Origin of the sequence: Thiohalocapsa halophila, assembly GCF_016583825.1 — a bacterium.
GTDB lineage: Bacteria > Pseudomonadota > Gammaproteobacteria > Chromatiales > Chromatiaceae > Thiohalocapsa > Thiohalocapsa halophila.
The window spans coordinates 1-89,300 of record NZ_NRRV01000017.1 but is presented as its reverse complement, the minus strand read 5'-3'; the positions used below and the strand labels follow the sequence as shown (position 1 = coordinate 89,300).

The following is an 89,300-nucleotide window of genomic DNA, read 5'->3' as shown; positions in this document are numbered from 1 at the left end:
CGCCGGTGCGCGAGACGCTGTCGATCAGATACGCCCGCAGCTCCGCGGCCAGCTGCTTGAGCTGGTCCGCCTCCAGCCGGCGCAGGTCCGCTGGCGTGTCGATGGTGGCGAGGAGGGGGTAGGCGTCCGCATCGGCCTGCGGTCCGGGCATCGAGGCAGAGTCGAGCATCGTTGTTCCGGCGGCTTGGGGCTAAACGCCGGGATTCTAGCGGAAGCGGCGGTGCCCGCGTCAGGGATTCGCCCAAGCCCGCACGGGTCAGCACCGGCGACACACTCGCACCGGAGCCACAAGCCGCGGCCCGGGCGCCGACGGATCGTCAGTCGACGCTGCCCTCCGGTACCGGCAACAGGCCGGGGACGGCGATCCAGTACAGGCGCGGCCAGTGCTTGCCGGTGACCAGCAGCCGCCGACGCTCGGCGTCGAACGCGATACCGTTTAGCACCGCCTCAGCGTGCGGGCGCTCTCGCTGCGGCCAGAGCCCGGTCAAATCCACATAGCCCAGCACCCGACCGTCCGCCGGGTCGATGCGGACCAGTCGGTCCTGGTGCCAGATGTTCGCCCAGATCTCATGATGGACGGGCGCCGCCTGCTGCCCGGCCTCGGCCCGGCGCACCGGCACCAGCTCCAGCTCGTTCAAGCGGCGCACCGGCCGAGCATTGGCACGCACCCGCACACGGCGGACTTCGGCACCCGTTTCCGGGTCCAGGAAGCGCAGCGAGGCGCTGCCGTCGCTGACGATCCAGTGCTCGCCGTCGTGGGTCAGCCCCCAGCCCTCGCCGGGCAGGGTCAGCTCGTCCAGCGGCGCGAAGGTGGCGCGGTCGTAGCGCAGCACGCGCCCGGCGCGCCAGGTCAGCTGCACGAGGGTATCGCCCCAAGCCGTGAGTCCTTCACCGAAGAGCGCGTCGTCCAGCTGGCGCTGCTGGACCACCCGGCCGGTTTCGAGCTCCACCCGGCGCAGGCTGGAGCGCCCATAGCCGCCGGTAGACTCATACAGCGCGCCGTCCGTCCAGATCAGACCCTGCGTGAACGCGTACGGATCATGCGGCCAGCTGGCGACGATGCGGAACCCGTGAACGGGGAGGCGCTCTTCCGCGGCGGCCGTGCCCGCCACGCCGATCGTCAAGACCAGCAGCAGCCAACCGCCAAGTCCAAGCGGAAAAGTGCCGCCCAGGCGCATCAAGACCGCAGGACGTGACGGATGGGCCATGTTGCAGGTCCGCAGCCGCTGTCGCACAGGCCGGAGCATCGGGACAGCCGCGCAGCGAAAAACCAATCTTCGCTCTCCCCGACCGGACTCGCGGCAGTCAGGCCAGGCAACGGAGAGTTTTGTTCCATAGCGCTCAGTGTTCTGCCGCAAAGTCGTCCAGAAACTCGGACGGCACATCGCCACTGGTCACCAGCAGGTGGTCCCGTGCACGGGTACAGGCGACGTAGAGCAGGTGCCGCTCGGTGGCGTAGGCTTCGTCGAGATCGGCCTCATCGGCGATTGCCTCGATGCGCGACTGGAGTGGGATAATCTCGTCGTCGCAAGCCATCACCGCCACGGCCCGGAACTCCAGGCCCTTGGCCAGGTGCATCGTCGCCACGGCGATTTGGCCGGGCGGTAGATGCAGCCGCTCATCGAGCAGGGCGGCATCCAGTCCCGCTGTTGCCACCGCCGCCACCGCCCGCTCAAGCGCGTCGGCGGAGCGGACGAATACAGCCACTTCGTTGGGGTTGAGCCCATCCGCTGTACGCAGGCGCAGCCATTCAGCCACCGCCGTTTCCTCAGCGGCGTGGTCGTCAAAGCTTCCTACCTGGGGCGCTGGGCCATTGAACACCGAGACGGTACCGCCGCGGTCCTCGACGTTGCCGTCCACGTCTGCAACCCGCGCGCCCAGCAGCCGGTCGGCATGCGCTCGGATCTGGTGCGAGGTCCGGTAGTTGACCTTCAACGTCCGCGACCGCCCGCGCACATCCACGCCCAGTGCCTTCCACGAGAACGGCTGCCGGAAGATCCGCTGGCCCAGGTCGCCCGCGAAGAAGAGCCCGTTCCGCCGGCTGCCGGCCAGCGCCGCCAGCAGCCGCAGCTGCGACACGTCCACGTCCTGCGCCTCGTCGACGATGACATGATCGTAGACCGGTTGCGCGTCGTCGGCGAGCCGCTCGGCGACGCGCGTGAACAGCGCCGCCCGCGTGCTCACGCCGCGGTCGGTGAGCGCCGTCCTGACCTGCTCGAAGATGCGCCACAGCACTTCCCGGCGACGCTCCGGCAGCCGCGTCTTGCGCCCGAGTCGGCGCACGTCCCGGTACGCGGGCCAGTCGGGGAGCTGCCAGGCGTCCACCACATCCGCCCATTCCCCGATCAGGAAGCGCAGGTCCTCGCTGGTGCTCGCCGCTTCTGCGGCGTCCATCAGCAATGCGGCAAGCACGTCGTCGCTGACCAGCTTGGGCTCGCCGATGCGGGCGCGGTACAGGCGCTCGCCCACGGCATCCAGCGCCGCCACGTCGATGCGCTCGGCCAGCCGCGGGGCGTTGTGTACCAGGCGGCCGAGCTTGATGCGCAGCGCCGCGGCCAGCGGCTCCGAGAAGGTGGTGAGGAGCACCCGCGCGTTGGGATTCGACCGCGCCAGGTGCACGGCGCGGTGCAGCGCGACGATGGTCTTGCCAGTGCCGGCGGAGCCGGCGACGCGCGCGGCGCCGTTGAAGTCCTGCTCCACGATCCGCCGCTGGCCGGGGTGCAGAAACACCGACCACTTCTCCCAGGGGAACTCCAGCGCCCGCGCCAGGGCCTCCACGTCCTCCATGACCCGGAAACGGCGCTGGGCGTCCGGGTGCGCAAAGGCGTCGGCGGTCCCGCCCACATGCGCCGGCTGCGGCTGCCCGCCGGTGGCGAGCTCCAGCAGCGCCTCCGCGGCCTCCTGCGGCAGGTGGTCGGCGAGTGCCAGCAGCCCGTCCTCGTCCGCGGCGCGCACGTCAGCGAGCCATTCCGGCGGCACGCCGTAGCCGAGCAGCGCGTCGTCGTCGAGCCCGGCGAACAGCCGTTGACCGCCAGCTGGTGTCGCCGGCCGTGGCTCGGGCGCTTCGACGTAGACGGGAACACGGATCTCCTCCACCGTCTCACGGATCTCCACCAACTGCGCGGCGCCGGTGTTGGGATGCGTTGCAAGCCGGCGGCGCTCCGCCCAGGCGTAGGCGGCGTCGTGGTGGTCCACGTAGCACAGCAGCAGGCTGTCGTCCGTGCGGTGGACGATGAGCCGAATGTCCCGGCTGACACGCACCGACCAAAAGCGCTTGTCCTTGGCGCGGTCCAGCTTGTGGAAGCTGAAGGACGGATTGGCCGGGTTCAGGTGCAGGTCGAAGGCGGTGGTCTTGACCGCCTTCTGTTCCTCGCCGGTGAGTTTCGCGAGGCTGTCGGTGAAGGTGTCGGCGATGCGGAAGTGCATTGGCTTGAGCAGATGATCACCACGAAGGCACGAAGGCGAGCAGATCGACGGCGCCGCGGCCCGAGGCGCTCTTGTCCGATACCCTAGCCGTTTAGAATCCGACGGATACCATGTTTCAGCACAGGTACGTTGAAATTCAGCAACAAGCCGTAGCGGAGACCAGCCAACTTCAGGTAGGTCAGCAGTTCCGCATCGTGAATTGGCTCCAGGCGTGCAACCGCCTTCAGCTCGACGACAACGCTTTGCTCGACCAGCAAATCGATCCGGTACCCAGCATCTAACCTGCGACCCTTATAGCAAACCGGCAAGGCCAGCTGTCGCTGAACCGCGACTCCGCGGCTTTCCAGTTCAGCCGCCAAGCAGATCTCATACGCGGACTCCAATAAGCCAGGCCCGAGATGACGATGGACATCGATCGCCGCACCAATGATCTCGCCCGTCCAATCGTCTGGGATAAGCGCCATTCCTGTTCCAGTCACCGCGGACCGTCGCGAAGAAGGTGGCTTCTACGCGACCTTACCTGACTTCGTGTGCTTCGTGTCTTCGTGGTGAAACTACACTGACCCCTTAGGCCGCGTCATCGGACACCAAGGCAGAGGCCGACTCGATCCGCATCCCGCTCCCCGCCGCAAACCCCGAGTAGTACGTCAGCACCCCGACCAGGTGCGCGTTGAGGCTCACGCCCTCGTCGTCTGCCGCGACCGCAAGCGCCCGATGCAGGCTCCGCGGAATGCGCAGCGTCACGCGGCCGCTGAACTCGTCCGCAGGCACCTGTGCCGGCGGAAGGGGGCGCCCCTGCTCGGCAAAGGCCGCCGCCGCCGTCTCGATGGTATCCACTGCCAGCTCGTAAGCCTCCTGGTAGGTCTCGGCGTACTCGGCGACGTCCGGCAGCTCCTTGACGCGCGCCTCGAACAGCGCTTCACCGTCGAACACGCCGCGGCGGACACTGATGTTGTAGGCGTGCGGATCGATCTTCATTGCAGTGCTCTCAAATACTCGGCCAACTCCGGCTCGTACCGCCGAAGTGTTGCCGCAACCTTGCGGACGTAGACAGGCTTAATCTCTGGATTCTTGCCATGCCCGCAGGTAAATGCCTGTGACGTAAAGCTTGGGACGCCCGGGTGGGTCATGACCTTGTGGCCGGGCTTCGATCCAGCGCGAACGTCGAAACCCAGGCTTTTCAGGATGCGCACCAGAGTGCTGCATCGCAGGCTCGTCACAGCCTGTTCCAGCTCTTCCCGTGCGGCGCGGACGGCCTCAGCAGACATCGGCCTGTGACACCACAGGTGGTGTCGTGAAAGTATAGTGCAAGAAAGCCAGCGGCATTGTCACGTACTTTTCTTCTCCTCATGATCACATGCTCCGGGCTGCGCGCTGTCCACGGCAGGCCGCCGGATCGCCCTTCAGATTCCGCCGGCGCCCCGGGCCAGAGGTGCTTGGGGCGCCGGCGCTCAGACCCGAAACACCTTCATCACCTCGTCGCCAAGGTGGTTGATGACCTTGACGGCAATGCGCCCGGAGGCGGGCTTGGGGAAGGGGCGGGAGGTGTCGCTGTGGAGGCTGGCCCAGGCGTCCTCGTCGATCTCGGCGCGCAGCGTGGTCTTGAGCGCCTTGTAGGGGTCGTTGGCGCCGAGGAAGTAGGCGTGGCGGACGAAGAAGCTCTCCTCGTTGTAGTCCGTGTCGATGAACCAGCAGGCGATGCCGTCGGGGCCGTCGGAGCGGACCTCGCCGCTCTGCGGGTGGAACACATCCACGCCGTTGATCTTGACCTGCACCTGACCATCGTCCAGAGGCCAGATGTCGATGTCCGGCTCGCCGAAGATCACGAACAGGTTGCCCTTGCCGGTGTCCGCCAGCTCCGTGGCCATATGCAGGTCCGCGTTCATGCGCGCCTTCAGGATCGGCACGCGACCGAGCTTGGTCAGGTCGGCGCTGTGGGCGTCGAAGCTGAAGGCGCAGGCGATGAGCACATCGAAACCGGCGTCCGCCGCCTCGCGGGCCGCCTGCACCAGGTCCGGCCGGGAGACGGTGCCGAACTCCGGGCCGACAAAGATCGCCGCCCTTCGTTCCCCTTTTTCACCACGAAGACACGAAGGACACGAAGACATGTCAACCGCGTCTTCTTCGTGCTCTTCGTGCCTTCGTGGTGAGTCTTCTGCTGCGGCGTCGGAGAAGCGCCCCTCGGCGCAGATCAGGTCGCCGGGCCAGGGCGTCAGCGACGTAAAGCTGATGCGGTCCTCCTTGTGCGCCTGCTGCACGCCGGCGGCGCGCAGGCTCTCCAGGATCATGCCGACGAAGTCGCGCTCCTCGTAGTCGGCCTTGTCGTCCTCGACGCCGATCAGCTCGTCGTCCTCGTCCACGCCCAGCACCCGGTGCGGCGACAGGCTCTCCACCGTGAAGGGGCCGGCGACGCGGACGGTCTTTTTGTCCTCAAAGGGCTTGTCGTAGAGGTACTCGAAGTCCGCCTTGGCCGCGATGCTGGCGTCGATCTCGCGCTGGCGGGCGATGCGGGCCTGCCAGAAGTCCTTGAGCGCCTCGGTCACTGTTTCACCACGAAGGCACGAAGAACACGAAGTGCCTTTCGCTGCTTCTGCTTCGTGCTCGTCGTGTCTTCGTGGTGCATCCTCTTCCGCCGCGACCGACTCACTCAGCCAGTCTGCGGGGGCCTCCCGCGGCACCTCCCAGTCCATCAGCGCGTAGGCAGGCACGACCTCGCCGCTCGGCATGGTGAAGGTCGCATCATCCGCCGCGTCGAACACCACCGGCTTGCCGGCGCGCCCGCCGGTGGCGGGCTCGAACGGCGTCTTGTGGCCCCGCAGCGCGGCGTTGAGCCGGTCCAGCGTCCCCTGCACCCGCGGCTGCCACTGCTCCCAGATCACATCGATCTCGGCGTTGTTGGCGATGGCCTTGAGCGTGATGTGCGGCACCCGCTGGTAGACGAAGCCCTGGCGGATGTCGCCATGGGTGGGCGCCGTCGAGGGCTCGGTGCGGGTCACTTCCGCCTCCTTGCGCTGACCGGCCTTGGAGTCCGCCAGCAGATAGTAGGGATAGCGCGCCCCCATGATCCGCGCCCGCGCTAACGCCAGCGCCACCCGGCTGGTGTCGATGGTGATCCAGCGCCGGCCCCATTGCTCGGCGACATAGGCGGTAGTGCCGGAGCCGCAGGTGGGGTCGAGGACCAGGTCGCCGGGGTCGGTGGTCATCACGATGCACCGTTCAATTAATCTTGGATTCGTCTGGACAACGAAGACGGGGAATTTTTCGCCATGAAACTCTGTCCAGATATTCGAGATCGTGGCGTGCGCCCAGTCTCGAAAGAACACTACGCCCCCAAGAGACTTTCCGCCACCATCGAAGATCCGTTCCGCTTTTTCGAGACGCTTCATATCCGCCTCCGGATCGTAGGTCCAATGTCTATTGGCCCCGCATTCGAAGAACTTGCCGCGGAATGGGAAAGCCGAACTTCTATCGGAGCGGTCCTGACTTACCAGCGGATAGTTCACCCTAGCCCACTGCTCGCCCTGCAGAAGGCGATCCCCGATTTCTTCTGCACTGAGCCCGCGAATCCTCGTATGCTTTCCGGACATCGAAACAAGCGTATTAAACTTGGAGTCATCTTCTGGATCGCGCCTTTCCTTGTAGAGTTGCCGTACTTTCAGTTCATCACGATTCTTGGCATACCAGAGAAGATAATCGTTGACTGGATCCGTTGCCGTGGTCGCACTCTTTTTTTTGACAACCAGCGTGACTACGGCGTTATGCTCCCCAAAAATCTCATCTATAACCGCCTTAACCCGATACAGATTCTCATCCCCAATCTGCACAAACACCGACCCGGACTCGGTCAGCAGGTCCCGCGCGACGGTCAGCCGGTCGCGCAGATAGGTAAGGTAGGAATGGATGCCGTCGCGCCAGGTGTCGCGAAACGCCTTCACCTGCTCCGGCTCGCGGGTGATGTGCTCCGTCTTGCCGTCCTTCACATCGCGGCTGGTGGTGGACCACTGGAAGTTGGAGTTGAATTTGATGCCGTAGGGCGGGTCGATGTAGATGCACTGCACCTTGCCCCGCAGCCCCTCGCGCTCGGCCAATGACGCCATCACCTGGAGGCTGTCGCCGAGGATCATGCGGTTGGTCCAGTTGGCGTCGTGCCGGTAGAACTCGGTCTTGTCCGCGCCCTCCGGGATGCCGTTGAAGTCCGCAAACAGGTCCAACTGCTCCGGAGATGCATTCTCACCACGAAGGCACGAAGGCCACGAAGTCCCTTCGTTTTCCTCCTGCTTCGTGCCCTTCGTGCCTTCGTGGTGAATCCTCTTCTCGCGCTCACGGAGCAGATCGTCGATCAGCACCTTGGGGTGGATCTTCTCCTGGATGAACAGCGGCGGCGCCTGCACCACCAGGTCGGACCAGTCCTGCCGGTCCTTGCCGCGCCAGACCAGCTGCGGGTCCAGGTCCGCATCCCGCGCGGCCTTCTCGTCCTCCAGCCCGGCGCCGCCACGGGCATAGCGCACCTCCTTCGGCGCGCGGTCCTCCTCCGCCATCACCGGCTGGTACTCGGCGGTGGGGATGTTGCGCCGCCTGGCTTCGTTGTGGGTCAGCGCCTCGATCTGCTTCTTGTCGGTGCTCTTCGCCATGGTGGTCCTTGGGATTCGGCAGCGGCGGCCGCGGGCCTCAATGGGCGCCGGCCGGAAGGAAGGGGTTGATGATGGTGAGGCCGTCGATGACGTGGCCGTGCTGGAGGTCTTCGCTGAACAGGGTGGCGCAGCCCATGGCCTGCGCGGCCGCGATGATCAGGCTGTCGTAGAAGCCGTAGCCATAGCGCGCCTGGAGCTCAATGCCGCGGTGATAGAGCCGCTCGCTCGGCATGACGCGCCAGAGCGGCATCAGAACGGTGTCGAGATAGCGCCGGGTGGTGTCGGCGTCGAGCGGGACCCTGGCCTTGCGCAGGCCGACGTTCAAGCATTCCTGCACCACCTGGAAGCTGATGCAGGCGTTGCCGGTCTCGAGGGCGGAGCGGACGAGGCGCTCGGCGACCCGGTGCTTGGCCGGGTCGGCGTCGTCCAAGTGGTAGACGAGGATGTTGGTGTCCAGGAAGGCCTCAACGCTCATTCATCTCGTCTCGGCTGAGCTTGCGCCCGACACGCACCTTGCCGCGAAGGTCCTGCATGAGCCGGTCGTAGTCTGCCAGGCGCTCATGCTTGCGCGCGTACTCGCTGAGCCAGATGCGGAACTGGTCGTTGAGGGTGGTGTGCTCGGCCTTGGCCCGTGCACGGGCCGCCTCGATGCACTGCTCGTCGGCGCTGAAGGTGATGTTCTTCATGGTCGGGCCTGGGATTTCGGCGAAAGCGACACGAGTATAGTGCACACGATTCTCGTGTGGCCTATTGCTCAGCCGCGATCACGCCCGCGAGCGCCGCGTCGAAGTGCTCGCGCACCTTCTCTTCCAGCCCCTCCTCCATCTCCCAGACATCCGTCATCTCGGCGAAGGCCCAGCGGCCGAAGCCGCCGTGGTTGTTGACGCCCGGAATCCAGTAGGTCTCCAGGGTGTCCTTCTTGGCCTTGGCATCCTCGCCGCGGTAGCCCTTGACCTCGATGACGAGGTGCAGCAGGTCGTCTTCCTCCTTGGGTGCGCCATCCGGGCCGTCGTCGATGAGCACGATGAAGTCCGGCAGGTAGCGGCGGGTATCGCTGCCCATACGGTACGGCACCTCAAAGCCGAGGTTGTGGTTCTTGACGTAGGCACGGACCTTAGGGTGGCTCTCCAGCACCCGACACAGCTCGCCCTCCCAGCCGCTGTCGAGCATGGCCCAGTTGATGTGGCAGCGCGCGGGGTCGGTCTCCCAGCGGTCTTCCTTGGAGGTAGCAAAGTTGACGTGGATGGTGGAGCCCTCGGGGTTGTAGGGGTCCAGCACGGGCTTGACCGGGCGGCGGTCAATCTCCGCGCGGGTAATCGCGGCCGTGATGCGCTGGCAGGCCATGTCGGCCAGCTCCTGATACATCAGCAGCGCCGGGAAGGTACCGCCCTTGCAGTCCAGGTAGCCATCCAGCCACTGGCGGGTAATGCGCTTGAGCTGGCCGAAGAGCTGGAGCTGCGGCGGCTCGCCGGGGTCGCGCCACTTGGTCAGGATCAGGTGCTTGGTCAAGTGCATCAGCAGCGTGGAGCGTCGCACCTGATCCAGATGGTCGAGGTCGAGGTCCACTACCTCACCGATGATGCCGGACATCCGCGTCTTGGACGGCCCGACCAATGCCGGGGTCAGTTCCAGACGCGAGTCGTCGGTGAAGTTGGCCTCCAGGCGTTGGCTGGGCAGCTCGACCCGGTAGCCGGCGACGCGCGGGAAGCAGATCTCCAGATGGTCGCGCTCCGGGCGCATGGCCTTGACCTGGATGGTCTTGCGCGGCGGCTGGGGCGGTGCGACTGTGGGTTTGGCCGTGAAGTCGAACGGGATGCCGAGCACGTCTGCGTACTCGACATTGAACAGCCCTTGCTCGTTCAGCTCGTAGGACTGGCGCCGCAACGCCCTGCCTACCACCTGCTCGCACAGCAGCTGGGTGCCGAAGGCCCGCACGCCGAGCACGTGGGTCACGGTGTTGGCATCCCAGCCCTCGGTGAGCATGGACACGGACACCACGCAGCGGATGGAGCCGCCGAGCCGACCGGGCTTGCCGACGGTGTTCATGACCTCCCTAAGCAGATCCTGGTCGGTGAGCTTGTCGGCCTCGGCGCGGTTGCCGGTGCGCTCGATGATCTCGCGGCGGAAGCGCTCGACTTCGTCCGTGGCGGCGTCGTGGAAGGTCTTGTCTAGACCCTCGCCGGACTCGAGCTGCTCGCTGTCGATCAACAGCGTACGCGGGCGCGCGAGGGCATTGCCGTGCTCGTCGAAGTTGCGGAACAGCGGCAGGCGGCCATGCTCGAAGCTGACGGCTCCGTCTTCCTGCCGGCGCTCGAAGCCGGCGATGTAGTCATAGACCAGCTTGGACGTGGAGGTGTTGTTGCAGACGACGATGAAGCAGGGCGGCACGTCTACGCTTGCCTGCTGCCAGAGGTCGAAGGTCTGCTCGTAATGACCATAGAGCGCCTCGAGCGCCGTCTGCAGCTCGACGGGGAGGCTCAGCGGGTCCAGCTGTTTCGCCTTGCCGCGGCCCTTCTTCGGCATCCGGGAGCGGATGTGCTCCCAGAGGTTGCGAAATTTGGGCATCTCGCCTTCGGGCAGGTTGTCCGTCACCGGTACCCGCGGCAGTTTGACGATGCCGCACTCGATGGCGTCCATTAGCGAGAAGTCGCTCATGGTCCAGGGGAAGAGCGTGCCCTCGGCGTAGCCGGACCCGCGGAGGAAGAAGGGCGTGGCAGAAAGGTCGATGACCCGCGCCAGGCCGAGCTTGCGCTGCACCGCTTCCAGGCCGCTGATCCACAACCGCGCGGCCTCGATGTTCTTCTGGGCCTCCTTCTTGTCATCGCCCTTGAGCGTTTGCTCGTCGCTATCCTCCGGTGGCTTCTCCCGGTAGCAGTGGTGGGCTTCGTCGTTCAAGACCAGCACACCCTTCAGGCCCATCAGCTCAGGGCAAACCCGCTGGAGCATCTGGCCTTCGGTCTCCAGGGTCTCCAGCGACGGGCCGCGACCTTGCAGCAGCGCACGGTTACCCTTGGCGATCTCCAGACGCTCGCGGCGCTTGAAGGCGTGGTAGTTGGTGATGACGATCTTGGCGCGCGCAAGCTCCGGCATCAGGTCCGTCGGCACCAGCTCGCGGCTGGCGTAGTAGCTGTCCAAGTCGTTCGGCAGCAGGACGCGAAGCCGGTCCTTGATGGTCAGTCCAGGCGCGACAATCAGAAATCCGCGGCTGAAGCGCTTGCTCTGCGGCCGACGCACGGCGTTGATGGTCTGCCAGGCGATGATCATCGCCATGACCGTGGTCTTGCCGGCACCGGTGGCGAGCTTTAGCGCGAGTCGCGCGAGGCCGGGATTGGCCTCCGTGTTGGCATTGTCGAGGTGGTCCAGGTAGCGCTGACCGACCTTGCCGATCTGCGGGGCGACCTCGGTGAGCCAGATAGCCGTCTCAACGGCCTCCACCTGACAGAAGAAGGGGCGGATGCCGCTGAATGGATAGTGCCGCCAGTGCCTAAGCAGCTGGGCGGTCTCCGGCGTGACCCGCCACTGATGTTCAGGCAGCAGGCGCCAGCGGTCCACATGCTCACGCACGCCGTTGATGATGGCGGTGTGGGCGTAGCGCTGATCCTCATCCGACAGGCCCACCCCCTCGTCCAAGCCCAGGTCTTGTTGCTGCGGCTGGCCCTTGCGCTTCTTCGGCTTGGGGATCGGCGTGATGAACTCCGCCGGCCGCCTTGCCTCCATGATCTTCTGGGTCGGCTGGCCCTGCTTGTCCAGCTCCCAGTGGCGGCTCGGATACTCGTAGGGCGAGTTGAGTACCGGCTGCTCGAAGAACGGGTTGTCCAAGCTCCCTCCCGTGCGTCGCGCCTAGGCTGGCCATAGCCGCGCGAACCGTGCGCCGCCAGCCACCAATGTCAGGTGGCCGAGTTGTGCACGAAAGCGGGACTAGGTGCAACCCTTAGTGACTGATGGATGTCGCGGCGGCGCTCGCGCGCAGGGCCTTCAAAGCGCTCCGCAGCGAGCAAGAGCCGGATACGGACACACTAAAGGAAGCCTGCGAGGGGGGAGAAGGGTGACACGCTGGGTGGACGGAGGCGAGACGGGGGGATAGAGCGACGTAGGGCGCGAGCGTCAGGCTCTGAAAAATGGTGCCCAGGGACAGAATCGAACTGCCGACACGGGGATTTTCAATCCCCTGCTCTACCAACTGAGCTACCTGGGCAGGTGGGGTTGCGGGGGTGTGGGCCCCGCGAAGCCCGGCATTAAAGCGCAGCAGGCGCTTGCGGTCAAGGAGCGGCGGCGACTTGTCCGCGCGATGGGAAGCAGCAAGAGGCACGGCGAAAAGCAGCGACAGACACCCAGCCGCTGGGACTCGGCCCTGCCGCTTGCTCGCGCGGCGTGCGCCGCGCGCGACGCTACTGAATGTTTTCCGGCAGCCAGGCGGCGATGCGGGTGCGCTCGCGTGCGACGTCGATGTCGCAGTAGCGGTTGAGGACGCCCAGTGCTTCGTCGAGGTCATGGCAGCCGTAGTCGTCGACGACGACGTGATTGCTCCAATCCTCGACGAAGTAGTGGTGCTCCCCGCCGCCGATGGCGCAACGGATGCGGTAACCGGACCCCGTCCAGGCGTCCCATTTGTAGCGGATGACGTTTTCTTGCTCGTCGAACATCGTTCTTGTACTCGTGCTGGCTCAGTCGGTGCGGGGCTAGCCCTTGATCTGCGGGTGGATTTCGGGTTTTCCCGGAGGTCCAAACGGCGCATGTGGCTCACACACCACATACCGTCTGTTGTCTGAAGTGTAGGCGCGGACCGTCACAATGACAAGTTGAAGAGCAATATCAGTCTTCGCTTCTGTGATGACGGTTTCGTAAGGACTTTATTAGATACCGAACTAGCCCCGCCCACAACAGCGTCCAATACAACAGGTGTTTCCTATAAGGCACACATTGGTAGAAAACGAACATGCCGATTGCAGCTAGCGACCTAAACAGGAGCGTTTTGGGGCCTCAGCGCCGGAGCCCCAGCGGGTCGTCCGGGTCCACGCCGGGCATGAAGGGGATGCGGCGGTCGTTGTTGGTGACGCGGTAGATCAGGCCCATCCAGTTACCGATCACGCCTTCCGCCGTGTCCCGCCAGGTGTTGTCCAGGGTTGCCGCGATGCGGTCCTCGGGCAGCTCCGGTGGCCGGCGGCCCCGATCGAGCTCATGCTCCAGCATATGGCGGTACTCCTCCAGCACCGCCGCGCTCTTGCGGCTGAAGATGTTCTCCGGGAAGGGCGGATAGTCCGGGCGCGCGCCGGCGGCGAAGCGGTTGACTTCGCGCTTGTACTCCTTGAGCAGCGAGACGGTGTCGTACTCGGGGTGCCCCTGGAACATCACCAGTCGGAGCCCGTCACCGCTGACGGCCAGATGCACGCCGGCGGTCTCGCTCTCCGCCAGGACGCGGGCGCCGGCGGCATCGAATTGCTCGCGGCTGACCTCGTTGAACCGGGAATGCGGCACATCGAACAGGGTGTTGACGCTGGTCACCAGCGGGTGGGTGCGATCCACCACCCGGTGCGCATAGACGCCCCAGCGCTTGAAGCCGAGGGGCCCCCGTGGCTGGCCATAGCGGAACTGCATCACCGCATGGGTGGCGAGGCAGGAGCAGAGCGTCGAGGTGACGGACTCACAGGCCCAGTCCACCACCTCCATCAGCGGCCGCCAAAAGGGCTCCTGGGCGATATCCGACCCGGCGACATTGGCCCCGGTGATGATCAGCGCGTCCAGACCCTGCTCGCGCACCTGGCCAAAGGGCTCGTACCAGCGCTCGATGTGCGCCTGCGCCTGCGGCGAGCGCGGCAGCTCGTCCAGCGTGAAGGGGTGTACGTAGAACTGTGCGATCTGGTTGCTCTGGCCCACCAGCCGGAAGAACTGACGCTCAGTGGCGGCCAGGGCCGCATCCGGCATCATGTTGAGCAGGCCGATGTGCAGCTCGCGGATGTCCTGCGCGATGGCGCGATCCGACGGCAGGATGTTCTGGCCTTCGCCGCGCAGGCGCTCGAAGGCCGGCAGGTCGTTGTGGGCGACGATGGGCAAGGGCTTGGCTCAGTCGGTGTCTTCTGGCTCGGGTGCCGGCGGCGTTGCGCCGGTGGATGCCGGATAACCGGTGACCTCCCCCGCCGCCGCCTTGCGGGCGATGGCCGTCTCGATCAGGGCGAGGAAGTCCTGTTCGTCGCGGACGGCGGCCACCTCCGTGGATTCCACGACATAGCCATGCGGGCGCGCGATGGACTCGTAGCGCGGCACTCGAGAGTGGAATAGCCGGGGGAAGACCCAGCGCGTGAAATCGTCCGGATCGATGTCGGCGACATAGGTCAGCTCGCGCTCGGCGAGATAGTCCTTCACCGCAGACTTGAGGAATGCCGGGCGGAAATACAGCGGCTTAGGGTCGGCCTGGGCCCGGCGGATCAGCTTGATCTCGTCCTGCTGCGGCACGCGGATGTAGAGGATCAGCGTGTGGCGGGCCAGCAGGTCGATAACCGACGGCTCCTCCAGCTCGCAGAGGCTGCCGCCGACATCGTTGACGAAGTGGCGGTAGCCGTAAATCCGCCGCGCCTTGTCGATGAAGGCGGGCACGTCCCGCATGGCCTGGATCTCGGCCTCGCGATACATGGCCTGGCGGCGGCTGAACTCCTGCAGCGACAGGCCGTTCTTGTCCGGGTCCCCAAGCTGGCCGACGAAGCTCAGCACCGGGCCCAGGTCATCCACCTGGATCTTGTTCTGGATGGCGATCCAGTCGCGGCGCAGCAGGTCGCGCAGGAAGGGCACCTCCATGGCCTTGGACTTGATCAGGTCCAGGATGGGCTCGTCAAGATACCGGGTACCGATCCGGTAGTCCCCGGAGTAGTGGAACCAATCACTGCGGCGCAGCAGCGCGGACAAGTAGGTCTTGCCGACCCCTGACATGCCGAGCAGCGTGACGCTGCGGTTCTGCCAGTTGCGAAATCCGTCGATATCGAAGTGCACGGCTTGGGCGATCGTTTACAGCCGGAGAGAATTGGTGGGCCGTGTAGGATTCGAACCTACGACCAAGGGATTATGAGTCCCCTGCTCTAACCGCTGAGCTAACGGCCCCGACGCGGGGAAGATCGAATAAACGGCCGGCGCGACGGCGGCAGCGGCCGGCGGCATGCGCTGAAGCAACCCTCATCCACACTAGGCACCCACAAATGGCCGCCCACGCTGGGGGGCGTGCGCCAGCCCGCCACGCATCTGACGCGGCACGAGCCGCGTCAGTCGCTGTCGAGGAAGCCCCGCAGCTTCTCGGAGCGGGTGGGGTGGCGGAGCTTGCGCAGGGCCTTGGCCTCGATCTGGCGGATGCGCTCGCGGGTGACGTCGAACTGCTTGCCGACCTCTTCCAGGGTGTGGTCGGTGTTCATGTCGATGCCGAAACGCATGCGCAGCACCTTGGCCTCGCGGCTGGTGAGGCTCGCCAGCATGTTCTGCGTCGCTTCGCGAAGACCCGCGGCGGTGGCGGAGTCCAGCGGGGAGATGACGCCCGCGTCCTCGATGAAGTCGCCCAGGTGGCTGTCCTCGTCGTCGCCGATGGGCGTCTCCATGGAGATGGGCTCCTTGGCGATCTTGAGCACCTTGCGAACCTTCTCTTCCGGCATCTCCATGCGCTCGGCAAGCTCTTCCGGCGTGGCCTCCCGGCCCATCTCCTGGATCATCTGCCGCGAGATGCGGTTCAGCTTGTTGATGGTCTCGATCATGTGCACCGGGATGCGGATGGTGCGCGCCTGGTCCGCGATGGAGCGGGTGATGGCTTGGCGAATCCACCAAGTGGCATAAGTGGAGAACTTGTAGCCGCGGCGGTATTCGAACTTGTCCACCGCCTTCATCAGGCCGATGTTGCCTTCTTGGATCAGGTCCAGGAACTGCAGTCCGCGGTTTGTGTACTTCTTGGCAATGGAGATCACCAGGCGCAGGTTGGCCTCGACCATCTCCTTCTTGGCGCGGCGGGCCTTGGCCTCGCCGATGGACATCTTGCGGTTGATCTCCTTGATCTCGCCGATGGTAAGGACGTTCTCGCGCTCCAGGTCCTGAAGACGGCGCTGGGCGCGGCGTACGTCGCTCTCCACCTCGGCGAGGCGCTGCGACCACGCATGACCGGCGTCGATCTGCTCGCGGATCCAGTCCGGGTTGGTTTCGTTGTCCGGGAAGGTGTCGATGAAGGCCTTGCGCGGCATCTGGGCGTGGTCCACGCACAGGCCCATGATGCTGCGCTCCTGGCTGCGCACGCGCTCGATGCTCTCGCGCAGCACTTCGACCAGCTCGTTGAACACATTGGCCACGAGCTTGAACTGCATGAAGTCCTCTGACACCTTCGCCATGGCCGCGCGGGAGGCGTCGTGGTCGCGGCCGTGCTCGCGCAGCAGGCCCACGAACTCATCGAAGTGGGCGCGCAGCGATGCGACGCGGCGGGAGACTTCCTCCGGATCCGGACCCGTGTCGACGGCCTCCGCGGAGTCGTCGTCATCGTCGGCCTCGTCCTCGGCGTTGTCCGCCTGGGCCTCGGCTGCCGCACCCTTTTGCACCGGCTCGGCGGTCTCGTCGTCGATGAAGCCCGAGATGACGTCGGAGAGCCGGCGCTCCTCGCGCTCCACTTGGTCGAACATGCTGAGCAGCAGCTCGACGGCGCGCGGATAGGTGGACAGGGCCGCCAGCACCTGATTCAGGCCGTCCTCGATGCGCTTGGCGATGCGCAGCTCCCCTTCACGGGTCAGCAGCTCCACGGTGCCCATCTCGCGCATGTACATGCGCACCGGATCCGTGGTGCGGCCGAACTCGCTGTCCACGGACGCCAGCGCCGCAGCAGCAGCCTCCGCGGCCTCGTCGTCGGCGACGGCCGAATCGTTACTGAGCGCATCGATCTCCGCGGGCGCGCTTTCGTGCACCATGATCCCCATATCGTTGATCATGCGCACGATGTCTTCGATCTGCTCGGGCTCGATGATGCCGTCCGGCAGGTGGTCGTTGACCTCGGTATAGGTCAGGAACCCCTGCTCTTTGCCCTTGGCGATCAACTGCTTGAGTTGCGAGGCCTGCTGCTGCTCTTGGTCCATACGGATACCTGTTAGACGGTTGAACCGGGCGGGCGCCGTCGGCGCGCGAGCCGACGACGCGCTCAGCGCTGACCCTGACACGCCAGCGTCGCCACGGGCGAAGGACGCAATGCCCGTGCGGCCATGGCCCTTTCGTTGGCGGACTGTATGCGCCGGCTACCCATGAAGTGTAGATGCCGGAGATAAACTCTCCAACATAGCAGATTTGCGCTTTTTTCGGTATCCCAAGGCCCCAGGGGTCACGGCCCTAAGCCCCCCTAGACGCGCCGCGGAGCGCGCGAGCATCGGAGCGCTAGCACCAGAGCTGCCAGCACCAGGGACGCTTTCGGTGCGCCGGGCCAGCGCGCGGGCCCCGAGACCCTGCCCGGCGCTGCATCTCATTCGGCGGCACCGCCGTCATCAGCATCCGCGTTGCGGGCCCGCCAGCGGCGCTCGATCTCGGCGGCCCGGCGTTGCGCAGCGACCTCCTGGTTCAGCCGGCCGATGATGCCGATCAGCTCCGCCCCGCGGCCGTCCTCCGGGATCAACGCGATGAGGCCCGCATCCGAGAGCTTGCGGACCGCGTGCTCGTCTTCGGTGCCGCGCCAACGCTCAGCGAGGCCGGCGGTGGTGATGCTCGGGTAGGCACTAGCGATGTCCACCATCTCCGCCAGCAGCCGGATGCCGGGGCGGCTCAGCTCGCGCCAATCGGCCGGCTGCTCCGCCACCAGCGCGGCGCGCTCCGGCGCGTCCAGCAGCAGCGCGATGGCCCGCCGCAGCGGCGTCATTGCCGCCGTGCGCGGCTGCGCCCGGGCTGGCGTCCGCGGTCGCGGCGCGGCCCTGCGGGGGCCTGCGGGCCGACCCGTGCGCCGGGCGAGCTCCGCTGCCAGCTGCTCGCGGTAGCTGCCGGCCGGCATGGTGCCGAGCAGACCCTGCACCTCGTCGGTGAGGCCCGCACGCCCCTCGGGCGTGGCGCTGCTGTGACGGCCCGCGGCGTGCTCGAACAGAAACACCGACAGCAGCTTAGCCTCGGCGAGCCGCGCCTCGAAGGCGTCCTTGCCCTCCTTGCGCACCAGGGTGTCCGGGTCCTCGCCCTCGGGCAGGAACAAAAAGCGCATGGGCTGCTGACCTGTGGCCAGCGGCAGCGCCGTCTTGAGCGCCTTCCAGGCCGCTGCGCGCCCGGCGTTGTCGCCGTCGAAGCAGAACACCAGCTCCGGGGCCCCGCGCAGCAAGCGCTTGATGTGCTCCGGCGTGGCGGCGGTGCCGAGCGCCGCCACGGCGTAATCGATCCCGAACTGGGCCAGGGCGATGACGTCCATGTAGCCCTCCACCAGCAGTAGCCGCGGCGGGCGGCGCAGCGCCTGCTGGCTCTCGTAGAGTCCGTAGAGCTCGCGCCCCTTAACGAAGACCGGCGTCTCCGGGGAGTTGAGGTACTTCGGCTCGCCGTCGTCGAGCACCCGGCCGCCGAAGCCGACCACGCGCCCGCGCCGGTCGCGAATCGGGAACATGACCCGGCCGCGGAAGCGGTCATAGCGCCGGCCGTCGCGCTCCGACAGTAGGCCGGTCGTGAGCAGGCGCTCGCGCTGCTCGGCGGTCTTGCCGAGGCCCTCAAGCAGGAAGCCCCAGCCGGATGGCGCCAGTCCCAGCCCGTAGCGCGTCACGACCTCGCCGCTCAAGCCCCGGCGCTTCAGGTAAGCGACGGCGGCCTCGCGCTCGGGGTGCTCGCGCAGGGCGCGCTGGTAGTGCTCGGCGGCCCGGGCGAGGAGCTCGTACAGCGGCTTGGGGTCCGGCCCCTGCGGTGCGCCATCGGCCTCCGGCAGGGGCATGCCGGCGCGCTGGGCCAGCTCTTCGACAGCCTCCGGGAAGCTCAGCCGATCAAATTCGACCAAAAAATCGATAGCGTTACCGTGCGCCCCGCAGCCAAAACAGTGATAGAACTGCTTGCCTGGGCTCACCGTGAAAGACGGTGTTTTTTCGTTATGGAAGGGACAACAGGCCGCGAATTCAGCGCCGGTCTTTTTCAACGGCACACGCAGACCGACCACCTCGACAATATCGGTACGATCGAGCAGCTGGGCTTTGAATTCGGGCGTGATGCGGCCGACCATCCAACACCTCGGGCGCTCGCCCGGTGCAGCACGGACTGGATCGCCGGCAGCCGTCGCCTGAAGGCCGCGTCACGGCGACGAAGCAGCGGTAACGGGCAGTCCGGCAGAGGGATTCCGGCCGCGAGGTACCGCCGGCGGGCCAGCGGCCGCGTCAGCCGGCGAGCCGGGCCTTCACGCGACTGCTCACCTCGGCCATGTCGGCACGGCCCTGGAGCTTCGGCTTCAGCACGCCCATGACCTTGCCCATGTCGCGCATGGAGCCGGCGCCGGTGGCGGCCATGGCCTCGTCGATGAGGGCATCCACCTCGGCATCCGACAGGGCTGCCGGCAAGTAACCCTGGATGATCTCGAGCTCGAAGCGCTCCCCGGCCGCGAGATCCTCACGTCCGGCGGCTTCGTATTGGGTGATGGAGTCGCGGCGCTGCTTGACCATCTTCTCCAACACCGCCAGCACTTGGGTGTCGTCCAGCTCGGCGCGCTCGTCCACCTCGCGCTGCTTGATGGCGGCATTGATGAGCCGAATGACGCCGAGGCGCGACTTGTCGCCGCCTTTCATGGCGGCCTTCATATCATCGGTGAGACGCTGCTTAAGCATGGTGGACACGCGACGCTGCCGCTACGGCCGGCCCCGGAGTTTAGAGGGGGCTAGTAGGGCCGCTCCCAACGCCGAGCCTCGCGGGAGAGCTTCTTGTGGTGGCGCTTCACAGCGGCGGCTTTTTTGCGCTTGCGCTCGGCCGTCGGCTTCTCGTAGAACTCGCGGCGACGGACCTCGGCGAGGACGCCGGCCTTTTCGCAGGAGCGCTTGAAGCGACGCAAAGCGACCTCGAAGGGCTCGTTCTCTTTGATACGAACGCTGGGCATAAACAATCCTTAGGGTTTACGCGGTTTGAAAGAGGATAGCGGCGCCTCGGCGCTCGGGCCTGGCCAACGCATGCGTAATCGCGCATTATGCAGTGCGGCCGGCGGCACTGGCAACCCCATCGACCGCGGCCGGCAGTAACCGCGACGCAGCGACAGCCTGCGCTCCCGCGGCGATCTCGGATGAATGCCAACCCTGCTTCAGTCGTTATGCGCGTCCTCGGCATCGAAACCTCCTGCGACGAAACCGGCGTCGCCGTCTTCGACGGCGCCGCCGGCCTGCTGGCGCACACCGTGCACAGCCAAGTGGACCTGCACGCAGCCTACGGGGGCGTTGTCCCCGAGCTCGCGTCCCGCGATCACATCCGCCGCCTGACGCCGTTGATCCGGCTGGTGATGGCGGAGGCGGGCACAACGGCGGCGGACATCGACGGCGTCGCCTACACCGCAGGCCCCGGACTCGTGGGCGCCCTGCTGGTGGGCGCTGGACTCGGGCGCAGCCTGGCCTGGGGCTGGGGCGTGCCGGCCATCGGCGTGCACCACATGGAAGGCCACTTGCTCGCGCCCCTGCTGGAAGAGCCGGCGCCCGCCTTTCCCTTTGTGGCGCTCTTGGTCTCCGGCGGCCACACCCAGCTGGTGGAGGTGGCCGCGGCGGGCCGCTACCGCCTGCTCGGGGAGTCCGTGGACGACGCCGCGGGCGAAGCCTTCGACAAGACCGCAAAGATCCTGGATCTCCCCTACCCCGGCGGGCCGGCGCTGGCGAAGCTCGCCGAGCAGGGGGAGCCTGGGCGCTATGTCTTTCCGCGGCCCATGACCGACCGCCCGGGGCTCGATTTCAGCTTCAGCGGGCTCAAGACCTTCGCGCTCAACACCGTGCGCGAGGAGCTCGCCCACCGCAGCGATACCGAGCAGGCGAGGGCCGACATCGCCCGCGCCTTCGAGGACGCGGTGGTGGAGACGCTGGTCATCAAATGCCGCCGCGCCGTCGAGGCCGCGGGCGTGGACCGCCTGGTGCTCGCCGGCGGCGTCAGTGCCAACCGCCGGCTGCGGGAGCGGGTGGACGCGATGATGGCGCAGCGCAGCGGCCGCGCCTTCTACCCGAGGCTCGCCCTGTGCACGGACAATGGCGCGATGATCGCGTTCGCCGGCCACCAGCGCCTGGCCGCCGGGCAGAGCGAAGCGCTGGCGTTCACGGCCATGCCCAGATGGCCGCTGGACGCCCTGCCGGAGCTATGGGACGAGTGACGAGTGACGAGTTTCGAGTGACGAGGGGCGAGGCCCTCGATACTCGAAACTCGCTCCTCGAAACTCGCTCCTCGATACTCCCTCCTCGATACTCGACCCCGTCACCCCTCCGCCCGCGGACCATCTTCGGCCGTCGCGCCGATCTGCCCCTCTTCGCCGCGCAGCAGCTTGCGGATGTTGCTGCGGTGGCGCAGGAACAAGAGCCCCGTGACCACCAGCTGCATGCCAACGAGCGCTGGCTCGGGCCAGAAGAGCCAGACCACCACCGGCGCCAGGGCCATGGAGACCAGCGCCGACAGCGACGAGATCCGCAGCACCTTGGCGACGAACAGCCACACCGCCGCCGTCACCGCGCCAATGGGCCAGTAGAGCCCGATCTGCACGCCGAGCGCGGTGGCGACCCCCTTGCCCCCGCGAAAGCCGAAGAACACCGGGAACAGGTGCCCAACGAAGGCCGCAAGGCCCACCAGCCCCAGCGTCAGCGGGGCGGCCCCGACGGCATGGGCCGCCAGCATTGGCAGCACGCCCTTGAGGGTGTCGCCCCCCAGTGTGACGGCCGCCGCCGGCTTTGCCTTGGCGCCGCCAATGCGCAGCACATTGGTGGCGCCAGGGTTGTTGGAGCCTTGCGTGCGCGGGTCCGGCAGTCCCATCAGCCGGCAGACGACGATGGCGCTGGAGACAGAGCCCAGCAGGTAGGCACCGACGGCCAGGGCCAAGGAGATAAAAAAGGTCGCGTCCATGGCGCGGCATTGGACCGGCTGCAGCCCCCGCGGTCAAGCCTCTGGCGAGTCAGAACGCTTGCAATGACCGAGCGCGCCGCCACCCTAGCGGGCCGAACGCTCGTGAAAGTCCAGCTGCCCGCGCCGGCGGCTGTTGTCCCTCAGCCCTCAGCCCTCAGCCCCTCCCCATGGACATCGTCTTCCTACGCCAACTGCGCATCGAAACCGTCATCGGCATCTACGACTGGGAGAAGGCCATCAAGCAGCCGGTGATGCTCGACGTTGAAATGGCGAGCGACAACGCCAAGGCCGCCGCGTCGGACCGTATCGAGGACGCTTTGGACTACAAAGCCATTTCCAAGCGCCTGAAGCAGTTCGTCGGCGACGCCCAGTTCGAGCTGGTGGAAACCCTGGCCGAGCGCTGCGCCGCCATCATCCGGGACGAGTTCGGCGTGCCCTGGGTGCGTATCACCTTGGACAAGATCGGCGCGGTCACCGATGCCGCCGGCGTCGGCGTCGTCATCGAGCGCGGCGAGCGCCCGGCGTGAGCGCCGACCCGGCCCGCGGCAGCGCCCCGGCGCGGACGCAGACCGGGGCCGGCAGCCGCCGCTGCTGGATCAGCGTCGGCAGCAATGTCCAGCGCGAGGCCTCCATCCGCGGCGCCATCGCCGACCTGCGACGGTACTTCGGGCCACTGTCGATCTCACCGGTGTATGAGACCGAGGCCATCGGCTTCGAGGGCGAGCCCTTCTACAACCTGGTGGTCGGCATCGACACCCGCCTCGGCGTCGCGGAGATCAATCGGCTCCTGCGCGACATCGAGGACGCCCATGGTCGCGTGCGCGGGCCGAACAAGTTCGCGCCGCGCACGCTGGATCTGGACCTTCTCACCTGGGGCGAGGCCGCCGGCACCATCGACGGCTCCGAGCTGCCGCGGGACGAGATCCTGAAATACGGCTTCGTGCTGGCGCCGCTGGCGCAGGCTGCGCCCGCGGACCGCCATCCGGTAGACGGGCGCACCTATGCCGAGCTCTGGGCACAGATGGCCCCGCACGCGCAGCCGCTCACCCCCGTCTCCCTCGACCTGCGCGCGTCACCTTAGAGCGCGGCAGGGTCTTCGCGGTTGCTTTGTCCAGCCCAAGAGGGCCTACTCGGCGCCGGACTGGATCGGGTGCTGATAGCGCTCTCGCGCCCGACAGGCTCGCGCAACGGCGCTGAGCCGGGGCCCGCGAGTCGCCGGGTGCATCGTGGCCTCGTTGGGCGGGCGCCGGTCTGCGGCTGGCGGGGCCTGCGGGACCGCAGTTGAGTAAACTCCACGATTTGCCCTCACCGCCTGCACCCATCCTGCCCATGGCCTATGCCGAGCCGCTTAGAAGGCGTCACCAGTCAGCCCCTGCGCGCAGGGCCCTCCGCGCGCTGCTGTGCGCTCTGGCTCTGGCGTTCACCGCGGCTGCCGTCGCCGATCTGCCGATCCCGGATCTGCGCGAGATCGAGCGCGAGAACGACCAGCTCGCGAGTCTGATCGAGGAGATCGACGCCACCCGCGCGCGCCGCGCGGCCGACCGGGCGGCATTCGCCGAGCGCTTGGCCCGAGACGAGCTCCGCCTCTACAGCGACGACATCTCCGCCGAGGCCCTGCGCCAAGCCCGGCTGCGCCTGGACTCCGTGCAATCGCGCACTGCCGTTCTACAGGGGCGCATCGAGCAACGGACCCTGGCACTGGAGCGGCTCCGCAGGCAGATCGCGCAGCTGGAGCGGGCCATCGCCGGCGCTGCGGACGACGAGCGCGAGGCCAGCGTGCGCGATCTGCGCAACGAGGTCGCCCGCGATCTGCTCGCCGGACAGGCGCAGCTCACCGAGCAGATCATCGCCAGCTACGGCGAGGCGCTGCACGTGAACCGCCGCTATGTAACGCTGCTCGAGGACCATCTGCGCCTGCTTCAGAGTCGGCTGCGCCTGAGCGAGCTTGAGAGCGCGGGCTTGTTCGCACAGGACCCCCGGGTGCCGCTGCTGGAGTCGGTCATCGCCGATCATCTGCGCCGCGCCGCGCGCTTGGTCAGCGCCGCCTCTGGGATGAAGGATTCCGACCCGGCGCAGGCAGAAGAGCCGGCGCAACAAGCCCGCCTGCGCGCGCTCGAGATGCGCATCGACGACGCCGTCACCCGCAGCTTCCTGCGCCAGAACGACCTGGAGCTGATCCTCGCCGGCAATGCCCTGGACGATCTGCGCGCCCTGCGGCGCGACGAGCTGATGCCCCTGCACGTGCTGCGCGGCGCCGAGCGCCGGCTGGCGGGGGTCGCCGACGACTTGGCACAAATCGCCGAGGCGCTGACCGGCCAACGCGATGTGCTCCGCTCCAAGCGCGCGGCGCTGACCCGCCACAGCAGCGACGAGGCGCCGGACCTGGTGCTGTTGGAAGACCTGGACAAGGCCATCGACCTGCAGCAGGCGGATATCGAGCAGCTGCGCGAGGCAGCGCAAGCCGAGCAGGCGACATTCGACCGGGTCATCGCCGAGCGCTACGCCGGCGCGCTCGCCGAGCGCCGCCACCTGCCGGACAGCGCCGACGATTGGCGGCGTCTCGCCGACAATGCCCTGCATTTGCCGCAGCTCCTCAGCAATGCGCTGGGGGGCATCTGGGAGGCCCTGCGCACGGGCACCGCGAGCGCTGGGCCCGCGCGCAATGCCCTCGCCCTCGCCGCCGGACTCGGGCTGTTGCTGCTGGTGCTCGCGGGCCGGCGGCTGCTGCGGCGATGGTGCGCTGCTCAGGACCCCGACAGCCGACTCGCCGAGCTCGTCAGGCCCTTGGCCCGCGTGCTGCCGGCGCTGCTGCCGGCGCTGCTCTGGCTATTGGTGGTGATCGCCTATGATCTCACGGGCGATTTGATACGGCCGATCCTGCTGATCCTGCTGCTGCCGGCATTGCTGGGCTTCGTGCTGGCGCTGACGCGGGAGCTGCTCTACGCGCAGCCGCAGGACGCGCAGGCCCACCCCGGCGCCGACACAACGCCCGGGCGAGCTGAGACGGATGCCGCCGGCACCGTAACCGATGACCCGCAGACGCCGGCGATGGCCGCCGCCGAGCCCGTCGCCGGCGCAGGCGGGGCCGAGCAAACCGAACCGGCGACGACGCGAGCGCTCCAGGCCCCGTCTGCGCCACCGGCCGCCGTGGACACGACCGAGCCCACCGAGCAGAGGACCGATGCCGAGGCGCCCGCCGATGCGCAACCTGTTACAGCGGCAGCGAGCACGGCCCTGCGCTCGCGCAAGGCGTTCTATCGCAAGCTGCGCCTCGGGCTGCTGCTCGCCGCCGCCGTTGCGGCGGCCTACATCCTGACCAGCGCACTCCCGCTGGCGCCCATCCTGGCGGATCTGCTGGACCGGCTCGCGATGCTCGGCGTGCTGGCGTTGGCCCTGCCGGCGTTCGCCCTCTACGGCCTCTTCCGCGGGCTCGCGGCGCAGTCGGGACGCCGGCGGCTGGTGGCGGCCACGGTCGCCTCGCTCTCGCGCCTGCTGCCCCTGTTTCTACTGGCGGTGGGGCTCACCGGCCTCATCGGCTACATCAATCTCGCCTGGGCCTTGCTGACTTACCTGGCCTGGGCCGTGGTGGTGGGGCTGTTGCTCGCCTTCGTCATCGGGGTGCTGGCGGACCTGCGCGACCGGACCGTGGAGCACCTGCTGCCGGCTTCCGCACCGGCCGCCCAACCGGCGGCGGACGCTGCCGAGCCCTGGGATGAGCTGCACCCCGCCACCCCGGAGGGCAGCCTGGAGGATACGGCGGAGCAAGCACCCGCCGACGGCGACGACGGCGTCACGCCAACACCAGCGCCGGCGGCCGTCACCGACGAGCTCGCCGAGTTCTGGCGCACCCACTTCGTCGAGCCAGGCTATCGGCTCGGCGTCCTGTTGGCGGTGCTCGGCGCCGGCTGGCTGCTATTCGCGCTCTGGGACTGGCATGCCGACACACCCGTGGTGCGCTGGCTCCTCGCCCTCATCGATACGCCCTTGCTCAAGCTCGGCGAGTCCGCCTTCACCATCGCCGACATCCTGCTCGCGGTGGTGCTGGTGGCGAGCGTCTTCTACATCGCCGGCTGGAGCCAGCAGGTCAGCTACAACCTGGCCTATCGCCGGGTGCGGGACGCAGGTCTGCGCCAGGCGCTGGCGACCTTCACCCAGTACGTGATCATCGTCGCCGGCGTGCTGCTGGCCCTGCGGATCATCGGCTTCGATATCACGACGCTGACCGTGTTTGCGGCGAGCCTCGGCGTGGGCATCGGCTTCGGGCTGCAGAACATCATCAACAACTTCGTCTCCGGGGTGCTGCTGCTGGCGGAGCGCCCGCTCAAGGTGGGCGACTTCGTCAGCATCGGCAGCAACCTCGGCAGCGTCACGCGCATCGGCATCCGCTCGCTCACCATGCGCACGCTGGACAAGCAGGAAGTGATCATCCCCAACGGCTCGGTGATCAGCGGCGAGTTCACCAACTGGACCCGCAGCGACGACCTGCTGCGCAGCGTGCACTACATCCGCATCCGCTACGAAGACGACGCGGAGCTTGCCATCCGTCTCATCGAGCGCATCCTGCGCCGCCACCCCTATGTGCTGTCCGACCCGGAGCCCGGCGTCTTCCTGTGGGAGTACTCGGAGTCATCCGTGGACATCCGGGTGCAGTACTGTTTCAGCATGAACGACGGGCCGGGCACGCTCGGCATCCGCTCCCAAGTGCTGCTTGCCATTGGTCGCAGCTTCCGCGAGCACGGCATCAAGATGCCCCATGCCAAGCGCGACGTGACCATGCACCTGGACGAGGACAGCCGCGGTCTGCTCGCGGGCTTGGGGGCGCCCAAGCCCGAGCTGTGAGGCGAGATCGGAGCCGGTTATAGGGGCTTGATCGTTAGCGCGGCCAGTAGTGGACGAGCGACAGCGAAGTCCACCCCGGGGCCACCCGTAAGCTGGTGGACGGCGCTTCGCTTGTCCACCCTACGCCCTGCGCCTGCTTGCGCGGCCTCAGGGCGCCGGGGCTGTGCCGAAGGGGGCACATGACGTGAGAGCGCCGTCCTCGGCGCGATCAGAGCCAGTCGCGGCGAGGACGCCGCTCCCACGGCGGGCATCTGCCCGCTGACGTTTTGATCAAGGGCCTGCGGGGACAGGGGCGGCGCTGGCCTCGTCATCGTCATCGAGCCAGCGCCGTTTGATGCGCTCGAAGACGCCGTTGACGTGGATGTTGGCGATGGCGCGGTCGAACAGCTCGCGCAGGCCCTGGTTGTGGCGTGCGACGGCGATGCCGTTGCCGTGCCCAAAGGCTGCGGGGTCGTCGATGGGGGCGCCGACGAGCTCGAAGTCCGCCCCGTGCTCGGCGCTCAGAAAGTTCCGCTCCAGCGACAGCGCTTCGCCGAGCACCGCGTCCAAGCGCCCCAGCACCAGATCCACCAGGGCACCGGGCTGGGTACTGTAGCGGATGATCTCCGCATGCCCGGCGTAGTGCGTGCTGAGATAGTCATCCATCGTTGTGCCCCGCCACACACCGATGTGCTTGCCCATCAAGGCCGCCGGCGTGACCGCATCCAGCTCGCCGGCGCGCGCTACGAAACGGACTGGGCTGCGATAATAAGGACGCGTGAAGAGCACGCGCTCGCGGCGCTCATCGGTGATAGCCACCGATGCCACCACCACGTCCAGCTCGCGCGCCTCCAGCGCCGGCAGCAGCGCCGCCCAGTCCTTGGGCACCAGCCGGCATTGAAAGCGCGCCTCGGCACACAGGGCTTGGGCGATGTCGATGTCGAACCCGACGAGCTCGCCGTTCTCGTCGATGAAGCTGAACGGCGGGTCCTGACCGAAGACACCGACGCGCAGATCGGCCCAGACCGCTGTCGGCGACAGCAACAGCGCCAGCAGCAGCACGCAGCACCGGCGTCGCATCACCATGCCGTCCCTTCCTCGCTCAGCTGCTCAAGATCCGCCGCCAGCGCCGGCAGCGCCGCCTCCACGGCCGCTTGGTCGTCGAGCATCCGGACCACCGCACGCTGGACCCGCTTGCTGACGGCCGCGTAATTGGCACCCGTCACGGTGGAGGGGCGCGCCACCAGGGCCAGATCCGGTCGCGTTAACAGTTCCAGGAAGGGCTCGGCCGCGAGCAGCGCCGGCTCCTCGAGCAGGACCCGGCGGGTCGGAATATAGCCGCCGGCGAGCGCTCGCTCACGCTGTACTTCAGGGCTGGTGAGATAGCGCACCAAGTCCGCCGCCAGCTCCGGGTGCTCGGAATAGCGTGACACCGCGAGCTGCCAGCCGCCGAGGGTCGCCGGATGCGGGTCGTCCGGGCGGCCGCGGGGCAGCAGCGCGACGCCGACCTTGCCGCGCATCGGCGATTGCGGCGCGTTCAGCTCGGTCCAGGCATAGGGCCAGTTGCGCATGAAGGCGGCTTGGCCGTTCATGAACTGATCGAGGGATTCACGCTCGGTCTGCATCAGCACCGATGGCGGCGAGATGATGCCGAGCCAGTCGCCGGCGCGCTTCAGCGCATACTCGGCCCGCAGGTTGTCGACGGTGACCTTGCCCCCCGCATTCACGATGCGCCCGCCACCCCAGCTCCCGAGCCATTCCATGACGTTGCAGGTGAGCCCCTCGTAGGACCACCCCTGCCAGATAAACCCCCAGAAGCGGCGATCGCCCGTGGCGCGATGCGTGTCTTGCAGAATCACCGCGGCGTCCTCTAGCTGCCGCCAGGTGTCCGGCACGGTCAGCCCCGCCGCTTCCAGCAGATCACGCCGGTAAAATAGCAGGCCCAGATCCAGAAACCAGGGCAAGGCCACCAGCCGCCCGTCGACGGTGTTATTGGCGATCAGCGACGGGAAGAAGCGATCGGACTCCTCCCCCAGCGCCGGCCCCAGGTCCAGCAGATGCTCGGCCAGCAGCCCGGGCCAGACGACGTCGATCTCCAGCACATCCAGCTGCCGAGCCCCCACGCCGAGCAGCTCTTCATAGAGCGCTAGACGATCATCCGACACCGCCGGCGGCGCCACCATGCGCACCTCATGCCCATTGGACTCGGCCCATTGCTGGGCGGCCGCGCGGCACAGCGTCTGCTCCACGGGGAACCGCCCGCAGGAGATGGTGAGCCGCTCCGCCGCCGCAGGCAGTGGACTCAGGCCCGCTGCGAGGCCGAGCACCAGCACGGCCAGCGCACCTGCGAATACGCCCCCTCGACTGCGCACGGCCACTCAGGTGTCGCGGTCGTCGTCGGCGGCCAGGCCGCCGATATGCAGCAGCTGCTGCACCACCTGGCCGGTGTCGTCGGTGGCGTCGAGGCGCTCCGCCGGCGTCCAGGAGTAGTCGGTCTCCAGCCGGTAGGAGCCGGCGAAGACGTCCGGCGGCGAGTCGTTCCAGTCCGCCGGCGAGAGCATGGAGAAATAGGTCCGGCCGTCGGCCCGGCGGTAGAGGTGGTAGACCTTGCCGGGGATGCGCTTGAAGGCGCACTCGGCGTGGGTCAGGGCCTGCTCGTCGCGGGCCTCGTCCAGCACTTTGTGCGCCTCGGCCTGGAGCGCCTTGATCTGATCGGCGATGACACGGAGCTTGGCGCTGGTGCGCGCGCTCAGCATGGATTCGGCGCGGGCGACCTCGTCGGCCAGCTCCGGTGCCTGAAAGGCCGGCGCCAGCCGGCTCATAGGATAGGGCGAGCTGCGCGCGTCGCCGCGATGCAGCAGGGCCTTGTCGTCGTCGCTCATGGGTCTGTCCCGGGTCTGTGGTCTTTGGCTGCGGCGAAAGCGGGGCGCGCGGCCCCGCTGGGGCTCAGCCGGATCGCGTCCGGTGCCGGTGCGGTCATAGCCGCAACGCGGAGGCTGCGCGCCGGCGCACCGGGCTATTGCTGGATGCTGCGACCGCCGTCGACGGCGATCACCTGGCCCGTGATGTAGTGCGCATCACGCACCAGGAAGCGCACGGTGCGGGCGATGTCCTCCGGCGCACCGGCCCGCGCCAGCGCAGTGCGCGCCAGAATGGTGTCCTTGGCGGCCTGCGAAAGCCCCTGGTCCGGCCACAGGATGGCGCCTGGGGCGACACCGTTCACCCGCACGCGCGGCCCGAGCTCCCGCGCCAGTGAGCGAACCATCATCGCATTACCGGCCTTGGCGATGGAATAGATGGGGTGGTCGGCGTGCGGTCGCTCGGCATGGATATCCACCAGGTTGACAACGCAGCCCTCGGCGGCATCCAACAATGGGGCCATGGCTTGGGCAAGAAAGAACGGCGCCTTGAGGTTGGTACCCATGAGCTCGATCCATTGTGCCTCGGTGGCCTCGGCCAGTGGCGTCGGGTAGAAGCTGGAGGCGTTATTGATCAGTGCATCCAGGCGGTTGTGGAAGTCGCGCACGGCGTCCAACAACGTCGCCGGGGCCTGGGGGTCCAGCAGGTTGGCGCGGGCGAGGCGAACGGAGCCCGGCCGCGCCGTCTCCAGCTCCGCCTTCAGCGCCGCCGCCGCATCGCCGGAATGGCGGTAATGCAGCACCAGATCGAAGCCGGCGGCATGCAACATCTGTGCAATCACGGCCCCGATGCGCTGCGCCGCACCGGTGATGAGCGCCACCGGCGGCGCCAGTGGCTGGTCGGGGTTGGGATGGGGCTCGGACTGATGCAAGGTATCGATCCTCGTCGGTTGCGGGGCGGCGCTGACAGACAGCAGGGCTTGCGGGCACCCGTGCGGGCTGCGCATGCTGGGGGCATGCGGGGGCGCTCCGGCGCAGGCGGCCCGGGTTGGATGCTCGGGCCCACGCTTGCCGACAATCCCCACAATGCGGCGCCCATGCCGTGACCCAGCCCGACAATGCCATGACCGCACCGCCAGACCCAACAGACCCCACCGCCCCCGATGTCGACGCCCCGGATGTCGACGCCGCAGCCCACAGCGAGCGTCTGTGCGCGCTGATCCGCCAAGAGATCGCGGCGGCCGGCGGCGCCCTGCCCTTCGACCGCTTCATGGAGCTGGCGCTGTACGCGCCGGGCCTCGGCTACTACGCCGCCGGCAGCGCAAAGTTGGGGCCGGCCGGAGACTTTGCCACGGCCCCGGAGCTGTCACCCCTGTTCGGGCGCTGCCTCGCCACCCAGGCCGGCGAGGTGCTGGCGGCCCTCGGCGGCGGCGACATCCTGGAGCTCGGCGCCGGCAGCGGCGCGCTGGCCGCCGAGGTGCTGTCGGCGCTCGCCGCCGCCGGCCAGCCGCCACAGCGCTACTGGATACTGGAGCCGAGCCCCGACTTCGCCGAGCGCCAACGGCAGCAATTGGCCGAGCGCGTGCCGGACCTGCTCGATCGCGTTGCCTGGGTGCATCAGCCGCCGGCGGCGCTGCGCGGGCTCGTGCTCGCCAACGAGGTGGTGGACGCCCTGCCGGTGCAGCGCTTCTGCGTGCCGCCGGGCGCGGCGCCGGCGGCGGTGCGCGACGCCGTGCGCGAGATCCTGGTGGGCTGCGACGGCGACGGCTTCGCAGAGATCCAAGCGGCACCGGCGACGCCAGGCCTCGCCGACGCCATCGACGACCTGGGGCTGCCGGCGGCGACCCTCGCCGGCGGGCTCTGCGGCGAGATCAACCTGCGCCTGCCGCCCTGGCTGGCGCTGCTCGCGGAGCGGCTCGACGCCGGCATGGTGCTCATCATCGACTATGGCTATCCGCGCGGCGAGCTCTACCTGCCGCAGCGCCGCGACGGCACCCTGCTCTGCCACCACCGCCACCGCGCCCATGCCGACCCCTACGTGCACATTGGCCTTCAGGACATCACCGCGCACGTGGACTTCACCGCCGTCGCCGCCGCCGGCAGCGCCGCTGGGCTTGCGCTCGCCGGCTACACCACTCAGGCCAACTTCCTCATCGGCTGTGGTCTAGACCGCCACCTGCACGCCGCCGCCGGCGACCCCGAGGCCCTACTGGATCTCGCCGCCGGCGCCAAGCAGCTGGTGCTGCCGGCGGCCATGGGGGAGCGCTTCCAGGCACTCGCGCTGACCCGCGCGCTAGCGTCGCCGGCCGGCGGCTGGTGCGGCTTCGCGCAGCGAGATCTGGGCGCGCGGTTGTGAGGGGCAGTTGGGGCTCGACCCGCCGTGGCTGGCTGCATGCCGTGCTCGGCGTCAACGCTCGTGGCAGGAGCCCGGAGACCGCCCCGGCGGCAACAAGCCCGGTCCCGTGCCGATTTTGACCAAGGACGGTCAATAATCGGTGTCTCCTTAGGTGCCGAGGTAGGTGGGCACGATGGTGTCGATGTCGGTGGGGTGGATGCCGAGCTGTAGCAGACCGTTATGCTCTTCACACACGCTCGGCGTCTGCATCGAGCGATAATTGTCCAGGGTCATGGGCGCGCCCGGCAGCTTGTCGAAGAGCCGGGCCATGAGGTGCGAGCGCTTGTCGTCGAGGTCGATGATCCAGACCCGCTTGCCGAGATGGCGGGCGGTCTCGACCATGAGCTCCTTCAGCGTGAACACCCGCGGCCCGCAGAGATCATAGCGCTGTCCGACGGTGCGCTCGTCGTCGATGCTGCGCACCATGGCCTGGACGACGTCTTCCACCCACACCGGCGCGAACTGCGCCTGTGGACAGGCCAAGGGCACCATCCCCGGCGCTATGTCCAACAGGCTGCGGAAGCGGTTGAAGAAGCTGTCGCCGCGGCCGAAGATCACCGACGGGCGGAAGCTGGTGACCCGGAGATCCGCGCCGTGGGCGATGTCCTCTGCGGCCCCCTTGGAGCGCAGGTAGGCACTGCTGCCCTGCTCGGCGTCCGCCCGCAGGGCGCTCATGTGCAGCAGCCGCGGCACGCCCGCCGCCTGCGCCGCCGCGACGAGGCGGCGCACCAGGTCCACATGCACCGCTTGGAAGCTCGCACCGTCGGACTCGTTCAGGATGCCGGCCAGGTTCACCACCAGCGAGCAGTCCGCGAAGAGCGCCTCGTAAGCCGTCGTCTCTTCCACCTCGTGTAGCTCCACCTTGGGGTAGAGCTTGAGGTCGCGGTGGCGGAACGCGCGCCGTGTCGGCACGACGCAGTGATAGCCGGCGTTGCCGAGACGCGTGAGCAGGTGGCGGCCGACGAAGCCGGTGCCGCCGATGATGCAGGCTCGCTGTCGCTTCATGGATTGCAGATCCGCTGCTTTTGTGTTGTATCAGGCGCCGGCCATTGCACTGCTGCGTCGGATGCCGCGGCGCGCGGCAGGCGTGCGCCGGCGAGCGAGAGCACGGCAGAGCCGCCCGCCCGGGCTGCACTGCCCGCGCAGGCGTGGGGCGCGCGGCGCGCTATTATGCCGCAACGCGCCGGCGGCGGGCGCCGGATCGGCAATCGACCGCCGGCATACCGGGCTGGCGGGTGATCCCTTTGCTGCGGCGATCCAGCGCCGCGGGCCACCGACAGCGCCCCATCCACAGGCCCCACCCACAGCGCCCCAAAGGGAGCAAACCGCATGGAGCCCTTGGCCGCTCTGGCCTTTCTCGCCACAGGCGCGCTCGCCGGACTCGCAGCCGGTCTGCTGGGCATCGGCGGTGGTGCCGTCATCGTGCCCGCACTGCTGGTGCTGCTGCCGGCGTTCGGCGCCGGCGGACCCTGGACACCGCATCAAGCCGTGGCCACCTCCTTGGCGACGGTGGTGGCGGCGGGCTCGGCATCGGCGCTGTCGCACCATCGCCGCGGGGCCGTGCGCTGGGGACTGGTGTGGCGCCTGGCGCCAGGGATCGTCATGGGCGCGGGGTGCGGCGCGTTGGTCGCGGGCTGGCTGCCCGCGCTATGGCTGCAGCGGCTGTTCGCGGTTTTCCTGCTGCTGAGCGGTATGCGCATGCTGCTCGCCGCGGGGAAGCCCGCGCCCACGCGGGCGCTGCCGACGGGCCGAGTGCTCACCGCCGCAGGTGGCGGCATCGGCGCGCTCTCGGCGGTGCTCGGCATCGGCGGCGGCACCATGCTGGTGCCCTACCTGGCCCGCCACGGCGTGGTGCTGCGTCAGGCTGTCGCCACCTCCAGTGCCTGCGGCGTGCCGCTGGCACTGGTGGGCAGCCTGGGCTTCGTGCTGAGCGGTTGGGGTCGGGACGGGCTGCCGGCGGGCAGCCTGGGCTTCGTGCTCTGGCCCGCGGCCCTCGCGGTGGCGGCTGCGGCGGTGCCCCTGGCTGGCGTCGGCGCACGGCTCGCCCATCGCCTGCCGACGGCCACGCTGAAACGTGTATTCTCGGTGCTGCTGCTGATGGTCGGCCTCAGGTTGCTCGTCACCTGAGTCCGAGCCAGGGCCGGGTCCCGAGCCCGACTCAGCGCTCCGGAATGCCGGCGTCGCCGCTGACGCCGTAGTGGATATCGTCATGCCAAAGCCGCCGATACAGGTAGACTTGGCCCGCGGCATCGCGCAGCACCAGCCGGCCCTGATGCTGCGCGAGCTCGTAGGGACGGGCGATGTCATGCTCCGGGTCGTACATGGCAATGCGGTCGCCGCGTTGCTGGATCAGCCCTTCGATGTAGTCGCCATGGGGGCCGTAGAGCCGAAAGCGGTGTGCCTGCACGATGAGAAGCCCGCCGTCACGGCCCTCCCAGATACCTTCGAGACTGGTACGTCGCCAACCGGGGACATTCGGCAGCTGCACCATGCCTGGCATCTGCTGCATCCAGGCACCCATATCCGGCATGCTGCCCTCGGCCATGCCGGGCCAGGGCATCTGTCCCATGCCGAAGGGGGCGCCAACGCCGGGCATGGCACCGGCGGCGGGCGCCGACGGGCCGTCGTCGCTGAGCAGCCCCATGGCGTCCATCATGCGCGCCATGGCCTCGGCGAACACCCGGGCAGTAGCGGAGACGTCCGCCGCGGCTGCCGGCTTCGGGGCGGACAGCGCGAGCAGCAGCAAGGCGCCAACCAGAGCGCAAAGGGCCGGCAGCGACGGAGGGCGGCGCTTGGCAAGGCGACGGTGCATGAGCTGGTGCTGGTGTCTGGACTGCTGAATGACGGCGGCACCCCGACCACCGGCGACCAACCAGGATAACAGAGGCAGCGGCGCTGCCCGAGGCGCCGCCGCGGCCAAGAGACGAACGCTTCGGCCGCTCCCGAAGCACAACCATGGGCTGCGCCGGCGGAGCCAAACACCGCCGACGCCAAGGCGGAGTGATACAAGTGCCTGAGAACGGCGGCATGGAGCGCAATTGGCGACCCAGCCTATCCGCCTTCTTGGCGGCTATGCGGGAGCCGCCGAGCTGGACCTTCGATGTCGAGGGCTTCGGTGTCGGCATCGACAACGTACACGTCGACGTGCACCTGAGCCCGCGCTTTCGCGAGCTCGCCGGCATCACGGTGCGCAAGCTCTTCGCCGAAGAGATGGCCGCGACCGTCGGCCAGACCCCGGCCCAGGCGGTGGGCGCCGAAGACCTGGAGCGCTTCCGCCGTCATTACTCGCATCTCTTCGAGCAAACGCTGGAGCGGCATGCCTCGGCGCAGTCGGCAGAGCTTCTGGCACTGTTGCAGCTGGCGCTGCTGCGGTGCCTGCTGGAGCTGGTCATGCGCGAGCACCGCAGCCAGCTGGACGAGTGCCAGCGCGCCGGCCAGCAGTCTTTGGCGGCCGGCACTGGCCGCAGCCTGGCGCTGCACGAGAAGCTGGTACTGCTCAAGCGCAACGGCGCGAGCATCAACCGCCGGGTGCTGAAGCTCCTGTTCCGGCAGCTGCGCAAGCTGGAGTCGGGTCTGCTCGGCAAGCTGCGCGCTGCCGTAAGCACCGACGGCTGGCCGCTGCCCATGCCGGCCCTGTTCAACCCGGTCCTGTTGGCCACGGACCCGGGGAATGTCGACGAGCTCTCGCAGGACTACCTCATTGCGGCCCTCGGTGAGGGCGGCGACGGCAGCTGGCTGGCGCTGGCCAATCAAGCGGTGCTCTCCACGCTCGTGGACTACCTCCCGGAGTACGGCCGCCGCCAGGTGCTCGGTGACCTGGCTCCGCAGCAGCTTGCCGAGCGAGCGCACGAGCGCCACGACCAAGGCATTCTGCGGGGCTTCCTGGCCACGGAGCTGTTGCTCAGCAGCTTCATGGCCCCGGCGGAATACCAGGAGGGCCGCACCTGTTGGCTGGACGAGCCCGCCAATATGCGCCGCCTGCTGCAGCTGCCGGATACCGATGCCGGCGGCGGCGGTGACTCCTCCCTGCTGCTGGCCCCGGTGCAATGGAGCTCTCCGCGCTGGCTCGAGTTCCGGCGGGGACTGCGCGAGCGCCTGCATCGGCGCCTGCTGCACGCCGGCTTCAATGACCGCATGGTGCTCTGCTACTGGATGCCGGCGCTGCGCGCGCAGCTCGGCGCGCCGCTGCCGCTGAGCGTGGTGGCAGACTACTGCGCCGGCAGCTTGTCCCGCCGCCGGCTCGGCGAGCGTCTGGCCACGCTCGACACCCAGGTGGATCGCGCCGAGGCCCTGCGCATGCTGGAGCGCTGCCAAGTGGCGCTGCGGCGGCTCGGCGGCGAGGAGCGCGCCAGCTATCTGGACCGCTTCGTCGGCGATTTTCTGGCGCTGCGGCGCGACCTCAAGCTGGCCTACAAGACCTACCAAGCCATGGACCGCCTGCGCCTGGCGGAGAGCAGCGACGAGGTCACGCTCTCGCGCGCCAACGGCAGCCTGTGGGAGTTCGTCAGCCACGCCGAGACGCTGCCACAGGTCCGGCGCATGCGCGCCCACGCCGTGGTGAAGGCGGATATCCGTGGCTCGACCCGCATCACCGACGAGCTGGTGAGCCGCGGACTGAACCCGGCCTCGCACTTCAGCCTGAACCTGTTCGACCCGGTGAACCGGCTGCTCGCGGAGCTCGGTGCCGAGAAGCTCTTCGTCGAAGGCGATGCGGTCATCCTCGCCCTGTACGCCTACGAAGACGACTCCGGCAATGACAGCACGACGGCCATGCCGGTGGCGCGCGCCTGCGGCATGGCGCGCAGCATCCTGCGGGTGGTGGCCATGCAGAACGTGCTGAATCGCCGCCACGGGCTGCCGGAGCTGGAGCTGGGGCTGGGCGTCGCTTACTCACCGCGCGAGCCCCATTTCCTCTACGACGACGGGCGGCGGATCATGATCTCGGGCGCCATCAACACGGCCGACCGCCTCTCCGCCTGCAACGCAGCGCTGCGTTACGGCGGCGTGCACCCGCCCGGCAGCGGCCACCGCGCCATGCTCGTGAAGCCCACCGGCCCCGCGGCCACCGCCACCGGCGGCGAGGAGCTGCTCAGCTGGAATGTCAACGGGATCCTTCTTGAGCAGCAGGCCTTCTTTCAACTGCAGCGCGAAATGGCGCTGCGCCAAACCCTGCTCGCCGTGCCGGGAGATGACAACGGCCTCTATTTCGTCGGCCGCTATAAGGACCTCGCCGGGCGCAGCCGCCGGCTCGCGGTACGCTGCGCCCGAGTGCTCACCTGGGACGGCAGCCGCTTGGGCCCGCCGGATACGGAGCACCGGCACTATTTCGAGGTGATCGCCGACGAGTCGGTCATGGCTGGGCTGCGGCAGGAGTTTGCGGCGGTTGGGGGGGGATAGGGGAAGTGCGGAGTGCGGAGGGGAAAGTGCGGGGTGCGGAGTACGGAGTGCGGAGTACGCAGTGCGGGGTGCGGGCTGCGCCGTGCGGAGCAGGTGGTGCGTCGGGGGGAAGCCGCCGGTCGTCGAAGGCTGGCGCAGTGGCACGCTTTCGCCGGCCGTATGCATCGTACTGCGTACTTCGTACTCCGTACTCTCTCCACCAAAAGCCGCTGTCCACACCCATCGGCCGCACTTCAATCCGCGGCGGCCGTGGCCGGCTCCGAGAGCGGCGATATGGGCGCGAGCAGGGCGCCGAGGCGGAAGTCGTCCAGGCCGAGACGTTGCGCGTAGATGACCCGGTAGGTCAGCACGCGGCGCACATAATCGCGGGTCTCGCGGTAGGGGATGGCGAGCATCCACAGGTCCGCCGGCGTGGTGTCCTCGGGCAGCCAGCGGGTGACGGCGCCCGGGCCGGCGTTGTAGGCGGCGGTGGCGAGCACCTGGTTGCCGCCGAAGCGCTCGCGCATGGCCGCCAGATAACGGGTGCCCAGCGCGATGTTCAACGCCGGGTCGATGAGGTCGAGCCGGCCCGGCCGCGGGCGGCCCAACTCCCGGGCCATGTCGCCGGCGGTGCCGGGCATCAGCTGCATGAGCCCGACGGCGCCGGCGTGGGAGGCGATGTCCGCATCGAAGGCGCTTTCCTGGCGGATCACCGCATAGACCCACTCCGGCGGCAGCGCGTAGTCGGCGGCGCGGCCGGCGACCAGCCCCTCGTAGTGCAGCGGGAAGCGCAGACGGATGTCGTCCCAGTACTCGCTGCGCGCCAGCGTGAAAATGGACTCCGTCACCAGCTCCAGGCGCTCGGCGAGCAGGGCCGCGGTGCGCAGCGCCTCGGCGCCGGCGTTGCGGGTCAGCTCGCGCCATTCGCGGGTGACGTCGGTGCGCCGCCCGAGGGCCTTGAGCTCGCGGATGCGCTGCGCGGTGTCGGTGGCCAGCAGCCGCTCGATCTCCTCTGGGTCCGCGGGCGTCGGCCGCGACCGCAGCGCCGGCGGCCGCCCCAAGAGCTCCGCGGCACGAAAGCCCCAGAGATCCCGCTCCTCGGCGGCGACATCCAGCGCATGCGCTGCCCCCACCAAATCACCGCGCTTAGCCAAAGCCCGGGCGAGCCAGTACTGCCATTCGCCGTGGTCGCCCTCCCCCGGCGGCAGCGCACGGACCCAGTCGATGACCTCCGGCCAGGCGCGAAGCCTGAGTGCCGCACGCAGGCGCTCGCGCTGCAGCGCCAGATTCTCCGGCAGCGGCCGCAGCCGGCGCAGGTACACCAGACCGGTGCGCTCACCGGCGCGGGCGAGGCCGGCACCGATGGCCGTCACCGCCCGGTCCCGTGCCGGCAACGGGACAAACTCCCGCGCCTCGAGCACGGCCCAGTCGGCGGCGGCGCGCCGCGGGTCTGTCTGGGCCAGGCGCTCGATGCCCGCCACCAGCGCGGCGGTGCGCCGGTCGGGATCATCCGGCAGCTGCGCCTCCTTCAGCCCCTCGGGGTTGCGGTACAGGGCCAGGTGCTGATCCAGCCAGCGCCGATGGCGCTCGGGCAGATAGCGGCGCTGATAGCCGGCGACGCCGGTATTGCGCCGCGCGAGCGCGAGCCCGACCCGCTGCCACACCAGCTCGGGCTCGAGGCCGCCGGCTTCGTACCAGGCCGCGAAGACCGGGTCGCAGACCTCGGGCAGGGACGCGCCGGTGAGGTAGAGATCCGCAAGGCCAGCGAAGGCCGCCTGCGCCCGGCCCCGCGCCCGGCCCAGCGCCAGCAGCCCGCGGCGCCAGCGGCATTCGCGAGTTTCCGAGCCGTTGTCCGCATAGTTGCGCACATAGCCCGCATGATCGCCGGCCGCATGCAGCCTGTTCAGCCACAGTCGGCGCAGCGTCTCGCCGGGGGCGGTGCCGGCGTGGTCCCCGATGAAGCCCTCGATGGCCTCGCGGTGCTCGGGCGCCAAACGCCGGCGCAGCTCGGCGAGCCGCAGGTAGGGCCAGAGCGGATAGTCCCGCAGCCCGTCGGCGAGCTCGGCGAAGGCCGCATCATCGCCGGCGGCGAGGGCGCGCTCAGCGGCGAGGAAGTCCTGGCGTTGCTCGACGCGATCGGCCGACGCCGCCGGCATCGCGAGCACGGTCAAGACCAGGCCCAGCGTCAGGCCCAACGTTTGAGCCAGCGTCTGACCCAGCGCCGGACTCAACGTCAAGCCCAGCCTCAGGGCACGCGTCACACTGAGACGGAGCCGCAAGCGCAGGGCACGGAGGAACACGGGCGAAGGAATACACGAAGACATCTCGGATTATCACCGACGGATAAGCGCCGTGCCGGCGCTGGCACCGGCCGGCGGCTACCGCCATTATCGATCGACAACGGACAGGGCGCAGCGCCGACCGGCGGCCCGGTTACGCCCAGCGCCGGCCGGCGCCGGGCTCGCGACCGGCGCCGTCGGCCGCCGCAACCAAAACCATCACCGACGAGGAGCCCCCATGCACCAAGCCCCCACCACCGCCGACCTGAACAGCCTCGCGGCGCTGTTGCGTGAGGCCGCCCGAACCGAGATTCTGCCGCGGTTTCGTAACACCACCGGCAGCGCCAAGGCCGACGGCAGCCTGGTCACCGCCGCCGATCTCGGCGTGCAGCGCTGGCTGACCACCGCACTGGCCGAGCGCTGGCCCGACGTCGCCCTGCTCGGCGAGGAAATGGACGCCGCCGAGCAACAGCGCTTATTGGACGCCGGCGGCCCCCTCTGGTGCCTGGACCCCTTGGACGGTACCAGCAACTTCACCTGCGGCTTCCCGGGCTTTTGCATCTCGCTGGCACTGATTCGCGAGGGCCGCGCGGAGCTGGCGCTGATCCTCGACCCCCTGCGCGACGAATGCTTCACCGCCGCCCGCGGCCTCGGCGCCCAGCTCGACGGCACCCAGCTCGTCCCCTACGCGCCCGGACCGACGCTCGGCGACTGCGTCGCCGTCGTCGACTTCAAGCGCATCCCCCCGGCCCGGGTGCCGGCGCTGTTCCGCCAAGGCGGCTTCCGCTCCCAGCGCAACCTCGGCGCCGTGGCGCTGGAGTGGTGCTGGCTCGCCGCCGGGCGCTTCCAGCTCTATCTGCACGGCGGCCAGAAGCTCTGGGACCACGCCGCCGGCCGACTGGTGACACAGGAGGCCGGCTGCACAACGGCGCTGTTCGCCCCGCACGCGGCCACGCCCATCGACACCCTTGTGCTGGGCAAGCAGCTGGCGCTGGCCGCTGCCAATGCGAAGCTCTACGCGCAGTGGCTCGACTTCGTGGAACTGCCCATGCATGGCTGAGCCCTGGCCGCGCAGACTTCGCCGCGAGCTTGCAGGTACAGCCCGCGCATCCGGGCTGCGCCCCGCACACCCGCAGGCTGCGGCAGGGGCGCACGACCCGCCCGCGGACAGCTGCGTCCACGCCCGCCACGGTGGCAATCCCGACCGCCTGCCCGCAATTCTGCGCCCGCAGTCAACGCGCACACGACGAGGACAGACATCATGAGCGACGACATCAGCAACCAGGACATGGACCTCAGCAGCGGCATCGCCGCCTTCGAGGCCAAGCAGTTCTCCCGCGCCACCGGTTTGCTGTCGCCGCTGGCCGAGCAGGGCAACACGGACGCCATGTACCGCATGGCCATCATGGCCCAGAACGGCCTCGGCATGGTCCCGAACCCGCTCCTGGCCTACAAATACATGAAATCCGCCGCCGAGCAGGGCATGGGCCTCGCCCAGCACGGCCTCGCCTTCATGTACATGGAAGGCGAGTGCACCGACCAGAACCCCGAGAAGGCCATCGAATGGTTCAAGCGCGCCGCCGACCAGGGCTTCATCGGCTCCATGACCACGCTGGCCATGATGTACGAGCAGGGCAACGGGGTGCCCAAGGACATGGACGAGGCGCGCAAGTGGTATCACGCGGCCGGCTTTGACGATAAATAATAAATAAAGGGGTCAGAGCCGAATGGCGCTAACTTAAGCCAGTCCGCGATATGAATCAGACACTTACGTTGACTACGATACGACGATCCAAGCTCTCCTGCGGCACAAGCGGGCGGTCTTCGCATGTCGGACGGCCTGGAGCTGTTCGGGTTGCAGGCCAAGCGCTTCGCTAAGTGACTGTTTTTATGAAGACGCCGCTTAAGTTAGTGCCATTCCCCTCCGACCCCTTTTTTGGACCCGACCTACCGCAGAGGCGGAGGATGCACACGTACTTTGAGCTCTGTGGCGATGACAAAGCTGGCCCGCCAGGTGTCGACGCCACAGGTCTCAAACAGCCGGCACACACGCGCCGCGACAGCACGCCGGCCAGGCTGCTTCAGACGTACGAGCAGCACACCGTCATGGGTGCCGGGCGAAAAACGACGAATGTCCGAAAAGTCGAGATCCTGCGTAATCAAAAAACGTCCTGTCGCCTGCGCCGCCGCCCAGACCTCCGGATCCGCATGGCCGGCGAGGCCTTCCTCCGGCGCGGAATCCACGTCGTGACCCAGCCGACCAAGATCGGCGATCAGGGACGCCGGTAGATTCTCGTCGAGCTTGATCTTCAAGCGACCTTCGGCATCGGCGGCGTGGGAAAATCCTCCTCCGCCGAAGCGGCGGCGAATGCGATAACGGCCTGCACGTCTTCCGCCGACAAGGTCGGAAAATCCTCGAGGATGTCCGCCACGGTCGAGCCCTCGGCCAAGCTCGCCAGCACAGTCCGCAGCGTCACCCGCGTTCCGCGAATCACCGTCTCACCTCCGCACAGCTCTCGGCGGCGCTCGAAATGTCTCTCGTAGTCCATCCGACAGGGCCTCCCGTGCAGCGCAAATTGGTCGGGCACAATCTTACTCCAGCGGCCCTGGGCCTCGGTGTCAAGCCGAAGCGCGACACACAAGGCCGGCGCGGGAGACTGCTGTTTGATCCGCCAAACCCATGTCGTCCTGAGGGTCTCGACACGTCTGCGGCTGCGACGCAAAGGTGCTGTGGTTGCAACCCGCCGCCTCAACAAATCCGCGGCAGCTGCTCCCCGGCGAGCCAGTCGACGATGCGGTTGCCGCCGAAGGCGGTCTCCATCTGCACGAAATGGTGGGGGTCTTCGAAGACCTCGCCGATGATGGCGGCATCCATGCCCTTCGGATGCCCACGCATGGCGGCGAGCAAGGTCTCGGCCTGGTCTGCGGGGCAGATGGCGACGAGCTTGCCTTCGTTGGCGACGTTGAGCGCGTCCAGGCCCAAGAGCTCGCAGGCGGCGGCGACCTCGGGGCGCACGGGGATGGTGGGCTCGCGGATCTGCATGCCGACGCCGGACTGCTGGGCGAGCTCGTTCAGGGTGCTGGCGAGGCCGCCGCGGGTGGGGTCGCGCAGGCAGTGGATCTCCGGCACGGCGTCGATCATGGCGGCGACGAGATCATGCAGGGCTTGGCTGTCGGAGTGGATTTCGGTCTCGAAGCCTAAGTTTTCCCGCTTGGACATGATGGCCACGCCGTGGTCGCCGATATGGCCGGAGACCAGGATGGCGTCCCCGGGCCGGGCATTGGCCCCGGAGATGTCGAGGCCCTCCGGCACGACACCGACGCCGGTGGTGGTGATGAAGCAGCCGTCGCCCTTGCCGCGCTCCACCACTTTGGTGTCCCCCGTCACGACGGGCACCCCGCAGGCGTTGCAGGCGGCGGCCATGCTCTCGACGATGCGCGCGAGCTCCGCCAGCGCCAGGCCTTCCTCCAGGATGAAGCCGGCCGCCAGATAGAGCGGCCTGGCGCCGCACATGGCCACGTCGTTGACGGTACCGTGCACGGCGAGGCTGCCGATGTCCCCGCCCGGAAAGAACAGCGGCGAGATCACATGTCCGTCGGTGCTCATCGCCAGCCGACCGGCGGGGGGCGCGAGCAGCGCCTGGTCGTCGCCGCGGGCCAGCAGATCGTTGTCCAGGTGCTTGCGGAAGAGCTGGTCGATGAGCTGGGCCATGGCCCGCCCGCCGCTGCCGTGGCTCATGTCCACGGCGCCGTGCTTCAGGTCCAGCCGGCCGGCCATCACGCAGCCCCTAAAAAGGGGTCAGAGCCCTTTTGCATAATGGGCTCTGACCCCTTTTTGCGGAAGCGGCCGTAGCTCCAGTAGGCCGCGCAGGCGCCCTCGGAGGAGACCATGCAGGCGCCCATGGGGTTCTCCGGCGTGCACACCGTCCCGAAGAGCTTGCAGTCGGTGGGCTCCATGGTGCCGCGGAGCACGCTCGGGCATTCGCAGCCCTTGATCTCCTTGCCTTGACCCGGGGCGACCGAGAAGCGCTGCTCGGCGTCGAAGTCGGCATAGGCGTCTGCGAGCCTTAGGGCGCTCGAGGGCAGATAACCGAGCCCGCGCCATTCGAAGCGCTCGCGCACCGCGAAGACCTCGTCCATCAGGGCTTGCGCCTTGGCGTTGCCGTCCCGGTTGACGGCGCGGGTGTATTGGTTCTCGACGGTGCAGCGGTGCGCGTTGATCTGGCGCACCAGCATCAGGGTGCTCTGCATCACGTCCAGCGGCTCGAAGCCGGCGATGACCACGGGCTTGGCGAACGCCGCCGGCACGAATTCATAGGGCCGGCTGCCGATGATTGTGCTCACGTGCGAGGGCCCCAGGATGCCGTCCAGCTGCACGCCGTCGGGGCCGGCGGACGCCAGAATGGTCTTCAGCGCCGGCGGCGTCAGCACGTGGTTGCAGAACACCGAGAAATTGCCGAGCCCCTCCGCGCGCGCCACCTTGAGCGCCACGGCCGTCGGCGGCGTCGTGGTCTCGAAGCCGATGGCGAAGAGCACCACTTGGCGCTCGCGGTCCCGGCGGGCGATGGCCAGCGCATCCTGGGTGGAGTAGATCATGCGGATGTCCGCCCCGCCGGCCTTGGCCTTGAGCAGGCTCTGGCGCTCGCTCGCCGGCACGCGCATCAGGTCGCCGTAGGTGCAGAGCGTCACACCGTGCTCCACGGCCATGGCGATGGCCTGGTCGATGCGGGCCATGGGCAGCACGCACACCGGGCAGCCCGGCCCGTGCACGAACTTGAGATTGTCCGGCATCAGGTCCTGTACGCCGTAGCGGTAGATGGCGTGGGTGTGGCCGCCGCAGAACTCCATCAGCCGGTAGGTGCGCGCCGGGTCCGCCTCCATGGCGATGGTGCGGGCGAGCTTGCGCGCCAGGGCGCCGTCGCGGAATTCGTCGATGTACTTCATGGCGCCCTTGGTCGGGCTCGGGCTGATGCTCGGCACGTCGTTCATCGCGGCACCTCCCCGGTGGTGAAGTCACTGTCGAATTCGGCCGGGTCCAGCTCGCCGGCGGCCTGGATCAGCGCCAGGGTGCGCGCGGCCTCCTCGGGGCTCACCTTGTTCAGCGCATAGCCCACGTGCACCAGGACATAGTCGCCGACGGCGGCATCATCCACCAGCGCCAGGGAAATAGGCTTTTTGACGCCGCCCAGGGAGACGACGGCCTGATCGGTGCCCTCATCCAGCTCAAGGATCTGGGCGGGTATGGCGAGGCACATGGGCTCCTCCAGTCTCGATAGTGTTCTGTGGTCAAGCGGCGGCGCGTCGCCGTCAGGATACCGATAAGCGATAGTCGACACAGGGATCCACGGCGGTCACATGCAGCCGCGCCAAGGCCTCCAGGTGTCCCGATGCCGACGTCGCCGCCCGCTGGCCGGCGCCGGCGGCCGCGATGTCGGCGAGTCCGCGGGCGACCACGCCCTCGGGGTGAAAGTTCCATTCGGTCGGCGCCAGGATGCGGTAGTCGCGGACTTGCGCGCTGTCCGGGGTTGCGGCCGGGCTGACGACAACTCTGTGCACCAGGAGACCGCGGGCGGCAGGTGCCGCGCCCACGCCGACGCAGGGGCCAAGGTCGGTGCCGGGCTCCGCCGCGACCGCGATGGCGGCGTCCTCCGGCTCGTCGGTGGCGTCTTGCACGCGCGCCCCGAGCCGCGCCGTATCCCGCGCCAGCTCCGCCAGCAGTGCCGCGAGCCGGGGCAACAGCCCGTTGCCGTGGTCGGCGACGAGCGCCGCCACCAGCCCCCCGCGCGCGAGCTCGCGAGCTAGGGGCGTGGTCTCGCGCGCTTGGCCGTCCAGGCGCGGAGCGGCGACGAAGGCATCGGCGTCGGCATCCGCCAGGAGGGGCGCCAACTGGTGCAGCAGCCCGCTGGCCTCCGCCGCGGCGGGCAGTGGATCGACATCGCAGCGCCCGAAATCGGCGAGCCCGGCGCCGGTCACCGCCCGCACCAGCGCCGCCGCCGGGGTGGCAGTGTCCGCCGCCCAGTGGTGCAGGTCCGCGGCCGTGGGCGTGGTCGCCAGCCATTGGCCCGCATCGGCGCCGAAAACCTGCTCGGTGGCGGTAGCCGCGAGGACGGCGCGGGCGGCATCCACGCCGTCCGCTGCCGGCCGGATGCTGCCGGCGCCCGGCAGAAAGGGATCACCGCCGGTGCCGAGCACGGCGCGCAGCTGCAGGAAGGCGCGCATGGCCGCGGCCATGGCCGCCTCGCGCTCCGCGGACTGCGCGGCCAAATGCACCGCCCCCTGTGCTGCGTCCAGCCGCGCCAGCGCCTTGGGCCAGTCCAGCAGCAGCCGCCACAGGTGCTCTTTGGCGGTCTCCGCGCGCAACAGCAGGGTGCGGGCTTCGCGCGCCGAGGGCGCCGGCGCCAGCCCCAGCGCCGCCTCGCAAGCCCGCGCACAGGCCACGGCCTGGGCTGTGCCGCAGACACTGAACAGCAGCGGCAGTTGCCCGGCCACGGTCGCCACGGGCTTGCCGGCGAGCACCCGCGCGGCCGTCAGCGGCCGGCTGGAGGTGATGCGCACGGCGGGTGCGGCGTCGGTGTGCAGACGGATATGGAGCTGGCCGGCGAGGTCGGACACGGAATAAGGATTCGCTGCTTGGTGTGCGTGGGGGCATGACCCTGAGCCCCGAGTGTAGATGACGCGGCTCGGGGACATGGCCATGTAAACTGCGGGCTTTCAACCGTATCCCGCTCAAGCCGCATGCTCTCACAGACCGAGCTCGCCGCCCTACGCGCGCCCATTCGCTTCGACGCCGAGCTGGCGGGCCGGCGCCTGCGCTTCGAGTCCACCTGGGGGCTGTTCTCCCCGCGCGAGATCGACGCCGGCACGGCGCTGCTGCTGCGCCACCTGGAGGTCGCCGCCGACGCCGACTGCCTCGACCTAGGCTGCGGCTACGGCGCCATCGGCTGCACCCTGGCGGCGCTGGCCCCGCAGGGACGCACGCTGCTGGTGGACAAGGATTTCGTCGCCGTGGACTTCGCCCGCCGCAACATCGCGCTCAACGCCCTGCCCAACGCCGAGGCCGAGCTCGGCAACGGCTTCGCCGACATCGACCCGGCCCGGCGCTTCGACCTCATTGCGAGCAACATCCCGGCCCAGGTGGGCCGGGAGCTGCTGAGCATCCTGCTGCACGACGCCCACGCCAGGCTCAATCCCGGCGGGCGGCTCTATGTGGTCACGGTGAACGGGCTGCGGGAGTTCATGAAGCGGCACATGAAGGACATCTTCGGCCACTATGACAAGCTCAAGCAGGGTCCGCACCACACAGTCGCGCTGGCGCTGCGGTGACCTGCGCCGCTGCATGCCCTCACCCCCCGTCGGTGTCCGGCAGCGCGGCCAGGGCACCGAGGTCGATGACCGCGCTCACGCGCCGTCCCTGTCGGGCCAGCCCGCCGCCCGCGCCGCCGCGGCGAGCCCCTCCAGGCCCTCGCGGCCGCACTTGAGCCCGGCGAGGCGGTTGGCGCGGGCCAACAGGCTGGCCAGCGCACCATCACCGACGGCGGCAGTGAGTCCGTCGCGGCCGCCGCCGAGGGCCAGCAGGCCATCGATGACAGCGGCGTTGAACACGTCCCCGGCCGCCAGGCTGTCGTGCAGTACAGCCGGGGGATGCGCCGGTGCGAGCACCAAAGCATCAGACCCGGCGGCGAGCCCGTAGGCGCCGGCGGCACCCCAGGGCAGCAGGCAGAGCCGGGCGTCGCTGGCCGCTGCCATGCGGCGCAAAAACCCGCGCGGGTCGATGCCCGTCCCAGGGCCGCAGCCATGGTCGGTGTCGGTGTTGCCGTCAGTATCGACCACGGCATCACCGCCGCCCTCGACCCCGCCATCGGCACCGAGAAGCCCACCCTGGCGGGCTCCCGCAGCCGCGGAGACGGACTCCGCATAGGCGCGGGCGACGATCAGCACATCCACGCCGCGGAACAGCTGCTCGAGGCCGTCCCGCGGCTTCTCGATCTCTACGGAAATGGGCAGATCCGGGCGCTCACGGCGCACGCGCGCCAGCATCTGCGCGGTCTCCGCCGGGTTACGGCCCTCGAAGTGCACCCAGTCCCAGCCCGCGAGCGGCACCCGGGCGAAGTCCGCGGCGCCGAGCTCCGGTAGGTCCCGGTGGTGGACGATGGTACGGCTGCCGGTATCGCGGCTGAGGGTGATGTAGGAGGTCGGCGTCGCGCCGCCCGCGATGCGCCGGGCATGGCGGTGGTCGATGCCGCGACGGGCTAGATCCTCGGCGATGAAGGCGGCGCCCTCGTCGCCGGCCAGCACGCCCGCCCAGGCACAGCGGTGACCCAGCTGCGCGAGTACGTCCAATGTGTTGGCGCAATTGCCGCCGCGGGCGGTGCGCTGGGCGAGGGCCCGAATCTCGGCGTCCTCGCGCGGATACGCGGCGACGAGGTTGACGATGTCCCGCGTAGCGATGCCGACGCCCAGGACAGCGGCGCTGCGTGTGGGCTCAGCCGCCATGAAGCTGCCTCCCGCTGGCGGCGATGAGGCCCTGCGCGCCCGTCGGCTCGCCGCGGGCCGCAGCGGCGGGCGGCGCCGGCCAGCTGCCCGTCCACCAAAGGCCAACGGCCAGGGCACAGGTGAGCAGGGCGCCCACGAGCACGCCGATCACGAAAGTCAAGGCATCCGCGCGCTCCGCTGCCGCAGGCGGCGGCACGGGCGCCGGCGATGGCACGGGCGCCGGCTGCGCTGGCTGCCGAGACACACGCGGCGGCAGGCTCGCCGGCTTGGGGGCAGCGCGCGCTGCCTGACGACGAGCCTCGGCGAGGTCCTCGTCGCGTTGATCGAGCTGGCGGCGCAAGGCATCCATCTGGTGGTAACCGTCTTCCAACTGGTCTTCCAGGCTGCGCACCTGCCCGGTGAGCTCCTTCACCACCCGATCACGCTCGCGCAGCGCCCCGCGCAGGCCTTCGATCTCTTGGTGGGCGGCGACGTTCTGCGTGACGGTGCGCGGGTCCCGACGCTCCGGCAGTGCGCTTTGGGCGAGCTTGAGCCGCCGCTCGAAGCGCTCGCGCTCCGCGTCCGCCTCCGCCCGCACGCGCTGGAGCTCCGCCTCCAAGGCAGTGATACGCGCTTGCGGGTCTTGCGCCATGGGCTCCTCGGTCTCCGTCTGCGTCGCCATCGGCTGCCGGCAGCAAGCGGCGGCGCCGACGCCACGGCCGTTGCCGGGCGGTTAAGATCATCCTGCCGAAGCGCGCGGGTCACTCGCATCCGGCAGCCAACATCCGCCACTATAGCCACTCGCCGCCGAGCACAGCCACGCCAATCCGCGCTCCAGCCGATGTCTCGCGCCATTGTCGCCGCCGGTCATCCGGACACCGCTGCCGCCGCCGCGGCCGTGCTCGCGGCGGGCGGCAACGCCTTCGACGGCGCAGTCGCGGCGCTGGTGGCGGCCTGTGTCGCCGAGCCGGTGCTCGCCTCCCTCGGCGGCGGCGGCTTCCTGCATGCGCGACCGGCGGGCGAGGCGCCGCAGCTGTTCGACTTCTTCACCCAGACACCCGGCTGCCGGGCCACGGCGGCCGGTCTGGATTTCTACCCGGTCCATGCCGATTTTGGCGACGCCACCCAGGAGTTCCACATCGGCCGCGGCGCCATGGCAACACCGGGTGCCGTCGCCGGTCTATTCGCGATACAGCGCCACCTCTGCCGACTGCCACTCGCCGATCTGCTGGCGCCGGCGCGGGCGCTCGCCGAGCGCGGGGTAGCAGTGAATCCCGTGCAGCACGGCATCGCCCGCATCGTCGAGCCCATCCTGCGGGCCGACCCCGCCACCTTTGCTTTGCACGCCTCGCCGAGCGAACCGACCCGACTCGCCACCGTGGGCGAGCGGATCCCCTGGCCGGACTTCGCCGCAGCCCTGGACGCGCTGGCGGCGGCGGGCCCCGGGCTCCTACACGGCGGGCCCTGGTCCGAGCGACTGGCCGCGGACTGCGCGACGGGCGGCGGCCATCTGACGGTGGCGGATCTCGCCGACTACCGGGTGGCGCAGCGCGAGCCGCTGGTGCTCGACTACCGCGATGCCCGCCTGTACCTGAACCCGCCGCCGTCGGTGGGCGGCGCCCTGCTGGCGCTGACCCTGGAGCTGCTCGGCGAGACCAGCCTCGGCGGCATGGACTTCGGCAACCCCGACCATCGCCTGGCGCTGGCGGCGGCGATGGCGGCGACCGCGGAGGCACGCGCCGTGCTCGCCCCGGGCCGGCTGCCCGATGCCACAGCGCGCGCGGCGCAGCGCACCGGTTTCCCGGCCCGGCTCGCGGCACTCGGCCTGCCGCGCCATGTCTTCCGCCGCGGCACCACACAGATCAGCATCGCCGACGGCGACGGCAACCTCGCGAGCCTGACCCTCTCCAACGGCGAGGGCGCGGCCTATGTACTGCCCGGCACGGGCATCGTCATGAACAACATGCTGGGCGAGGCGGACCTCGCCGGCGGCGGCGGCTTCCACCAGTGGCCGGAGAATACCCGCGTTGGCTCCATGATGTGTCCGACGCTGGTGGCCCATGGCGACGGCGGCTGGACGGTGACGGGCTCCAGCGGCTCCAACCGCATCCGCAGCGCCATCCTGCAGGTGCTGGTGAACCGCATCGACCTGCATCTGCCGCTGGCCGAGGCCGTGGCCGCACCGCGGCTGCACCTGGAGGGCGAGGCGCTGAGCCTGGAGCCGCCGGTGGCCGAGACCACGCGCGCGGCGCTGGCCGCCCACTGGCCGCGGCTCCAGGTCTGGCGCGGCCGGAGCGTCTTCTTCGGCGGTGCGCACAGCGTCGGCATCGACGCCGGCGGCGGCCTGCATGGCGCCGGCGACGCGCGCCGCGGCGGTGTCGTGCAGATGGTCGACTGAGCGCCGGGCCGCAGCCGGATGCCAAGCCTCGCAGCGCTCAAAGCCCCGTCGGTGGGGTACCGCCGGGCGGGAGCCGAGGCCGCCCGTGCCGGCGGCCGGCGCGCCAGTCCGCGATGAAATAGGGGGCATAGAGCACCAGGAAGGAGACCATGGCCACCGCCACCAGGCCCAGCCAGTACCAGGGCCAGGGGCCGAACCAGTCCAGCAGCGACGCACCGGCCGGCTTCGCCATGAGATACAGAAAGTTCGTCCCCAGCCACAGATTGACGCCGAAGACCACCGCCGCCAAGGCAAGCGTCGTGAGCCCGACGCGCAGCATGGACATGGGGTAGGGCCGCAGCCCGAGTGCCAGGGCCCCGTAAGCGACGCCGACGATGACCAGCCCGTGGCCGGCGAAGAAGAACACAAAGGCCGGGTCCGGAAAGCCTTGCCGGAGGTCAGGCGTCGCCAGCGCCTGGGTCGTACCCGCCAGGGCCCAGAAGTAGGCCAGCTCGAACGCCCGCTGATTGCCCGTCGCCAGCATCCAGACGGTGACGAACACCGCGAGCGTGCACAGATGCAGCGGCAACAGCTGCACGGACGGGCCGGAGCGCCAGAGCTGCAAGGCGACGTCCACGGCCTCCTGCGCGAGCAGCAGGGCCGCCAGCGCCAAGGCCACCGGGCGCAGCGCCGCCGGCGCGTAGCGGCATACGGCCAGCGGCAGCACCAGCGCCGAGACGACGATCAGCGCCAGAGTAAGGAGATGGACACCGCCGAAGAGGACGAAGGCCGGGCTTGCTTGCATGACGAATTCACCTGACAGCCCGGGCGCAACGGCCAGGCCCTGGGCCGACAACGCCGCTTGGGTAAGCGCAGCGCCACCCTGGGGCCCGGGGCCCGGGGCCCGGGGCCGTGACTCAGCCGGGCGCGCGCAGCGTCAGGGTATCGTTGCGCTGGATCAGCTCGAAACGCTTCAGGTAGTTCATGCCGAGCAGCACATCGTCACCGGGCATGTTGGGCATCACCACGGCGCGCACGTCGCGGGCGGTCAGCCCGGCCACGTCGACGCTGTCGAGTCGGGTCCGCCAGGTGCGCACCACGCCGTTGGCGGTCTTGCTCATGCCGCCCGGCAGCAGTGGCAGGTCCAGCTCCCGGGCCAGGTCCAGGGGCAGAGCTACCTTGGTGGCGCCCGTGTCCAGCAGGAAGGTCACGGGCGCGCCGTTGATGCTGCCGCCGGTCACATAGTGGCCCCTGCGGTTGCGCTGGAGGACCACCGTGGGCACGCCCGCGGAGTCCACGCGCATGCTCGGGTCGGGGTTCGGGTTGTGCTGACGCTCTAGATGGTTCTGGAACAGAAGCACCAGCAGCGCCAGGCCCACGACCCAGGCGGCGATGAGCATCGCCTTGCCCAGGCGCGAGGGCATGTCGCGAGTGGATGGAAATTCATTGGCCATGGCGGAACAAATGGGGACGATGCGCGCCGGTCTTGAGTCCCCACATCCATCCCGCCACGCGCAAGTTGACGTCAATAGGTCACGATGCGCGGCAGGGCCTTGGCCTGCTCTACCCAGTCCTCGACCTGCGCGGCCGTCGGCGGGCGTTGGGTCAGCTGCGCCGCATCATTGGTTTCGATGAGCTTGGCATGCAGGTTGTCCGGGCGCCGCATGGCGAGCTCTTTCACGGTGTCCACGCCGGATTCCTCCAGTAGGTCGGAATAGACGCCGGAGACGCCGTTGATGCGCGCGAGGTCGGCACGGTTGACAAGCTCAAGCAGCTCCGAGGGCTCGCAGCCGCACTCGCCAGCGAGGGCGTTGCGTGCCGCCGGCGTGGCGGCAGCCTCCACGAGCTCGACATTGTCCTTGATGCTCTTCTCAGCGAGGGTGCCAAGCATGGCGTCGGTGACGCCCTTCAGCTGCTTCACTGGGGTGGCCATGGCGATATCTCCTGTGGTTGCTCCAGCGGCGCATCGACGTGCCGGAGTCTGCTTGAACGTTGCTTGGTCGGGGCGAGACTGGCATCAACGGGGAGCCATAGCCGCGAGCCTGCGCACAGCCTCCGCGTCGGCATTTCCGACCGCCGTCACGAGGGCGCAAACAGGCCGCTGAAGCATAAATGATTTTCGATGTTGAATCACAGCCTCGCGCCCGCCTGTGTTGCGCAGATCCTTGACACTGCCGCCGGCGGCTCCGAGCATGCCCCGGCCCAGAACGGTGCCGAGCACAGTGCCGAGCCCGGTGTCGAGACCCGCTGCAATCCGTCTGCCCCGCCGGCACGCAGCCCGCCGGCGATCCAGCCCAGCATAGGCGTACCCAAAGACCATGTTTCCAAAGCTGACATTGCTGCAATGGCTCGTCGTCCTGCTGGGTCTCTTCTTCTACGGGTTCACGGTGTTCGCCGTGACCCGCGATTACTACCTGCGCCACCCGCCGCGATCCGCCGCGGCAGAGCAGGCGGCCCAACAGACCGAGCAGCCGGACATGGCCCGCCTGGGTGAGCAGATGCGCGCGGCCCTGGCGGGCGAGGACGGGGCAAGCGCGGCAGCGGCAGCGAGCGACGACCCGGCGGTGCTGGCGCGGCAGGCCGACCGGCTGTTTCGGGCGCAGCGCTTTGCCGCAGCGGTGCCCCTGTACCGCCGACTGCTGGCGCTCACTCCCGACGACGTGGACACGCAGAACGACCTCGGCCTGGCACTGCACTACGCCGGCGATTCGGCGGCGGGACTTAAGGTGCTCGCGGCGGGCGCGGCGGCGGCGCCGCAGGCCCAGCGCATTCACCTGAGCCTCGGCTTCGTCGCCCTGCAAGCCGGCCAGACGGCGAGGGCGCGAGAGGCGCTGACGCAGGCGCGTGATCTGGCGCCGGATTCGGAGGTCGGGGCCGAAGCCGAGCGGCTGCTGGGCGTGCTCGCCGCACGCGACGGCGGTTGAGCGAAGCCGTCCCGGGGCCATGCGCATCCACATCATCAGCATTGGCCAGCGCATGCCAAGCTGGGTGGATGCCGGCTTCGAGGACTATGCCCGGCGCCTGCCGCCGGAGTGCCAGCTCCTGCTCAAAGCCTTGCCCGGCGGGCTCGGCGGCAAGGGCCGCACCCGCACCGGGAGGGTCGATGACGGCGAGCTGCCGCGCCTGCGCAGGGACGAGGGAGAGCGCCTGCTCGCCGCCGTGCCGGCGCAGGCGCGCATCGTCGCCCTGGATGTGGGCGGGCGCGGCTGGAGCAGCGAGCAGCTCGCCGAGCAACTCGGGGGCTGGCTCGCCGAGGGCCGCGACATCGCGCTGCTGGTGGGCGGAGCCAACGGGCTGTCGGATGCCTGCCTGGCGCGGGCCGAGCAGCGCTGGTCCTTGTCGCCGCTGACCCTGCCGCATCCCCTGGTGCGCGTGCTGCTGGCCGAGCAGCTCTACCGGGCCTGGAGCCAGCTCAAGGGCCACCCCTATCACCGCGGCTGAGCCCATTATGGTCCTTGACGAAACGCTACCACCCACCGGGCGCGACGACCCGCCCCGGCTCATCCTGGCCTCAAAGTCGCCGCGGCGGCGTGAGCTGCTCCGACAGATCGGCCTGACGGCCGAGGTGCGAAGCGCCGATGTGGACGAGAGCCCGGCCCGGGGGGAGGCACCGGCGGACTATGTGCTCCGCATCGCCCTGGCCAAGGCACGGGCGGTACGCGCGGCGCTCGGTAGGGGCACGGCGGCGCGGCCGGTGCTGGCAGCGGACACCGCCGTGATCTGCGATGATCGGATCCTGGGCAAGCCCGCCGATGCCGCCGAGGCGGCGCGGATGCTCGCCCTGCTGTCGGCCCGCACGCACCAGGTGCTGACGGGCGTCGCGCTGCTCGGGGCCGCCGAGCGCACCGTGGTCTCCAGCACGCGCGTGTGGCTTCGCGCGGTAAGCGCCGCGGAGGCCGCCGTGTATTGGGCCAGCGGCGAGCCACAGGATAAAGCCGGGGGCTATGGCCTGCAGGGCCTCGGCGCCGTCTTCGTCGAGCGCCTGGAGGGCAGCTGGTCCGGCGTGGTCGGGCTGCCGCTGTTCGAGACCGCACAACTACTGGCCGCAGAGGGCCTGCCATTGCTCAGCGCTGACTGAATCAGGTATACCGTCCCCGCAACCTTGTCGCTACAACCCCGGAGATCGGGAGCCCATGCACCGCAACAACGCCCGCATCGCCACCCATGAGTGAAGAGATCCTGATCAACGTCACCCCACCGGAGACCCGGGTCGCGGTGGTGGAAAACGGCGTGGTGCAGGAGATCATCATCGAGCGCGCCGAGCGCTGTGGGCTGGTGGGCAATGTCTATCGCGGGCGCATCTGCCGGGTGCTGCCGGGCATGCAGGCGGCTTTCGTGGACGTGGGGCTGGAGCGGGCGGCCTTCCTGCACGCCTCCGACATCATCGGCAAGGACGGCGAGCCGCGCAGCGAGCAGATCACGGACCTGGTGCGCGAGGGAGACCGCATCGTGGTGCAGGTGGTCAAGGACCCCATCGGCACCAAGGGCGCCCGCCTCACCACCAACATCTCCATCGCCTCGCGTTACCTGGTGTTCATGCCCAGGCTCGGCAACACCGGCGTGTCGCAGAAGATCGAGGACGACGACGAGCGCAAGCGCCTGCGCGAGATCCTGCAAAACTATGTCGACGAGCACGAGGACGCCGGCGGCTACATCGCCCGCACCGCCGCCGAGGCCGTGGACGACGACGCCCTGTGCCGGGACATGGCCTTCCTCGCCAAGCTCTGGCGCGGCATCAAGGAGCGCTGCGACACCGGCGATGCCCTCGGACTCATCCACGACGACCTGCCGCTGGCCCTGCGCGCCCTGCGGGACCTGGTGACGCCGGAGGTGGAGCGGGTGCGCATCGACTCCCGCGCCACCGTGGACAAGGCCATGCCCTTCGCGGGCAAGTACATCCCGGAGATCGTCGAGCGCATCGAGTACTACGCCGGCGAGCGCCCGCTGTTCGACCTCTACGGCGTCGAGGACGAGATCCGCAAGGCCCTGGAGCGCAAGGTGCAGCTCAAGTCCGGCGGGCACCTGATCATCGATCAGACGGAGGCCATGACCACCATCGATGTGAACACCGGCGCCTTCGTCGGCCACCGCAACCTCGAGGAGACCATCTTCAAGACGAACCTGGAGGCGGCCCAGGCCATCTGCCGCCAGCTGCGCCTGCGCAACCTCGGCGGCATCATCATCATCGACTTCATCGACATGACCGATGACGAGCACAAGCGCCAAGTGCTGCGCGCCCTGGAGAAGTGCCTCGCCAAGGACCACGCCAAGACCCACATCACCGAGGTCTCGGCGCTGGGGCTGGTGGAGATGACGCGCAAGCGCACCCGCGAGTCCCTGGAGCACGTGCTCTGCGAGCCCTGCCCCTGCTGCGGCGGGCGCGGCTCCATGAAGACCGCCGAGACCACCTGCTACGAGATCTTCCGCGAGATCCTGCGCGAGGCCCGCCAGTTCGAGGTGGAGACCCTGCTGGTGCTCGCCTCTCAAGAGGTCGTCGACCGCCTCCTGGACGAGGAGTCCGGGCACCTGGCGGAGCTGGAGGAGTTCATCGGCAAGCCTATCCGTCTGCAGGCAGAGGCTCTGTACACCCAGGACCAGTACGACGTGGTCCTCATCTGAGCCGGTACGCCGCCACCCGCCGTTTGCCATGCCCGGCAGTCTCGCTGTAGTCCGACCCCACCGCCGACACCCGCGCGTGTCGCACCCCCGCCCATGACCCGCCGGCTGCTTCGCACCCTGCTGCGGCGCCTCGCCGGGCTCGCCGCGGCGGCCATCATCGGTTTCGCGGTGCTGACCCTGGTGGTACGCCTGGCCCTGCCGCATGCCGACGGACTGCGCGGCGTCCTCGCCGAGCGCCTGGGCGACGCGCTGGGCGCCGAGCTGACGGTGGAGACCCTGGGGCTGCACCTGCGCGGTCTGCGCCCGGAGCTGAGCCTGGAGGGCGCGACCCTGCACGACCCGGCCAGCGGCGAGCGGCTGTTGGCGCTGCGGGCCCTGTACGTGGACCTGCGCCTGCGCGCGTCCCTGCTGGCGTGGGCACCGCGCATCGACGGCATCACCCTGGTGGGCGCGCATCTGGAGGTGCGCCGCGAGGGCGACGGGCGCATCGGGGTCCGCGGCCTCGACCGGCTCGGCGGCGGCGACGGCGACGCTGCCGCCTTCTTCCTGCACCAGGGACACTTCAGTCTCGTCGACAGCGATATCGCCTGGACCGACGCCGCCGCCGGCGCGCCGACGCTCGACTTCCACGTCGCCCGACTGGACCTGCGCAATCGCGGCGCCGTGCATCGGCTGCGCATGCGCGGAGCGCCGCCCGGCGATCCCGGCGGCACACTGACGCTGCTGGCAGACCTGCGCGGGCCGTCGGGACGCCCCGAGCAGTGGTCCGGGCGGCTCTACACCGACTGGCGCGGCAGCGACCTGGCGCACGTGCTGCGCGGGCGGCTGCCGGCGGGCTTGCAGCTCACCACCGACGGGCTGCATGTCAGCAGCTGGAACGACTTGCGCAACGGCCGGCTCACCCGCGCCACGGCACGCGTCTGGCTGGACGACCTCGTGCTGCAACGGCCGGCGCCGGCGCCTGCGGGCGGTGCCGACGACGGCACAGCCACGACGACGCGGCTCGCGCTGGGCGACGTGGGCGCGCTCGCACGCTGGCGGCGGCAGGGCCACGGCTGGCGCCTGGATGTGCCCAGCGTCAAGCTCTTCAGCAATCTGCGCGGCGCGGAGGAGACCGCGCTGCGCCTGGTTGGCGACCGGGCCGCGGCGGGCGAGCCCACGGCGGTGCACGGCTGGCTCGCGGGCCTGCCGCTGGAACACTTGGCGGCCATCGGGCGCTTCGCCGCTCCTGCGGCCGGCACGGAGACGCTGACGCCGCTGCTGGCGGGGCGCATCGCCGGCCGACTGCACGACCTGCGCTTTCGCTTGGGGCAGTCCCCGTCGGGTGCCCCGAGCGGCAGCGACTGGCTGGTGAACGGGCGCATCAGCGACTTCGGCCTGGGGCCGGCACCAAGCGCCGGCGATGCCGACACGCCGCCCCCGGCGCCCGCGGGGCCCATCCCGGCGGTGGACGGCCTGGAGCTGCGCTTCTCCGCGGCACAGGACCGAGGCGCCGTGGATCTGAGTGCCCGCGACGGCTATCTGGACCTGCGCCCGCACCTCATCGCCCCGCTGACGCTGAGCCGGCTCGCGGGACGCATCGCGTGGCACCGCACGGCCGACGGCGTGCGGATCGGAACCAACGCCCTCGCCGCCGACACGCCGGACGTGGCGACCCTGAGCCGACTCGACCTGCTCATGCCGCCGGATACCGCGCCGCGCATCGATCTGCACACCCACGTCCGCGGCGGCGACGCAGACGCCGTTTCCCGCTACCTGCCGGCGTCGAAGATGGACGATCGCCTGGAGGCGTGGCTGGACCGGGCCATCGTCGCGGGCGAGCTCGTCTCCGGGGATCTGCTGCTGCGCGGGCCGCTGGCGGATTTCCCCTTCGATGCGCACAACGGCAGCTTCCAACTGGTGCTGCGAGTACGCGACGGCGTGCTGGACTACCAACCGCCGCGGCCTGCCCCCCGAGAGCCTGGCATGTCCGCCGCCGGGAGCACGGCACCGCAGGCCGCACCGGGGCGCTCCGAATGGCCGCGCCTGGAGGACATGGACGTGACCCTCTACTTTGACCGCCGCCGCCTCGACATCGAGCTGGCGGGCGCCCGCATCCTGAGCACCCGGGTCACCAGCGGCAGCGCCCGCATGCCGAACCTGTGGCAGCCCGAGCACCTGCGGATCGAGGCCGAAGGCACGGGCCCCTTGACCGATGGCCTGAAAGTGCTCGCCGAGACGCCGCTGGCCGAAAAGCTCGGCGGCATTGCCGAGGCGCTCGCGGCGGAGGGCCGCGGCCGGCTCCGGCTGGAGCTGGACGTGCCCCTGCGACGCGGACTCGAATTCGGTTATGCGGGGCGCCTCGGCCTGCTCGAGGATGCCGCTGTCGCCTTGCGGGCGAGCGAGCTGCGCTTCGCTGACCTCGAGGGTAACCTGCGCTTCGACCGCAGCGGGCTGCATGCCGAGGACATCGCCGCCCGGCTCGGCGCGCAGCCGCTGCGCGTGGACATCGAAACCCATGGACCGGATGCCGGGGAGAACGCCGGGCGCACGGACATCGTCGCCCGCGGCAACACCCCGGCGGCACGCCTCGCAGAGGTCTTGCCGAGCCCCTGGTGGGGGCTGCTGCAGGGCAGCGCAGACTGGCAGTTGCGGGCAAGCATCGACAACGCCGATGCCGCCGCCGGGAAACCGCCCTTGGACCTGGCGCTGCAATCCGACCTGCGCGGCATGGCGCTGGATCTGCCGGCCCCCTTCGGCAAGGCCGCCGACAGCACACGCGCTTTGCGAATCGACACGCGCCTGGTGCCCGAGGAGCCGCCGACGATCACCGCGCGGCTCGGCGACATCGGCGCGCGCCTGGCGCTCGCCGCCGGGCCGGACGGTCCGGCCCTGGAGCGTGCCGCCTTGGACCTGAGCCAGCTCCCCGAGGCACTGCCGGAAACCGCCGGTATCGAGCTGCGGGGCCGACTCGGGGACGTGGCGCTGGGCGATTGGCTGCAATGGGGCGCTGAGCATGCGTCTGTGCTGCAAGCCGCTGAAGGCCGGGCGTCGGGCCCGCGGCTGCTGCCTGCGCGGCTGTCGGCGCAGTCGCTGCGCCTGGGCGTACTGCGCTTCGAGAATGTCCGTGCAGGGCTGACCCCGGCCACCGAAGGCGGCTGGCGCATCGGCCTGGAAGCCGACGGCAACAGTGCCAGCGTCCGCTTACCCGGCGGTGACGACGCCCCGGTGGTCGTGCGCCTCGACACCCTGGACCTCGCCCCGCTGCTCGCGGCGCAACAGGCCGAGCAGGGCCCGGCTGCCGCCGGCCCGGACCCGCGCCGGGTGCCGCCGCTGTCGCTGGAGGTGGAAGCGCTGCGCCGTGGCAAGGATGCTCTCGGACGACTGCGGCTGGAGCTGGCGCGCACGCCCACCGGCGTGGAGGCTACGGACTTGTCGCTGCGGGGGCCGTTGGTGACAGCCTCCGGCAGCGGCCAGTGGACCCGCGACGCCACCGGCTACATCGAGACCGCCGTCGCCGTGGACCTGCGCAGTCCGGACCTGGGCGAATTGCTGCGCCACGCCGGCTACTACAGCGCCCTCGCCGACGCGCCCGCGCGCGCGGAGCTTGCACTGAGCTGGCCGGGCGGGCCCGGCGGCTTCCGCCTACCACAGGCCCGCGGCAGCCTGCGGCTCGACGTCGACGGTGGCCGGCTGCTGGACATGGAGCCCGGCGTCGGACGCATGCTGGGGGTGCTCAACCTGAGTGCCCTGGAGCGGCGCCTGAGCCTGGACTTCAGCGACGTACTGGATGCCGGCTTCAGCTTCGACCGGATCCAGGGCGACTTGGTCATCGGCAGCGGCACGGCCCGCATAGGCCAGCTCGACATCCTATCCGCCACCGCCGACATCCGCGTGCGCGGCAGTATGGATCTGGTCGCACAGACCTTTGACCAACGCGTGCGGGTCACACCGGAGATCGGCTCAGGTGTGGCCATCGCCGGCGCCGTCGCCGGCGGGCCGCTGGTGGGCGCGGCGGTGCTGCTCGCCGACAGCGTCTCCGGCAATGCCGTCAGCCAGCTCGCGAGCTATGAATACCAAGTCACCGGCCCCTGGAGCGAGCCCGAGGTTCGGCGCATCGCCGGCGATGATGGCGTGCGCTCCGTGCCCGATCTGCTGCTGCCTGAAACGGCGACCAGTAACGGCCGCGATAGCGGCATGGGGGCAGGCAGCGAACAAGAAGGGGGTGCGCGCGAGCGGCCGGTGAGCCCGTTTCTGGATCAGAACTGAGCCGGCGCGGGGCCCCGGCCGGAGCGGCGGCCTTGGGTCGCAAGGGTTGCGGCATCGGCACGGGTGATGACGGCGGCGCGGTGCTATCTTTTGCCTCTCGACCCAATCGTCACACGGGCGTCACAGTGGGCGTCGTCGCCCGAGCAGACGCCGTGCGGAGTCCAGCCCGATGAGCACAAAGCCCCGTGTCGCGGCCGTGCAGATGGCCACCGGCCCCAATGTCAACGCCAACCTGCTGGAAGCGGAGCGCCTGATCCGCGATGCAGCAGAGGCCGGCGCCGGGCTCGTCGTACTCCCGGAGAACTTCGCCTTCATGGGGCGGCGCGACAAGGACACCCTGTCTATCCTGGAGGAGGACGGCGAGGGCCCCTTGCAACGCTTCTTGGCGGAGACCGCCGTGCGCTTCGGCGTCTGGCTGGTTGGGGGCACCATCCCACTGCGCTCACAGACACCGGAGCGCCTGCGCGCGGCGGCCCTGGTCTACAACGACCAGGGTGTGCGCGTAGCCCGCTACGACAAAATACACTTGTTCGACGTGAGCCTGCCGGAGGCCGACGAGCGCTACGAGGAATCCGCCACCATCGAGGCGGGCAGCGACCCCGTGGTGGTGGACTCGCCCTTCGGCCGCCTCGGCATCCTCGTCTGCTACGATCTGCGCTTTCCAGAGCTGGTGCGCCACATGGTGGACAGCGGTGTCGAGCTCCTGGCGGTGCCGGCCGCCTTCACCGCCCTCACCGGCAAGGCGCATTGGGAGCCTTTGATACGGGCGCGGGCCATCGAGAACCTGGCCTATGTCATCGCCTCGGCCCAGGGCGGCTACCACCTGAGCGGTCGCGAGACCCACGGCCACAGCATGATCGTCGACCCCTGGGGCGCCGTCCTCGCCCAGGTGCCCCGCGGCACCGGTTGCATCTGCACCCCCATCGACCGCGGCTTTCAGGACTCCGTGCGCCGGACCTTTCCGGCGCTGGAGCATCGGCGGTTGAGATGTAAGTGAGGAAGTGCGTAGTGCGGGAAGTGCGCTGTGCGGGGTAGCGCTTGGACGCGCCCCCGTTGCTCTGCACCTCCATCATCCCAATTTAATCCGATCTCGCGAGGCGCAGCCAATCAGCTGGCTGTGCAGTGGTATCGGTCGCGCGCCAGGCGACTCGTCCCGCACTTCGCACCACGTACTTCGCACTTCGCACTCGCTCAAACATGTCAGACACCCTCGCCATCGCCCGCAGCCAGATCCTCGCTCCGGTCGGCCTCGACGACGGCCACCTGGAGCGTCTGGTGGGCGCCCTGCACAGCCCTGCCATCGACGCCGCCGACATCTACTTCCAGTCCAGCCGCCTGCAGTCCTGGGTGCTGGAGGACGGCATCATCCGCGACGGCAACTTCAACATCGAGCAGGGCGCGGGCCTGCGGGCCATCGCCGGCGAGAAGACCGGCTTCGCCTACTCCGACGAGCTGCAATTCCCGGCCCTCGCCCAGGCCGCCGAGGCCGCCCGCGCCATCGCCGGCGGCGGCAGCGAGGGCAGCATTCGCGCCGGCTCCATGCCCGCCGTCACCCAGCTCTACCAGCCGCTGAACCCCATCGAGAGCCTGGACGACGCCGACAAGGTAGCCCTGCTGCACCGGGTGGACGCCGAGGCGCGCCGCGCCGACCCGCGGGTGACGCAGGTGGTCGCGAGCCTGGTGGCGGTGCAGGATACGATGCTGGTGATCGGCGACGATGGGCGCATGAGCGCCGACGTGCGCCCGCTGATCCGCCTCAGCGTCAGCGTCGTGGTCGAAGAGGACGGCCGCCGCGAGCAGGCCAGCAGCGGCGGCGGCGCCCGCCGGGATCTGAGCTACTTCCTGCAGGAAGACCGCGCCCTCGGCTTCGCGCGGGAGGCCGTGCGCCAGGCCTCGGTCAGCCTGGAGGCGGGCCCCGCACCCGCCGGCACCATGACCGTAGTGCTCGGCGCCGGCTGGCCCGGCGTGCTGCTGCACGAAGCCATCGGCCACGGCCTGGAAGGCGACTTCAACCGCAAAGGCACCTCGGCCTTCGCCGGGCGCATGGGCGAGCGCGTAGCGGCGCCGGGCGTCACCGTCGTCGATGACGGCACCCTGGCGGAGCGCCGCGGCTCACTCAGCGTCGACGACGAGGGCACGCCCACCGGCTGCACCACCCTCATCGAGGACGGCATCCTCGCCGGCTACATGCAGGACCGCCTGAACGCCCGGCTCATGGGCATGGCGGCCACCGGCAACGGCCGGCGCGAGTCCTATGCGCATCTGCCCATGCCGCGCATGACCAACACCTATATGCTGCCCGGCGACAAGGACCCGCAGGAGATCATCGCCTCCGTGGACAGGGGCCTCTACGCCGTCAACTTCGGCGGCGGTCAGGTGGACATCACCTCGGGCAAGTTCACCTTCTCCGCCAGCGAGGCCTACATGATCGAGAACGGCAAGGTGGGCCGGCCGGTCAAGGGCGCCACCCTGGTGGGCAACGGCCCGGACGTGCTGACCCGCGTCAGCATGATCGGCAACGACCTCAAGCTCGACGACGGCATCGGCACCTGCGGCAAAGACGGCCAGAGCGTGCCCGTGGGCGTCGGCCAGCCGACGCTGCGGGTGGACGGCCTCACCGTCGGCGGCACCGCCGGCTGAGCGGCGCGCGCCAAGGCACTTCCCTCGGGGGCCATGCAGGCGCCAGCACCTGTCTCAACGCCTGCAATGCTGACCCCACGCATCGACACCTGACACGGAACGCGGACCCAAGACCCATGCCCAACCTGGCCACGGCCGACACCGCCGAGCGGCTCGCCGCTCTCGAACAGACCATCGAAGACTTGCTGAGCGAAGCCAAGCGCCAGGGTGCGTCGGCCGCCGAGGCGGTGGTCAGCAACACCACCGGACTCGACATCGCCGTGCGCCTCGGCGAGGTGGAGACCGTCGAGCACACCCGCGACAACGGCCTCGGCATCAGCGTCTACTTCGGCCGCCGCAAGGGCTCGGCGAGCACCTCGGACCTGAGCCCGGACGCCGTGCGCGACGCGGTACGCCAGGCGTGCAGCATCGCCACCCACACCCAGGAAGACCGCTGCGCCGGCCTCGCCCCCGCCGAGCTGATGGCCACCGACGTCCCGGACCTCGACCTGAGCCACCCCTGGGACATCCCCGTGGACGACGCAGTGCGGCTGGCCATCGCCTGCGAGGACGCCGCCCGCGGCGCCGACCCGCGCATCGTCAACTCCGAGGGCGCCAGCTTCGGCACCACCGCCGGACTCGCCGTCTACGGCAACAGCCACGGCTTTGTCGGCGGCTACCCCAGCACCCGGCACGAGCTGAGCTGCGCGGTGGTGGCCAAGGAGGGAGAATCCATGCAGCGCGATTATTGGTGGACCACCGCGCGCGCACCGCAGGACCTGGAATCCGCCGAGACCGTCGGCCGCCGCGCCGCCGAGCGCACCGTCGGGCGGCTCAACGCTCAACGCCTCGGTACCTGTGAGGTGCCGGTGCTGTTCCGGGCCGATGTGGCCATGGGCCTGCTGCGGAGCTTCGCCGGAGCCATCAGCGGCGGCAATCTCTACCGCCAGACGAGCTTCCTGCTGAACAAGCTCGGCGAGCCGATCTTCCCGGACTTCGTGCGCATCTACGAAGACCCGCACCGGCTGCGCGGACTCGCCAGCGCACCCTTCGACGGCGACGGCGTGGCGACGGCGCCCAAGGACCTGGTGACCGACGGCGTGCTGAAGAGCTGGCTGCTGGACCACTATTCCGCCTGTCGCATGGGCCTCACCACCACCGGCAACGCCGGCGGCGCGCGCAATCTCAGCATCGGGCTCGGCAGCGACGACCGCGACGCCATGATCCGCCGCCTGGACCGCGGCCTGCTGGTGACCTCGCTGATGGGCCAGGGCGTGAAGATGATCACCGGCGACTACTCCCGCGGCGCCGCCGGCTTCTGGGTGGAGAACGGCGAGATCCAATATCCAGTGGAAGAGATCACCATCGCCGGCAACCTCGCCGATATGTTCAAAGGGCTCGTCGCCGTCGGCAACGACTACGACTTCGCCGCCAGCATCACCACCGGCTCCTGGCTCATCGAGCGCATGACCGTGGCGGGGGAATGACCATGCTCTCCGGCAGTGAAGCCCTTGAGCGCACCGTCGTCTTCATCGAGCAGGCGCCGGAGTCCGCGAATGCCCTTACGCTCTATGCGCTCGCGAACACCCTGGAGTACGAGCGCGCCGGCTGCCTGTTCAAGCTGGTCAAGCTGCGGGACCTGGATGCCGAGGCGCGCGCACTGGCCTATGGCCTCATGGAGCTGGTGGCCGAAGAGCACGTCGGCGACGACGCCTGGAAGGCCGCCAAGGCGCGCATGGACCGGGCGATCCGCGGTGTCTGATCGCCACGGCGTACAGCTGCGGGGCCGGCGCAAGACGGTCCTCGCCGCCGCTATGTTCTTGGCCGCCCTGGCGGCCGGCTGCACCGGGCTGGAGCGCAACCCCTCCGGTGCCATCACGGTCACCGTCAAGCCCGGCGACACCGGCCAATGCGCCATCGCCCCCTGCCGCATCCTGCTCGAAATGCCCCCCGGCGATGGCGAGTACCGCGTCACTGGGAACCAGATCACCCTCGGCACCTACCCCGCCGGCAGGACGATCAACCTCGGCAACTTCTACGAGCCCCAAGCCATCGAGATCGTCGGCGCCGACGTGCCGCGGGCTTTCGTCTACCTGCCGATCACGCCCTAGCCCCAACTCGGCCGTCTTGCCTGTGAGCAACGCGGCCGCCATCGCGTGACACCGGTCACATGCCGGCGGGTCCCACCGGCATCATGAGCCGGTTGCGCTCTAGCCGCCCTTGCCATGCCGAAGCCCGCGTATCTGCGCGACACGAAAGCAAGCGCGTGTACATTCCTCGACAGTACATCATCGACGAGAACAACCGCCGCATCGGCGTGCAGCTGGACATCGACACCTTCGAGCGCATCGAGGAAGTGCTGGAAAACCATGGTCTGATGTTGCTGATGCAGGTCGCGGCCGACGATGAATCCGTGGAGTTGGAGGAGGCGAAGGCCCTGTACCGCGCGCACCAGGACTAGCCCGTGCGGGTCCGGTACAAGAAGCGCTTCCTGAAGGAAGCGCCCCAGCAAACGCTGAACCTCGCGCTGTTGTGCCTGCAGGTCCTCATCGCTCATCGCGAGCTGGAAATCGGGAAACTGCGGGAGATCATCGCGCCCAACTGGACATGTTGCGAGGGAGTCGCCCGTCCGGGTCGTTGACGGTGATTGAGTTACCACCCTTGAGTCGCTCCGAGTAAACGACCACGTTCGTTCCACCCTCATGCGTCTGGCTCGGAAAGAGGATGCCGGGGTATCCGTGCGCCAGCACCAGATCGGCGAGAACCCAGGTTGGCGGCTCGACACGTCGCTCGAACTTCAGGTGGCGCCAGTCCTCGCGCCAGTCGTGCCATAGATCGTCCCAGGGCTCGCCGTCGTGGAGCTGGCGCAGGTCGACCAGGTCAAACAGGGCCACGGTGTACGAGCACATGGTGCAGGGTGGTAGGAAGGGTGAGGTCTGCTGGTACTCGCGCAAGGCGGTCACCTCATCCAGCGACAGGTACAGGGCCTCCACGCCCTCTCGGTTGAATCGTCCCCCTCGGATTGCGGCGCCTGCACCGCTGGTGGGCCGACTGGCCCACTGCGGGGTATGCGCCCGGAACAACGTGGTGCCGGGAGGCAGGTCGCACAGGATCATCCCACGAACCCGGCGCTGATCGACTCCAGGTAGCCGATCGCATCCTCGGTTCGCCCTTCTTGAATCAGTTGCAACAGGGTCTTGTGGCGAAACGAGGGAATAGGCTCGTTCTTGATTAGAAAGATGGCGCGTTGCGGGTCTGGCTGCACCGCCGTGGCGGCCGACAACACGCGCATCAGGTCACGCAGTGCGGTTTGCAGTCTTGGCGATTCCGGATGGGTGCGCAGGGTGTTGCGATGGACCCCCGCCAGTTCGGCCAGATCCTGTTGTTGCAGGCCGAGGATGTCGGCAACGCCCGATGCCGAAAACCGCGACGTGCCCGGCTCCCGCGTCGATTCGAGCACGTCTGCGAAGATAGCGGCCATGAGGTTTCTCCTAGGGTGTACGTCAAGAAACGCACATTCTACGCACAGTATAGGCATAGCTCCAGTTGCCGCCGGTCCCTGTATGTAGCCATTCCGAGCCCCAGCGGCCTCTTCGCGTGTCAGCTGCATGCCCGACTGCGGTCACGTAATCTTTCCCGCTGACTAACCGCTCCGGGTCGGGAGCTGTCGCACAGAGCGTCCTAGCGGTCGGCCCTTCCTCGGCGCATAGCGGACACTCACGCACGTAAGTTGGTTGAAGACAGCGCGGAGGTTGGCCCCCGCGCAGCCAGCAGGGAGTGACCAACACACGCAGCTTATCCCTGTAGCACGGCGTGCAGACTTGTCGATTCGCCGACGGCCCGCCTTCGGCGCCCTGGGATTGCGCGGGTGGCGGTACTCGGCGAGCAGCCACCCCCTCGGGCCGTGGAGCTCGATCAGGGCACGACCAGCGTCAGACCGGGCAGCAATTGGTCGGGCTCTTGCAGGACGTGGCGGTTGGCCTCGAACAGCTCGGTCCAGCGCTCGCCGGTGCCGTAGAACAGCCGGCTCACCTGACGCAGGCTGTCGCCGGGGCGCACGCGGTAGACGGTGCGGGCGTTGTCGGCGCGGGCGAGTAGGAACTGGCTGTGGTGCAGCGCGTTCTCGGCGCTGCGCACCTCGCCCCAGAGCCGAGGGTTGTCGATGCCGCGGGCGTCCGTCACCAGGTCCGTCAGATGGCGGGCATCGGCTTCGGCGCGCTGTTTGGCCTCGTCGGCGGTGAGGCTGCCGCCCTCCGGGGCCGGCAGGCGGGCACGCAGGGTCTCCAGGCGCTGGCTCAGCGTCTCCCGCGCGGCTGCGGCCTGCTCCAGTGCCGCAACACGGGTATCGCGCTCGGCGAGCCGATCTTCGAGCTCGCGGATGCGCGCCTCGGCCTCCATGAGCCGCTGCTTGTGCTCGCGCGCACGCAGCTCCGCGGCACTGAGCTGGGCGGTATGCTCCATGGCCGTGGACTGGCGGCGCTCGTCCTTCTGCGCCAGGGTCGATTCCAGCTCCGCCACCCGCGCCTCGGCCTCGGCCTGCGCCTGCCGAGCCTGCTTAAGGGCCGACTCCAGCGCGGCGATGCGCTCGCTGAGCGCCGCCGCATCCGCCGCCGAGGCCGTGTCCGCGGCGGGCGCGGCCTGAGCGGGGGCTGGGGCAGCCGTGGGCTCGGACCCGACATCCGCCTCGGCGGCAGCAGGGTCCGCCGTCGCCAAGACGACCGCGAGCCCGCATGCGGCCGCGAGGTTGGCGGGTATCGAGGCGGGGGATGCGGCAGCGGTGGTGCGCACCCGCCGCCGGCCGCTCGGCGTCGGGTGGGCGTCAGTGCGAGTCACGCGTAGGTCCTCTCATCAGTGGAGCCCGGGGGCCGGGGCCGCCGTCATCAGCAGCCGGACGGCAGCCCCGCCAGCGCCATGGCCACCTCGGCGTCGTCGTAGACCAGGTCCTCGAGCTTGCCGGCGTTGTAGTCGATATAGGCCTGCATGTCGAAGTGGCCGTGGCCGCAGAGGTTGAACAGGATGGCCTTGGACTCGCCGGATTCGCGGCACTTCCCGGCCTCGTGGATGGTGGCCTTCACGGCGTGATTGGCCTCCGGCGCCGGCAGGATGCCCTCGGCCTTGGCGAACTGAATGCCGGCGGCGAAGCACTCCAGCTGGTTGTAGCTGCGCGGCGCGAGGTGGCCCTGCTTGGCGAGGTGGCTGATCTGGGGCGCCATGCCGTGATAGCGCAGCCCGCCGGCGTGGAAGCCCGGCGGCACGAAGCCGGAGCCCAGGGTATACATCTTCACCAGCGGGGTCAGGTGGGCGGTATCGCCGTAGTCGTAGGCGAAGGCGCCCTTGGTCAGCGTCGGACAGGCCGACGGCTCCACGGCGATGAACTCCGTGTCCAGGCCGCGCTGCCATTTCTCGCGCAGAAAAGGAAAGGCGAGGCCCGCGAAGTTGCTGCCGCCGCCGGTGCAGCCGATGACCAGGTCCGGGTAGTCGTCGGCCATGGCCAGCTGCTCCAGGGACTCCAGGCCGGTGACGGTCTGGTGCAGCAGCACGTGATTGAGCACCGAGCCCAGCGCATAGCGGGTATCGTCGCGCTGCACGGCCATCTCCACCGCCTCGCTGATGGCTATCCCTAAGCTGCCGGTGCTGTCCGGGTGCCCGGCGAGGATGGCGCGGCCGGATTCGGTCTGATCGCTCGGGCTCGCGATGCACTGGGCGCCGAGGGTCTCCATGTAGGCACGCCGGTAGGGCTTGCCGTCGAAGCTGACGCGCACCATAAACACCACGATCTCCAAGCCGAAGAAGGTGCCGGCCAGCGCCAGGGACGAGCCCCATTGACCCGCGCCCGTCTCGGTGGTGATGCGCTTGACGCCTTCGGCCTTGTTGTAGAAGGCCTGGGCGATGGCGGTGTTCGGCTTGTGGCTGCCGGCGGGGCTCACGCCCTCGTACTTGTAGTAGATGCGCGCCGGGGTCTGCAGTGCCTGCTCCAGGCGGCGCGCACGGAACATGGGCGCCGGGCGCCACTGGCGATAGACGTCGCGCACGGGTTGCGGGATCTCCACCTCGCGCTCCGTGGACATTTCCTGCTCGATGACGGCCCGCGGGAAAATGGGCGCGAGATCGTCCGGCGTCACCGGCTCCTTGGTGCCCGGGTGCAGCACCGGCGCCATCGGCTCGGGCAGGTCCGCGTTGATGTTGTACCAGTGGGTGGGCAGATGCTCTTCGTCGAGCAGGAACTTGACGCTATCGCTCATTGGGTGTCGTGACCTCCGGGGTGGCCGGCATTCCGCCGTTCTGCGCAGGCGACGGCGCCGAAGGGGCGCCTAGAAATTTGGCTAGTCTGCCACGTCCGTCGGTCCATGACACCGACCTGGGGCAAAGCTTTCCCGTGCGCTTCCACAGCCCTTGCCCCGTGGCCTGCGGCGCCGAGCGGTGGACCTGCGCCGCCACCCTGTGCGAGAGTCCTCGCTCATCCAACCACCAGCCTGGGCACGTGCTCTGAACCCAACTTCGGCCCCGTCGCCTGCTGTCGGCCTCTGGCGCCTGCTGCGCCCGCTGCTGTTTCGCCTGGAAGCCGAGCGCGCCCATCAGCTCGGACTGCTGCTCGCGCGCCTGACACCGCCGGCCCTGGTCGCGCGCCTTGGCACCAAGGGTGAGGGGCCGGACATCGCCCGAGCCCCGGCGCTGACCAGCCGCGTCATGGGGCTGGAGCTCCCGAATCCCCTCGGCGTCGCCGCCGGGGTCGACAAGGACGCCGAGGCCGTGGCGTTCTGGCAGGCGCTGGGCTTCGGCTTCGTCGAGGTGGGTACGGTGACCGCACTGCGCCAGCCCGGCAATCCGCGGCCGCGGGTGTTCCGCTTGCCGCGGGACGGTGCGCTCATCAATCGCATGGGCTTCCCCAACGACGGCGCCGACGTGGTAGCCACGCGCATCGAGCGCCTGCGCCAACAGGACGTCCTGCGGGTGCCGCTCGGCATCAACATCGGCAAATCCAAGGCCACGCCGGCCGAGGACGCCGCCGCCGACTACAGGCGCAGCTTCGAGCGCCTCGGCGAGCTCGCGGACTTCGTCGTGGTCAATGTCTCGAGCCCCAATACCCCCGGACTGCGCGACTTGCAAACGGTGGAGCAGCTGCGGGCTATCGTCGAGGCGGTGCAGACACCGAACCAGGCCCTCACGCGGCCGCGACCCCTGCTGGTGAAGCTGGCGCCGGACCTGGCGGATGCCGATGCACTCGCCTGCGCCGAGGCGGCGGTAGAGGGGGGCTGTGCGGGACTGGTGATCAGCAACACCACCGTGGATTTCACCGCCGCGACCACGGCCACCGAGGGCATGAGCGGCGGACTCTCCGGTGCGCCTTTGTTTGCGCGCAGCACGGCCCTGTTGCGGCGGCTACGGGAGTCTCTCGGCAGCGGGCCTGTGCTGATCGGCGTCGGCGGCATCATGGACGCCGCCAGCGCCAATGCCAAGCTCGCGGCCGGTGCCGACCTGATCCAAATGTACACCGGCCTGGTCTATGGTGGGCCGGGCCTGCCGCGGGCGTTGCTGCGCGCACTGGCGGCGGCGCGGCAGACGCAGGCGTGACCAACCGAGCCAGCGCATGCGGCGGTGCCTTCCATTGACGCCTGTGGGCCCTACAGAGCCGTTGGAGCGCCGCAACCGGCGCGCGTGCGGGACTGCGTAAAGCAGCCCGCAACCCAAAACGCGGACGACAACGAGAAGCCGACATGCAGACCGTAACCACCGACTATGCCGCAGAGCATCTCGAGGAGCTCATCGAGCGCGTGCGCCATGGGGAAGCCATCGCGCTGAGCAAGGACGGGCGCCCCGTTGCCCGATTGGTGCACATTGAGGATGACTCGGACCAGGAAGTCCCGGCTGCCGAGGTCGAAGAAGCCTTTTACGGCGATTGAGCCGCGGCGCCGGAGCTACGCCTTGATTGGCCGCGCGTGACCAAGTAGCAGACGCAGCCGGACAACAGAGTCTAACGGCTGCGTTATTGCCGGCGGCTGTAGCCAGTGACGACGGCGGGGCGCCCTGCGGTCAGGAAAACGCCGATAAATCGGCGTTTCCCTATATCCATTTCGGGCGTCCCGGGTGCCGATCGTCATCCAATGGCGGTATAAGACACGCAAGCCGCGACCGCCGACACAGGCAGCCAGCCAATCCCACGTGCCCCGCCGGGCGCAGCCACTTTGAAGAGGACCCCGACATGTCCGACACCGCGAGCCCGATGCAGTACCTGGACAAGGCCATGAACACGCTGCACGACATGGGCCTCGCGCCCACGGAGCAGTCCACCGCCGATGATCCGATGATCGTCCTGCTGGAGCGCATCTCGGGCTTCGACGAGGCCCGCGTGACCGCCATCGCCCGCACCTTGGCGCAGGCGTCCACCTTCAACGAGGTGGTGCGCGAGCAGGTGCAGGCCATGCAGATCGGCAGCCGCTACGAGGAAATCACTGCGGCCTTCAACAGCATCCGCGACGATGCCAAGAAGATGGTCGACCAGCTGGAGGACGGCAAGCTCGACACCTTCGAGCGCATGTCCAACGTCTGGATGAAGGTCACGCGCGGCGACATCGCCGCGCGCTTCGACAAGATCAAAGCGACCTATCTGGATGTCACCTCTGCGACCAACGACCAGGTGCAGCGCGAGCAGCGCATCCTCGACGCCTATCAGGACTTCCGCGGCGCCATGAAGCAGTCCGAGGTGCTGGCGCTGGAAGTGCTGAAGAAGGCCGAGGGTCAGCTGGAGGCCGCCAAGGCCGAGGTGGACAGGGCCATGCAAGCAGTGGAGGGCTTCAGCGGTGACGACGCCGCCGAGCGCGCCCGCCTGGAGATGGCCCGGGACGAGCGGGTGCGCGCACTCCAGGACGTGGAGAAGCGCTATCAGATAGCCAAAGACCTCTCGGACAACATCACCGTTTCCTACAACACCTCCGAGGTGGTCATGGCGCGCCTGCACCAGACCACCAACGCGAAAGAACGCCTGTATCAGCAGGCGGTGAGCTTCTTCAGCACCAACGAGACGGTGCTGACGGCGCTGACGGCGTCGTTCACCGGCATGTTCGGCCTCGGCGAGGCCACCGCCACCGTGAATGCCATGAAGGACGGCGTCAATCAGTCCCTGGAGGTGCTCGCGGACATCGGCGGCAAGGTACAGGAGGCCGCTGTCAAGGCCGGCTATGGGCCGACCATCAGGGCCGAGTCCCTCAAGAAGCTCGTGGACTCGGTGGTCAGCTACCAGACCCACTCCCGCGACATCATCGAGGAGATGCGCAAGGAGTCCACGCGCAATGCCGATGAGATTCGCGACGCCGTCGAGGACGGCAAGCGGCGCATGGCCCGCCTGGCCGAGCAGGGCAAGGGGCTGGCCGCCGGGGCATGAGCACCGCCGAGACCGCCAGCACTCACGCCACGGCCGAGGGGACAGCCGGCAAGCCGCCCCTCGACGACGTCATGCTCGCCATGGACGTGGTCGACACCCTGCGGCGCAAAGAGCGCCTGGTGCAGCGCGAGCTCGACAGTGGCGAGCGCGAGCGCGCACTGAAGGAGCGGCTGCGCCGGATCTACTCCGCCCAGGGCATTGAGGTCAGCGACGCCGTGCTGGACGAGGGCGTACGCGCCCTGGAGCAGGATCGCTTCGTCTACAAGCCGCCGCCCAAGTCTTTTGCCACGACGCTGGCGCGGATCTACGTCAGCCGCGGCGCCTGGGGCAAATGGGTGCTTGGCGGGCTCGCCGCACTGGCGGTGGTGGTGGTGGCCTGGCAACTGCTGGTGGTCGCACCGCGCGCGGCCCTGCCCGAGCGGCTCACGGCCATGCATGCGCAGGTGACGGCCCTCGCCGAGGAGCCCACGGCAGACGCCCGTGCGGATCGTTTGCTGGCCGCCGGCGAGAAGGCGCTGCGCGACGGCGACACCGGCGCCGCCGAGACCGCGCTCGAAGACATGGAATCCCTGCGCCGGCAGCTGGAGGCCGATTACAGCATCCGCATCCTTGCCCGTCCGGGCGAGCGCAGCGGCATCTGGCGCGTGCCGGAGGCCAATCCCGACGCCCGCAACTACTATCTCATTGTCGAGGCCATCGGCCCGCGCGGGCAAACGCTCACCGTGCCCATCACCAACGAGGAGACGGGCCGCACCGAGCTGGTTGAGGCCTGGGGCCTGCGCGTGGACAAGGCCACCTTCGACTCGGTGGCCGCCGACAAGCGCGACGACGGCATCATCCAGGCCGATCTGGTGGGCCGCAAGCCCGCGGGCCGCCTGACGCCGGATTACCGACTGCCCATCACGGGCGCGGCCATCACCGACTGGTAGGAGGAACAGGGGCGATGATGAGCGGCATGCAGGCCATGGCCCAGCTGGCGCAGCTCTCGCGCCAGCAGCAGGATACGCTCAGCGACCTGGACGCCCAGGCGGAGGCCCTGCAACGGCAGATCCCGGAGCTGCTGCGGCGGCGCGGCGAGCAGCTGAAAGCGCTGGCGCAGGTGCATGTAAGCCTGCTCGATGCCGGCGATCTCGCCGGCGAGCTCGGCGCCGTGGAGCGGCGCGTGGCGGACCAACTGGCCCGGCGCGATGCCGCCGCCGCCGAGGTGGCGGCGGAGCTCAAGCAGGCGGGCGCTGACAAAGCGGCGCTGGAGGACGAGCGCGAGCGCCTGCACAAGGAGCTGGAGGCCGCCGCCGAGTACCTGGATAACGCCGAAGCCGCCGTCCAGGCCAAGCTGGATGCCGACCGCGACTACCGCGCCCAACGCGAGCGCGCCACCGAGGCGGACCGCATCGCCCGGCACGCCGAGACCAAGGCCGCCGAAAGCGAGCAGGAGGAGCAGGCCAAGGGGGCAGCCTACCGCGCGGACCCGTTATTCATGTACCTCTGGCGGCGCAAGTACGGCACCGCAGCGTACGAGGCCGGCGGGCTTTTCCGCTGGCTGGACGGCAAGGTGGCGCGGCTCATTGGCTACGCCGACGCCAGGCTCAACTATCAGCGCCTGGCGGAGATCCCCAAGCGCCTGCGCGAGCACGCCGAAACGCGGCGTGCGGATGCGGATACGGCGCTCGCGGCGCTGCGGTCCCTGGACGACGCGGCCCGCGACGCCGGCGCCATCCCGCAGCTGGAGGCCGACCGAGATGCGGCCCAAACAGCCGTCGATGATGTCGAGGAGCGCATCGAGGCAGCGGAGAGTCGCATCGCCGAGCTGTCCCAGCGCCGGGCGGACTTCGCCAGCGGTGCGGATATGCACACCCAGCGCGCCGTGGAACAGCTCGCCGCCGCGCTGGAGCGCGAGGACCTCGCCAGCCTGGAGCAGGAGGCCGAGCGTACCCCCTTTCCGGAGGACGACCGCATCATCGCCGAGCTCGAAGAGCTGGAGCGCGAGCAGCGCAAGGCGCGCTTCATGCTCGAGAACCTGAAGCAAAGCCGCGCCAGGCAGCAGGACAAGCTCGAAGAGCTGGCGCGGCTGCGGCGCGACATGCAGCGCGAGCGCATGGACCGCGCCGGTGCGAGCTTCGGCGATGGCGCGCTAATCGCCCTGATGCTTACCAATTTCGTCAAGGGGATGCTGGACCGCGAGGCACTTATGCGCGTGCTGGAGGAGCAGTACCACTACCGGCCCCCGCGCACGGACCCGAGCTTCGGCTCCGGGCGCTTCGGCCGGGGCAGCCCCTGGGGCGGGGGCTTCGGTGGCGGCTCCCACGCAGGCGGCTCTGGTGGCGGCCTGGGCGGGGGTATCGGCGGCGGCGGCTTCGGCACCGGCGGCGGCTTCGGCGGCGGTGGTGGCTTTCGCACCGGCGGCGGTTTCTGAGCCGCCCCGCGAGCGCCCCCAGCGGGCCCGGCCGCCTCAGCCGCGCAGAATCCTCAGGGCCGCGTCGACGAGGCGATGGTCGCTGACGTGCTGGGCGTGACGCTGCAGGCTGAAGCCATGGGGCCCCGTTCCGTCCCATGCCCGAAGCCCAGCAGAGCCCCTTGCCGGCGCCTCGCCTTCGCTGTCGAGAGCCGCGTGCACCCTGCTTCCCTGGGCCGCGGCGAGTCACTGCCAGGTGGCGCCCGGGTTAGTCGTTCTCCCGCCGCACCTCCACCGACGGCGATACCTGCGGCCCCGGCGCAAAGCTCACGGCCACCTGTATGGGCGCGCAGCAGACGGCGCAGTCCTCGACAAAGACATGGTCGCCGTAGCTGCAGTCCACGGCGAGCTCGATGAGCTCACCGCACCAGGGACATTGCTGCTCGTGTATCTGCAACAGCTCCATAGCGGCTAGCCCTGCGCGCTTGCGGCGGGCTCAGGCGTCGACGCAGGACGCTCAGGTGGCCTCGTCACCGTCGCCGAGGGTCACCTGGCCGCGGCGCAGGTAGACGTCGGCCAGCATGTACGCCATCAGCAATGCCGGTACCAGCGCGAGCCAGCCCTCCACCATGCGCGGGTCGATGGATGCGCGCAGCAGCACGCCCATGGCCACATGCAGGCCGAGAATGCGCAGTCCCAGTCGGTCGCCCAGCGACTGGGGCACCAGGGCCGCGACGACGCCATAGAGGCCGTAGAGCGCTACCCCGACCCCGAAAGGCAGCGCCAGCAGACGATGGGCCGCGTCGAAGTGGGGCACGATGGATGACGCGAATGCGAAGGCGACGCCGGTCAGGACGACGCCGAGAGGGACAAGCCCTTGCGGTACGGCTGATGAGTTCACTTGCACTGCTGCTCTCAAAACCACGGTGCGCGGAAGTTATTGTTTCCCGCGGCCAGATTCAACGCCGAGTAAGCGGGGACAGGCAGCGCGCGGGGATCCAGAGGCCTGGTCACCTGCCGGATGCGGGCAGCTGGCGGGACGGACCCGCTGCGGGGCCAGGCGGAGGCTTTGGCAGAAGTTCGACAACCTAGGGGGTCAGCGCTGACGCGGTAGGTGGTATTCACCAATTGTGCGCCGACGGTGGTGAACTATGCTGAGGGTGTGGCCTGCAAGCGACGATGCTTATCGGCACGCTGCAAGCTTCGACAGAGATTGTACAGCGCGCAGCACGACCTCGCTGATCGGGCAGCGCGGACCATAAGCCATACAAAGGATTGAAAAAAGCGCAGCAGGGCCAAGACTTGACAACGCGCGCAGCGGCGATCGCCCACTTGAGGGCCGTCGAGCGCGATCTTGAAGCAGTACCGCCTGGCTCGCATGCTGTCTGTATTAAGCAACAGCACGGGTCCGGCAAATCGCATCGACCGGGGGGGCAGTATCATGACGTCGTACCAAGACAAAGCCGTTTGGGAGCTCTGCCGACAGGGCTTTCACGGCGTTGCAGCCGAAGCCGAAGAAGCCTGGTCAAAGGGAGAGGACTATGCACCCGAAGAGCCGCTGCCCTTAGCGCGCGGGATCATGGAGCTGATTCGCATCGCCAACTGGGAGAGCCAAGCTCAGACTGCCTAGGCAAACACCGCCATTTTCAGCGACTCGGGTCGCTGAAGATGGCGGAGCGACCTTTCCCGGACTGCAAACGCCAATCAATCGGCCTCTCCTCAGACAGCTGAAATGGACGACGGGATTAGCTGCCACAGGCCACTCACCTAGCAGCGCTTCAGGCTCGCGTCGGCAACAGGATTGATGCTGCCCTCAACGCCGACTATGCTTTGAGCAGGGCGTCGATCTTTTCGCCGCGACAGGCGGGCGTGGGCCGAATGCGAGCCGGTTATCTCTACATCACTCCTTGTGGCGATATGCCCAAGGCCGTGTGTCTGCAAGCGGCCGAAATCGTGCCGCAGGCCCCGGAAAGTGCAGGCATTGTCGCCTACTTCTGGGATTTGGATGCGGCGATGATGCATTTCCATGCAGATCTGCGCCGGCGGCTGCTGGATGTGGACCGCCGCGCCTACCGGGCCGACATGGTAGAGGCGGCGGCAGCACTGGACGCCATCGAGCTGCAACATCAGCGGACCTATCTAGCCCCGGCGCTGGCAGCGAGCCCGGCGCTCACCGAGGCGACCGAGCGCCTGCACCACCGGCACCAACGCTGGCGGCGGCTCTTCGACTGGGTCGGCGTGCTCGGCCTGGTGCTGCTCTTTGTGATGAGCGTGCTCACGGTCTGAGCCCTGGCCGTGTCACCGCTGCGAGCCCCGAGCTGGGTGTGACCGCATAGCCGGTTCCGGCAGCCAGTCGGCACCCGGCGTTCCAGCCTGAGCGCAGCCAGGCACCTCCACCGGGCACCTCCACCGGGCACCTCCACCAGGCACCTCCCTCAGGCACTTCCAGGTGACCTTGAGGACGTCGTGGGCAGCGCAGCCGTGGACTGCCAGCGCAGGCGCCGCACCGCCGGAGGGTCGCGGCGGCCGGGCAGCGTCAGCTCCAGTCGCTTCACCAACCGATGCACGGCGCGGCAAGCCGATTCCAGTGTGCGCTAAGCTGGTGTCCCGCATCGAATCCCGACACCACCAGCGTGGAGTGCTCGCATGTCCGTTCTGATGGAATTCAGCATCTTTCCCACCGACCAGGGCGAGAGCGTCAGCGTCCAAGTCAGCGAGGTCATCCGCATGGTGCGGGAGTCGGGGCTGGAGTACCGCCTCACGCCCATGGGCACCATTGTCGAGACCGACAGCGTGGGCGAGGCGCTGGCCCTGGTGGAGCGCGCGGCGGCAGTGCTGGAGAGCCTGGGCTGCCGGCGGGTCTACTCCGCCATCAAGCTCGACATCCGCAGCAATCAGGACGGGCGGATGTCGGGCAAGATCGAATCGGTGGAAGCGCGGGTGGGTCAGGTGCAGCACTGAGCGCGCGAAGCCCCGGGGACGACGGGGCAAATGCTGAACAAGTCAGCGCTTGCCCTGAATCTTGTACCGGATCACGCACTTTGGCGACGCGCACGCGAGCACCCCGAAGGACGGGCCGAGCGCGGACGCAGCGCTTCAGCCGGCAGCGGGCTGCCCGTCTTCACCCATCTGCGACTGGATATAGTTCTGGATGCCCACCAGCTGGATTCGGCGCAGCTGCTGCTCCAGCCACCAAGCGTGGTCCATCTCGGTGTCGTCGAGCAGCTGGATCAGAATGTCGCGGGTGTCGTAGTCCTGCACCGCTTCGCAGGTGGCGATGGCCTCCTTCAGCGCGGCGGCGACGCGGTATTCCACATCGAGGTCCAGCCTCAACATCCCCTCGACGTCGTCGCCGATGTTGACCTTATCCTGCTGGTTGTAGTCCGGCTCCGCCTCCAGGAACAGCATGCGCTCGATGAGCTTGTCCGCGTGCTCGGACTCTTCTTGCTGCTCGTGATCCAGGTGCTCGGCGAGCTTGAACAGACCCCAATCGCGGAACTTGCGGGCATGGCCCATGTACTGGTCGCGGGCGGCCAGCTCGCAGTTGAGCAGGCTCTGAAGGTGCGCGAGGACCTCTGGACTGCCTTGCATGATCAAGCCTCCATCACGGACTGGAGGTAGTTTTCCAGCCCAGCGTTGTCGATGAGCCACTGCTGGGACTCGATCCAGTCGATGTGCTCCTCGACGTCTTCGAGGATCTCGGTGAGCTCGTCGCGGCTCACATAGTCCTTGTGTGCCTCGCAGAGCTCTACGGCATCCTGCAGGTTGCCGCGCATGGCGCTGAGCATGGCAAGGTCGCCTCCCAGCAGCTCCGGCACGTTCTCGCCGATCAGGAGCTTGCCCAAGTCCTGGAGGTTCGGCAGCCCCTCTAGGAACAGGACGCGCTCGATCAGCTCGTCGGCCATCTTCATGGCCGCTATCGAGCGCTTGTACTCGTAGTCGTTGAGTCCGTGCAGACCCCAATTCTTGGCCATCCGCGCATGCAGAAAGAGCTGGTTGATCGCCGTTAGCTGGTCTTTGAGGCAGCCGTTCAGGGCTTGCAGGATCGGATTGTCGCCTTGCACAGCGCGGTTCTCCGGTGGACGTGGTCGTTGGGGGGTTCGAGGCTCGGGACGGGCAGTCGACCGGCGTGCGCCGATGGTCCCACTGCTCCTCGGCATGAGACATGCTGCCATCACACCTGTAATCAAGAACTGCGCAGAATCCGCCGAGCAGGCGAGCCACGCTCAGCGCGAGCGAGCAGGACGCACGCTGGCAACCCCCCTGTTTCGGCCCGTCTTGATCGAGATCAGCAGAACGGTATTGCGAATCATTCTTTTTACGCTTATGCTGACACTTATAGCCAACCAAACATCGGGCAAACTGCCATGTACGTGTGTGTCTGCAACAAGGTAACAGATGGACAAATCCGCGCGGCCTGCGACGAGGGAGCCTACTCCATGGAATGCCTCCAGAGCAGGCTCAAGGTTGCCACCTGCTGCGGGCGCTGTGCCGAGTGCGCACAACGGATGCTCAACGACGCCACGGTAGCGCGCGTCAACGAGCAGCCGTACCGCGCCGCCGCCTGATACAGCCGCCTGACCCGGTCGCCTCCGCCAGCCCGCTTCGACCGACGCCCTTCGCCCAGGTCCCACCACCGCGCCGAGATTTGCCCTGCGCCTCTGATGCCGGCCCAACACGGCGGGCTGTCGGCGAAGCGGCCCGTCAGCACCTCCCGGAGCCTGACCCGGACACCTTGCTACATCTGGTCCGGGCGCATCCTGCCCGAGGAAATGCGCGGAATCTTGCATCAATTGCGGCTCGCCGCCTGGGCTTCGATCGCGGCAAGCGCTGCGGTCACGCCGCGCAGCGAGAATTGCGCTTCGCCCGCATCGTGGCGCAGCGTCAGGCGCGAGCCTGCCTTCATACGCGCCACGAGACCCTTGGCGAGCTCCACATCGGCGATGTGGAACGCCGCGATCACATTCGGTCTTCCCGGCTCTCCCGGCGCCCATTGTCCGGGCGACAGCGTCAGCGCATCGCCGTCGATGTCCAGCACGAGCGGATCGCGCACGCCGGCGATCAAGGCCTGGTGATGGAACACCACATCGAAATGCCCCGCGTCCTTTCGCTCCAACGCCAGCCGCGCGGGGCCGACGCGGGTGTCCCCCGGCTCGAGCATGATCTGCACGGCGCGGCAGGCGCCTGCGCCGCCCTGGTCGCAGACGGCCAGCCAGTCACCGTGATAGGCGCGCAGCTCGCCGTAGGGATGCAGGAAGCAGTCCTCCGCGAGCGCTGGGCCCGCGGATAACGCCATCATGACACCTGCCACGATCAGGCACAGGGGACCGACGATTGATCTGGTGGACACCGAAACCTCCTCCAAGCTCGATAGGCACGGCAATCGTGCGTCCGACTGGGCAAGCCCTCGCAGAAGCTGCGCCTTGTCCCTTGGGGAGAGTTCGGGGGCGCAACGCCTCAAGGGTCCGCGGTTCTGAGCTCACGGCGGGTTCTCTAGGAGATCGGCTCGTGCTCTTCGTGCTCTTCGTGGCCCAACTACCGAACCTAGAAGGTCGCGGGGCTTCTGGCTGCCGTGCGCACGGGCTCGCCGCGCTCGCGCGCCGGCTCGGCCTGCTCGAAGAGATTCCCTAGGCCGATTCCGAGGCAGCGCGTGCCGCGAGCCACCGCTTAAGTGACTGCTGACTCTCCCGCGACGGGATCCCGGCCAGAAGACCCGCGACGCTGATGTCCTCATCCAATGCCGGCCAATGAATGCCTTCGCCGCGGCCGATCAGGCGCCAATCGCCACGTTCGTCCGGTGTGGCGTAAACGAGCCGCGGAAACCACTCGATAGGCACGGCAATCGTGCGTCCGTCCTCGAGATCGACCGTGAGGGTGTCCTCGGTGACGTAGACCCTTGAGGCGATCGGGCGATCAGTGTTTATCGCCAAAGAATTCATGCCAGCCTTCCACCAATGTTGCCTGATGAGCGGTGATTATAGAGCGGATTCGGCGCAGCTCGGCGCGGGTGAAACCCCCGGTATTCTGGAGCCGTATCGGATCCAGCCAGAACTTGGCGACCTTGTCGTCGCGCTCGATATGCACATGCACCGGCTCTCCGCCGTCGCCTGCGTAGAAAAAGAACCGATAAGGCCCAGCCCGAAGGATCGTCGGCATCAGTGGAGCCGTGCATCGGCTTGTTGGCTCATGGCGACGATTGCTCGGCTACGTTGCCCCACGGTCAGGCCTCACATGTAACGCAGCAAACTCCGCTGTCGCGTAACAAGCAGGTCTCAGGAGAAATTCCTCGACGCAGCAGGAAACGGTTCCGAGGAGAGCAAAAAATCGGTTCCGCTGAACGCACTCGTCGGACGAGCTCATGGGGCCTCCGTTTCGCTGTGCACGGTACATCGCCGTAGAGCCGCGCCATCGGGTCAGGCTTCGTTGTCGGCGATATCGCGCTCGATTTCCGTGCGTCTTCGCCTCACGTAGCTCCAGGCATTGGCAAGGTCTTCGGCCCGCAGTGTCGGGTAGCATCGGAGGAGGTCTGCTTCGCTGGCTCCCAATCGACGTGCCTGTTCCGGGACCCATACCGGAATACGTGTACGCACGATGCGTGCCGCGCCGCCGCAGACGCCGGCTGTCTTCTCGATCCCGGGCGTCGCCCCGCCGAGGTCCTGAGCAAGCCATTCCAGGAGCTGCGCCTTGTCGCCTGGGGAAAGCCCGGGGAGCATTGCTTCAATCCTCCGCAGTTCTGAGCTCATGGCAAGTTCTCTGGGAGCCTGGGTCGATGTTGTCTTGCTTTCGTTGCCATACAGGCGCGTCATCGGGTCAAGCCTCGTTCTCAACGATCTCGCGCTCGATTTCCACCTGTCTTCTTCGGACGTAGCTCCAGGCGCCGGCAAGATCCTCGGCCCTCAACGTCGGGTAACCGGACTCCGTGAGGTCAGGTGCACTTGTCCCTTTGGACCCGTTCGCGACCCCTCCGGTCGGTTGCGCACTGGCGCGTCCCGCGAGCCAGCCCCTGAGCGATTGCTGACTCTCCGGCGACGGAGTCGCGGCGAGCAGACCCGCGACGCTCATGTCCTCGTCCAATGCCGGCCAGTGAATGCCTTCCGAGCCCAAGCCGGCCTTCCAACAGTGTTGCCTGATGGGACAAGCTCACCGGTGCGACGCCATGTCCGCCGCGACATCCTGAATGACCTTCGGATGCCTGCGCGCGACTGCCAACAGGGTGCGTGCGGCTCCAGTCGGCTGCGCGCGCCCATGCTCCCATGCCTCGATGGTGTCGACAGACACGCCGAGCAGGTCCGCAAACTGCGCCTGGGAAAGCCCGGTTTGCTGGCGAGCAGCCAAGGCGGGGGGCCAGGCGAGCCGGCCCGCTCCGGCTTTCATTTCTCGGACTGCTTGCAGTACATCGGCGGCGAGGTCGCGGTCGGCCTCGTATGCCTCCAATGCGTCCTCGCTCAAAGGCTCAGTCTTCGAGTGCATCGCGGATTGCCTTCAGTCTTGGAACGACATCGCCCGCGTCCGGGTGCTCCGCGATGTAGGCGCAGAAGGCGCCACGCTCTTCCTCGGTCCAGTACAGCGGCCACTGACGCTGGAACAGCGGCGTTTCGATGACCGTCAGCATGCCGGAAGCATAGGTCTTGACGACGCTTGCGTCCAAGTTTGCGGCGCCCGCAAGCGCTCCGCGCAGAGGCCTGGATTGGGCGGATCGAGACCTCGCGCCGCGATCACCACCAAAAAAGCGGCCCGCAGGCCGCTTCTTCGCAAGTCACCGGCGTCCCTGCCGCCAGCCGCCGTCACCGCGGCAAATCCGTCGTCCCCATCAGCCACTCATCCACCGCCCGCGCGCATTGGCGGCCTTCGCGGATGGCCCAGACCACCAGGGACTGGCCGCGGCGCATGTCGCCGGCGGCGAAGATGCCGTCGACGTTGGTGTAGTACGCCTTGGGGCCTTCGGTGCTGCCCTTGACGTTGCCGCGGGGGTCGAATTCCAGGCCCTTGGCCGCTTGTAGCTCGGCGAGCATGCCTTCGTGAACGGGGTGCACGAAGCCCATGGCCAGCAGTACCAGGTCGGCTTTGAACCGGCCCTCGGAGCCGGGGACTTCGGTCATTTGCCAGCGCCCGTTCTCGTCCTTGTCCCAGCGCACCAGGACGTAGTGAAGTGCCTTGACGTTGCCGTTGCCGTCGTCCTCGAAGGACTTGGAGAGGACGTTCCAGTGGCGGTCGCAGCCTTCTTCCTGACTGCTGGAAGTGCGCAGCTTGTGCGGCCAGTCCGGCCAGGTGAGGCCCTTGTCCTCTTTCTCCGGCGGCTTGTCCAGGATCTCGATCTGGGTGATGGACTTGGCGCCGTGGCGGTTGCTGGTACCGATGCAGTCGGAGCCGGTGTCGCCGCCGCCGATGACGATGACGTGCTTGTCGTGGGCGCTGATGAAGTCCTCGTCCGGTACCTGCAAGCCCTGGACGCGCTTGGAGTTGGCGCGCAGGAAGTCCATGGCGAAGTGGATGCCGGCGTAGCTGCGCCCGGGCACGTCGAGGTCGCGGGGCTTCTCGCTGCCGCCGGCGAGCACCACGGCATCATGCTCGCCCATCAGCTTGTCCATGGGGATGTCGACGCCGATGTGGCAGTGGGTGTGGAACTCCACGCCCTCGGTGCGCATCTGCGCCATGCGCCGGTCGATCATCTTCTTGGCGAGCTTAAAGTCCGGGATGCCGTAGCGCAGCAGGCCGCCGATGCGGTCTTCCTTCTCGTAGAGGGAGACGGCATGGCCGGCGCGGGCGAGCTGCTGGGCGCAGGCGAGCCCGGCGGGGCCGGAGCCCACCACGGCGATGTGCTTGCCGGTGCGGTGCTCGGGCACCTGCGGGCGCACCCAGCCTTCGTCCCAGGCCTTGTCGGCGATGGCACGCTCGATGGCCTTGATGGCTACAGGCTTGTCGTCGATGTTGAGCGTACAGGCGGCCTCGCAGGGCGCCGGACAGATGCGCCCGGTGAACTCCGGGAAGTTGTTGGTGCTGTGCAGCACCTCGATGGCCGATTCCCAGTCGTTCTGGTACACCAGGTCGTTCCAGTCCGGGATGATATTGTTCACCGGACAGCCCTGGTGGCAGTAGGGGATGCCGCAGTCCATGCAGCGCGCGCCCTGGATGGCCATCTCCTCGTCGGACGGCGGCAGTACGAACTCGTTGTAGTGCACGACCCGATCCGCCGCCGGCTCGTAGGCCATCTCGGCGCGGTCGTATTCCATGAATCCGGTTGGCTTACCCATGGCTCGCGCCCTCCATCAGGACTGCCGTGAAGGCTTGGTTAGGGTCGGCTTGGACATGTTCGGCGTGGTGGCGCCGGGCGGGCGGCTCTGCTGGGACTGCATCGCCTCCAGCGCCCGGCGGTAGTCCACCGGCATCACCTTGACGAATTTGGGCCGGATGGCTTCCCAGTCGTCGAGGATAGCCCGGGCCACGTCCGAGTTGGTGTAGTGCTTGTGCTTGAGGATCAGCTGCTTCAGTCGGACCTCGTCGAAGCGGGTCATGTCGTGGCTCACGTCGACGAAGCCGTGGGACTCCAGATCCCCGCCTTGGTGATCGAGATGCTCCAGCGCCGCGTCTTCGGCAGGGACGGGCTCCAGCTCCACCATGGCCTGGTTGCAGTGCTCGGCGAAGCGCCCGTCCGCGTCCAGCACATAGGCGATGCCGCCCGACATGCCGGCGGCAAAGTTGCGGCCTGTGGAGCCCAAGCAGACCATGACGCCGCCGGTCATGTACTCGCAGCCGTGGTCGCCGACCCCTTCGACCACCGCGGTAGCGCCGGAGTTGCGCACACAGAAGCGCTCGCCGGCGACGCCGCGGAAGTAGCACTCGCCGCTGATGGCACCGTAGAGCACGGTGTTGCCGACGATGATGTTGTCTTCGGCCTTGTCGATGCCCGAATCCGCCGGCGGGTAGATGATGAGCCGCCCGCCGGAGAAGCCCTTGCCGACATAGTCGTTGGCCTCGCCGATGAGCTCGATGGTCACGCCGTGCGCCAGCCAGGCACCGAAGGACTGCCCGCCGATGCCGCGGGCCTTGACGTAGATGGTGTCGTCCGGCAGACCGGCATGTCCATAGCGCTCCGCCACTCGGCCCGAGAGCATGGTGCCGACGGTGCGGTTGAAGTTCTTGATCTCGGTCTCGATGCGCACCGGCTCGCCGTGTGTCAGCGCCGGCTCGGCCTGGGCGATGAGCTGGTGATCCAGGGCCTTGTCGAGGCCGTGGTCCTGGGTCTCGCGGTTGTACAGGGCGACGGTGTCCGGCACATCGGGTTTGGTGAGGATGCGCGAGAAGTCGAGCCCCTTGGCCTTCCAGTGCTCGATGGCGCGGCGCATCTCCAGGCGGTCCATCTGGCCCACGGCCTCGTTGACGCTGCGCAAGCCGAGCTTGGCCAGGATCTGGCGCACCTCTTCGGCGATGAAGAAGAAGAAGTTCACGACGTGCTCGGGCTGACCGGTGAATTTCTTCCGAAGCTCCGGGTCCTGCGTGGCCACGCCCACCGGGCAGGTGTTCAAGTGGCACTTGCGCATCATGATGCAGCCCTCGACGATCAAGGGCGCTGTCGCGAAGCCGAACTCGTCCGCGCCCAGCAGCGCACCGATGACCACGTCGCGGCCGGTGCGCATGCCCCCGTCCACCTGCACGGCGATGCGCCCGCGCAGCTGGTTCAGCACCAGGGTCTGGTGGGTCTCGGCGAGGCCGATCTCCCAGGGGCTGCCGGCGTGCTTGATGGAGGTCAGCGGGCTCGCACCCGTGCCGCCATCATAGCCGGCGATGGTCACATGGTCCGCATGGGCTTTGGAGACGCCGGCGGCGACGGTGCCGACACCGACCTCAGAGACCAGTTTGACGGAGATCCGCGCCTTGGGGTTGGCGTTTTTCAGGTCGTGGATCAGCTGTGCCAGGTCTTCAATCGAGTAGATGTCGTGGTGCGGCGGCGGCGAAATGAGGCCCACGCCGGCCGTGGAATGTCGCACCCGCGCGATCTGTGCATTGACCTTGTGGCCCGGCAGCTGGCCGCCCTCGCCGGGCTTGGCGCCCTGGGCGATCTTGATCTGGATGTCGTCGGCGTTGACCAAGTATTCCACGGTCACGCCGAAGCGCCCGGAGGCCACCTGCTTGATGGCCGAGCGCTCCGGATTACGCGAGCCATCCGGCAGCGGTAGGAAGCGCTCGGGCTCCTCGCCGCCCTCGCCGGTGTTGGACTTGCCGCCGATCCGGTTCATGGCCTTGGCCAGCGTCGAGTGCGCCTCGTAGCTGATGGAGCCGAAGGACATGGCGCCGGTGGCGAAGCGCTTGACGATCTCGGACGCCGGCTCGACCTCCTCCAGCGGCACGGGCTCGTCGGCCCATTTCAGCTCCATCAGGCCGCGGAAGGTGAGCAGCTTCTCGTTCTGCTCGTTGATGAGCTTGGAGTACTCGGCGTAGGTGCCGGCGTCGTTGGCGCGCGCGGCGTGCTGGAGCTTCGCGATGGTGTCCGGCGACCAGACGTGGTCCTCGCCGCGCAGGCGATAGGCATAGTCGCCCCCAACGTCCAGGTGCTTGCGCAGGATCTCCTCGTTGCCATAGCCGCGCTGGTGCCAGCGCACGGCTTCCTCGGCCACCTCGGCAAGGCCGATACCCTCCACCATGCTCGTCGTGCCGGTGAAGTACTGGTTGACGAGCTCCTGGTTCAGACCCACGGCGTCGAAGATCTGCGCACCACAGTAGCTCTGGAAGGTGCTGATGCCCATCTTGGACATGACCTTCTTCAGGCCCTTGCCGACCGCCTTGATGTAGCGGGACTGGGCCTCCTCGAAGCTCAGCTTGCCGCCGTCGTGCGGCAGCTTGTCCAGCAGGGAGGCGATGGTGTCGAAGGCCAGATAAGGATTGATAGCCTCGGCGCCATAGCCCGCCAGCGTCGCGAAGTGGTGCACCTCCAGCGCCGCGCCGGTCTCCACCACCAGCCCGGAGCTGGTGCGCAGCCCCTGGCGAATCAGATGATGATGCACCGCCGAGGTGGCCAGCAGCGCCGGGATGGGCACATAGTCCGCGTTCAGATGGCGGTCCGACAGAATCAGGATGTTGTGCCCTTCCAGCACCGCCTGCTCCGCCTCCTGGCAGAGCCGGTCCAGGGCCGGGGCCATGCCCGCAGCGCCTTCGCCGGCCGGGTAGACCATGTGCAGGGTGTCGGTGCGAAAGGCGCCGCCGGAGTTGTCTTGGATGTGGCGGATGCGCTCCAAGTCCTCATTGGTGAGGATGGGCTGATTGACCTCCAGGCGCCAGTGCTGGCCGGCCTCGTTCAGGCCCAGCAGGTTCGGCCGCGGGCCGATGAGCGACACCAGCGACATCACCAGCTCTTCGCGGATGGGGTCGATGGGCGGGTTGGTGACCTGGGCGAAGTTCTGCTTGAAATAGGTGGACAGGTGCTTGGAGCGCGATGAGAGCACCGAGGGCGGGTTGTCCGCGCCCATGGAGCCGACGGCCTCCTGACCGGAGACTACCATCGGGGTCAGCAGGAACTTGACGTCCTCCTGGCTGTAGCCGAATGCCTGCTGGGCGTCCAGCAGCACGCTGGCCTCCGGCGCCATTGGAGCCACGTCCGTGGGCAGGGAATCCAGGTGGATCTGGGTGCGGTTCAGCCACTCGCGGTAGGGCTTGGCGTCCGCCAGCTGGGCCTTGAGCTCGTCGTCGCCGACGATGCGCCCCAGCTCCAGGTCGATCAGGAACATGCGCCCCGGCTGGAGCCGCCACTTCTTGGCGATGCGCTCGTCCGGGATGTCCAGCACGCCCATCTCCGAGCCCATGACCACCATGCCATCATGGGTCACCAGGTAGCGAGCCGGGCGCAGACCATTGCGGTCCAGCGTGGCGCCGATCTGGCGCCCGTCGGTGAAGGCCACGGCGGCCGGACCGTCCCAGGGCTCCATCAGGGCGGCGTGGTACTCGTAGAAGGCGCGGCGCTTCTCGTCCATCAGATGGTTGCCGGACCAGGCCTCCGGGATCAGCAGCATCATGGCGTGGGCCAGCGGATAGCCACCCATCACCAGAAGCTCCAGGGCGTTGTCGAAGCAGGCGGAGTCCGACTGGCCCTCGGGGATCAGTGGCCAAATGCTGTCCAGGTCGTCGCCCAGGATCTCCGAGCGCATGGTGTGGCGCCGTGCGGCCATCCAGTTGACGTTGCCGCGCAGGGTGTTGATCTCGCCGTTGTGGCAGATCATTCGGAACGGCTGCGCCAAATCCCAGGTGGGGAAGGTGTTGGTGGAGAAGCGCTGATGCACCAGGGCCAGCGCCGAGGCGAAGCGCTCGTCCTGAAGGTCCAAGTAATAGGCGCCCACCTGGCTCGCCAGCAGCATGCCCTTGTAGTTAACGGTGCGCGAGGACATGGACGCCACGTAATAGGCCGTCTTGTCGTAGCCCGCGGCGCGGATCTCGTTGTCCATGCGCTTGCGGATGACGAAGAGCTTGCGCTCGAAGGCGTCCTGGTCCGGGCAGTTGTCGCCGCAGGCGACGAATACCTGCCGCACCACGGGCTCGGTGGGGAGCACACTCTCGCCGAGATCCGCGTTGTCTACAGGGACGTCGCGCCAGCCGAGCACGGCTTGGCCGCCTTCTTCGAGGTGGCGCTGGACGGTCTCCTGCATGTCCTCCCGGGCGCTGGGGTCCTGGGGCAGGAAGACCATGCCGACGCCGTAGTGACCGGCCGCCGGCAGCTCGAAATCCACCTTGGCCCGGAAAAATTCGTCCGGGATCTGCACCAGGATGCCGGCGCCGTCGCCCGCCTTGGGGTCGGCACCCACGGCACCGCGGTGCGTCAGGCGCTCCAGGATCTCGAGGCCCTGCTGCACGATGCGGTGGCTCTTGCGATTCTTGATATCGCAGACGAAGCCGACGCCGCAGGCGTCGCGCTCGTTGGCGGGGTCGTAGAGCCCCTGCGCCGCTGGATAGGCACGAAGGTTCATGGCTTGGGACCTCGTAGTCGCCTGGTGGTCGGTTACCGGACCGGAGGGGTGGATTGTGATCCCGAGATCAGTCGGCTTCCACCCCGGTTAAGCTCCGGTATCGGGTGAGATACCTTCCGGGAATACATGGTTTTGGCTGGCCAGCGGCGGCCGGCGCCTGGCGGGAGAGCGCCGGGCGAGCCTGCCGAGACCATCGGTGGGGCCGGAGTCGGTGAGCGGCACGATGACAGCCGTGCGCGAACAGCCCTCCCGAGCGCCGGACCGATCATCATACCGCTGAAGCAGAGATTATGCCAGCCCGATGCGAGCGGATGACACCCAACGGCGAGCGGGAAGGCTCCGGCTTGGCGCATGGGCACCAAGCGATGCAAACTTTTGGTGCAGAGGCTGCGCCGCCGGAGGCGCCCGATCGCAAGCGACACTGGCTCGGTGCACAACACCGCCCCCAGTAC

Annotated in this window: 84 protein-coding genes and 2 tRNA genes; 31 read left to right on the top strand and 55 right to left on the bottom strand. The window is 68.6% G+C overall.

The genetic code is table 11. From position 1 onward, the window contains the following. The 19 genes from CKO31_RS09385 to rpsU form a co-directional block, all read right to left on the bottom strand. A partial coding sequence (locus CKO31_RS09385; RefSeq protein WP_200236266.1) for a 1-deoxy-D-xylulose-5-phosphate synthase N-terminal domain-containing protein occupies positions 1-151 on the bottom strand: 151 nt, incomplete at its 3' end. 166 nt (positions 152-317) lie between these two features. Continuing rightward, positions 318-1,208 (bottom strand): glutaminyl-peptide cyclotransferase, encoded by an 891-nt coding sequence (locus CKO31_RS09380; protein WP_242475260.1) that lies wholly within the window; start codon positions 1,206-1,208, stop codon positions 318-320. A 133-nt stretch (positions 1,209-1,341) separates the two neighbouring features. Further along, a complete protein-coding gene (locus CKO31_RS09375) occupies positions 1,342-3,426 on the bottom strand; it encodes a UvrD-helicase domain-containing protein (RefSeq protein ID WP_200236242.1) in 2,085 nt (694 codons plus the stop codon). An 83-nt stretch (positions 3,427-3,509) separates the two neighbouring features. After that, the gene (locus tag CKO31_RS09370; protein ID WP_200236239.1) at positions 3,510-3,890 is read right to left on the bottom strand and encodes a GxxExxY protein; all 381 of its coding nucleotides are present in this window, start codon (positions 3,888-3,890) and stop codon (positions 3,510-3,512) included. 103 nt (positions 3,891-3,993) lie between these two features. Next, positions 3,994-4,404: a toxin-antitoxin system HicB family antitoxin gene (locus CKO31_RS09365; protein ID WP_200236236.1), complete on the bottom strand. Its 411-nt coding sequence runs from the start codon at positions 4,402-4,404 to the stop codon at positions 3,994-3,996. Then, on the bottom strand, positions 4,401-4,694 hold the full coding sequence (locus CKO31_RS09360) for a type II toxin-antitoxin system HicA family toxin (protein WP_200236234.1): 294 nt from the start codon (positions 4,692-4,694) through the stop codon (positions 4,401-4,403). The genes CKO31_RS09365 and CKO31_RS09360 overlap by 4 nt, the downstream gene beginning before the upstream one ends. Before the next feature lie 183 nt (positions 4,695-4,877). Beyond that, on the bottom strand, positions 4,878-8,057 hold the full coding sequence (locus CKO31_RS09355; RefSeq protein WP_200236231.1) for a site-specific DNA-methyltransferase: 3,180 nt from the start codon (positions 8,055-8,057) through the stop codon (positions 4,878-4,880). Positions 8,058-8,094: 37 nt separating this feature from the next. Further along, on the bottom strand, positions 8,095-8,532 hold the full coding sequence (locus CKO31_RS09350) for a PIN domain-containing protein (protein ID WP_200236228.1): 438 nt from the start codon (positions 8,530-8,532) through the stop codon (positions 8,095-8,097). Beyond that, a complete protein-coding gene (locus tag CKO31_RS09345; protein WP_200236226.1) occupies positions 8,522-8,743 on the bottom strand; it encodes a hypothetical protein in 222 nt (73 codons plus the stop codon). Before CKO31_RS09345 ends, CKO31_RS09350 begins: the two co-directional genes overlap by 11 nt. 61 nt (positions 8,744-8,804) lie before the next feature. Next, positions 8,805-11,876: a BPTD_3080 family restriction endonuclease gene (locus CKO31_RS09340; RefSeq protein WP_200236223.1), complete on the bottom strand. Its 3,072-nt coding sequence runs from the start codon at positions 11,874-11,876 to the stop codon at positions 8,805-8,807. Between the two features lie 300 nt (positions 11,877-12,176). Then, a tRNA-Phe gene (locus tag CKO31_RS09335) sits at positions 12,177-12,252 on the bottom strand. 193 nt (positions 12,253-12,445) lie between these two features. Next, positions 12,446-12,700 carry a hypothetical protein gene (locus CKO31_RS09330; RefSeq protein WP_200236220.1) on the bottom strand — a complete coding sequence of 85 codons (255 nt, stop codon included), beginning with the start codon at positions 12,698-12,700 and terminating at the stop codon, positions 12,446-12,448. Between the two features lie 337 nt (positions 12,701-13,037). After that, positions 13,038-14,108 (bottom strand): homoserine O-succinyltransferase MetA, encoded by a 1,071-nt coding sequence (metA, locus tag CKO31_RS09325; protein ID WP_200236217.1) that lies wholly within the window; start codon positions 14,106-14,108, stop codon positions 13,038-13,040. 9 nt (positions 14,109-14,117) lie between these two features. Beyond that, positions 14,118-14,978: an ATPase gene (locus tag CKO31_RS09320; protein ID WP_242475265.1), complete on the bottom strand. Its 861-nt coding sequence runs from the start codon at positions 14,976-14,978 to the stop codon at positions 14,118-14,120. A gap of 92 nt (positions 14,979-15,070) precedes the next feature. Next, positions 15,071-15,146: transfer RNA gene (locus tag CKO31_RS09315), tRNA-Ile, on the bottom strand. 158 nt (positions 15,147-15,304) lie between these two features. Further along, positions 15,305-17,137, bottom strand: a complete 1,833-nt coding sequence (gene rpoD / locus CKO31_RS09310) for an RNA polymerase sigma factor RpoD (RefSeq protein ID WP_200236214.1) — start codon at positions 17,135-17,137, stop codon at positions 15,305-15,307. Positions 17,138-17,514: 377 nt separating this feature from the next. Continuing rightward, positions 17,515-19,224, bottom strand: coding sequence for a DNA primase (dnaG, locus tag CKO31_RS09305; protein ID WP_200236211.1), 1,710 nt, complete (start codon positions 19,222-19,224; stop codon positions 17,515-17,517). A 151-nt stretch (positions 19,225-19,375) separates the two neighbouring features. After that, positions 19,376-19,819, bottom strand: a complete 444-nt coding sequence (locus CKO31_RS09300; RefSeq protein WP_200236260.1) for a GatB/YqeY domain-containing protein — start codon at positions 19,817-19,819, stop codon at positions 19,376-19,378. Between the two features lie 50 nt (positions 19,820-19,869). Beyond that, positions 19,870-20,085 (bottom strand): 30S ribosomal protein S21, encoded by a 216-nt coding sequence (gene rpsU / locus CKO31_RS09295; RefSeq protein WP_058556564.1) that lies wholly within the window; start codon positions 20,083-20,085, stop codon positions 19,870-19,872. A gap of 207 nt (positions 20,086-20,292) precedes the next feature. On the opposite strand from rpsU, the gene tsaD reads away from it, so the two are divergent. Then, positions 20,293-21,327 (top strand): tRNA (adenosine(37)-N6)-threonylcarbamoyltransferase complex transferase subunit TsaD, encoded by a 1,035-nt coding sequence (gene tsaD, locus CKO31_RS09290; protein WP_200236257.1) that lies wholly within the window; start codon positions 20,293-20,295, stop codon positions 21,325-21,327. 101 nt (positions 21,328-21,428) lie between these two features. Here tsaD and plsY read toward each other — a convergent pair whose 3' ends face one another. Further along, positions 21,429-22,067 carry a glycerol-3-phosphate 1-O-acyltransferase PlsY gene (plsY, locus tag CKO31_RS09285; RefSeq protein ID WP_200236209.1) on the bottom strand — a complete coding sequence of 213 codons (639 nt, stop codon included), beginning with the start codon at positions 22,065-22,067 and terminating at the stop codon, positions 21,429-21,431. Positions 22,068-22,234: 167 nt separating this feature from the next. Here plsY and folB point away from each other — a divergent pair, with 167 nt between their 5' ends. The 3 genes from folB to CKO31_RS09270 all read left to right on the top strand — a co-directional run bounded on the left by folB (position 22,235) and on the right by CKO31_RS09270 (position 26,906). Next, complete coding sequence (gene folB, locus CKO31_RS09280; protein WP_200236207.1) at positions 22,235-22,594, top strand: dihydroneopterin aldolase; 360 nt, start codon at positions 22,235-22,237, stop codon at positions 22,592-22,594. Then, entirely contained in the window at positions 22,591-23,148 is a 558-nt protein-coding gene (gene folK, locus CKO31_RS09275) for a 2-amino-4-hydroxy-6-hydroxymethyldihydropteridine diphosphokinase (protein ID WP_200236205.1), read from the top strand. The genes folB and folK overlap by 4 nt, the downstream gene beginning before the upstream one ends. A 200-nt stretch (positions 23,149-23,348) precedes the next feature. After that, on the top strand, positions 23,349-26,906 hold the full coding sequence (locus tag CKO31_RS09270; protein ID WP_200236203.1) for a mechanosensitive ion channel domain-containing protein: 3,558 nt from the start codon (positions 23,349-23,351) through the stop codon (positions 26,904-26,906). A 270-nt stretch (positions 26,907-27,176) separates the two neighbouring features. Here CKO31_RS09270 and CKO31_RS09265 read toward each other — a convergent pair whose 3' ends face one another. The 4 genes from CKO31_RS09265 to CKO31_RS09250 all read right to left on the bottom strand — a co-directional run bounded on the left by CKO31_RS09265 (position 27,177) and on the right by CKO31_RS09250 (position 30,675). Continuing rightward, positions 27,177-27,971 (bottom strand): transporter substrate-binding domain-containing protein, encoded by a 795-nt coding sequence (locus CKO31_RS09265; RefSeq protein WP_200236201.1) that lies wholly within the window; start codon positions 27,969-27,971, stop codon positions 27,177-27,179. Beyond that, positions 27,965-29,257: an ABC transporter substrate-binding protein gene (locus CKO31_RS09260; RefSeq protein WP_200236199.1), complete on the bottom strand. Its 1,293-nt coding sequence runs from the start codon at positions 29,255-29,257 to the stop codon at positions 27,965-27,967. Before CKO31_RS09260 ends, CKO31_RS09265 begins: the two co-directional genes overlap by 7 nt. Before the next feature lie 6 nt (positions 29,258-29,263). Further along, entirely contained in the window at positions 29,264-29,767 is a 504-nt protein-coding gene (locus CKO31_RS09255) for a DUF2452 domain-containing protein (RefSeq protein ID WP_200236197.1), read from the bottom strand. Positions 29,768-29,901: 134 nt separating this feature from the next. Then, entirely contained in the window at positions 29,902-30,675 is a 774-nt protein-coding gene (locus tag CKO31_RS09250) for a pteridine reductase (RefSeq protein ID WP_242475259.1), read from the bottom strand. Positions 30,676-30,845: 170 nt separating this feature from the next. On the opposite strand from CKO31_RS09250, the gene CKO31_RS09245 reads away from it, so the two are divergent. Continuing rightward, complete coding sequence (locus tag CKO31_RS09245) at positions 30,846-32,099, top strand: class I SAM-dependent methyltransferase (RefSeq protein WP_322789120.1); 1,254 nt, start codon at positions 30,846-30,848, stop codon at positions 32,097-32,099. Between the two features lie 147 nt (positions 32,100-32,246). Here the strand turns inward: CKO31_RS09245 and CKO31_RS09240 are convergent, their stop codons facing one another. Continuing rightward, the gene (locus CKO31_RS09240; protein ID WP_200236193.1) at positions 32,247-33,143 is read right to left on the bottom strand and encodes a complex I NDUFA9 subunit family protein; all 897 of its coding nucleotides are present in this window, start codon (positions 33,141-33,143) and stop codon (positions 32,247-32,249) included. Positions 33,144-33,467: 324 nt separating this feature from the next. On the opposite strand from CKO31_RS09240, the gene CKO31_RS09235 reads away from it, so the two are divergent. Further along, a complete protein-coding gene (locus CKO31_RS09235) occupies positions 33,468-34,265 on the top strand; it encodes a sulfite exporter TauE/SafE family protein (protein WP_200236191.1) in 798 nt (265 codons plus the stop codon). Positions 34,266-34,296: 31 nt separating this feature from the next. Here CKO31_RS09235 and CKO31_RS09230 read toward each other — a convergent pair whose 3' ends face one another. Continuing rightward, positions 34,297-34,950: a hypothetical protein gene (locus CKO31_RS09230; protein ID WP_200236189.1), complete on the bottom strand. Its 654-nt coding sequence runs from the start codon at positions 34,948-34,950 to the stop codon at positions 34,297-34,299. A 197-nt stretch (positions 34,951-35,147) separates the two neighbouring features. Between CKO31_RS09230 and CKO31_RS09225 the strand changes: the two genes are divergently transcribed. Beyond that, on the top strand, positions 35,148-37,535 hold the full coding sequence (locus CKO31_RS09225) for a nucleotidyl cyclase domain-containing protein (protein ID WP_200236187.1): 2,388 nt from the start codon (positions 35,148-35,150) through the stop codon (positions 37,533-37,535). Between the two features lie 233 nt (positions 37,536-37,768). On the opposite strand, the gene CKO31_RS09220 is transcribed toward CKO31_RS09225, so the two are convergent. After that, on the bottom strand, positions 37,769-39,751 hold the full coding sequence (locus tag CKO31_RS09220) for a lytic transglycosylase domain-containing protein (RefSeq protein WP_200236185.1): 1,983 nt from the start codon (positions 39,749-39,751) through the stop codon (positions 37,769-37,771). A 280-nt stretch (positions 39,752-40,031) separates the two neighbouring features. Here CKO31_RS09220 and CKO31_RS09215 point away from each other — a divergent pair, with 280 nt between their 5' ends. Next, complete coding sequence (locus tag CKO31_RS09215) at positions 40,032-40,853, top strand: inositol monophosphatase family protein (RefSeq protein ID WP_200236183.1); 822 nt, start codon at positions 40,032-40,034, stop codon at positions 40,851-40,853. Positions 40,854-41,054: 201 nt separating this feature from the next. After that, on the top strand, positions 41,055-41,498 hold the full coding sequence (locus CKO31_RS09210) for a tetratricopeptide repeat protein (RefSeq protein ID WP_200236181.1): 444 nt from the start codon (positions 41,055-41,057) through the stop codon (positions 41,496-41,498). Positions 41,499-41,740: 242 nt separating this feature from the next. Here CKO31_RS09210 and CKO31_RS09205 read toward each other — a convergent pair whose 3' ends face one another. The 6 genes from CKO31_RS09205 to CKO31_RS09180 all read right to left on the bottom strand — a co-directional run bounded on the left by CKO31_RS09205 (position 41,741) and on the right by CKO31_RS09180 (position 46,405). Further along, a complete protein-coding gene (locus tag CKO31_RS09205; protein ID WP_200236179.1) occupies positions 41,741-42,106 on the bottom strand; it encodes a DUF5615 family PIN-like protein in 366 nt (121 codons plus the stop codon). After that, positions 42,103-42,342, bottom strand: coding sequence for a DUF433 domain-containing protein (locus CKO31_RS09200; RefSeq protein ID WP_200236177.1), 240 nt, complete (start codon positions 42,340-42,342; stop codon positions 42,103-42,105). The genes CKO31_RS09205 and CKO31_RS09200 overlap by 4 nt, the downstream gene beginning before the upstream one ends. 200 nt (positions 42,343-42,542) lie before the next feature. Continuing rightward, positions 42,543-43,571: a hydrogenase expression/formation protein HypE gene (hypE, locus tag CKO31_RS09195; RefSeq protein ID WP_200236175.1), complete on the bottom strand. Its 1,029-nt coding sequence runs from the start codon at positions 43,569-43,571 to the stop codon at positions 42,543-42,545. Beyond that, positions 43,571-44,737: a hydrogenase formation protein HypD gene (hypD, locus tag CKO31_RS09190; protein WP_200236250.1), complete on the bottom strand. Its 1,167-nt coding sequence runs from the start codon at positions 44,735-44,737 to the stop codon at positions 43,571-43,573. The genes hypE and hypD overlap by 1 nt, the downstream gene beginning before the upstream one ends. Before the next feature lie 41 nt (positions 44,738-44,778). Further along, complete coding sequence (locus CKO31_RS09185; RefSeq protein ID WP_200236173.1) at positions 44,779-45,048, bottom strand: HypC/HybG/HupF family hydrogenase formation chaperone; 270 nt, start codon at positions 45,046-45,048, stop codon at positions 44,779-44,781. Between the two features lie 52 nt (positions 45,049-45,100). Continuing rightward, a complete protein-coding gene (locus CKO31_RS09180) occupies positions 45,101-46,405 on the bottom strand; it encodes a hypothetical protein (RefSeq protein ID WP_200236171.1) in 1,305 nt (434 codons plus the stop codon). A 123-nt stretch (positions 46,406-46,528) separates the two neighbouring features. On the opposite strand from CKO31_RS09180, the gene CKO31_RS09175 reads away from it, so the two are divergent. Beyond that, positions 46,529-47,116, top strand: coding sequence for a class I SAM-dependent methyltransferase (locus CKO31_RS09175; protein WP_200236169.1), 588 nt, complete (start codon positions 46,529-46,531; stop codon positions 47,114-47,116). A gap of 75 nt (positions 47,117-47,191) precedes the next feature. On the opposite strand, the gene CKO31_RS26780 is transcribed toward CKO31_RS09175, so the two are convergent. Both CKO31_RS26780 and CKO31_RS09165 read right to left on the bottom strand, forming a co-directional pair. Beyond that, on the bottom strand, positions 47,192-48,286 hold the full coding sequence (locus CKO31_RS26780; protein ID WP_242475258.1) for a PfkB family carbohydrate kinase: 1,095 nt from the start codon (positions 48,284-48,286) through the stop codon (positions 47,192-47,194). Next, a complete protein-coding gene (locus tag CKO31_RS09165; RefSeq protein WP_200236167.1) occupies positions 48,276-48,947 on the bottom strand; it encodes a hypothetical protein in 672 nt (223 codons plus the stop codon). Before CKO31_RS09165 ends, CKO31_RS26780 begins: the two co-directional genes overlap by 11 nt. Before the next feature lie 159 nt (positions 48,948-49,106). On the opposite strand from CKO31_RS09165, the gene CKO31_RS09160 reads away from it, so the two are divergent. Next, positions 49,107-50,663, top strand: coding sequence for a gamma-glutamyltransferase (locus CKO31_RS09160; protein WP_200236165.1), 1,557 nt, complete (start codon positions 49,107-49,109; stop codon positions 50,661-50,663). 37 nt (positions 50,664-50,700) lie between these two features. On the opposite strand, the gene CKO31_RS09155 is transcribed toward CKO31_RS09160, so the two are convergent. The 3 genes from CKO31_RS09155 to CKO31_RS09145 all read right to left on the bottom strand — a co-directional run bounded on the left by CKO31_RS09155 (position 50,701) and on the right by CKO31_RS09145 (position 52,575). Then, positions 50,701-51,447, bottom strand: coding sequence for a YwaF family protein (locus CKO31_RS09155; RefSeq protein WP_200236164.1), 747 nt, complete (start codon positions 51,445-51,447; stop codon positions 50,701-50,703). A 112-nt stretch (positions 51,448-51,559) separates the two neighbouring features. Beyond that, positions 51,560-52,066, bottom strand: coding sequence for a retropepsin-like aspartic protease family protein (locus CKO31_RS09150; protein ID WP_242475257.1), 507 nt, complete (start codon positions 52,064-52,066; stop codon positions 51,560-51,562). Between the two features lie 101 nt (positions 52,067-52,167). Then, the gene (locus tag CKO31_RS09145; protein ID WP_200236160.1) at positions 52,168-52,575 is read right to left on the bottom strand and encodes a DUF4332 domain-containing protein; all 408 of its coding nucleotides are present in this window, start codon (positions 52,573-52,575) and stop codon (positions 52,168-52,170) included. A 385-nt stretch (positions 52,576-52,960) separates the two neighbouring features. Here CKO31_RS09145 and CKO31_RS09140 point away from each other — a divergent pair, with 385 nt between their 5' ends. The 11 genes from CKO31_RS09140 (at position 52,961) to CKO31_RS09090 (ending at position 65,589) form a co-directional block, all read left to right on the top strand. Next, positions 52,961-53,566 carry a tetratricopeptide repeat protein gene (locus CKO31_RS09140; RefSeq protein ID WP_200236158.1) on the top strand — a complete coding sequence of 202 codons (606 nt, stop codon included), beginning with the start codon at positions 52,961-52,963 and terminating at the stop codon, positions 53,564-53,566. Positions 53,567-53,585: 19 nt separating this feature from the next. Continuing rightward, positions 53,586-54,083: a 23S rRNA (pseudouridine(1915)-N(3))-methyltransferase RlmH gene (rlmH, locus tag CKO31_RS09135; RefSeq protein ID WP_200236156.1), complete on the top strand. Its 498-nt coding sequence runs from the start codon at positions 53,586-53,588 to the stop codon at positions 54,081-54,083. A 7-nt stretch (positions 54,084-54,090) separates the two neighbouring features. After that, positions 54,091-54,720, top strand: coding sequence for a Maf family protein (locus CKO31_RS09130; protein ID WP_200236153.1), 630 nt, complete (start codon positions 54,091-54,093; stop codon positions 54,718-54,720). An 86-nt stretch (positions 54,721-54,806) separates the two neighbouring features. Beyond that, positions 54,807-56,261: a ribonuclease G gene (gene rng / locus CKO31_RS09125; RefSeq protein WP_200236151.1), complete on the top strand. Its 1,455-nt coding sequence runs from the start codon at positions 54,807-54,809 to the stop codon at positions 56,259-56,261. A gap of 93 nt (positions 56,262-56,354) precedes the next feature. Next, on the top strand, positions 56,355-60,509 hold the full coding sequence (locus CKO31_RS09120) for a YhdP family protein (RefSeq protein WP_200236149.1): 4,155 nt from the start codon (positions 56,355-56,357) through the stop codon (positions 60,507-60,509). Between the two features lie 169 nt (positions 60,510-60,678). After that, positions 60,679-61,506, top strand: coding sequence for a carbon-nitrogen hydrolase family protein (locus CKO31_RS09115; RefSeq protein ID WP_200236147.1), 828 nt, complete (start codon positions 60,679-60,681; stop codon positions 61,504-61,506). A gap of 200 nt (positions 61,507-61,706) precedes the next feature. After that, positions 61,707-63,149, top strand: a complete 1,443-nt coding sequence (gene tldD, locus CKO31_RS09110; RefSeq protein WP_200236145.1) for a metalloprotease TldD — start codon at positions 61,707-61,709, stop codon at positions 63,147-63,149. Positions 63,150-63,265: 116 nt separating this feature from the next. After that, positions 63,266-64,615 (top strand): metalloprotease PmbA, encoded by a 1,350-nt coding sequence (gene pmbA / locus CKO31_RS09105; protein WP_200236143.1) that lies wholly within the window; start codon positions 63,266-63,268, stop codon positions 64,613-64,615. After that, positions 64,612-64,890, top strand: coding sequence for a hypothetical protein (locus CKO31_RS09100; RefSeq protein WP_242475256.1), 279 nt, complete (start codon positions 64,612-64,614; stop codon positions 64,888-64,890). Before pmbA ends, CKO31_RS09100 begins: the two co-directional genes overlap by 4 nt. Continuing rightward, complete coding sequence (locus CKO31_RS09095) at positions 64,883-65,239, top strand: hypothetical protein (RefSeq protein WP_200236141.1); 357 nt, start codon at positions 64,883-64,885, stop codon at positions 65,237-65,239. Before CKO31_RS09100 ends, CKO31_RS09095 begins: the two co-directional genes overlap by 8 nt. A 155-nt stretch (positions 65,240-65,394) precedes the next feature. Next, the gene (locus tag CKO31_RS09090; RefSeq protein WP_200236139.1) at positions 65,395-65,589 is read left to right on the top strand and encodes a RelB antitoxin-like protein; all 195 of its coding nucleotides are present in this window, start codon (positions 65,395-65,397) and stop codon (positions 65,587-65,589) included. Positions 65,590-65,716: 127 nt separating this feature from the next. Here the strand turns inward: CKO31_RS09090 and CKO31_RS09085 are convergent, their stop codons facing one another. From CKO31_RS09085 to CKO31_RS09070, 4 genes are all read right to left on the bottom strand, one after another. Beyond that, positions 65,717-66,244 (bottom strand): RES family NAD+ phosphorylase, encoded by a 528-nt coding sequence (locus tag CKO31_RS09085; RefSeq protein ID WP_200236137.1) that lies wholly within the window; start codon positions 66,242-66,244, stop codon positions 65,717-65,719. Continuing rightward, entirely contained in the window at positions 66,241-66,609 is a 369-nt protein-coding gene (locus CKO31_RS09080; RefSeq protein WP_200236135.1) for a helix-turn-helix domain-containing protein, read from the bottom strand. Before CKO31_RS09080 ends, CKO31_RS09085 begins: the two co-directional genes overlap by 4 nt. A gap of 434 nt (positions 66,610-67,043) precedes the next feature. Beyond that, the gene (locus CKO31_RS27495) at positions 67,044-67,961 is read right to left on the bottom strand and encodes a LysM peptidoglycan-binding domain-containing protein (RefSeq protein ID WP_200236133.1); all 918 of its coding nucleotides are present in this window, start codon (positions 67,959-67,961) and stop codon (positions 67,044-67,046) included. Between the two features lie 47 nt (positions 67,962-68,008). After that, a complete protein-coding gene (locus CKO31_RS09070) occupies positions 68,009-69,370 on the bottom strand; it encodes a TrpB-like pyridoxal phosphate-dependent enzyme (RefSeq protein ID WP_200236131.1) in 1,362 nt (453 codons plus the stop codon). A gap of 199 nt (positions 69,371-69,569) precedes the next feature. Here CKO31_RS09070 and CKO31_RS09065 point away from each other — a divergent pair, with 199 nt between their 5' ends. The 5 genes from CKO31_RS09065 (at position 69,570) to CKO31_RS09045 (ending at position 74,920) form a co-directional block, all read left to right on the top strand. Then, positions 69,570-70,700, top strand: a complete 1,131-nt coding sequence (locus CKO31_RS09065) for a quinone-dependent dihydroorotate dehydrogenase (RefSeq protein WP_322789119.1) — start codon at positions 69,570-69,572, stop codon at positions 70,698-70,700. Positions 70,701-70,843: 143 nt separating this feature from the next. After that, complete coding sequence (locus tag CKO31_RS09060; RefSeq protein WP_200236129.1) at positions 70,844-71,029, top strand: type II toxin-antitoxin system Phd/YefM family antitoxin; 186 nt, start codon at positions 70,844-70,846, stop codon at positions 71,027-71,029. A gap of 299 nt (positions 71,030-71,328) precedes the next feature. Next, positions 71,329-72,507 carry a cell surface protein gene (locus tag CKO31_RS09055; protein WP_200236127.1) on the top strand — a complete coding sequence of 393 codons (1,179 nt, stop codon included), beginning with the start codon at positions 71,329-71,331 and terminating at the stop codon, positions 72,505-72,507. Continuing rightward, the gene (locus tag CKO31_RS09050; RefSeq protein ID WP_200236126.1) at positions 72,504-73,436 is read left to right on the top strand and encodes a DUF6384 family protein; all 933 of its coding nucleotides are present in this window, start codon (positions 72,504-72,506) and stop codon (positions 73,434-73,436) included. The genes CKO31_RS09055 and CKO31_RS09050 overlap by 4 nt, the downstream gene beginning before the upstream one ends. A gap of 14 nt (positions 73,437-73,450) precedes the next feature. Continuing rightward, positions 73,451-74,920, top strand: a complete 1,470-nt coding sequence (locus CKO31_RS09045; RefSeq protein ID WP_200236124.1) for a coiled-coil domain-containing protein — start codon at positions 73,451-73,453, stop codon at positions 74,918-74,920. 247 nt (positions 74,921-75,167) lie between these two features. Here CKO31_RS09045 and CKO31_RS09040 read toward each other — a convergent pair whose 3' ends face one another. Together CKO31_RS09040 and CKO31_RS09035 are read right to left on the bottom strand one after the other, a co-directional pair. Beyond that, the gene (locus tag CKO31_RS09040; RefSeq protein WP_200236122.1) at positions 75,168-75,365 is read right to left on the bottom strand and encodes a CPXCG motif-containing cysteine-rich protein; all 198 of its coding nucleotides are present in this window, start codon (positions 75,363-75,365) and stop codon (positions 75,168-75,170) included. Between the two features lie 51 nt (positions 75,366-75,416). Then, the gene (locus CKO31_RS09035) at positions 75,417-75,800 is read right to left on the bottom strand and encodes a hypothetical protein (protein WP_200236120.1); all 384 of its coding nucleotides are present in this window, start codon (positions 75,798-75,800) and stop codon (positions 75,417-75,419) included. Between the two features lie 453 nt (positions 75,801-76,253). Between CKO31_RS09035 and CKO31_RS09030 the strand changes: the two genes are divergently transcribed. The 3 genes from CKO31_RS09030 to CKO31_RS09020 all read left to right on the top strand — a co-directional run bounded on the left by CKO31_RS09030 (position 76,254) and on the right by CKO31_RS09020 (position 77,860). Then, entirely contained in the window at positions 76,254-76,529 is a 276-nt protein-coding gene (locus CKO31_RS09030) for a hypothetical protein (protein WP_200236118.1), read from the top strand. A 287-nt stretch (positions 76,530-76,816) separates the two neighbouring features. Further along, positions 76,817-77,185, top strand: a complete 369-nt coding sequence (locus CKO31_RS09025) for a hypothetical protein (protein WP_200236116.1) — start codon at positions 76,817-76,819, stop codon at positions 77,183-77,185. Between the two features lie 360 nt (positions 77,186-77,545). Beyond that, positions 77,546-77,860, top strand: coding sequence for an MTH1187 family thiamine-binding protein (locus CKO31_RS09020; RefSeq protein ID WP_200236115.1), 315 nt, complete (start codon positions 77,546-77,548; stop codon positions 77,858-77,860). A gap of 135 nt (positions 77,861-77,995) precedes the next feature. Here the strand turns inward: CKO31_RS09020 and bfr (CKO31_RS09015) are convergent, their stop codons facing one another. Next, positions 77,996-78,490, bottom strand: a complete 495-nt coding sequence (gene bfr / locus CKO31_RS09015) for a bacterioferritin (protein ID WP_200236113.1) — start codon at positions 78,488-78,490, stop codon at positions 77,996-77,998. Between the two features lie 2 nt (positions 78,491-78,492). Continuing rightward, complete coding sequence (gene bfr / locus CKO31_RS09010) at positions 78,493-78,963, bottom strand: bacterioferritin (RefSeq protein WP_200236112.1); 471 nt, start codon at positions 78,961-78,963, stop codon at positions 78,493-78,495. A 303-nt stretch (positions 78,964-79,266) separates the two neighbouring features. Between bfr (CKO31_RS09010) and CKO31_RS09005 the strand changes: the two genes are divergently transcribed. Continuing rightward, positions 79,267-79,467, top strand: coding sequence for a (2Fe-2S)-binding protein (locus tag CKO31_RS09005; protein ID WP_200236110.1), 201 nt, complete (start codon positions 79,267-79,269; stop codon positions 79,465-79,467). 221 nt (positions 79,468-79,688) lie between these two features. Here CKO31_RS09005 and CKO31_RS09000 read toward each other — a convergent pair whose 3' ends face one another. The 9 genes from CKO31_RS09000 to gltB form a co-directional block, all read right to left on the bottom strand. After that, complete coding sequence (locus CKO31_RS09000; RefSeq protein ID WP_200236108.1) at positions 79,689-80,264, bottom strand: invasion associated locus B family protein; 576 nt, start codon at positions 80,262-80,264, stop codon at positions 79,689-79,691. Positions 80,265-80,526: 262 nt separating this feature from the next. After that, on the bottom strand, positions 80,527-80,838 hold the full coding sequence (locus CKO31_RS08995; protein ID WP_200236106.1) for a DUF2442 domain-containing protein: 312 nt from the start codon (positions 80,836-80,838) through the stop codon (positions 80,527-80,529). Next, positions 80,813-81,055 carry a DUF4160 domain-containing protein gene (locus CKO31_RS08990; protein ID WP_200236104.1) on the bottom strand — a complete coding sequence of 81 codons (243 nt, stop codon included), beginning with the start codon at positions 81,053-81,055 and terminating at the stop codon, positions 80,813-80,815. Before CKO31_RS08990 ends, CKO31_RS08995 begins: the two co-directional genes overlap by 26 nt. 257 nt (positions 81,056-81,312) lie before the next feature. Continuing rightward, positions 81,313-81,642, bottom strand: a complete 330-nt coding sequence (locus CKO31_RS08985) for a DUF433 domain-containing protein (RefSeq protein WP_200236102.1) — start codon at positions 81,640-81,642, stop codon at positions 81,313-81,315. A gap of 67 nt (positions 81,643-81,709) precedes the next feature. Next, positions 81,710-82,003: a DUF2442 domain-containing protein gene (locus CKO31_RS27625; RefSeq protein ID WP_369075125.1), complete on the bottom strand. Its 294-nt coding sequence runs from the start codon at positions 82,001-82,003 to the stop codon at positions 81,710-81,712. Positions 82,004-82,039: 36 nt separating this feature from the next. Beyond that, positions 82,040-82,348, bottom strand: coding sequence for a helix-turn-helix domain-containing protein (locus CKO31_RS08980; RefSeq protein ID WP_242475255.1), 309 nt, complete (start codon positions 82,346-82,348; stop codon positions 82,040-82,042). A gap of 4 nt (positions 82,349-82,352) precedes the next feature. After that, on the bottom strand, positions 82,353-82,547 hold the full coding sequence (locus CKO31_RS08975; protein ID WP_200236098.1) for a hypothetical protein: 195 nt from the start codon (positions 82,545-82,547) through the stop codon (positions 82,353-82,355). A gap of 136 nt (positions 82,548-82,683) precedes the next feature. Beyond that, complete coding sequence (locus CKO31_RS08970) at positions 82,684-84,150, bottom strand: glutamate synthase subunit beta (protein ID WP_200236096.1); 1,467 nt, start codon at positions 84,148-84,150, stop codon at positions 82,684-82,686. Positions 84,151-84,165: 15 nt separating this feature from the next. Further along, entirely contained in the window at positions 84,166-88,848 is a 4,683-nt protein-coding gene (gene gltB, locus CKO31_RS08965; RefSeq protein ID WP_200236094.1) for a glutamate synthase large subunit, read from the bottom strand. Between the last annotated feature and the right edge of the window lie 452 nt (positions 88,849-89,300).

Excerpts from the sequence above, each read along its gene's own strand:
- CKO31_RS09345 (WP_200236226.1), bottom strand. The coding sequence starts at position 8,743 with ATGAAGAACATCACCTTCAGCGCCGACGAGCAGTGCATCGAGGCGGCC.
- CKO31_RS09020 (WP_200236115.1), top strand. The coding sequence starts at position 77,546 with ATGTCCGTTCTGATGGAATTCAGCATCTTTCCCACCGACCAGGGCGAG.
- CKO31_RS09085 (WP_200236137.1), bottom strand. The coding sequence starts at position 66,244 with ATGATCCTGTGCGACCTGCCTCCCGGCACCACGTTGTTCCGGGCGCAT.
- CKO31_RS09175 (WP_200236169.1), top strand. The coding sequence starts at position 46,529 with ATGCTCTCACAGACCGAGCTCGCCGCCCTACGCGCGCCCATTCGCTTC.
- rlmH (WP_200236156.1), top strand. The coding sequence starts at position 53,586 with ATGCGCATCCACATCATCAGCATTGGCCAGCGCATGCCAAGCTGGGTG.
- CKO31_RS09165 (WP_200236167.1), bottom strand. The coding sequence starts at position 48,947 with ATGGCGACGCAGACGGAGACCGAGGAGCCCATGGCGCAAGACCCGCAA.
- CKO31_RS09200 (WP_200236177.1), bottom strand. The coding sequence starts at position 42,342 with ATGGACTACGAGAGACATTTCGAGCGCCGCCGAGAGCTGTGCGGAGGT.
- CKO31_RS26780 (WP_242475258.1), bottom strand. The coding sequence starts at position 48,286 with ATGGCGGCTGAGCCCACACGCAGCGCCGCTGTCCTGGGCGTCGGCATC.
- tsaD (WP_200236257.1), top strand. The coding sequence starts at position 20,293 with ATGCGCGTCCTCGGCATCGAAACCTCCTGCGACGAAACCGGCGTCGCC.
- CKO31_RS09025 (WP_200236116.1), top strand. The coding sequence starts at position 76,817 with ATGCCCAAGGCCGTGTGTCTGCAAGCGGCCGAAATCGTGCCGCAGGCC.
- CKO31_RS08995 (WP_200236106.1), bottom strand. The coding sequence starts at position 80,838 with ATGAATTCTTTGGCGATAAACACTGATCGCCCGATCGCCTCAAGGGTC.
- rpsU (WP_058556564.1), bottom strand. The coding sequence starts at position 20,085 with ATGCCCAGCGTTCGTATCAAAGAGAACGAGCCCTTCGAGGTCGCTTTG.
- CKO31_RS08985 (WP_200236102.1), bottom strand. The coding sequence starts at position 81,642 with ATGAGCTCAGAACTGCGGAGGATTGAAGCAATGCTCCCCGGGCTTTCC.
- CKO31_RS09230 (WP_200236189.1), bottom strand. The coding sequence starts at position 34,950 with ATGCACCGTCGCCTTGCCAAGCGCCGCCCTCCGTCGCTGCCGGCCCTT.
- CKO31_RS09115 (WP_200236147.1), top strand. The coding sequence starts at position 60,679 with ATGAGCACAAAGCCCCGTGTCGCGGCCGTGCAGATGGCCACCGGCCCC.
- CKO31_RS09160 (WP_200236165.1), top strand. The coding sequence starts at position 49,107 with ATGTCTCGCGCCATTGTCGCCGCCGGTCATCCGGACACCGCTGCCGCC.
- gltB (WP_200236094.1), bottom strand. The coding sequence starts at position 88,848 with ATGAACCTTCGTGCCTATCCAGCGGCGCAGGGGCTCTACGACCCCGCC.
- CKO31_RS09070 (WP_200236131.1), bottom strand. The coding sequence starts at position 69,370 with ATGAGCGATAGCGTCAAGTTCCTGCTCGACGAAGAGCATCTGCCCACC.
- CKO31_RS09255 (WP_200236197.1), bottom strand. The coding sequence starts at position 29,767 with ATGAGCGACGACGACAAGGCCCTGCTGCATCGCGGCGACGCGCGCAGC.
- rpoD (WP_200236214.1), bottom strand. The coding sequence starts at position 17,137 with ATGGACCAAGAGCAGCAGCAGGCCTCGCAACTCAAGCAGTTGATCGCC.
- pmbA (WP_200236143.1), top strand. The coding sequence starts at position 63,266 with ATGCCCAACCTGGCCACGGCCGACACCGCCGAGCGGCTCGCCGCTCTC.
- CKO31_RS09185 (WP_200236173.1), bottom strand. The coding sequence starts at position 45,048 with ATGTGCCTCGCCATACCCGCCCAGATCCTTGAGCTGGATGAGGGCACC.
- CKO31_RS09045 (WP_200236124.1), top strand. The coding sequence starts at position 73,451 with ATGATGAGCGGCATGCAGGCCATGGCCCAGCTGGCGCAGCTCTCGCGC.
- CKO31_RS09155 (WP_200236164.1), bottom strand. The coding sequence starts at position 51,447 with ATGCAAGCAAGCCCGGCCTTCGTCCTCTTCGGCGGTGTCCATCTCCTT.
- CKO31_RS09320 (WP_242475265.1), bottom strand. The coding sequence starts at position 14,978 with ATGTCAGGGGTCGGCAAGACCTACTTGTCCGCGCTGCTGCGCCGCAGT.
- CKO31_RS09210 (WP_200236181.1), top strand. The coding sequence starts at position 41,055 with ATGAGCGACGACATCAGCAACCAGGACATGGACCTCAGCAGCGGCATC.
- CKO31_RS09355 (WP_200236231.1), bottom strand. The coding sequence starts at position 8,057 with ATGGCGAAGAGCACCGACAAGAAGCAGATCGAGGCGCTGACCCACAAC.
- CKO31_RS08990 (WP_200236104.1), bottom strand. The coding sequence starts at position 81,055 with ATGCCGACGATCCTTCGGGCTGGGCCTTATCGGTTCTTTTTCTACGCA.
- CKO31_RS09145 (WP_200236160.1), bottom strand. The coding sequence starts at position 52,575 with ATGGCCACCCCAGTGAAGCAGCTGAAGGGCGTCACCGACGCCATGCTT.
- CKO31_RS09215 (WP_200236183.1), top strand. The coding sequence starts at position 40,032 with ATGCACCAAGCCCCCACCACCGCCGACCTGAACAGCCTCGCGGCGCTG.
- CKO31_RS08970 (WP_200236096.1), bottom strand. The coding sequence starts at position 84,150 with ATGGGTAAGCCAACCGGATTCATGGAATACGACCGCGCCGAGATGGCC.
- CKO31_RS09240 (WP_200236193.1), bottom strand. The coding sequence starts at position 33,143 with ATGAAGCGACAGCGAGCCTGCATCATCGGCGGCACCGGCTTCGTCGGC.
- hypD (WP_200236250.1), bottom strand. The coding sequence starts at position 44,737 with ATGAAGTACATCGACGAATTCCGCGACGGCGCCCTGGCGCGCAAGCTC.
- CKO31_RS09365 (WP_200236236.1), bottom strand. The coding sequence starts at position 4,404 with ATGAAGATCGATCCGCACGCCTACAACATCAGTGTCCGCCGCGGCGTG.
- CKO31_RS09100 (WP_242475256.1), top strand. The coding sequence starts at position 64,612 with ATGACCATGCTCTCCGGCAGTGAAGCCCTTGAGCGCACCGTCGTCTTC.
- CKO31_RS09235 (WP_200236191.1), top strand. The coding sequence starts at position 33,468 with ATGGAGCCCTTGGCCGCTCTGGCCTTTCTCGCCACAGGCGCGCTCGCC.
- CKO31_RS09360 (WP_200236234.1), bottom strand. The coding sequence starts at position 4,694 with ATGTCTGCTGAGGCCGTCCGCGCCGCACGGGAAGAGCTGGAACAGGCT.
- CKO31_RS09380 (WP_242475260.1), bottom strand. The coding sequence starts at position 1,208 with ATGGCCCATCCGTCACGTCCTGCGGTCTTGATGCGCCTGGGCGGCACT.
- CKO31_RS09375 (WP_200236242.1), bottom strand. The coding sequence starts at position 3,426 with ATGCACTTCCGCATCGCCGACACCTTCACCGACAGCCTCGCGAAACTC.
- CKO31_RS09350 (WP_200236228.1), bottom strand. The coding sequence starts at position 8,532 with ATGAGCGTTGAGGCCTTCCTGGACACCAACATCCTCGTCTACCACTTG.
- CKO31_RS09140 (WP_200236158.1), top strand. The coding sequence starts at position 52,961 with ATGTTTCCAAAGCTGACATTGCTGCAATGGCTCGTCGTCCTGCTGGGT.
- hypE (WP_200236175.1), bottom strand. The coding sequence starts at position 43,571 with ATGGCCGGCCGGCTGGACCTGAAGCACGGCGCCGTGGACATGAGCCAC.
- CKO31_RS09120 (WP_200236149.1), top strand. The coding sequence starts at position 56,355 with ATGACCCGCCGGCTGCTTCGCACCCTGCTGCGGCGCCTCGCCGGGCTC.
- plsY (WP_200236209.1), bottom strand. The coding sequence starts at position 22,067 with ATGGACGCGACCTTTTTTATCTCCTTGGCCCTGGCCGTCGGTGCCTAC.
- CKO31_RS09130 (WP_200236153.1), top strand. The coding sequence starts at position 54,091 with ATGGTCCTTGACGAAACGCTACCACCCACCGGGCGCGACGACCCGCCC.
- CKO31_RS09150 (WP_242475257.1), bottom strand. The coding sequence starts at position 52,066 with ATGCCCTCGCGCCTGGGCAAGGCGATGCTCATCGCCGCCTGGGTCGTG.
- CKO31_RS09265 (WP_200236201.1), bottom strand. The coding sequence starts at position 27,971 with ATGGTGATGCGACGCCGGTGCTGCGTGCTGCTGCTGGCGCTGTTGCTG.
- CKO31_RS09300 (WP_200236260.1), bottom strand. The coding sequence starts at position 19,819 with ATGCTTAAGCAGCGTCTCACCGATGATATGAAGGCCGCCATGAAAGGC.
- folB (WP_200236207.1), top strand. The coding sequence starts at position 22,235 with ATGGACATCGTCTTCCTACGCCAACTGCGCATCGAAACCGTCATCGGC.
- CKO31_RS09060 (WP_200236129.1), top strand. The coding sequence starts at position 70,844 with ATGCAGACCGTAACCACCGACTATGCCGCAGAGCATCTCGAGGAGCTC.
- dnaG (WP_200236211.1), bottom strand. The coding sequence starts at position 19,224 with ATGGTCGGCCGCATCACGCCCGAATTCAAAGCCCAGCTGCTCGATCGT.
- tldD (WP_200236145.1), top strand. The coding sequence starts at position 61,707 with ATGTCAGACACCCTCGCCATCGCCCGCAGCCAGATCCTCGCTCCGGTC.
- CKO31_RS09370 (WP_200236239.1), bottom strand. The coding sequence starts at position 3,890 with ATGGCGCTTATCCCAGACGATTGGACGGGCGAGATCATTGGTGCGGCG.
- CKO31_RS09040 (WP_200236122.1), bottom strand. The coding sequence starts at position 75,365 with ATGGAGCTGTTGCAGATACACGAGCAGCAATGTCCCTGGTGCGGTGAG.
- CKO31_RS09005 (WP_200236110.1), top strand. The coding sequence starts at position 79,267 with ATGTACGTGTGTGTCTGCAACAAGGTAACAGATGGACAAATCCGCGCG.
- CKO31_RS09055 (WP_200236127.1), top strand. The coding sequence starts at position 71,329 with ATGTCCGACACCGCGAGCCCGATGCAGTACCTGGACAAGGCCATGAAC.
- rng (WP_200236151.1), top strand. The coding sequence starts at position 54,807 with ATGAGTGAAGAGATCCTGATCAACGTCACCCCACCGGAGACCCGGGTC.
- CKO31_RS09050 (WP_200236126.1), top strand. The coding sequence starts at position 72,504 with ATGAGCACCGCCGAGACCGCCAGCACTCACGCCACGGCCGAGGGGACA.
- bfr (WP_200236113.1), bottom strand. The coding sequence starts at position 78,490 with ATGCAAGGCAGTCCAGAGGTCCTCGCGCACCTTCAGAGCCTGCTCAAC.
- CKO31_RS09330 (WP_200236220.1), bottom strand. The coding sequence starts at position 12,700 with ATGTTCGACGAGCAAGAAAACGTCATCCGCTACAAATGGGACGCCTGG.
- CKO31_RS09080 (WP_200236135.1), bottom strand. The coding sequence starts at position 66,609 with ATGGCCGCTATCTTCGCAGACGTGCTCGAATCGACGCGGGAGCCGGGC.